The sequence below is a fragment of the Draconibacterium orientale genome, assembly GCF_900111425.1.
GTDB classification, from domain to species: domain Bacteria; phylum Bacteroidota; class Bacteroidia; order Bacteroidales; family Prolixibacteraceae; genus Draconibacterium; species Draconibacterium orientale.
Map to the genome: position 1 here is coordinate 1 of NZ_FOHT01000013.1, position 115,343 is coordinate 115,343.

83 protein-coding genes (1 of these 83 running past the window's edge) are annotated in these 115,343 nt (G+C 42.5%); 41 read left to right on the top strand and 42 right to left on the bottom strand.

The window, feature by feature from the left end; genetic code table 11:
* Positions 1–472: 472 nt before the first annotated feature.
* The 11 genes from BMW53_RS08770 to BMW53_RS08820 all read right to left on the bottom strand — a co-directional run bounded on the left by BMW53_RS08770 (position 473) and on the right by BMW53_RS08820 (position 11,354).
* Positions 473–1,804: a DUF3570 domain-containing protein gene (locus tag BMW53_RS08770; RefSeq protein ID WP_038560062.1), complete on the bottom strand. Its 1,332-nt coding sequence runs from the start codon at positions 1,802–1,804 to the stop codon at positions 473–475.
* 14 nt (positions 1,805–1,818) lie between these two features.
* Positions 1,819–2,040, bottom strand: a complete 222-nt coding sequence (locus tag BMW53_RS08775) for a DUF4266 domain-containing protein (protein WP_081804856.1) — start codon at positions 2,038–2,040, stop codon at positions 1,819–1,821.
* Entirely contained in the window at positions 2,037–3,011 is a 975-nt protein-coding gene (locus BMW53_RS08780; RefSeq protein WP_217642914.1) for an FAD:protein FMN transferase, read from the bottom strand. The genes BMW53_RS08775 and BMW53_RS08780 overlap by 4 nt, the downstream gene beginning before the upstream one ends.
* Positions 3,012–3,022: 11 nt before the next feature.
* Entirely contained in the window at positions 3,023–3,481 is a 459-nt protein-coding gene (locus BMW53_RS08785; RefSeq protein ID WP_038560072.1) for a thioredoxin family protein, read from the bottom strand.
* A 245-nt stretch (positions 3,482–3,726) separates the two neighbouring features.
* Entirely contained in the window at positions 3,727–4,083 is a 357-nt protein-coding gene (locus tag BMW53_RS08790) for a hypothetical protein (RefSeq protein WP_038560078.1), read from the bottom strand.
* A gap of 33 nt (positions 4,084–4,116) precedes the next feature.
* Positions 4,117–5,034 carry a mechanosensitive ion channel family protein gene (locus BMW53_RS08795; RefSeq protein WP_038560082.1) on the bottom strand — a complete coding sequence of 306 codons (918 nt, stop codon included), beginning with the start codon at positions 5,032–5,034 and terminating at the stop codon, positions 4,117–4,119.
* Positions 5,035–5,106: 72 nt separating this feature from the next.
* Positions 5,107–7,323 (bottom strand): amino acid permease, encoded by a 2,217-nt coding sequence (locus tag BMW53_RS08800; protein WP_038560086.1) that lies wholly within the window; start codon positions 7,321–7,323, stop codon positions 5,107–5,109.
* Between the two features lie 64 nt (positions 7,324–7,387).
* Positions 7,388–7,738, bottom strand: coding sequence for a thermonuclease family protein (locus BMW53_RS08805; protein WP_051567905.1), 351 nt, complete (start codon positions 7,736–7,738; stop codon positions 7,388–7,390).
* Positions 7,739–7,912: 174 nt separating this feature from the next.
* Entirely contained in the window at positions 7,913–8,794 is an 882-nt protein-coding gene (locus BMW53_RS08810; RefSeq protein ID WP_038560092.1) for a 3'(2'),5'-bisphosphate nucleotidase CysQ family protein, read from the bottom strand.
* A 57-nt stretch (positions 8,795–8,851) separates the two neighbouring features.
* Positions 8,852–9,832, bottom strand: coding sequence for an oxidoreductase family protein (locus BMW53_RS08815; protein ID WP_038560096.1), 981 nt, complete (start codon positions 9,830–9,832; stop codon positions 8,852–8,854).
* Between the two features lie 100 nt (positions 9,833–9,932).
* Positions 9,933–11,354, bottom strand: coding sequence for a monomeric [FeFe] hydrogenase (locus tag BMW53_RS08820; RefSeq protein ID WP_038560101.1), 1,422 nt, complete (start codon positions 11,352–11,354; stop codon positions 9,933–9,935).
* Positions 11,355–11,623: 269 nt separating this feature from the next.
* Between BMW53_RS08820 and BMW53_RS08825 the strand changes: the two genes are divergently transcribed.
* Both BMW53_RS08825 and BMW53_RS08830 read left to right on the top strand, forming a co-directional pair.
* Positions 11,624–12,841, top strand: coding sequence for a serine hydrolase domain-containing protein (locus BMW53_RS08825; protein ID WP_051567906.1), 1,218 nt, complete (start codon positions 11,624–11,626; stop codon positions 12,839–12,841).
* A 12-nt stretch (positions 12,842–12,853) separates the two neighbouring features.
* Positions 12,854–13,720: a 3-keto-disaccharide hydrolase gene (locus tag BMW53_RS08830; protein ID WP_038560104.1), complete on the top strand. Its 867-nt coding sequence runs from the start codon at positions 12,854–12,856 to the stop codon at positions 13,718–13,720.
* On the opposite strand, the gene BMW53_RS08835 is transcribed toward BMW53_RS08830, so the two are convergent.
* The 10 genes from BMW53_RS08835 to BMW53_RS08880 all read right to left on the bottom strand — a co-directional run bounded on the left by BMW53_RS08835 (position 13,717) and on the right by BMW53_RS08880 (position 23,140).
* Entirely contained in the window at positions 13,717–14,337 is a 621-nt protein-coding gene (locus BMW53_RS08835) for a DUF4230 domain-containing protein (protein ID WP_038560107.1), read from the bottom strand. The two genes, BMW53_RS08830 and BMW53_RS08835, sit on opposite strands and share 4 nt — an antisense overlap.
* A gap of 77 nt (positions 14,338–14,414) precedes the next feature.
* On the bottom strand, positions 14,415–15,536 hold the full coding sequence (locus BMW53_RS08840; RefSeq protein ID WP_038560110.1) for a serine hydrolase domain-containing protein: 1,122 nt from the start codon (positions 15,534–15,536) through the stop codon (positions 14,415–14,417).
* 114 nt (positions 15,537–15,650) lie between these two features.
* Positions 15,651–16,388 (bottom strand): LytR/AlgR family response regulator transcription factor, encoded by a 738-nt coding sequence (locus BMW53_RS08845; RefSeq protein WP_038560115.1) that lies wholly within the window; start codon positions 16,386–16,388, stop codon positions 15,651–15,653.
* 18 nt (positions 16,389–16,406) lie between these two features.
* Complete coding sequence (locus BMW53_RS08850; RefSeq protein WP_038560120.1) at positions 16,407–17,423, bottom strand: sensor histidine kinase; 1,017 nt, start codon at positions 17,421–17,423, stop codon at positions 16,407–16,409.
* Between the two features lie 221 nt (positions 17,424–17,644).
* Positions 17,645–18,871 carry a dicarboxylate/amino acid:cation symporter gene (locus BMW53_RS08855; RefSeq protein ID WP_174416373.1) on the bottom strand — a complete coding sequence of 409 codons (1,227 nt, stop codon included), beginning with the start codon at positions 18,869–18,871 and terminating at the stop codon, positions 17,645–17,647.
* Positions 18,872–19,079: 208 nt separating this feature from the next.
* Positions 19,080–20,339 (bottom strand): threonine ammonia-lyase, encoded by a 1,260-nt coding sequence (gene ilvA / locus BMW53_RS08860; protein ID WP_038560125.1) that lies wholly within the window; start codon positions 20,337–20,339, stop codon positions 19,080–19,082.
* Between the two features lie 71 nt (positions 20,340–20,410).
* Complete coding sequence (locus BMW53_RS08865; RefSeq protein WP_038564943.1) at positions 20,411–20,761, bottom strand: diacylglycerol kinase family protein; 351 nt, start codon at positions 20,759–20,761, stop codon at positions 20,411–20,413.
* A 55-nt stretch (positions 20,762–20,816) separates the two neighbouring features.
* A complete protein-coding gene (creD, locus tag BMW53_RS08870; protein WP_038560129.1) occupies positions 20,817–22,157 on the bottom strand; it encodes a cell envelope integrity protein CreD in 1,341 nt (446 codons plus the stop codon).
* Between the two features lie 51 nt (positions 22,158–22,208).
* Positions 22,209–22,520: a winged helix-turn-helix domain-containing protein gene (locus BMW53_RS08875; protein WP_038560134.1), complete on the bottom strand. Its 312-nt coding sequence runs from the start codon at positions 22,518–22,520 to the stop codon at positions 22,209–22,211.
* Positions 22,517–23,140, bottom strand: a complete 624-nt coding sequence (locus BMW53_RS08880) for a hypothetical protein (RefSeq protein WP_038560139.1) — start codon at positions 23,138–23,140, stop codon at positions 22,517–22,519. The genes BMW53_RS08875 and BMW53_RS08880 overlap by 4 nt, the downstream gene beginning before the upstream one ends.
* Before the next feature lie 309 nt (positions 23,141–23,449).
* On the opposite strand from BMW53_RS08880, the gene BMW53_RS08885 reads away from it, so the two are divergent.
* From BMW53_RS08885 to BMW53_RS08895, 3 genes are read left to right on the top strand one after another with little or no spacing between them, the layout of a single operon-like run.
* Positions 23,450–24,586, top strand: a complete 1,137-nt coding sequence (locus tag BMW53_RS08885; RefSeq protein ID WP_139178067.1) for a hypothetical protein — start codon at positions 23,450–23,452, stop codon at positions 24,584–24,586.
* Between the two features lie 7 nt (positions 24,587–24,593).
* A complete protein-coding gene (locus tag BMW53_RS08890; RefSeq protein WP_074780523.1) occupies positions 24,594–27,041 on the top strand; it encodes an IPT/TIG domain-containing protein in 2,448 nt (815 codons plus the stop codon).
* A 58-nt stretch (positions 27,042–27,099) separates the two neighbouring features.
* Positions 27,100–28,044 carry a CPBP family intramembrane glutamic endopeptidase gene (locus BMW53_RS08895; RefSeq protein WP_038560153.1) on the top strand — a complete coding sequence of 315 codons (945 nt, stop codon included), beginning with the start codon at positions 27,100–27,102 and terminating at the stop codon, positions 28,042–28,044.
* Positions 28,045–28,191: 147 nt separating this feature from the next.
* Here the strand turns inward: BMW53_RS08895 and leuB are convergent, their stop codons facing one another.
* From leuB to BMW53_RS08920, 5 genes are all read right to left on the bottom strand, one after another.
* On the bottom strand, positions 28,192–29,256 hold the full coding sequence (leuB, locus tag BMW53_RS08900) for a 3-isopropylmalate dehydrogenase (RefSeq protein WP_038560156.1): 1,065 nt from the start codon (positions 29,254–29,256) through the stop codon (positions 28,192–28,194).
* A gap of 49 nt (positions 29,257–29,305) precedes the next feature.
* Positions 29,306–30,886 carry a hydroxymethylglutaryl-CoA lyase-like TIM-barrel protein gene (locus BMW53_RS08905; RefSeq protein ID WP_217642915.1) on the bottom strand — a complete coding sequence of 527 codons (1,581 nt, stop codon included), beginning with the start codon at positions 30,884–30,886 and terminating at the stop codon, positions 29,306–29,308.
* 160 nt (positions 30,887–31,046) lie between these two features.
* Positions 31,047–31,634: a 3-isopropylmalate dehydratase small subunit gene (gene leuD / locus BMW53_RS08910; RefSeq protein WP_038560159.1), complete on the bottom strand. Its 588-nt coding sequence runs from the start codon at positions 31,632–31,634 to the stop codon at positions 31,047–31,049.
* 139 nt (positions 31,635–31,773) lie between these two features.
* Positions 31,774–33,174, bottom strand: a complete 1,401-nt coding sequence (gene leuC, locus BMW53_RS08915) for a 3-isopropylmalate dehydratase large subunit (RefSeq protein WP_038560162.1) — start codon at positions 33,172–33,174, stop codon at positions 31,774–31,776.
* 133 nt (positions 33,175–33,307) lie between these two features.
* Positions 33,308–34,813 (bottom strand): 2-isopropylmalate synthase, encoded by a 1,506-nt coding sequence (locus tag BMW53_RS08920; protein WP_038560165.1) that lies wholly within the window; start codon positions 34,811–34,813, stop codon positions 33,308–33,310.
* An 894-nt stretch (positions 34,814–35,707) separates the two neighbouring features.
* Between BMW53_RS08920 and BMW53_RS08925 the strand changes: the two genes are divergently transcribed.
* From BMW53_RS08925 to BMW53_RS08940, 4 genes are all read left to right on the top strand, one after another.
* Positions 35,708–36,199, top strand: a complete 492-nt coding sequence (locus tag BMW53_RS08925; protein ID WP_038560168.1) for a hypothetical protein — start codon at positions 35,708–35,710, stop codon at positions 36,197–36,199.
* Between the two features lie 431 nt (positions 36,200–36,630).
* The gene (gene glyA / locus BMW53_RS08930; protein ID WP_038560171.1) at positions 36,631–37,911 is read left to right on the top strand and encodes a serine hydroxymethyltransferase; all 1,281 of its coding nucleotides are present in this window, start codon (positions 36,631–36,633) and stop codon (positions 37,909–37,911) included.
* 192 nt (positions 37,912–38,103) lie between these two features.
* Positions 38,104–38,886, top strand: coding sequence for a sulfite exporter TauE/SafE family protein (locus BMW53_RS08935; protein ID WP_217642916.1), 783 nt, complete (start codon positions 38,104–38,106; stop codon positions 38,884–38,886).
* 134 nt (positions 38,887–39,020) lie between these two features.
* Positions 39,021–39,947, top strand: a complete 927-nt coding sequence (locus tag BMW53_RS08940; protein WP_051567909.1) for a CobW family GTP-binding protein — start codon at positions 39,021–39,023, stop codon at positions 39,945–39,947.
* 91 nt (positions 39,948–40,038) lie between these two features.
* Here the strand turns inward: BMW53_RS08940 and BMW53_RS08945 are convergent, their stop codons facing one another.
* Positions 40,039–40,968 carry an AEC family transporter gene (locus BMW53_RS08945; RefSeq protein WP_074780526.1) on the bottom strand — a complete coding sequence of 310 codons (930 nt, stop codon included), beginning with the start codon at positions 40,966–40,968 and terminating at the stop codon, positions 40,039–40,041.
* 9 nt (positions 40,969–40,977) lie between these two features.
* On the bottom strand, positions 40,978–41,592 hold the full coding sequence (locus tag BMW53_RS08950; RefSeq protein WP_074780550.1) for a beta-phosphoglucomutase family hydrolase: 615 nt from the start codon (positions 41,590–41,592) through the stop codon (positions 40,978–40,980).
* Positions 41,593–41,854: 262 nt separating this feature from the next.
* On the opposite strand from BMW53_RS08950, the gene katG reads away from it, so the two are divergent.
* Positions 41,855–44,026, top strand: coding sequence for a catalase/peroxidase HPI (katG, locus tag BMW53_RS08955; RefSeq protein WP_038564958.1), 2,172 nt, complete (start codon positions 41,855–41,857; stop codon positions 44,024–44,026).
* Between the two features lie 79 nt (positions 44,027–44,105).
* Here the strand turns inward: katG and BMW53_RS08960 are convergent, their stop codons facing one another.
* Together BMW53_RS08960 and BMW53_RS21485 are read right to left on the bottom strand one after the other, a co-directional pair.
* Positions 44,106–44,831, bottom strand: coding sequence for an SIMPL domain-containing protein (locus BMW53_RS08960; protein ID WP_038560177.1), 726 nt, complete (start codon positions 44,829–44,831; stop codon positions 44,106–44,108).
* A gap of 3 nt (positions 44,832–44,834) precedes the next feature.
* Positions 44,835–44,996 carry a T9SS type A sorting domain-containing protein gene (locus tag BMW53_RS21485; protein ID WP_081804858.1) on the bottom strand — a complete coding sequence of 54 codons (162 nt, stop codon included), beginning with the start codon at positions 44,994–44,996 and terminating at the stop codon, positions 44,835–44,837.
* Positions 44,997–45,078: 82 nt separating this feature from the next.
* Here BMW53_RS21485 and BMW53_RS08970 point away from each other — a divergent pair, with 82 nt between their 5' ends.
* From BMW53_RS08970 to BMW53_RS09000, 7 genes are all read left to right on the top strand, one after another.
* Positions 45,079–47,202 (top strand): S9 family peptidase, encoded by a 2,124-nt coding sequence (locus BMW53_RS08970; protein WP_038560180.1) that lies wholly within the window; start codon positions 45,079–45,081, stop codon positions 47,200–47,202.
* Between the two features lie 132 nt (positions 47,203–47,334).
* Positions 47,335–47,889, top strand: a complete 555-nt coding sequence (locus tag BMW53_RS08975) for a helix-turn-helix domain-containing protein (protein WP_038560183.1) — start codon at positions 47,335–47,337, stop codon at positions 47,887–47,889.
* A 16-nt stretch (positions 47,890–47,905) separates the two neighbouring features.
* The gene (locus BMW53_RS08980; protein WP_038560186.1) at positions 47,906–49,567 is read left to right on the top strand and encodes an AMP-binding protein; all 1,662 of its coding nucleotides are present in this window, start codon (positions 47,906–47,908) and stop codon (positions 49,565–49,567) included.
* Positions 49,568–49,824: 257 nt separating this feature from the next.
* Positions 49,825–51,354 carry a LysM peptidoglycan-binding domain-containing protein gene (locus tag BMW53_RS08985; RefSeq protein ID WP_168136424.1) on the top strand — a complete coding sequence of 510 codons (1,530 nt, stop codon included), beginning with the start codon at positions 49,825–49,827 and terminating at the stop codon, positions 51,352–51,354.
* Positions 51,351–52,817, top strand: coding sequence for a GDSL-type esterase/lipase family protein (locus BMW53_RS08990; protein ID WP_051567911.1), 1,467 nt, complete (start codon positions 51,351–51,353; stop codon positions 52,815–52,817). Before BMW53_RS08985 ends, BMW53_RS08990 begins: the two co-directional genes overlap by 4 nt.
* Positions 52,818–53,068: 251 nt before the next feature.
* Positions 53,069–54,355: a GDSL-type esterase/lipase family protein gene (locus tag BMW53_RS08995; protein ID WP_038560193.1), complete on the top strand. Its 1,287-nt coding sequence runs from the start codon at positions 53,069–53,071 to the stop codon at positions 54,353–54,355.
* Positions 54,356–54,374: 19 nt separating this feature from the next.
* Complete coding sequence (locus BMW53_RS09000) at positions 54,375–56,063, top strand: MBOAT family O-acyltransferase (protein WP_217642917.1); 1,689 nt, start codon at positions 54,375–54,377, stop codon at positions 56,061–56,063.
* Positions 56,064–56,073: 10 nt separating this feature from the next.
* Here BMW53_RS09000 and BMW53_RS09005 read toward each other — a convergent pair whose 3' ends face one another.
* A complete protein-coding gene (locus BMW53_RS09005; RefSeq protein ID WP_139178068.1) occupies positions 56,074–57,921 on the bottom strand; it encodes a BamA/TamA family outer membrane protein in 1,848 nt (615 codons plus the stop codon).
* A 286-nt stretch (positions 57,922–58,207) separates the two neighbouring features.
* Between BMW53_RS09005 and BMW53_RS09010 the strand changes: the two genes are divergently transcribed.
* Genes BMW53_RS09010 through BMW53_RS09020 form a run of 3 tightly spaced genes read left to right on the top strand, consistent with a single transcriptional unit; the run spans position 58,208 to position 64,556 of the window.
* Positions 58,208–59,434: an ROK family transcriptional regulator gene (locus tag BMW53_RS09010; RefSeq protein ID WP_038560199.1), complete on the top strand. Its 1,227-nt coding sequence runs from the start codon at positions 58,208–58,210 to the stop codon at positions 59,432–59,434.
* Positions 59,435–59,477: 43 nt separating this feature from the next.
* Positions 59,478–62,603: a SusC/RagA family TonB-linked outer membrane protein gene (locus tag BMW53_RS09015; protein WP_038560202.1), complete on the top strand. Its 3,126-nt coding sequence runs from the start codon at positions 59,478–59,480 to the stop codon at positions 62,601–62,603.
* Positions 62,604–62,618: 15 nt separating this feature from the next.
* Complete coding sequence (locus BMW53_RS09020) at positions 62,619–64,556, top strand: SusD/RagB family nutrient-binding outer membrane lipoprotein (protein ID WP_038560205.1); 1,938 nt, start codon at positions 62,619–62,621, stop codon at positions 64,554–64,556.
* Between the two features lie 331 nt (positions 64,557–64,887).
* Here BMW53_RS09020 and BMW53_RS09025 read toward each other — a convergent pair whose 3' ends face one another.
* Complete coding sequence (locus tag BMW53_RS09025; RefSeq protein ID WP_038560208.1) at positions 64,888–66,372, bottom strand: Gfo/Idh/MocA family protein; 1,485 nt, start codon at positions 66,370–66,372, stop codon at positions 64,888–64,890.
* A gap of 211 nt (positions 66,373–66,583) precedes the next feature.
* On the opposite strand from BMW53_RS09025, the gene omp85 reads away from it, so the two are divergent.
* The 4 genes from omp85 (at position 66,584) to BMW53_RS09045 (ending at position 70,490) form a co-directional block, all read left to right on the top strand.
* A complete protein-coding gene (omp85, locus tag BMW53_RS09030; RefSeq protein ID WP_038560211.1) occupies positions 66,584–67,930 on the top strand; it encodes an Omp85 family outer membrane protein in 1,347 nt (448 codons plus the stop codon).
* 196 nt (positions 67,931–68,126) lie between these two features.
* The gene (locus tag BMW53_RS09035; RefSeq protein WP_074780534.1) at positions 68,127–68,762 is read left to right on the top strand and encodes a hypothetical protein; all 636 of its coding nucleotides are present in this window, start codon (positions 68,127–68,129) and stop codon (positions 68,760–68,762) included.
* Entirely contained in the window at positions 68,759–69,790 is a 1,032-nt protein-coding gene (locus BMW53_RS09040; protein WP_038560220.1) for a sensor histidine kinase, read from the top strand. The genes BMW53_RS09035 and BMW53_RS09040 overlap by 4 nt, the downstream gene beginning before the upstream one ends.
* Before the next feature lie 4 nt (positions 69,791–69,794).
* Positions 69,795–70,490: a LytR/AlgR family response regulator transcription factor gene (locus BMW53_RS09045; protein WP_038560223.1), complete on the top strand. Its 696-nt coding sequence runs from the start codon at positions 69,795–69,797 to the stop codon at positions 70,488–70,490.
* Positions 70,491–70,627: 137 nt separating this feature from the next.
* On the opposite strand, the gene BMW53_RS09050 is transcribed toward BMW53_RS09045, so the two are convergent.
* Both BMW53_RS09050 and BMW53_RS21445 read right to left on the bottom strand, forming a co-directional pair.
* Positions 70,628–72,178, bottom strand: a complete 1,551-nt coding sequence (locus BMW53_RS09050) for an OmpP1/FadL family transporter (protein WP_038560227.1) — start codon at positions 72,176–72,178, stop codon at positions 70,628–70,630.
* A 34-nt stretch (positions 72,179–72,212) separates the two neighbouring features.
* Positions 72,213–73,607, bottom strand: coding sequence for a hypothetical protein (locus BMW53_RS21445; protein WP_051567912.1), 1,395 nt, complete (start codon positions 73,605–73,607; stop codon positions 72,213–72,215).
* A 98-nt stretch (positions 73,608–73,705) separates the two neighbouring features.
* Between BMW53_RS21445 and proS the strand changes: the two genes are divergently transcribed.
* The 4 genes from proS to tilS all read left to right on the top strand — a co-directional run bounded on the left by proS (position 73,706) and on the right by tilS (position 78,970).
* Positions 73,706–75,181: a proline--tRNA ligase gene (gene proS / locus BMW53_RS09060; RefSeq protein ID WP_038560230.1), complete on the top strand. Its 1,476-nt coding sequence runs from the start codon at positions 73,706–73,708 to the stop codon at positions 75,179–75,181.
* 312 nt (positions 75,182–75,493) lie between these two features.
* The gene (locus BMW53_RS09065; protein WP_038560233.1) at positions 75,494–76,180 is read left to right on the top strand and encodes a hypothetical protein; all 687 of its coding nucleotides are present in this window, start codon (positions 75,494–75,496) and stop codon (positions 76,178–76,180) included.
* A 215-nt stretch (positions 76,181–76,395) separates the two neighbouring features.
* Entirely contained in the window at positions 76,396–77,622 is a 1,227-nt protein-coding gene (pepT, locus tag BMW53_RS09070; RefSeq protein WP_038560236.1) for a peptidase T, read from the top strand.
* Between the two features lie 28 nt (positions 77,623–77,650).
* Positions 77,651–78,970 (top strand): tRNA lysidine(34) synthetase TilS, encoded by a 1,320-nt coding sequence (gene tilS / locus BMW53_RS09075; protein ID WP_038560240.1) that lies wholly within the window; start codon positions 77,651–77,653, stop codon positions 78,968–78,970.
* Positions 78,971–79,237: 267 nt separating this feature from the next.
* On the opposite strand, the gene BMW53_RS09080 is transcribed toward tilS, so the two are convergent.
* The 4 genes from BMW53_RS09080 to BMW53_RS09095 form a co-directional block, all read right to left on the bottom strand.
* A complete protein-coding gene (locus tag BMW53_RS09080; RefSeq protein ID WP_038560243.1) occupies positions 79,238–79,621 on the bottom strand; it encodes a VOC family protein in 384 nt (127 codons plus the stop codon).
* A gap of 292 nt (positions 79,622–79,913) precedes the next feature.
* Complete coding sequence (locus tag BMW53_RS09085; RefSeq protein WP_038560246.1) at positions 79,914–82,211, bottom strand: GH92 family glycosyl hydrolase; 2,298 nt, start codon at positions 82,209–82,211, stop codon at positions 79,914–79,916.
* A 72-nt stretch (positions 82,212–82,283) separates the two neighbouring features.
* Positions 82,284–84,506 (bottom strand): GH92 family glycosyl hydrolase, encoded by a 2,223-nt coding sequence (locus BMW53_RS09090; RefSeq protein WP_038560249.1) that lies wholly within the window; start codon positions 84,504–84,506, stop codon positions 82,284–82,286.
* A 132-nt stretch (positions 84,507–84,638) separates the two neighbouring features.
* Positions 84,639–87,050: an alpha-ketoacid dehydrogenase subunit alpha/beta gene (locus BMW53_RS09095; RefSeq protein WP_038560252.1), complete on the bottom strand. Its 2,412-nt coding sequence runs from the start codon at positions 87,048–87,050 to the stop codon at positions 84,639–84,641.
* Positions 87,051–87,491: 441 nt separating this feature from the next.
* Between BMW53_RS09095 and lacZ (BMW53_RS09100) the strand changes: the two genes are divergently transcribed.
* Complete coding sequence (gene lacZ, locus BMW53_RS09100; protein ID WP_081804860.1) at positions 87,492–91,286, top strand: beta-galactosidase, LacZ type; 3,795 nt, start codon at positions 87,492–87,494, stop codon at positions 91,284–91,286.
* A gap of 114 nt (positions 91,287–91,400) precedes the next feature.
* The gene (locus BMW53_RS09105) at positions 91,401–91,877 is read left to right on the top strand and encodes a ribonuclease HI (RefSeq protein ID WP_038560255.1); all 477 of its coding nucleotides are present in this window, start codon (positions 91,401–91,403) and stop codon (positions 91,875–91,877) included.
* Positions 91,878–91,946: 69 nt separating this feature from the next.
* Here BMW53_RS09105 and BMW53_RS09110 read toward each other — a convergent pair whose 3' ends face one another.
* Both BMW53_RS09110 and lacZ (BMW53_RS09115) read right to left on the bottom strand, forming a co-directional pair.
* Entirely contained in the window at positions 91,947–94,253 is a 2,307-nt protein-coding gene (locus BMW53_RS09110; RefSeq protein ID WP_038560258.1) for a glycoside hydrolase family 20 protein, read from the bottom strand.
* 34 nt (positions 94,254–94,287) lie between these two features.
* Positions 94,288–97,455 carry a beta-galactosidase, LacZ type gene (gene lacZ / locus BMW53_RS09115; protein ID WP_038560261.1) on the bottom strand — a complete coding sequence of 1,056 codons (3,168 nt, stop codon included), beginning with the start codon at positions 97,453–97,455 and terminating at the stop codon, positions 94,288–94,290.
* Positions 97,456–97,778: 323 nt separating this feature from the next.
* On the opposite strand from lacZ (BMW53_RS09115), the gene BMW53_RS09120 reads away from it, so the two are divergent.
* From BMW53_RS09120 to BMW53_RS09155, 8 genes are all read left to right on the top strand, one after another.
* Entirely contained in the window at positions 97,779–99,026 is a 1,248-nt protein-coding gene (locus tag BMW53_RS09120) for a tagaturonate epimerase family protein (RefSeq protein ID WP_038560264.1), read from the top strand.
* Positions 99,027–99,072: 46 nt separating this feature from the next.
* Positions 99,073–100,476: a glucuronate isomerase gene (gene uxaC / locus BMW53_RS09125; RefSeq protein WP_038560267.1), complete on the top strand. Its 1,404-nt coding sequence runs from the start codon at positions 99,073–99,075 to the stop codon at positions 100,474–100,476.
* A gap of 86 nt (positions 100,477–100,562) precedes the next feature.
* Positions 100,563–101,663, top strand: a complete 1,101-nt coding sequence (locus tag BMW53_RS09130) for a sugar kinase (protein WP_038560270.1) — start codon at positions 100,563–100,565, stop codon at positions 101,661–101,663.
* A gap of 218 nt (positions 101,664–101,881) precedes the next feature.
* Positions 101,882–102,553, top strand: coding sequence for a bifunctional 4-hydroxy-2-oxoglutarate aldolase/2-dehydro-3-deoxy-phosphogluconate aldolase (locus BMW53_RS09135; protein ID WP_038560273.1), 672 nt, complete (start codon positions 101,882–101,884; stop codon positions 102,551–102,553).
* 43 nt (positions 102,554–102,596) lie between these two features.
* Complete coding sequence (locus BMW53_RS09140) at positions 102,597–103,580, top strand: TRAP transporter substrate-binding protein (RefSeq protein ID WP_038560276.1); 984 nt, start codon at positions 102,597–102,599, stop codon at positions 103,578–103,580.
* 20 nt (positions 103,581–103,600) lie between these two features.
* Positions 103,601–104,071 (top strand): TRAP transporter small permease, encoded by a 471-nt coding sequence (locus tag BMW53_RS09145; RefSeq protein ID WP_174416374.1) that lies wholly within the window; start codon positions 103,601–103,603, stop codon positions 104,069–104,071.
* Entirely contained in the window at positions 104,071–105,534 is a 1,464-nt protein-coding gene (locus BMW53_RS09150; RefSeq protein WP_038560278.1) for a TRAP transporter large permease, read from the top strand. Before BMW53_RS09145 ends, BMW53_RS09150 begins: the two co-directional genes overlap by 1 nt.
* Positions 105,535–105,616: 82 nt before the next feature.
* On the top strand, positions 105,617–106,072 hold the full coding sequence (locus BMW53_RS09155; protein ID WP_074780543.1) for a magnesium-dependent phosphatase-1: 456 nt from the start codon (positions 105,617–105,619) through the stop codon (positions 106,070–106,072).
* Positions 106,073–106,975: 903 nt separating this feature from the next.
* Here BMW53_RS09155 and BMW53_RS09160 read toward each other — a convergent pair.
* The gene (locus BMW53_RS09160) at positions 106,976–108,700 is read right to left on the bottom strand and encodes a M14 family metallopeptidase (RefSeq protein ID WP_139178069.1); all 1,725 of its coding nucleotides are present in this window, start codon (positions 108,698–108,700) and stop codon (positions 106,976–106,978) included.
* Positions 108,701–108,702: 2 nt separating this feature from the next.
* On the bottom strand, positions 108,703–110,553 hold the full coding sequence (locus BMW53_RS09165; RefSeq protein WP_081804861.1) for a M14 family metallopeptidase: 1,851 nt from the start codon (positions 110,551–110,553) through the stop codon (positions 108,703–108,705).
* A 314-nt stretch (positions 110,554–110,867) separates the two neighbouring features.
* On the opposite strand from BMW53_RS09165, the gene BMW53_RS09170 reads away from it, so the two are divergent.
* The 3 genes from BMW53_RS09170 to BMW53_RS09180 form a co-directional block, all read left to right on the top strand.
* Positions 110,868–113,597 (top strand): glycoside hydrolase family 78 protein, encoded by a 2,730-nt coding sequence (locus tag BMW53_RS09170; RefSeq protein ID WP_038564979.1) that lies wholly within the window; start codon positions 110,868–110,870, stop codon positions 113,595–113,597.
* A gap of 209 nt (positions 113,598–113,806) precedes the next feature.
* Complete coding sequence (locus BMW53_RS09175) at positions 113,807–114,517, top strand: hypothetical protein (RefSeq protein WP_038560284.1); 711 nt, start codon at positions 113,807–113,809, stop codon at positions 114,515–114,517.
* Between the two features lie 688 nt (positions 114,518–115,205).
* Positions 115,206–115,343: the 5' end (the start) of a DUF5686 and carboxypeptidase-like regulatory domain-containing protein gene (locus BMW53_RS09180; RefSeq protein ID WP_038560287.1), read on the top strand. The gene runs 2,319 nt beyond the window's last position; only the first 138 of its 2,457 coding nucleotides appear in the window; the start codon lies at positions 115,206–115,208; the stop codon falls past the right edge of the window.

Genomic DNA, 115,343 nt, shown 5'->3' on the forward strand with positions numbered 1-115,343 from the left:
GCTAAGGATTTAACCAGGAGAGGAAAACCTGCTGGCTCTGTATTGCCCGAAGGTATTATTTTGAAGAAATACAAATAGCTAATAATGAGCAAAATACTAAAAATAAAATTTGGATTACAACATAGAAGGGTGAGGGGTAACGGATTATAATTTTCTATTTTGAATAGCAAGTCTTTTACTGTTTTGCTTTATCCTTTTTGTCCCCGACGTAAAGTACGGGATTTGGCTGTGGCCGATTTTCAATTCGCAAGCTCAACTGTCGACATTTTCCCTTAAAAAGGGAAAACAGCTTTGTTGATTAGCCAGCAAAGTATTGATTTTGCTCCAGCAATATACTTAGCTTGTTTTTATCCGGCTCCTCTGATGAACTCTCGAGAAGGGGAGGGCGAAAGCTCTTCAAAACAAAAAAGCCCGGGGCTGTATGCGTAAAATCAATACAGCCCCGGGCTAGAATTTTGGAGTTTCCGGTTTCTTAATCAACCACAAACTTCACCCCAAACGAAAACATTGATGCGGTGAACGCCGAATCGCGATCGTATTTGTGGTATTTCAAATCGATGCTTTTTAAGCCCAGTTTCCAGATATGTCCTTTGGTAAACACATCGGTGTAGCTAATACCAAAACCGTAGTTGTTGGCCGAAAATTCCGACAGGTCGTAGTCCGAGGTGTAAAATTCCTCGGTAGATAAATGCTTGTTGTACGGCGCAAAATAGTCGGCAGCCGTTTGGTAGTAAAACCGGTACGACGGATACACCGTAAACTTATCGGTAATTTTTACCGGAATTTCCAGGCTTGCCGTGTGCGAAGTAATTCCCCAGTCGTCGGTGTAATAGCGGTAAAAGGTGCGCAGCGTTACCCGGTGGTTTACAAAATAGTTGAGGCGGGCCCCCAGTGCAATTTTAAAGCGCGAGTCGGGCAGGCGCTCCACGTCGTCGGCCAAATGGAAGTTTTCGTAAAAATAGTCCTCCTTGTCGGCAAAATATACGCGGTGGTATGGAGTGGAAAGCAATCCATCCTGCAGAATAAAATCGGCAGAAACATAAGCTGTCATTCGGCTCGAAAGGATTTGAGAAAGACCAATACTTGCCGAGTAGGAGTTTCGTCCTTTGCTCTGATGCTCGGTAAACGACGGTTCGTAACCCAGAACTATTAGTTCGAAGGTGCTGCCGTTAAAGTCGTCTTCGTCATCCATCATATAATCATCTTCATCCGGTTCATCATTCCCCGGAGGACGAAGTTCGATAGGGTAGATGAGGCTCCAGGTGTCGAGATAAACATTTGCGTTCAGCGATAATTCGGTGTTTTTCTCGTTGAATAACCAGGTACGGCCTGCGCCAAAACCAAATGAGGTGTAGTCAAATTCAGCCGAAACCGATAAGTTGGCATTCCACAGCCGGTTTCTATCGTCGGAGCTGTGGCTGTAACTTCCCACCACATTTCCCCATACATCCGATTTTGAGGCACCACTGCTGGCCACAAATGGATCGGCCGGCTGTTTGCCATCAAAAGGATTAATGTTACTCGACGAGGCCGAAGTGTAGGCCGAAATATTCGCGTTAATGGTCAGTACATCGTCGTCGTTCAACGGAACAGCTACAACAATTGTTGGCGAAAGATCTTGTAATTCTTCTGTTCCTTGGCCACCGGTAACAGCGGCATTCTCTCCGTCCTGCTCGTAATAGTTTAGCAGGAAATCTATCTCGGTATGTTCCAGTACACGTTTTTTGTATTCGCCCTGATTGTCGTCCTGGGCTTTTACAGCCAGCACTGAAACAAACAATATTAAACTAAATAAATATTTCATGTTTTAAATTCGATTTAATTGCAGCCGCATCCGCCACCGGTTTTACCTCCGTTTGCTCCCGATGCAGCTTCCCGGTACGATTGAAAAGTAGTTTGGAATTTGTCGATCTTGCGGTCGGCCAGTGCCATATCCGGATCGTTTATATTTACCTTCTCGTACTCTTTAAGCACTGTGCACGAACTGAAAAGCATCATGCCCAGTCCGGCGAGTAAAATGATTTTCTTCTTTAGCGTCATTCTGTTTCGATTTTAATATGATCTGATTGATGGATATTTCCTTTATCGTCAACGATTATACATTCTATTTGAGGCAGCTGGTTTATACGGTCGAGCCCTACCTCAATTCCCATTACAAAAATTGATGTTGCCAGTGCATCGGCCAGTTCGGCCATAGGCGCAAATACGGTTGCACTGATGATGCCGTGCGCCGGATAACCGGTTCGCGGATCGATGATGTGTGCGTAACGAATTCCGTTAAACTTCACATATTTTTCGTAGTCGCCGGAAGTAACCACCGCACCATTTTTTATAGGTAGAAGTGCAAAAGCCTTGTTTTTGTTCATCGGGTTGGTAATAGCCACTTTCCAGTAACTACCGTCGGGTTGTTTGCCCCAGGTATTCATATCGCCCGATGCGTTGATGATGCCAGCGCTCACTCCTTGGCTCATCAGCAATGCTTTGGCTTTGTCGGCAGCATAACCTTTACCAATGGCACCAAACCCGATCTTCATTCCTTGTTTTTTCAGGAAAACGGTTGAAGCTGTTTTATCCAAAACAATGTTCTGATAGCCGACCTTTGCCACCGATGCTGCAATGGTTTCTTCCGAAGGCATCCCGGTCATACTTCCATCGAAATGCCAGATGCGATCCATCGAAGCGTAGCTGATGTCGAAAGCACCATCGGTGAGTTCCGAAATACGAATGGCACGTTCGATCAGCGCAAAAAGTTCGGGCGATACTTTTACAGCCTGTATTCCTGCATTTTTATTTATCGCCGACGTTTCGGAGTTGACATCCCACGATGAGATCAGCTTTTCAATGCGCTGAATTTCAGTAATTGCCAGATCAATATAGCCGTTTCCTTCCTGTTCGTTGTTGGCAACAACGGTAATGTCGAAGCGGCTTCCCATAAGTTTTAGCGTTCGTTTATAAGGTTGCTGGCCAAAAACCGGCAGCCCCAATGTCGCTAAAACCAATAGTATTACCATGTGGCGAACCATTAGTTCACAAAGGTTTCAATATGTTTAATGTATTCGTTGGGCGAGAGTTTTTTGTAGCCCGTTTCGCCCAGCACCTTGCCGTTTTTATCCAACACTACCACCAGCGGGAAAAAACCTTTCTGATTGTACTTTTCGGCCAGTTGTTTGTTGGCTTTCACCTGTTCGCTGTCGGGCTGGTTCTTTTTTTGGCGCGGAAAATCGGCTTTATAAAGCACGAAATGTTTTGCCGAATAGATTTTAAATTCATCTGAATTCCAGATCTCGTTCTCCAGTTTCATGCACGGCGCACACCAATCCGATCCTGAAAATACAAGGATTACGGGTTTGTCTTCTGCTTGTGCCGTTTGTAATGATTGCTGAAAATCGCTTTGCCAGTTTTGACCAAACGAGATACCCGAAAAAATAAGGGTAAGTAGAAAAGTCAATGAGGCAATTTTTAAAATTAGTTGTTTGCTCATTGTTCTATATTATAAAGATTATCGAATCATGTGGATAATTCGATATGTATAACTGTTGATTTCCTAAAATGTTTTGTGAGATTGGAAATTTAACAGAATTTAAATGTCGAAGATCAGTGGGATAGAGCTAGTTCGAATCAATAATGCTGTTTCGTCATGCTGAATTTATTTCAGCATCTCAATTTTGAGAAAGATTCCGAAATAAATTCGGCATGACGGCCTGACTATGTTCAATTTACATGACATTAATCTTCCAATGGAATATTATTTTGGCCGTTAACAATAAGGTGAAACCCTAGCTGTTCTGCCTTGCCAACATCATTTTCGGCAATCCGGATTACAATTAAATTACCGGTAGAACATGAGCAAGCCAAACAAACCGGGCCTGAATAGTAATTGATTTTTTGAACCGAATAAACTGCAATGTTATTGTTTTCGAGATAGGCTGTTACAGCATGTCTATAATCGTCGGTGCCCTCGTAAAAGTCGTCCCAGCCATTCATGCATCCGGTTTCAACAATGTCCATTTCAATACCTTTTTCGTCGTTGCAGGCAGCAATAACAAATAGAAGTGCGGAAAGAATCAGGAGAATACGTTTCATAACTGCAGTTTGGGTTAAGATGGTTTTATACGATTAAAGGTTGCGTTGTTGGGGTTCGGTTACTTCGCCGGCTTTATAAAAACGTGTTGTAGGATAAGCAAATTGAATATCCGTTTCTTTATTGAATGCGGTAAGAATGTTTTGCCACAGTATATTTTCCGATCCGCGACGTTGCCGTGGATTGCACAGGTAGCGAATGGTTAAGCGCACGCCAAAGTCCATTACTCTGGTATATACAATTGGTGTGAGGTGCTTGTAATAAATCATATAGTTTTTACTGGCTTCCTGAATTTCTTTTTGTGCCTTAATGTGAATGTCTTTCGAATAATCGTGAATAATCGTGTCCAATATATCTTTGGCTTTTTCCCAGTTGCTTTCAAAAGTAACGTTCACTTTTATTTCGTTCCAGATGTACTCAAAACCGGTGCTGAAATTGGCCTGCGGCTCAAGGAAAACCTTGCCATTGGGCATATGAATAATGCGGCCTGTGCTTTGGTCGGCGTCAACCCAGTTCCCGATTTCGAGAATGGTAAACTGAAAAAGCCTGATATCGATAACATCGCCGGTGTGCGGGCCAACCTGCACGCGGTCGCCTACATGAAAAGGCTTACGAACTACAATAAAAAACCACCCGGCCAGGTTGGTCAGCGGGTCTTTCAAGGCAATGGCGATACCGGCGGTGAATAACCCGAGAAAAGTTCCGAATTCTTCAAAGGCATGGATCCAAACCGCACTAATCAATATTAATCCGGCAAAAGGAATGATAAACGAGAGGGTGCGTTTCCATGAGTAGCGGATTTTTACATTTTCTGTTTGCCGCCAAACAATACGCAGTATAAGCAGTCGAGTAATCGAAAGAAAGATCAGGATGATGATCGAGATAATTATTTTATGCTGGGTGGCAGCACTTAGTCCTGTTTGGTTGGTAATAAATTCGTTTATCTCTCTCATTTCTATCGCTATTAGCGTTTAGCAGAAGTTACGAAATATTTTGTTTTGTGCAGCAACACCTCTAAGAATGCATTATTCAATGGCTTTTTGTTCTTTCGAGTGAACAAACAAAATTGTACCCAAATCGTCGTAGCCGGCAAAAGTGTTTTCTTTTTCATGTTTTACCATTTCTTCGCGCAGCCCCACCAAAATTAAACCGGCATCTTTCGATGTTTTATTAATGATTGCCCGTGTACTTATTTCGTCGGTACGCTGAATGATTTTGATATTCTTTTCGGTAATCGGCATTCTGCCCGATAATACCAGCTTTTTCATTTCATCCTTCGATTGTTTTACTTCGTTTTCGTGGCAAACCACAAAAATTTCGATGCTCGCCTTTTTCAAATCGGGGTGGCCCAGAATTATAAAACTCAGTAGAATCATCAGGTTGGCATTTTCGGTGTCGAACGAATTGATCCATACGTGGATGCCATTCTGTATTTTCATCTTTTTTTGCGACGATGCCAGTACGCAAATATCAAAATCGCCACTGTTTACCAATGCGAAATTCTCGATTATTCTACCCAGATTAACGGGTTTTTCTTTGTTGTATTCAAAAATAACCATGTTATTCTCCATTCCTGCAACACCCGGAATTTGTATGGCTTGTGCAATTGCCGAGGTGTACGATGGCGAAATAATGGTATCGATGTAAACATAGCTTTCTTCATCTGCTTCATCAAGCATCAGGTTTAGCATATCATCCGCCTTTTCAACGGTTTTTGAGGAATAATACCCTTCGATGAGGTACAGGAAAGTTCCGAATCCGTATCTGTACGATATCCAGCTTAACAATTGAAAAGCGCGGTTGTTGTGCGTGGTTTTATCCGAAATACAAATGGCACTGGGGCGCCACTCGTTTTGTTTTACCATTTTTTTGCGTTTCTGTAAGTGTACCTGCAACTTCCGGTTCAGCTGAAAAAGCGAGTTGGCAAACAGCGATGCAAAATCTTTGCGGTTTTTGTGGTAGTGGTTAATGTACAGGTAAATTAGTGTCATGGCACCGGCTGACAGCAAAGCGTATGAGGTGCTGATTTTAAACATCACCCAAATAGATACCAGGAACCCAACCAGCGAAAGGTACCAGCGCGACCGGAAAGTGGGGCGGTACGATGGCGATGCTCCAAAATGATTCAGAAAAGAGATCAGGCACAGCGATCCGTAGGTAACCATAAAAAACATAGAAATGATTGAAGCAACGGCGTTAACATCACCAAGTGCCACAAAAACAAAAGCAATGGCCACGGTTACTATCGAGGCATTTTGAGGCTCGTTGTCGGCCGGGTTTGCTTTGCTCAGCCAGCGGTTAATTCGTTTCGATGGAAAAGCATGATCGAGTGCCAGCGCCTGCAACGTACGCGGAGCTACCATAACCGAACCTAATGCCGAAGAAATGGTGGATGCCGCCAAACCAAGCGGAACGATTACCGCCCCGGCAATGGCAATTTTACCCATTATCAACTGGTGTTCCGTTAAATCTTCGATGGAGGCCGACATAGTGAGTTTATAAACGATAAAAACGTAAAGTATCATGCCGGAAACCGTTGCCAGTACCGTTCCCATGGGAATGGATTTCGATGGGTTTTTTAAATCGCCCGATAAGCCAACTCCGGCCGTCATTCCGGTAAATGCCGGAAAAATAATGGCGAAAACCACAAAGAAATTCTCGAAGTTTCGAAACTGATCTTTTGAAAAAGTCAGATGAGCGGATTGCGAAAATTCTGTCGATCCGAGAAAGAACATAATGATGGAAATAAACAAAATAGCCACCACAAAATAAAGCGCTTTCACGCCTAAATTGGCTCCTTTTTTTATAATCAGAAGAGCCAGGCCGGCCATAACAGGCAAGCTGATAACCTGCCGCGGCAGAAGAATGTCGTATTTATCGGCCAGCAGGTTAAAAAGAAATTCAAATGCCTCGGTAAAAGCAATCACATAAAATGCCACACTAATGGCTTGCGAAAAGAAAAGTGCAATACCGATTGTTGCGCCAATATTCAAGCCAAACGAGCGCGAGATGATAAAGTATTCGCCGCCGCCTTCAACACGTTTGTTGGTGGCAATCTCGGAAATGGCAAGCGCCGTAGGAATGGTTACCAGGTGCCCGACGAAAATGATGAGGATTACACCCCAAAAGCCCAGCGTACCCACGGCATAACCAAAACGAAGAAATAAAATTGCGCCTAAAATGGTTGATATTGCTGTGAGAAATACCGGCGCTGTTCCAAACTTGTTGCTTTGTGTAGTCATAAATATTCGTTACAAATCTGCGTTCAAAAGATAGAATGTTTTTTGTTATTTATGCTAAACGAAATCAATATTCTGCATAAACAGCAAAACCTTTTTCTACCAGTTCATCGTTAAGTGTTTGCGCGTTGTCGGCCAAACGGATAACTCCAATATAACGGCCGAACTTACCCACATCCTTGTCGGTTTCAACAATCACTTCGTTGTCATTGTTCGCTATCCGCTCAATAACAAATGCTTTTGCTTTCATGCCGTTTTTATATTCTTCCGAATCTTTTTTTACACGGTACGTTTCGGGGGTGTTTATACCACGAAGACGAATACGCTGAAAAGTGGTGATTTTAAATCCGAGATCGATAACCAGGTCGATGGTGTCGCCGTCAACCACACGATCAACCGTTGCTTTGTAGGTGTACATAGTTATGTGTTTTGTTCCCCTCAAGATACGGATTTGGAACTTAATATAGTAGTTTATTTCCTGGTTTTTCAGAAAAGATATGCGCCTGCTCTTATTCGCAATCGGGCGTTTAGTTCTGATAGTTGCTTTGGGTGTAAGTTGTAATATTGTGATTCGTCGATCACAGAGTTAGGACTACCATAGCGGAAGTTCCCTGATGATATTTGCAATAATCGGGTTTGAAGCATACAAAACCCCCCGATGATTCATAAAGGTAGAATCGCCACGGTTCAGGTCGAGGGCAGTGCCATCGAAACTGCTTGCCGGAGCGCCAAGCTCGTTAAAAATACATGCTGTTGCGGCAAAGTCCCAAAGGCTTCCTCCGCCGGGTGTTGGTTTCGGAAGTTTAAAATAGCAGCCCGGAGCCTGATCGAGTGACCAGATGGCGTTTAAAACTCCGCCGGCCAGTTTTTGTAGTTGCAATTCGTTGATAGATAGTTCTTGCAACTGGTCTTCAAGACTGGTAATAAATTCATCGTAATGCTCGTATTTCGGGAACGTGCGATCCATGTGCAGGGTGAAAGTACTTTTGCCTTCCAGCTGCAAATCAGGTTGCCAGCTTTTGTGGTTTTTAAAAGCTCCCTGGCCTTTTACTGCGTAATAAAGGTTCTGTGTAACCGGATCGAAAACAACGCCGATAAGCGGTTCTCCCGTTTTTGAAACCAGTGCAATGGAAACAGCATAACCGGGTGTTTTTTCGGTAAATGCCAGTGTTCCGTCCATTGGGTCGATACACCAGAAATAGTCTTTTTCGAAACGGCTTTTATCGTCAACACTTTCTTCGGTGAGCAAAGCCAGATCGTATGTTGTAAGTGAGGGAGAAAGTACTTCCAGTATTGTGTTTTGTGCTTTAACATCCACTTCGGTAACCACCTGAGCGGCCAGGCTGTCGGCAGCTTCTTTATTCTTTACTTCCACATCTTTTGTGAAATATTCGCTGATTAAAGCACCTGCTTTTTTAGCCGCTTCAATAGCCAGTTGTGAGAGTGCAAGCAAGGCGTTTGTTGTTAAATGCATAGGCCGAATTGATTGGTGAATAAAAAAATAGTGTGCTAAAGTTACACAAAGTTGTGTTTACACCGAAAGCTTTTCAATGACTTCGCGCGAAACTCGTTCGCTGTACGAATTGATTTTCCAGTGCCCCGGATGCCAGCCTTTTAAAAAGCGGTGAAAATCGGCCCAGGCAAGGTGGTATAATTCGCGCCAGTTGGTTTCCAAAGCTTTGCCATCAATAGGGGTATTTTGCTTTTGAAGGGCTCCTTGCAAATGCGAAAAATATAGATCAAGGAGTTTGTTTTCGTATTTTTCGCAGTCGTGTTCGCTCATGCAGCTGCCAATAAAATAAGCCAGGTCTTTCATGCCACAACCACCTCCAACATACTGAAAATCGACAGCTGCCACATTTTTGCCATCGTTTGAAAAACAGAAGTTGGCCAGTTTGGCATCGCCGTGCACCAGCGTTTGAAAAGGACTTTCGCTTAGTTTTTTATCAATAGCGCTCGCGGCATTTTTTAAGGGCAGATCATCCATTACCTCCAGCTCCTCGGGACGGGTTTCAAGGTGCCAGTAAGTTCCGGTTTTCCATAAACCTTCGGGTTTTTCTCCCATGAAAGTTGCATGAAAACTGGCCAGCCAACGGATACAGGCATTTATATTATCCCAGTTAACCGAAGAGTTTAACCGTTTAGGGAAGCCGGTGCTGTCGAGGTCTTCAAGAACCATCAAAACCTCGTTGCCCTTTGCTTCCAGCGCGTAACAGTGTGGAGTTTTACAATCGTTGTTGCCCTTTTCGTTAAACGCTTTGTACCACTCTGTTTCCACTTTGTACGATTTTAGTTTACGCTGATGCGAAAGGTTGGTGTTCCATCCGCGCGGATGCGAACCTCCTTCGGGTAGGTTTACATGTTTTACCACTACACTTTCAAGTTCGGAACCTTCCAGTCCGAAACGTACGATTTCGCCGTAACCGCTCCATAGGCTCTGAATAACTTCAATTTCGTAGAGGCTTTCAGCTCCGGTTGACTCAAGTATTATATTTTGAAAATGTTGATCCATGTTTTATTTACTAAACGATGTTATTTCGACGACTTTGGAGAAGAAATCCCTTACAATGAAAAGATTTCTCACCCTCATTCTTCGGGATTCGAAATGACAGCTATTTTAGGTTACTATTGAACAGTTTGCGGTTGCCGGCCATTTCGCCCAGCGAAGCAGGCCCGTTAATACAGCCACCTTCACAAACCATAAATTCAATAAAGTTTGCCGGTGCTTTTCCACGTGCATAAGCCTTCATCATTCCAACAGCTTTTTTGTCAACACCGTTTATTACCAGTTCTTTAATGTTGGCCTCAGGGCGTTCGGCTTTAACAGCGGCGGCTACACCTCCCGAAAGCGCAAATCCGCGATCGAGAGTTTTAATATTATTACGGTTTTCGTTATCAGGCACTGCTCCCAAATCAATATCCAGACCAACGATAAGTGCATTCAGTTCCTCAAACGACATTACATGATCAACTTTTTCGTTGCGTCGGGCTTCTTTCCGTTTGCCAATACACGGTCCGATAAAAACCACTTTTGTGCCCGGATTCTTTTCGCGTGCAATATCGGCGGCATACATCATTGGCGATGGAGTATCCGATACAAAAGGCTTTAATCCTTTTACGTGTTTTTCAACGGTTTCCACATAACTTGGGCAGCAGCTGGTGGTCATAAACGGTGCACCTTCATCAAGTCGTTCCAAAAATTCTGCCGATTCGTGCTCTACCGTTTTACGTGCTCCATCGGCAACTTCTACCACTTCGTTAAAACCAATTTCTTTTAAAAGGTTTTCAATTTGCCCGGTTGTCAGGTTAAACTGGCCGTGAATGGCCGGCGCAAAAATTGCTGTGGTGTGCTCTTCTTTTCGGATACACATGAGAATATCGATAAGCTGACTCACTTCGAAAATACTGCCAAACGGACAGGCGACCATACATTTTCCGCAATAGATACATTTATCGTCGTCGATATGCTCAACGCCGTATTCGTCTTTCGAAATGGCGCCAACCGGGCAAGCCGCCTCGCAGGGGATAGGCACGTGGATAATGGCGTGGTACTGGCACTGCTTTTGGCAAATACCGCAGTTAATACATTTGCTGTTGTTAATTTGTGCCTGGCCGTTCACCATTGAAATGGCATCTTTCGGGCAGTTCATCATACACGGACGCGCCACGCAGCCACGGCAAAGGTTACTTACCACATACTGTGCTTTTACACAACTTGTGCAGGCTTCGTCAACCACGGTCATTATTTCTTTTTTTACCTGGGTGCGGTTCTGGGCATTTTCGGCGTAAACACTAAGTGGGGTTAGTTCATCTTTTTCGTCGTCAACCGTGTAGCCCAATAAAGGAAACAGTTTGTATTTTATCACCGCCCGTTCTTTATGAATACAACAGCGGTTTTGCGCTTTCTGGCGCTTGGGCACCATTTGGAGCGGGATCCGGTCGATCTCCTCAACCAGTTTACCATCGGCAAAAAGCCTGACAATATGTTTTAGTAAATCCCGTCTAATAATCAGTGTGTTACTTGTGTATCCCATGTTGCCTTTATTTTAATGGACGCCGCAAAAGTACTGCCTTTTTATGTTCCGTAACATCTTTTTAGTGATTAGTTGATTCTTGTTAAGTCAGGGTTAAACGAAGAGCGACCAGCAATTCGGGCAACTACCCGGAAAAGTTTGAAATGTGGTGTTATTATCATAAATTTAGTAGGTGAAAGCAATTCGGAATGGCTTTTTTATAAATTTGAAAATTGTGGTGTGTTTCACACATCTTAGAAATAAAATTAACTGACATAAAATTTAATCTTATGAAATCTTTCAAAACTTACTACCCGTTTTTATTCTTGCTTGTTTTAGTTGTTACAGCATGTAATTCAACGCCAAAAGAATCGAAAACAAACACCAGTGCGGTTGTGGCCGATTCGTTGGCAGCAGCAGAAAATCTTATTCAGCAATACATTGATAAAGGTGAGTTAGCGGGTTTTTCGGCACTGATTATTAAGGATGGAGAAGAGGTTTTTAGGATGAACAAAGGTTATGCCGACCGGGAAAATAACAAGCCAATTGAAACGAATACGATTTACCGGATTTTTTCGATGAGTAAACCCGTTACGGCAGTAGCTTTGATGACTTTATACGATGAAGGAAAGTTTGAGCTGGATGATAAAGTGTCGGATTATATTCCGAAATATGCCAATTGTAAAGTTTACACCCCAAACGAAAATGGGTTTAGTCTGGAGCCTCAGGAAAACGAAATGACGATCCGGCATTTGCTCACCCACACTTCCGGAATATCGTATGGATGGAATCCAACTTATGTTGACTCGCTTTACAGGGTAAATAATGTCAGCGGTTGGGATGGAAACCTGGAAGACAAAATGCTTGCCTTGACCGATATGCCCCTTAATTTTCAACCCGGAACCCAGTGGTTATACGGGCTTTCGATTGATGTGGCCGGCTACCTCGTGGAAGTGATTTCAGGAATGCCTTTTGATGAATACCTGCAGGAGCACGTTTTTGGACCGCTAAAAATGGACGATACCGGATTTTATGTGCCCGAAGAAAAGCACGATCGTTTTTGCAATCTTTATAATCAGGGAGAAGATAAAATGCTGGCACCTGCACAAGGCTTTTTTACCGATGGATTTAAACAACCGGTAACACTTTTTTCGGGTGGTGGCGGACTGGTTTCAACCGTTGATGACTATGCCCGTTTTTGTAAAATGTTGTTGAACAAAGGTGAACTGGATGGCGCAAAAATAGTAGAACCAGAGACGGTTAATCTGATTATGAGCAACCAGTTACCCGAAACAGCGACCTACGAAAATGGCCAAAAGGGATTTGGGCTGGCAGGAGCTGTTGATTTTGAAACCGGAGAATACAGCTGGGCAGGAGCGGCTACCACAAATTTTTGGATCAATCCAACCGACCAGCTCATAATTATTACAGCTACGCAAATTATGCCAAGTAATTACCAATATGCCAACGAATTTAAATCAATAATCGACAATACTTTTACGAAATAGCAACTATAAAAGATGAGAAATTCAATCCTGCTTCTTCTGTTTACGTTTATACTCCTGTCGTGCAATACAACTAACGAGTGGGAAACCTTACTGGATAACGACCTTTCTAAATGGGACCGGTATTTAAGTTATAAGCACCAGTTGGGCTACGACGGGCAACAGCCAAAGGATGCCGATGGTAATTTAATTGAACCGATTGGATTAAACAAAGAGGGCTATAATGTTTTTACGGTAACAGAAGAGGCGGGCGAGGATGTTTTAAAAATAAGCGGCGAGATTTATGGCTGCCTGGTAACCCAAAAAGAATATCGCAATTACCATTTGCGGCTAAAAATGAAATGGGGTAATAAAAAGTTCGATCCGCGTAAAAAACTGCTGAAAGATTCGGGGATTCTGTATCATTCAATCGGGCCATTGGGGGCCGAGTATTGGCGCACGTGGATGCTTTCGCAGGAGTTTCAGGTAATGGAAGGGCACCTGGGCGATTACTGGAGCCAGATGACTTCAGCCATCGACATCCGCGCTTACCTGCCTGAATATATTATGAATCCGGTTGCCGATGCCAGCCAGCCATTTTTGCCGATGGGGCAGAACGAAGAAATTCAGGGATTTTGCCTGCGTAGCGGAAATTATGAAAAAGCGCCGGGCGAGTGGAATTTGCTGGAGCTGATTTGTTACGACGGAAACAGTATTCATATGGTGAATGGCGAGGTGGTAATGGTTTTACGCAACTCGCGTTACATTAAAGACGGCGAAACCTTGCCCCTGGATAAGGGGAAAATACAGCTGCAAAGCGAGGCGGCCGAGGTTTTTTATAAAGAAATTGAGATTCGGGAGCTGGAGGAAATGCCGGAATATTTTGCGCGGTATTTCAATTAATCTTTTAATAGCTCTTTCACTTTAGTAGCGCTAATTTTACGGTGTTCGGTTTCAAATTCCCAGCCTACCGATTCAATTAACCGTTGCACCAGTGCAATGGTGTCGTTCGCCTGGTCTTTTGCAATTTGCACGAGGTGGCTTTCTTCCACTTTTTCACGAATAAATTCTTTCGAGCGTTTATTCATGTTGGTTAAATCCGATTCGTTTAACTTGTTAATGATACCTTTTTGTATGTCGTAATATTCCAGGTCGCTGTCGATGCTAAGGATTTCGGGCTCGGGAAAACGTGATAGCTCAACCCGTTTTTTATGCGGATTTACATCGATATTAATTTTTGTGAGGTCGAAACCGATCATCACTTTGGCTTTAACAATTAGTAAAGCTTTTTTTTCGGTTTGAAAAAGTTTGAAGAACAGCTGTTTTTCGTCGCGGTGTGTGTAAAGCTCAGAGAATTCGCCTTCAACGGTAATTAGTTTGCAAACCTGTTTTATTTGTTCAAGCAAAATAACCGACTGGTCGTGCAGTTGTTTCTCGTTGCGGTTTTTGTAAAAAAAAATCGTTCCGAAAATTCCGGCAGCCAGCCCAATAAGTATTCCCAAAAAAATAAGGGTTTCCATAAAAAGCTTTGTTTTTGAATATCTAAAATAAAACTTTTTATAGAAACCCCGTGTATTGCAGTTGCGAAAAGAGAATTCTATTCTTCGCTTTTCTCCGGTTTTGGCAGAAAGATGTCGGCCAGTTTAAAAATGGTAGAATTGCTTCGTTCCTGGGTAAGGTTGGTTGTAATTGCCACAACCAGCTCTTCTTTCGGGTAAATAAGAACCGATGAACTACCACCGTGCACCGAACCTTCGCGACCATAAATTACATTTCCTTCGCGGTCGTGTAAAATTAGCCAGCCGTTGGCAAATTGCGCAACCTGATTGTTGTTCAGCTCAACCGGATCAAAAAGATGAGCCCGGGTGCTATCGTTCAGGTAATCGGAATTGAAGTAGATATCGGTGAGTTTTACCAAATCTTCGGCACTTGATAAAAGTCCTTCGGATGGCGCCCGCCAGCGTAAATCGGTAGTCATGGCGTTTACCACCTGCGAAATAATATTGTGATCGTGAAAATTACTACGTCCTTTGATTGTTGAAAACGGATTATCGGGGCAGGTATTTTCGAAATGCAGCGTGTCGGTTACATATTCCTGCAGCAGTTCACTGAATCGCTTCCCTGATGCTTTCTCCATGATGGCGCCAAGCAGGTTAAAATTCAGGCGACTTTCCCGGTGGAATTCTCCGGGAGGAGCCATTAATTCATCATCCTGAAAAGTTTCCAAACCTTTCTGCAGCGAAATATTTGTTGCCTGCCAATTCTCTTCGCTGGTATTCAGTTCCCTGAATCCCGAGGTGTGATCTTTCAGGTTTTTGATGGTAACGGGAAGGCGTTTTTCCGGGAAATCAGGGAGATAATGCTGTATGGTTGAATCGGGAATAAGTGTGCCGTCTTCCACCATTTTTAAATAAATAAGTGTGGTGTACAATTCGGATAAGTCACCGATCCGGAATTTGGTATCGCGGGTAACTTTCACTTCCAGGTCGGTAGAGGCAAGGCCAATTCCCTCGGAATAAATAAGTTTCCCGTTTTTGGCAATGGCGATTTGTGCCCCCGGAATAAAGTTTGTACTTAAGTAAAAGGAGAGTTCTTTTCTAACTTCTTTAATCTCGTCGATGTACTTTTTGTCGTACAGAATGTTGTTGTTTGCTTTTCTACAGTTTGTTAGCGTTACCACAACAAAAAACAAAATAAAAATCTGGATTACTCGCTTCATTTTTACTGGGTTTTTAACCTGTTTTAAACTCTAAAAAACAGCTGCAAAAATAAAAAAAATGAAAAAGTGTGTACGTGAAATTTTGTTAAAAAGGTGCGGAATTGTCGGTGTCAGCTAGAGAAAATTCTTTCGCTGCAACAGGTTGTTGAAAGCAATTTTATAGGTGCTGCTAACCGGTATCAATTTGTCTTTTATTTTAATGGTATTGTTTTCAATGTAGTCGATCTTATCGATTGAAATGATGTACGATTTATGCACGCGAATAAATTTCTGATCATCCAGCAATTCCTGCATTTTTTTGAAATTCAGGAGCGTCATAATCCGGCTGTCTTCGGTGTGAATTTGCAGGTAATCGCGCTGCCCTTCAATGTATAAAATCTTATCGAAATACACTTTAACCGTTTTGTTGCCCGATTTTATGAAGGTATATTCGGGGTGATCGTTATTTTCCGGCTGATGTTGCGTTGGCGCCGGAGCAAGGTTGTTCTGGTCTTTTAAAAAGCGGGCATAAACTTTTTCGGTGGCTTTTACAAAACGCTCGAAAGGAATGGGTTTTAAAAGGTAATCTATCACATCTAACTCGTAGGCTTTTAGTGCATATTCGTCAAAAGCCGTGGTTAAAATTACGTATGGCGGATCTTTTAAGGTTTCGAGCAACTGGATGCCGGTAAATTCATCCATTTGAATATCGAGGAAAATGAGATCGACTTTGTTCTCGCGCAAAAATGAAAAGGTTGACAAAGCATTATCGAAGGTGCCCAAAAGATTGAGGTAATCAATTTTTTCGGCAAAACGTTCAATCTTTTTTAAGGCCAGAAGTTCATCGTCAACAGCTATGCAGTTCATCTTCATATCATTCGCATTTATCTATTACACCGGCACTTTTATGTGCACATCAAATTTATCCATATCCTTTTTAATATCAAAAGTAAAATTACTGCCATAAAGGAGTTTCAGGCGCTTTTCAACATTTTTCAATCCCGTTCCGGTGCCACTGTCGGGTAGTTTAAAATTGTTGCGTTTTACCGAGTTCGATGTGCGCAGTTCAATGCAATCGCTATCGATGGAAAAGTTAATTTTTACACCGGGCGATTCCGATTGTTTATTGCAATGTTTTACGGCGTTTTCTATTATCGGGATAAACAAAAGCGGCGGTACAAATTGTGAATTGGGAGCTCCTTTTTGTTCAAATTCCAAAAAATCAGGATCGGCAAAGCTTAGTTTCGCCAACTCCAGGTAGTCTTGAATATAGCTGAGTTCCTTGTCCAGTTTCACCATTTCGTGCGTTGATTCCTGCAACATGTAACGCATAATTTTCGAAAGCAACACAATGGCATTCGATGCCTTTTCTTTATCCTCGTAAATAAGCGCATCAATATTATTCAGCACATTAAAAAGAAAATGCGGATTTACCTGCGAGCGTAAAATTCCCAGTTCCGACTGCACGGTTTTGCGCTCCAGTTCCGATTGTGTTAACTGAAATTTGTACGAATAGCTGAACAACTTAAAGGCAGTTGCTGTACCAATAATCATAAAATTGTTAAGCAAGGCCGAGAACATTTCGGAACTAAAGGGGCGGCGTACCACCCAAAATCCCAGTAATGGCTGGATGTTCAACTTTATAAATTGCGAGATCGCAATATTGAGTGCGATGATTACTGCTGTGCCTAAAATAAAAATCTCAAAACGCCGCTTTTTAAATACAAAGCGCGGAATGAGGTATTCGATTACAATGTAAACGCCAATAATGTCGATGGGGATGTAGATGATATTTATAAAAGCCTCAATTACAAAGCCATACGACAAAAGGTAAGGAACGGTGTAAAAGGTAAAAATAAATATCCAAAACAGGATGTGGTTAAGAACCCGGTACTTAAAGATTTTCATTGTGTTGTTACATGCATTTACAATACAATGGTAAGCCATTTATTTGAATAATCCACTGATATTCTGCCAATAAGCGAATAAATTCGTCTAGTATTGCAGCTTTAAAAGAATCTGGATTATGCCGATTAAAAGGTGCTTTTTGCAGATGATTATGTGTTGTTCGCAGTTGATCTTGATTGAAAAGAGCATCTGCATTAAAAAATAATAAATGAATATGTTTTTTAAATGGCTACGCTGGTTTCCTCATTTTCTGAGCGGGCTACAGTTACCGCTCCGCAACTGTCGCTCCACACATTTACGGCGGTGCGTATCATATCCAGAATCCGGTCAACGGCTAAAATAAGCCCGATTCCTTCGAGCGGCAATCCTACGGCAGTCAGAACAACGGTAATCATAACCAGTCCGGCCATTGGTATTCCGGCAGCACCAATCGATGCAAGCAGCGCTGTAACCACCACAAAAACCTGCTGGGTAAACGACAAATCAACGCCGTAAGCCTGCGCAATAAACATGGCTGCCACACATTCGTAAAGTGCCGTTCCGTCCATATTTATAGTCGCTCCCAGGGGCAGCGTAAAACTGGTAATTTTATTCGATACGCCGCTGTTGTGTTCCAGCGCTTCCATGGTTAATGGCAGTGTGGCACTCGACGATGATGTTGAAAACGCAGTAAGCAGGGGAGTGGCCATATTTTTTAAGTGGGCGTATGGTTTTGCCTTGCCGATAAAGCGTACTATTAGTGGCAGAATTACAAGCGCATGAATAAGCAGACCAACAATAACACACAAACTGTAAATGGCCAGGCTTCCGGCAATATTGGCCAGTTGCTCTGAGTTGCGCGCTACTTCTGCGGCAACAATTCCGAAAATTCCGAGCGGCGTGAATTTGATAATAAACAGGGTTACTTTCATCATCACTTCAAAAACGGCATCGAAAAAGGTTTTTAGCGAGTTTTTATACGGTTCGTCAACTTTTGTAATGAAGTAACCAAAAACAATGGCAAAAAAGATCACCGACAAAATGGTTCCCTGCGCCATTGCATCAACAATATTATCAGGCACAAGACGATACAGAATATCTTTTACCGATCCGGCTTGTTCGGTCAGTCCTTCTACCGATTGGGTAAAACCAAGTTCAACACCAACGCCGGGTTTTACCAGGTTTACGATGATTAAACCTGTTAAAATGGCCAACGTGCTTGTGCCCAGGTAATAAAGCATTGTTTTTAATCCCAGCCTTCCGAGGTTTTTGCCCTCACCCATGCTGGTTACTCCGCTGATAATCGAACTCAGAATAAGCGGAATAATCACCATTTTTAATGCGCGAAGAAAAATATCGCCCATCCACGCGGTGTAATCGGTTGCGTTTGGTGCAAAATAGCCAAACAACACAGCCAGTACAAGCGCGATAAGAATTTGCCAGTGTAATTTAATTTTCAGAATCTTCATGCCCTTTTATTGCCATTTTTTGGATTGAAAAACCAAATCTTCATGCAATGAATCAATTTCGCTTTTCGTGATGGTTCTTTAATTTGATGTCGGTTTAATTAAGGAGTCGCTAATTTATTCTTTTTCGCCAATGTGGCAAACAAAACTAACGACCAGCCTTGCCGGAAATGAAAAATTGCCAGGTTTTAAGCTGTTTTGTGGAAATCGATCAAATTAAAAACTGAAAGAGATCAGCCTTTTCATTCAGGTACTCGTAAATGAAACCATTTTCATCCATACGTTTTACAAGACCATTAAAATCTTCTTTTTTCTGCACTTCAATGCCGATAACAGCCGGGCCTTTTTCGCGGTTGGTTTTTTTCGAGTATTCAAAATGGGTAACATCGTCGGTGGGGCCAAGCACCACATCAACGAATGTGCGCAGTGCACCTGCACGTTGCGGGAAACGTACAATGAAATAGTGTTTCAGCCCTTCGTAAAGCAGCGAACGTTCTTTTATCTCTTCGGTGCGGGTAATGTCGTTGTTACTGCCGCTAACGATACACACTACGTTTTTCCCTTTAATTTCTTCACGGTAAAAATCAAGAGCGGCAATCGACAGTGCTCCGGCCGGCTCAATAACTATGGCATCGCGGTTATACAACTCCAGAATTTTAGTACAGATTTTTCCTTCCGGAACCGATTGGTATTCGTCAACTACTTGTTTACATATTTCGAAAGTAATTTCGCCAACGCGCTGAACTGCTGCACCGTCAACAAACTTATCGATGTTTTCCAGCTTAATAACGCTGTTGGCTTCCAGCGACTTTTGCATCGATGGAGCACCCGCAGGTTCCACTCCAATAATTTTAGTGTTCGGACTGATTTGTTTTATGTAGGCTCCAACACCGGCAGCCAAACCGCCACCTCCTATGGGAACGAACAAATAGTCGATGGTTTCGGTGGAATCCTGCAAAATCTCCATTCCAACCGTTGCCTGGCCTTCAATAATTTGCGGATCGTCGAACGGATGGATGAACGACATGCCTGTTTTCTGGCAATCTTCCAACGCAGCACGGTGGGCATCGTCGTAGGTATCGCCGGTAATAATCACTTCAACATGCGTTTTACCAAACATTTTAACCTGTTTTATTTTTTGCTTGGGCGTTGTGGTGGGCATGTAAATTTTGCCTTCAATTCCTAACAGGCGGCACGAGTAGGCAACGCCCTGCGCATGATTTCCGGCACTGGCACAAACCACTCCTTTTTTGCGCTCAGCATCCGAAAGTTGCGCTATTTTATTGTAAGCACCACGAATTTTGTACGATCGAACGATTTGCAGGTCTTCGCGTTTTAAAAATACGTTGGCATTGAATTCTTCCGATAAATTCAGGTTTTTCTGAAGTGGTGTGTGCAATACTATTTCGCTCAGGTTGTGCTTTGCTGTGGTGATATCTTGCAGTTGGGGAAAATATTTGGTGTCGTTCATTGTGCTCTTTTTTTTGTAAAGATATATGGGACACCGCTAAATGCAAGCTTCCCGGACAGATTTTATGACTTTTAACAGAAGATAACCAGGGCAATTATTGCAGCCATAACAGAAACGATTAGAACTGCAGCTGCAGAAATATCTTTTATGATTTTGATCTGCCTGTTTTTTTCCGGAGAAACAACATCACAAATGCGCTCAATAGCTGAATTAAATGCTTCGGCGCCCAGTACAATTCCAACACAAACTATGATCATCATCCATTTGGTTCGGGTAATTTCTACGAGCCAACCCAAAGCTGCCACAAGAATACCAGCAAAAATGTGAATTCGGAAATTTATTTCCTTTTTCCATAAGTGCCATATTCCGTTAAGTGCATTTTCAAAGCTGTGTAGCCTTTTTGCTAAAAATTGGTTTTTCATGGCGATTATTTTAGGCATTTCCTCCTGAATTGTTTCAGGAGGAAATGTGTGATTCTTATTCTTTATACCAATTTACTTTTCGGGTTGAATACATTAATGCAGCCAGTAGTACAAACAATCCGATACTTCCGGTAAGTAATGCAAACGATTCGAGTTGTAGCAGGATAAAAATGAATAGGTAACAGCCTGCCAACCCGAAACTGGTTCCCAGCTGGGTTTTAAGTTCTGGCATAAAACTGCGCGTGTAAAAGAGCACCAGAATAATTACAGCCAACGCGGCAACCAGGTACGCGAGGTTAAAACCTAAATGCTCGGAGATTGACAGTAGCAGCAAATAGAAAATGCTGATTGCCGAGCCCACCATAATGTACTGAAACGGGTGGATGCGCTGTTTCGACAACACTTCGAACATAAAAAACACTACAAACGTGATGATAATGATCAGGATGGCGTATTTGGCGCTACGGACATTCTTTTGGTAATGATCAGCAAGGCTCACCATTTCAACACCGAATTTCGAATTTTCAATATCGTTTTGGTTTAGTGTGTTGTTGGTGCTTATCCATTGTTGCGGGTAGTTGCGGTTAAAATGCAAAACGCTCCAGTCGGCCTGAAAGCCTTTGTCATCAACGTTGCGGTCGGCAGGCAGGTAGTTGCCTGTAAAACCCGGGTCGTTCCAGGTCGATTCCAAACGAACCGAGGTTTGCTCGCCCAGCGGAGTAAACATCAGGTTTTGGCTGCCTTTTAACTGCAGTTTGATCGAAAATACTCCGTTCAGGTCGCTGGTGTAAAGTTCTTTTAGCGGAATGGAAACACCGCTGTGCCCGATCGGCGATGAGGTTTTTCCGGGCGAAAATGTATAAGCTTTGTCATTCCAGCGCAGTTCCAGTCCGTTGTTTATACCTCTCAGGTCGCTGATTGATAATTGCAACTGGGCATCGTCCCAGATTATGTCCGAAGATTCGATGTTCAGTTTCTCCAGGTCGATGTCCTTGAAATTTCCGGTTATTGCAAGTTCTGCCTCGTAAACATCAACATTATAAATGCTGCGCTGCAATTTTATAGGTAGCAGTGTGCCGTTAACCGATAATTCTTTGGGAAGAAAAGTCGCGTAGCGTGTAACTTCGTTGTACGTGTCGTCCTCTTCGTTGTAAATTTTCTTTTTTAAAGGAACAAAGAGCACAGGGCCGCTAATGAGCTGTTCGTTCGACCATTTACTCATCACTTCGTTCACAACCTGAAAGGAATTGCTCTGGCGCTCGCCAATCAGCTCCATAATCATTACTTTGGGTATCAGCAGAATTAGGATGAGCATCCCGATCACTAAAAGTTTGAACGACAAAGTCCGGTGAAAGCTGATTCCAAGGCGGTCTAAAATGTTGTCTTGTTTTTCCATGTTTAATTGTTTTAAAAGTACTTTCAAATACAAAGTAGAATGATAAAAAAATTATTTGTTTGTAATATTCTGATTCTTTATTAAATCTTCCAATGCTTTTAAATGTAGCTCAAAAGCTTTACTCCCGCTTGACGTAACGGCATAAGTCGTATTGGGTTTTTTGCCCACAAAGGTTTTGTTCACCGAAATGAATCGTTCCTTTTCCAATGCTTTAATGTGGCTGGCCAGGTTGCCGTCGGTTAATTCGAGCAAGTCTTTGAGTTCGTTAAAACTTAAGCGCGAATTTACCATTAAAGCCGCCATAACGCCCAGCCTCACTTTGTTCTCAAAGGCCTTATTCAGATTTTGAATCGGATTCTTCACGCTTCTGAATTTTTGTTTTCACGATTTAAAAACATGAATCCGTAAATAATGTGAAGGATACCAAAGCCGATGGCCCAGAAATACAGGCCATAACCCGGAAATGTGGCCGCCAGTAATCCTAAAACGATCTCAACCAAACCAAGGCTTAAAATCTCGGGGCGGGTATATTTTGCAGCGTTTACCAATGCCAATCCGTAAAAAATAAGAAAGCACGGACTTACAATGCCGTAGTAGCCGCGTAATGCCAGTATAGTTGTTAATATTCCGCCTGTTGCCAGTGGTATGAGCAGATTGATGAGTAGCAGTTTTGAGCCCGGTCCCCAAATGGGTTTTTGCTCTTTTTTAGCTTGTTTTACCGTTAAAACGTAAATGGTGAAAAGCGACAGAATCAATACAGTTATACCGATAACAAAAACGGAGGTGAGCACGTCGTTTAAATGCTCTTCTGGTATAGCATAGGGAAACTGATGCACGATACGGTTGGCAAAGAATGCGCCAACAAGGGCATAGATTCCCACCAAAATACCCGATAATCCGCTGAGAGACAGGAAACGGCTTGAGCGTTCCATTATGTTGCGGATGTCTTTTAATTCGCTTAAAAGCTTTTCTGATTCATTCATTTCAAAAGTACTTTGAAATACAAAGTTGGTAATTATTTATCAGAAATAAAATAGTTGGTGCATTTTTTTTGCATTCAGCCTCCATAGTCACTTGTCATTCCGAACATAGCGGGGAATCGAAATCACCTGCAGAGAACACTATTAGTTTGATGAAATAAAATTTATATCGGATAGAATTAGATTTAGTAAAATGAGGAGGTGTATTTTGTCCTAAACAGCAATTTCTTATTTATCAGAATTTTTTTTATAACGACAATATAATTATATTGGCTGGCAATAAAACTAATGAAAAACTACTCTTAATAGAACATGAAAACTTTCTTTGTCATCTCATGTCTCCTCCTGGCCTCCAATGTTATGTTTGGGCAAAACTCGTGGTTGTTAATAAGTAAGGGAGATACGCTGAATGCTTCAATTCAAATTAAAAAAAAGAAATCGGAAGACCTTATATTTTTTAAATATGCTTATCATCACGACTGGCATTTAATAACGGCCGATAATGCCGAAGCTGTTGAGCTGCCCGGAAAGGAAAAATATATTTCGGTAAAACTTCCGAAGGTAGAAAAGAAAGTTTGGGCAAAGTGTTTGTTTGATGGCACGTATAAATTGGTTAAATATAAACTGGCGTATTATATTATTACCGAAACTGATGTGTACTTGCTTGAACCGCCGACGAATAATAAATCCAAACACCGGTTTAAAGGAGTATATGGATCGCTGTTTTTCGAGGATATTGATTTTGATGTTAATAGCCTGAGTTACAATTCTCAGTCGCTGGTAAAACCCCTTATTTTATTTCACAAAAAAAATAATTTGTGGTACAAAGATTATAACAGGTACGTGAAAAAAGATGCTTCAGTTTTACTGGAAGGTTCTTACGCGAATGTTGAGGGTGGCATGAACCTTCGTTTTAACGATTATTTTAGCTTAAGCGGACAGGCATTCACGTTGGGCATCCATCGGAGTGTGATGTATCCTGATTTTTCAAATAAAATATCGTTCTCGGTAGGAGCAAAAGTTAGCGCTTATGCATTTAACAACTATGTAAAGAATGTAAGCGTAGGCAAAACAAATTATGTCGATATAAATCATTATTACTTCTCAGCAGGCGGAAACGGAGCGGTGTGTTTTCGTTTTCTGGATCTGTCTTCAGTTAAACTTTCGTTACGTTCAGGTATTGATGTTTTGAAAATGTTCTCATCGGATCAGCAAATCAGACTGGAAACTCTTTTTGATAACGTTGTTGAAACTTCGGATGTTAATTTAGGTGTAGATGACCGAATTTTGTTCTACCAGGTAAATCAACTCTTAATCGAAGTTCCTGATTTTAGCAAAAGACTACAGGCTGGAGTTGGCGTTAGTATTCCGCTTAATAAAAAGGTTTCGGAGCTTAATACTTTTGGTATTAATCATTCAATCATGTTTTCAGTAATTTATAAGTTTTAATGTGGTTATGAGAGTATTACTGTATTTTTTAGTGTTTGTGCTGTTTATGTATGCATGCAACGATAAAGAAGAACGCGATTTTCCTTCGATACAAACCCATGCAAATGTTATAGTAGAAGAAGATGGAGTAACTGCTTTTGGCTCTTTTGAGGGAGGATGGTCTTCGACGATTACTGATATTGGCTTTGTTTATTATTTGTCAGGTACCTCGGGCACCGACTACGAGATCGTTTCTTTAGGAGCTGTTGAAGCGGGTGTTAGTGATTTTAATGCAAAAATCGTTCGGAATTTGTTGATTGGAGCCGAGTACACGATAAAAGCCTATTTAACCACCAGTAAATATACAGTTTACGGAGAAGAACAGCATTTTATAAGTAAAGGAGGAAAAGCACCTGTAATAGCCGGTTTTTCGCCCAATAATGTGTGGATTGGAGATACACTAACTATAACGGGGAGGTATTTCTCGGACAAAAACGATGATAATCATATTTATTTTGGTGAAGAAATTACACAGCCGATAGTATCAAACGATTCCATTTTAAAGGTTATAATTCCAAATACAATTAAAACAGTTAAAAGCGATGTGCGCATTACAGTGGCCGGCAAAAGTTCGTCTTTTTCAGAAAAATTAATAATAGCACCTCCTGTAATTGACGAGATAGTTCCTAAAGATGTTTTGCCGGGAGAATCGCTTCGAATCAAAGGTCATGGTCTGTTATCTATAAAATCGTTAATTGTTGACCAGCAAAACTTTCCGGTGGTAACTAAAAGTGATACATCGTTGCTTTTTACCTTAACATACGATATTAACCCGGGGAGCAAAAATCTTAAGCTAATGATGCTTGATGAGTTGTTGGAGCCGGAAAAACAATACAATGTTATTTTACCCCAAATTACATCGGTTCAGCCCCAAATTGCCTGGATTGATAGCGTTTTAACCGTAAAAGGTACACACCTCGATAGGCTGACTAACTTTCAGATTGGAGGAATTCCATTGCAGGAAATAACAAAAACAGATAGTTTGGTTACATTGCGAGTAACAGCTGTGTTTAATTCCGAAACGTTAAATGCCAGGTTTAGGTATAATGGCGATATTGATTCAGGACTTAAAATAACTTTTAATATGCCTGTTATTACTTCAATAACACCTGCAATTACTCACGCCGGAGAAACCATAGAACTGACTGGCGAACGTTTTTTCTATGGAATGGCACCAAGTATTGGTACGCTTACAGAGGTTAGTGAGAATAAGGCAAAGTTAACACTGCCCTGGATGATACCGGCAGGAAATCACACAATTGACCTGAGTTATATGTTCGATTTTTCGGCAGGAACTGTTGAGTTTACGATTCCACCAATAAAGATTATTGATTATTGGCCGAAAGAGATAAAAAGAGGAGACACGGTTAATGTTATTGTTGAAAATTTACCCGAGAATTTGGCGGGTTACTATGCAGTTGCTTTTGACCGAAGACCGGGATATGTTATGGCACGTAACGGAAATGAGCTACAGTGCATCGTACCTTATGATGCAGAAATTGGCAACAATCCTTCATTATCGGTATATGTAGGACTTCAGGAAGATATGATTGAAAATGCTTTTGTACTGACAGAAAAGTGGGAGAAAGTGGATAAAAATTTCGCTATGTCAGGTGGAAACTGCTTTTTCATTGATATGGATGGAGCGCATTATCTATTGTTCCAGGATCAACATTATTCATCGTTAAAGAAATTTGATTCTTCTGCCGAAGATTGGTTTCAATTGAGTCGGACTGATTTATTTAATGAATCAAATATTGTAACAACTTTTTCTATTGATGATGACTTGTATTTTATTTCGTACAATTCCTCAGGAGAGAATTTAAATTATAAATATTCCATATCGAATAATGCATGGAGCCGAATTGCCGGTTTTCCGGTAGAAATGGATGGTTCTTTTTCATTTAGTAATCAGGGTAGGGGCTTTGTAGGAACGATTAACAGCTTTTTTGAATATGATAAATTAAATGATCGTTGGATTACGCGACAGACACTTCCTACAACTCATTATGAAGTGAGGAATACGCTAAACTTCAGCCATGAAAATTATGCGTACCTGGGCTTTTATACCTCAATAGTAAACAAGACTGAATATAACGAATTCTGGCAATATAATATGGATACTGATGAGTGGATCGATTTGGGAGGAGCACCGGTAAATGTTTATACCGGAGGATCTGTATTTACAAAAGATAATATCGCCTATATCATGGGAAAGGGATACGAAGAAGTGGGAGAATTTAAGGCTTATAATTTGAATGCCAATAAAGCCCGAAACCTTCCATTGCCCCCAACACAATGGGCTCAGTATTATCAAATATTTTATGAAAATGGATATGTATATTTTATGATGCGACCAGATTTTTATTCAGGCTGGAGTTTATTTAAAATAGCTATTTCTGAGCTATATGAATAAGGATAATATTGAATTTTTCCATTTATACTTGTGAGTAAATTTATCAGAATATAAAGAAATGAAACATTTAACGCGTGCTTTCGACGGCCAAAATCAATGGTGGAAATACCTGGTAGTAATTATTGTTGCCGTTATTGTAGGGCAAATCGTTGGGGCTATTCCGCTCATTGTAGTAATTGGCGTATCCGTAGCAATGAACGGTGGGCAGGTAGCCACTCCAGAGAATGCCATGGACTTATCGGCCTATGGAATTGATCCGAATCTGGGGCTGGCGCTTATGGTTATTCCATTTATTGTAATGCTGGTTTTAGCCATTGTGCTCATTAAAGCTTTTCATCAACGAACTTCGAAAGACGTTGTAAACGGAGGACGCTCATTCAGGTGGAACCGGTTTGGGCTGGGAGTAGCAGTGTGGGGCGTCATTATGTTGGTGTTATTTTTCGCTCAGCTACTTATTAGTCCGGAAGATTTAGAGTTTCGTTTTGATCCGGCCGCATTTATTCCTCTGGTTTTTGTTGCTGTTTTGCTTATTCCAATCCAGTCGGGCACCGAAGAGTTTATCTTTCGTGGTTACCTGGCACAGGGCGTTGCCGGATGGACAAAACGCGTGTGGGCGGCAATTCTTATTCCTTCGGTTTTGTTTGCTTTAATGCACGCTGCCAATCCTGAAGTAAAGGAGCACGGTTTTTGGATGATGATGCCATCGTATTTTGTTTTTGGTGTTGCATTTGCAATTACAGCAGTTCTTGATGACGGAATTGAACTGGCTATCGGAATACATGCCGTTAACAATACGCTGGGCGCACTATTGGTTACCAGTAAAGAATCGGCGATACAAGTTCCTTCCTTGTTTTTCCAGCAGGAAACCGATCCGGTAAATGACGCTGTTGTTCTGGTTGTTTCTTCGGTGATTATGCTGATAATTCTAAAAGTAATTTTGAAATGGGATTTTTCTATTCTTGCGAAGAAGATTGAAGCACCGATGGTTGTTGATGAGGCATAAACATGCAAAGCGCTTAGCGGTTTGAACCGCTTAGCGCATAAGAATAAGGCAAAAAAAGAACCGTTCTTTGATGATGAGAACGGTTCTTTTTCGGGATTGGCGATTTATAATCGCCTGAGAGAATCACGAGGTTTAAACCTTATCTCCCTAGTTCTTCTCAATCCAGTGAGCGATCCAGTCGCCAACTGCCGATGTACTTTGTGCTTGTCCTTCGGCGATGTCTTCAGTAACAAAACCTTCAGCCATTGACGCAGCAACAGCCTCACGAATTAATTTCCCTTCATCTTTCAGGTCGAAAGCATATTCAAACATCATTGCAGCCGAAAGGATTGTCGCAATCGGGTTGGCAATGTTTTTACCGGCAGCCTGCGGGTACGAACCGTGAATTGGCTCGAAAACCGAAGTGTGGATACCAACTGATGCAGAAGGCAACAATCCCAGAGATCCGGTAATTACACTGGCCTCGTCAGTTAGAATATCGCCGAACATGTTTTCGGTAACCATTACATCAAAATTCTTTGGCCACTGAATAATCTGCATGGCAGCGTTATCCACAAACATGTATTCCGTTTTGATGTCAGGATAATTTGGTGCCATTTCCTGTGCAACTTCGCGCCACAAACGCGAGCTTTCCAGTACGTTGGCTTTGTCAACCACGGTAAGCTTTTTATTGCGTTTGGCAGCAAATTCGTATCCCAGTTTCAAAATTCGTTCTACTTCCTCGCGGGTGTAAATACAGGTATCGTAAGCAGTATTTCCATCGTCTTTACGACCTTTGTCGCCAAAATACATTCCGCCTGTTAATTCCCGGATGCAAACAAAATCAGCTCCTTCAACCAACTCACGGCGAAGTGGCGATTTGTGCAACAACGATTCGAAAGTTTCTACCGGACGTATGTTGGCATACAATCCCAACTTTTTACGCATGGCTAACAATCCCTGCTCAGGACGTACCGGTGCTTTTGGGTTATTATCGAATTTTGGATCGCCAATGGCACCAAAAAGCACTGCATCCGATTTCATGCACAACTCGTGTGTTTCTTCCGGATAAGGATCGCCAACTGCGTCGATGGCACAAGCGCCGGTTAGAGCTTGTTTGTATTCTAATTCGTGATTAAATTTTTGTGCAACAGCTTTCACTGCTTTCATGGCCTGATCAACAATTTCAGGTCCGATCCCGTCGCCGGGCAATAATGCAATGTTCAGTTTCATTTTTTTTAGAAATTTTCGGACACACAAAACTGCAGGCCCGAGGTCGTTTTTATTTTTCGTTTTTTAATTCTTCCAGTTTTGTGGTGTTAAACTCGTTTTCAATCACGTTCAACATCCTTGTCGTTGCCAAAATTGCGGCAGCATTCTGATCGGGGTGCAGACCTTTAGTCTTAAATTCGTGATCGTTTCGCCAGGTAATAACTGTTTCAACCAGGGCATTGGTATTTCCGCCTGGAGGAATCGTTACGACATAGTCAATCAGTTTAGGAAATACTTTATCTAGGCGTTCGTAAATTTTGCGTAAAGCTTTTACAAAAGCATCGTACTGTCCGTCGCCATCGCTGTATTCTTCGTAAATTTTTCCATCAATTTCAAGCGATACATTGGCCATTGGGCGCAATCCCATGGTGTAGCTTATCGAGTAATTCACCACTTTTACGCGTTGCTCAAAAAGATCATTTTCCAACACATCGGCAACAATGTACGGTAATTCATCGCTTGTGATGGTTTCTTTTTGATCGGCCAGTTCAATAACCTTGTCTGTAACTTTTTTCAGCGATTCTTTATCCAACTCAATGCCAAGGTCTTCCAGGTTCTTTTTGATATTGGCTTTGCCCGAAGTTTTTCCCAAAGCGTACTGGCGTGTGCGGCCAAAACGTTCGGGAAGCAAGTCGTTAAAATACAGGTTGTTTTTGCTATCGCCGTCGGCATGAATTCCGCTACATTGCGTAAAAACAAATTCACCAATCAGCGGTTTGTTGGTCGGGATGCGAATACCGGAAAAAGATTCAACGAGCTTCGAAACCTTATTTAACTGAGCTTCGTTCACCCGTGTTTTCATTTTCAGGTGATCTTTTATGGTGGCAATCACACTTGATAGGGGAGCATTCCCTGCTCGTTCTCCCAAACCGTTTACTGTGGTGTGCACACAGCGGATTCCGGCTTTCATGGCATGAAAAACATTGGCAATGGCCAGGTCGTAATCGTTGTGTGCATGAAAATCGAATTCAACGTCAGGAAAGTTTTCGATCATTTCGTGACAGAAATCGTAGGTCTCGTCCGGATCAAGGATTCCCAACGTATCGGGAAGCATAAATCGCTCCACCTTTTCGTCTTTCAGGCTCGATATCATATAGTGCACGTAGTTTTTAGAGCTGCGCATACCGTTCGACCAGTCTTCGAGGTAAACGTTCACCCTGATTCCCATTTCGTCGGCATAGCAAAGTACTTGTTTGATATCTGCAACATGTTGTTCCGGCGTTTTCCGCAATTGCTCGGTAACGTGTTTGTACGATCCCTTGCAAAGCAGGTTAATCACTTTTCCTCCGGCTTTGGCAATCCATTCCAGCGAAATTCTACCATCAACAAATCCGAGTACCTCAATTTTATCGAGGTGACCTTTTTGTGCGGCCCATTGCATTACCTTTTGGGTGCCTTTGAATTCTCCTTCCGACACACGTGCCGAGGCTATTTCAATGCGATCCACTTTCACGTCCTCAAGCAGCACCTTGGCTACACTTAGTTTTTCCCCGTCGCTGAACGAAACGCCTGACGTTTGTTCGCCATCGCGAAGGGTAGTATCCATAATGGTCAGGTGCTTACCTGAAATTTCTACTGCTTTGCCTGTCATTTTTTTTATTCTTAAGTGAGGATTTCACTTGAAGTGAAGTCCTCACTATTGTCTTGTCTGTCTGTTTCAAATTATCATGTCATTTCGAGGAGGAACGACGAGAAATCTGCTCCTTGAAACAGATTTCTCTCCGTCAGTTGACGGATCGAAATGACAGCAATTATTTTGCTTCAAATTCTGCAATTTGCTCTTTCATTTCAACCAGGTAGTCGATATCATCCAGTCCGTTTTGCAAACAATGCTTTTTGTACGGATTGATTTCGAAATCAGTCGATTCACCGGTAGCAGTTATCGTGAATTTCTGATTCGGCAGGTCAACCTCAAAAGTCGATTCCGGATCTTTTTCAATCTGAACAAAGATTTTCTCAAGGAACTCTGGTGAAACAACAACCGGTAATAGTCCGTTGTTCAATGCGTTTCCTTTAAAGATATCGGCGAAAAAGCTTGAAACCACTACACGGAAACCATAATCGTAGATGGCCCATGCGGCGTGTTCGCGGCTCGATCCGCTACCAAAGTTTTTACCGCCTACCAGGATTTTACCTGAATATTTATCGTTGTTTAACGGGAAATCAGCTTTCGGACTTCCGTCGTTTTCATACCGCCAGTCGCGGAAAAGGTTATCGCCAAATCCTTTACGTTCCACAGCTTTCAGGAAACGTGCAGGAATGATCTGGTCAGTATCTACATTTTCGTAGGGCAGAGGTACTGCCGGTGAATTTATTTTTGAAAATTTATCGTATGCCATTTTTTTATTCTTTACTTATTATTGATTGAACCACCCCGCCAACCTTATAGGTTGTCACCCCTCCTGGAAGGAGGGGAAAATTTCTCCTCCTTCCAGGAGGAGTACTCCGATAAAATCGGAGGGAGGTGGTAAAATATATCTACATCATCTCTCGAGGATCTGCAATTACACCAGACACGGCAGCGGCAGCTGCAGTAAGCGGGCTTGCCAACAATGTGCGAGCACCCGGTCCCTGGCGACCTTCAAAGTTTCTGTTCGACGTTGAAACAGAATATTTCCCCATTGGTATTTTATCGTCGTTCATTGCCAGACATGCAGAACATCCCGGCTGACGCAACTCAAAACCTGCTTCTTGCAAAATTGGAACAAGTCCTTCGGCTTCAATTTGGTTTTGTACCTGTTTTGATCCTGGTACCAACCACGCCGTAACGTTATCGGCTTTTTTCTTGCCTTTAACAAAAGCGGCAAATTCGCGGAAATCCTCAATACGACCGTTAGTACAGCTTCCGAGGAATACAAAATCAACCGGTTTGCCTTTCATGGCATCGCCTTCGTTGTATCCCATGTATTGTAACGATTTCTGATACGTTGTTTTATCTGTTCCCGACAATCCTTCCGATGTTGGAATAGTTTGCGAAACACCAATTCCCATTCCAGGGTTTGTACCGTAGGTGATCATCGGCTCAATGTCAGCAGCATCAAAAGTGTATTCCGTATCAAAAACGGCATCTTCGTCTGATTTTAACTCCGCCCATTTTTCCATGGCTTTGTCCCAGTCTTCACCTTTTGGCGCAAACTGACGGCCTTTTACATAATTGAAAGTTGTTTCATCCGGAGCGATCATTCCGCCGCGGGCACCACTTTCAATACTCAGGTTACACAATGTCATCCGGCCTTCCATTGTAAGGCTGGTGATTGCCGAACCTGCATACTCGATAAAGTGTCCGGTACCACCACTGGTCGATATTTTAGAAATAATGTACAGTGCGATATCTTTTGCCGTTACACCTTTATCTAAAGTTCCGTTAACGGTGATGCGCATTTTCTTTGGTTTCGGCTGCATAATACACTGGCTGGCCAAAACCATTTCCACCTCGCTGGTACCAATTCCAAAAGCAATGGCACCAAAAGCTCCGTGGGTAGAAGTGTGGCTGTCGCCACAAACGATGGTCATTCCCGGCTGGGTTAATCCCATTTCGGGGCCGATAATGTGTACCACGCCGTGACCTTCAGTTCCCAGTCCGTGATAAACGATACCGTTCTCATCGCAGTTCTTTTTCAGCATGTCAACCTGGTTGCGCGAAAGTTCGTCTTTAATCGACATGTGCTGGTTGATAGTAGGAACGTTATGGTCGGGAGTAGCTGTAGTTTGATCCGGACGATAAACTTTCAATCCGCGGTTTTTCAATCCTAAGAAGGCCACCGGACTCGTTACTTCGTGAATAAAGTGACGGTCGATATACAATACATTTGGGCCACCTTCGACCTGTTTCACCACGTGTGCATCCCAAATTTTATCAAATAATGTTTTTGCTGTCATGATTTCTTTCCATCTATTATATGGATTCAACTTTTATTCTTTCAACACTCATCCCCCTGCTCCTTCGTCGCATTCCCCCTTCGAAGGGGGATAAAGGGGGATGAATTGTTTACATCTTTTATCCGTATTTAATTTACACCGCTGCCGGCAGTTTGTTAATGGCATCCAAAAAGGCCTCAACCGAAGCCGTAATAATGTCGGTGTGAGCACCAAAACCATGGTAGATCGCATCTTCGTATTCCACCTGCATGTGTACTTTACCAATGTCATCGCTACCGCGGGTAATTGCTTGTACCAGGAATTCCTCGATAACTACCTGACGGTGAATAATCTTTTTAACCGCTTTAATTGCTGCATCAACCGGACCGTTACCATCAGAAGTGGCATCGAATTTCTCACCTGAAATGTTCAGGCGTACAGTTGCCATTGGTTTCAGGCTCTTTCCGGTAACAACTTGCAAGTAATCCAATTTAATGCGGTGTTCTTTACGTGTTGCATCGCCAACCAACAACGCGATATCGTCATCACGAATATCTTTTTTCTTGTCGGCCAGTTTCAGGAACTCTTCGTAAACCTCGTCAAGTTTTTCTTTATCCAGCTCAAAGCCTAATAACTCCAAACGGTGTTTCAACGCAGCGCGACCACTTCGTGCAGTCAATAAAATTGCCGATTCGTTGATGCCCACGTCTGTTGGATCCATAATTTCGTAGTTCTCGCGGTTTTTCAATACACCATCCTGGTGAATACCCGACGAGTGGGCAAATGCGTTACGTCCAACAACTGCTTTGTTTGGCTGCACCGGCATGTTCATCAAAGTAGAAACCAATCGGCTTGTACCGTAAATTTTCTTGGTATTTACACCTGTTTCAATTCCCAGTGCTTTGTAATGTGTTTTTAATGTCATTACCACCTCTTCCAACGAGGTGTTTCCGGCGCGTTCGCCAATTCCGTTAATGGTAACCTCTGCCTGGCGGGCACCATTCAGGATTCCCGAAACAGTGTTGGCAGTTGCCATTCCCAAATCGTTATGACAGTGTGTTGAAATAATCGCTTTATGAATATTTGGTACGTTGTCCATCAGGTATTTGATTTTTGCACCAAATTCGTGTGGCAAAGTGTAACCGGTAGTATCCGGAATATTTACAACTGTAGCTCCGGCTTTAATTACCGCCTCTACCACGCGCGCCAGGTATTCGTTTTCGGTACGGCCGGCATCTTCGGCGTAAAACTCTACATCTTCAACGTATTTTTTTGCGTATTTCACGGCCTCTACACCACGCTCGATAATTGCATCGGGATTGGAGTTGAGTTTGTGGTAAATATGAAAATCAGATGTTCCGATTCCGGTGTGGATACGACCTTTTTTGGCGTACTTGAGTGATTCGGCTGCAACATCAATATCTTTTTGTACTGCGCGGGTTAAGGCTGTAATTGTTGGCCATGTAACCGCTTTCGAAATCTCTACTACCGATTCAAAATCGCCGGGGCTCGAAATGGGGAATCCTGCTTCAATAACATCAACTCCCAATTCCTGCAATGCTTTGGCAACTTCAATCTTTTCTACCGTGTTCAACTGGCAACCGGGGACCTGTTCTCCGTCCCTCAAAGTTGTGTCGAAAATGTAAAGTCTGTCGCTCATGATCTATTTGTTTTTCAATTTTTATTTTCTGTTAATCAAGCTTTCTGGTATGAAAAAAGCCATCCTCAAGGTGAGAATGGCTTCTTTATTCCAATATCGTAAATCAACATACCATTCTCATTTCTGTCTTGTTAGAAGAAGAATACCAATGAGAAGGTTAAGAATAGAAATGTTGATATTTTTTGTCATTTGCTTATGATTTGCTGCAAATATGAAAATATTATTTTAAAATGAAAATGAAATGGCCATTTTTTCTTGAAAAAAGAAGAATAATACTGAAATGTCTGTAATGCGTTAACATTGAAGTAACTTTAAGGTTAAGGCAAAAGTTAAAAGTAAAAAGGCAAAAGTTGAGAACAGCTATGCAGGTCGAAATCCCGATTGAAAAGTCAGGAGCAAAAGTTAATGTCATCTCGAACGCAGTGAGGGATTTGTAGCTTGATGTTCGATGCTATCGGTCGGGTTTTGGCTGCGGCCGATTTTCAATTCACTTCGTTCAACTGGGTACTGGGTGCTTTATGAAGCAGGATTTATAGAAAACAGTCACAGTTATCCGCTTCCAGACCTTCAAGGTTTTTAAAACCTTGAAGGTCTATATTCTGTACAATAAACCTGTGACTAAACATAAGCCCAAACCCTTGTATTAACGCAACCCTTTTTTACCTTTAAGCATCTTAATTCCATAAACATAAAAATACAATCAACTATGAATACCTCGTAAAACCCAAAAAAACAAAACAAACCGTTTGGACAGTAAACCACCCACGCTGCCGCAAACCCTGCGTTGCCAAAGCAACAGGAACCGACCTTTTTAATGTGCGCTTTTTCGGTTCTTAATTCTAAAGAACCTGTTTAAGTACCCTGTACTTTTTACTCATTACTAAAATAAAAAAAATGAAACCAAAGATTTTAAAACTAAGTTTAGTATTCCTACTTTTTGCCTTAATTGGTGTAAGCTGTCAGGATGAAGAGGAATTACCACCATTAAAAGACAAACAACTTACTGTAAGCGAAATAAAATCGCAGGGCTGTAAAGACCACCTAAAATCAACTGATACTGAACGGTATATTGAACTTAAGGCCGAAGGAGAAAATCGCCTTTGGGTTAAGTTTGTTAATGCCAGATTTAATTGTTGCCCGGGAGAGATTACTACTAATGCTTTTATCAAAAATGATACACTAAAAGTTGTATTTATTGAGCAATATCCAGGTGGTTGTAATTGTATTTGTGATTTTGACCTTGAATGTGTAATCGACTCAATGGAAAACAGGAAATATAATATCGGAGTTTATGCACACAGGTCAATATATGAGGAGCCAAATTCAAAATTTACTTTTAATTATTCTAAAGGATTAGACACTACAATAAAAATTTCAAATAATTAAAAACTACGTTATGAGAAAATATATTTTTCTTTCCTTCTTTCTTTCCTCGCTAGTGCGCGATTTCATCGCATTCCGTTTGGGAAGTCTTTTTTAGTAAACTTTAGCAAGTAACTGCTTGAATACCTTAAAGGTTTTCTGAAACCTTTAAGGTCTGACAAAAGAGCAGTGCTTAGTGATAGCCTCACTTCGAGTGGGACTATCACCGACTTGCAGTTACCACTGGCTCCGCTTGTGCCCGATTGTATCGCGTTCCTTTATAACAAAAATTGCATCCGTGTTGGTGCACTATTCCGATGCGTTCCACTAATGAAACAAGATTATTTCACCATATTAATTGTTCAAAAAATCTCCCAATTTCTAATCAATATCATCAAACGGCTGAATTAAAATGTATTAACTTTGGGCTTTCATTAAATTAATTCAATAACAAAATGAAGAGAGATACTTTGGTTTTTGATATTATCAGGAAGGAACACGAACGTCAGTTGGGCGGAATTGAATTGATTGCTTCAGAGAACTTTGTAAGTGAGCAGGTTATGGAAGCAATGGGTTCGGTAATGACCAACAAGTACGCTGAAGGTTATCCGGGAAAAAGATATTATGGTGGTTGTCAGTTTGTTGATATGACCGAGCAACTGGCCATCGACCGTATTAAGGAATTGTACGGAGCCGAATGGGCCAACGTTCAGCCACACTCGGGCGCACAGGCAAATGCTGCTGTATTGAGTGTTATTCTTAAGCCGGGCGATACTTTCCTCGGCCTCGACCTTTCGCACGGTGGTCACCTTTCGCATGGTTCGCATGTAAACTCATCGGGTATTCTTTACAATCCGGTTGCCTACAAGGTAAAAGAAGATACCGGAATGGTGGATTACGATGAGATGGAAGCGCTGGCCATCGAGCATAAACCAAAGTTGATTATCGGTGGGGCATCGGCATACAGCCGCGAGTGGGATTACAAACGCATGCGCGAAATTGCTGATAAAGTTGGTGCATTGTTTATGGTGGATATGGCTCACCCGGCCGGATTAATTGCTGCCGGTTTGCTCGATAATCCTGTAAAATATGCGCACGTAGTAACATCAACAACACATAAAACACTACGCGGACCCCGCGGCGGTATCATCCTTATTGGTAAAGATTTTGAAAATCCATGGGGTATTACTACTCCAAAAGGTGTGGTTCGAAAAATGTCGTCGTTGTTGGATTCTGCGGTATTCCCTGGCCAGCAAGGCGGGCCGCTTGAGCACGTAATTGCTGCAAAAGCTGTTGCATTTGGCGAGGCACTGGAGCCGGAGTACAAAGAGTACCAGGCACAGGTGAAAAAGAATGCTGCTGTTATGGCACAGGCTTTTGTTGACCTGGGCTACAAAGTAATTTCGGGCGGTACTGATAATCACTCGATGCTGATCGACCTGCGTACCAAATACCCTGAAATCACCGGTAAACTGGTTGAAAATACTATTGTAAATGCCGAAATTACCATTAACAAAAACATGGTGCCTTTTGATAGCCGTTCGCCATTCCAAACTTCAGGTTTGCGTGTAGGCACACCGGCTATTACAACCCGTGGTGTAAAAGAAGACCTGATGCCGGAGATCGTTCAGCTGATCGACGACTCGATTGCACACATTAACGACGAGGCATACATTAAAGCAGTTGGCGAAAAAGTTCACAAACTGATGAAGGACTTCCCGCTGTTTGCCTACTAGGTCTCAGTATAGAGTTTAAAGTTCAGTGTTCAAAGTTGGGCGCTGACAAGACATAAAATTAACCCGGAAGGTAAGCTTAACTTTCCGGGTTTTTGTTTACTTTGAACTGAGCGAAGATGAGGACTGAAGAGGTGAAGGATTAAAGCATCAATAAATTTTAAGATTATTGAATTGTGCGCGCAACTCTGAACTTTGAACTCAAAACTAAAAGAACTACGGATGGAATGGTACATGATACTGGCACTTGTTGGAACCGGAATTGCCGCCGGATTTATTAATACCACTGCAGGAGGCGGCTCTATGCTAACCATGCCTTTACTGATGTTTATCGGGCTGCCCGCCAATATTGCCAATGGCACTAACCGTATCGCCATTTTGCTTCAGAATGTTATTGCCGTAAAAACGTTCAAACAAAAACATGTACTTGATTTTACCAAGGATTACCGGCTGGCCATTCCGGCCATCGTCGGATCGATTATCGGGGCACTGTTTGCTGTTGAAATTGATCCCAACCTCTTAAAAAATATCATTGCCGGACTAATGGTGCTTTTGTTGCTGCTGGTGGTCTTAAAACCCGAAGTATGGATTACCGATCAGATCGGGAAAGTGAATCCCAAACCGTCGCCGCTGCAATACATCATTTTCTTTGCAATAGGTTTGTTCGGAGGCTTTATTCAAATGGGCGTAGGATTTTTTCTGCTGGCCGGATTGGTTTTGGGCTGCGGACATAACCTGGTGCGTGCCAATGCAATAAAGGTTTTTATTATTTTGATCTATACCATATTTTCGCTGGGGATATTTATTTATAATAAACAAGTTGACATTGTTGCGGGTTTAATACTGGCTGCCGGCAATATGCTCGGAGCATGGCTGGGCGCCAACTTTACCGTAAAAGGAGGCGCAAAATATGTTCGCTACATACTTATTCTGGCCATGCTAATTGTGATTTTGAATTTGTTTGGAGTTTTTGGTTAGTTTCAAGCTACAAGTTGCAAGTTGCAAGTCACAAGCGATAAGCTGTTTTGGAAAAAGAATTATCTCCCCTCTGTGAGGGGAGTGTCCGTCAATTGACGGACGAGGGGTGAACGTCATCAAATTATAAAAGTAGATTGGAGCATCAGAATAAAATACCAGTAACCATCATCACCGGCTTTCTCGGAGCCGGGAAGACTACTTTTATCAACTTCCTGCTGAAATCAAATCCGGACAAGCAGTTTGCTTTGGTAGAAAATGAATTTGGCGCTGTACCCATCGACACGAAACTGATAAAAGGTGTTGATGCCAGCCAGATGTTCGAATTAAAACAGGGCTGTATTTGTTGCACCATTTCCGATGAATACGAGCTGGTGCTAAAAGAACTGGCTGAGCGTTTCCCGGATGTAGATCACCTGTTGATAGAAACAACAGGAATTGCTGATCCGGCACCTGTAATTCAACCTTTTTTTGCTGATGAAGACCTGAAAGAGCTGTACGAATACAATGGCGCCATTTGTTTGGTTGATGCCCTGAATTTCGAAAATCTACCGGAAGAGGAGATGGCGTATAAGCAGTTGAATGTTGCCGATCTGATTCTGCTAAATAAAACGGAAAACATTGATGAAAAGCAGCAAGGAGAGCTTACCACAAAAATGAATCGACTGGCTCCGCTGGCAAAAATTCAATCAACAAGTTTTGGTGAAGCAAAAACGCTTGATTTGAATGAACTGAAACAACATACGTTTAATGCGTATTCATTTCTTTCGTACAAAAGCAATCATGTACTGGTGCGAACCAAAACACTTTCGTTTTCTGCTTCGCTGAATCGGGCCGCTTTCCTGTATTGGCTGGAATATACACTCGATATTTATAAAAGCCAGGTTTATCGCTGCAAAGGAGTGGTGTGTTTTCAGAACGAACCTTTTGAATATATTTTGCAGGGCGTTGGCGGCCGTTTTGAACTGGAAGAAGGGGATTTAATAATGGAAGCACCCGAAAGTCATATTGCTTTTATAGGCAAGCTTGATGGTTTGGCTTTAGATTTTAATCCTCCATTATAATTGCACGCAGATTTCGCGGATGGCGCAGAATTTTATTTGGGGGCATATCTCGTATCTGCGAAAATCCGCGCTATCTGCGAGAACCAATTCCTTACCCAAGAAACGCGATCCAAAGCGGAATTATAAGCACCGAAAGCAGTGTGCCCAGCACCACAATTCGAGCTACCAGTTTTGTTTCCAGTTTATACTGAACAGCCAGCGCGTACGGAGTAAGCCCAAGTGGCATTGCCGAATCGAGAATAGTGGCTTTAAATTGTAGGTCGTTCAGGCCGGCAGTACGGATGCCAAAATAAAGCAAAATCGGCAGAGCAATCATCGTTAGCACCACAAAAACGGAAACCCTGATCCATTCGCGGGGAGCGCCAATTTTGTTTTGCCCCAGGAATATGCCCAGCGAGAATAATACTATGGCCGTTACCGATTCGGCAAAAAGACTAACGGTTTTATCGATAAACGACGGCACTTTTAGTTGAAATAAAACGATGCACACACCCACAAAAACAGATATCAGCAGTGGGTTTTTTACCAGGCTCAGCATTAATTTCTTCGGCTGAATGCTTTCCTCTCCAGTTGCTTCGATAAGGATAACGCCAAGCGTTAGCAGCCAGAAAACATAAACAGCTGAAAGAACAGCTGCAACCGGTAAAATTTCGTCGACAAAGCTGCTGCGAAGAACCGGAATGCCCAGGTAAGCCACGTTTCCAAACGAAAGAATAAGGAAGAGCGAACTGCGTAAACGCTTCGAAAATCGAAAAATCCGTGCTATGGGGAAAGCCAGTAACATGCACACCGCAATGTATGCCGAATTAATAAAAATAAGTTGGGTATAGGATTCGCCTTGCGGGTCGAGGTGCATCAGCGAGGCAATAACCAGAGCCGGGAAGCCGATCCACAATGCGTATTTGTTTAGCACGTCAACCCACGGCCCGTGAGCGGCTTTTGTACGCGAAAAAAGTGTTCCGGTAAAAATAACGAGAAACAAGGGCGCAACAGTCTTCAGCGCCAGTAAAAAATGTGCCATAAATCCCTTTTATTTGTTTTCAGTCATGGCCCAGTCGCCATAAATAATGTGTTCGCGCACGTCGGTAACAAACATACCAACTTCTTTGGCTGCTGAAATTCCCAGGTCTCCGTCTTCAAAAACCTGGCAAAATTGTGGTTCAACACCCATCAATTCAGCACATTTTAGAAAGGTTTCAGGATGTGGTTTGTGCTTCTGCACGTCGTCGGCTGAAACTACAAAATCGAAATATTCACGAATGCCCAGCTCTTTTAACTGCACTTCGGCACTTTTCCCGCTAGCACCTGTTCCCACCGCCATGGGCAGTTTTCCGTGGTAATTTTTTACAATCGCGATTACCTCTTCAATTGGTTGCAGCAAATGTGCCGAGTCCCAGAACGATTGTTGTTTCATACGAACCAGTATTTCAGGCTGTTCATCCACATTGTATTGCTCAACAATTCGTTTGGCAAATTCAATGGTCGGGCGGCCTGTCATTTCATGAATAATATTCGGATCAAAATCGAAATTATATTTTTTGCCTACGATATTCCAGGTTTCTACATGCACCGGAAGCGAGTTCGACAGGGTTCCGTCTAAATCAAAAATCAAGGCTTTTGCCTCGGGATGAACTGTAATTGCCATATTTTCAAATTTGCCGTAAATGTAACAGAACCCCGGCACAGCGTGAAAGTTCAATTGCTAATACATGAAGATTTAATCATCAGTTAAAAAAGTCATTCTGATTATGTTTGTGCGAATTGTAAAATAAATAGATAAAATCTATTAATCATTGGTAATAAGTAATTAAGATATTGTAAGTTAAGGAATTAATCATTTTTTAGTCATGCTGTTTTTTTGTATCTTAATGCAATCGTTGCATAAATTATCACTTAAAACTAAGTATATGGAAAACAATCATTCAAAACAAGGCAAATGTCCTGTTATGCACGGCGGAAATACTTCGGCCGGAGCATCAGTTATGGACTGGTGGCCCAATGCATTAAATCTCGACATTTTGCATCAGCACGACACAAAAACAAATCCTTTAGGAAAAGACTTTAATTACCGGGATGAGCTGAAAAAGCTGGATGTAGCGGCTTTAAAAAGAGATCTACGCGATTTAATGACTGATAGCCAGGAGTGGTGGCCTGCCGATTGGGGGCATTACGGAGGATTGATGATACGAATGGCCTGGCACGCTGCCGGTTCGTATCGAATTGCCGATGGCCGTGGTGGAGGCGGAACAGGAAACCAGCGTTTCGCACCACTAAACTCGTGGCCCGATAATGTGAGCCTGGATAAGGCACGCCGACTACTTTGGCCGATTAAGAAGAAATACGGAAATAAAGTGAGTTGGGCCGATTTGATCATTCTGACCGGTAACATTGCTTACGAAAGTATGGGGCTAAAAACCTTTGGTTTTGGTTTTGGCCGCGAAGATATTTGGCATCCGGAGAAAGATACCTACTGGGGAGCCGAAAAAGAATGGCTGGCACCAAGTGACGAACGTTACGACGATGTAACAAAACCCGAGACCATGGAAAATCCGTTGGCAGCCGTTCAAATGGGATTGATTTACGTAAACCCGGAAGGTGTAAACGGAAAGCCTGATCCGCTGAAAACAGCCCAGCAAATGCGCGAAACATTCCGCCGAATGGCCATGAACGATGAGGAAACAGTGGCACTTACTGCCGGAGGACACACCGTTGGAAAAACACACGGAAACGGTGATGCCAGTTTATTGGGACCCGATCCGGAAGCAGCAGATGTACACGAACAAGGTTTAGGCTGGTCAAATCCGCACAAAAGCGGAAAAGGCAGATATACCGTAACCAGCGGTTTGGAAGGTGCCTGGACGACCGAGCCTACGAAATGGGATAATGGTTTCTTTAAGATGTTGTTTGAGCACGAGTGGGAACTGCGTAAAAGCCCGGCAGGAGCTCAGCAATGGGAGCCTGTAAGCATAGCCGAAGAAGATAAACCGGCTGATGTGGAGGATTTCTCAATTCGTAACAATCCGATGATGACGGATGCCGATATGGCTTTAAAAATGGATCCGGAGTACAGAAAGATATCGGAAAAGTTTATGAATGATTTTGATGCTTTTTCTGATGCTTTTGCCCGCGCCTGGTTTAAACTAACACACCGCGATATGGGACCGAAAGTACGTTATTTCGGACCTGATGTTCCTGAAGAAGACTTGATTTGGCAAGATCCTGTTCCGGCTGGAAAATCGGATTACGATGTGAACGCGGTAAAAGCAAAAATTTCTACAGCAGGACTTAGCATTGCCGACATGGTTGCTACGGCCTGGGATAGTGCAAGAACTTTCCGCGGATCGGATATGCGCGGTGGTGCCAACGGTGCCCGTATTCGTTTGGCTCCACAAAAAGACTGGGAAGGAAATGAGCCGGAACGACTGAAAAAAGTATTGGCCGTGCTTGAGCCAATTGCTGCTGATTTCGGAATTAGCGTAGCCGACGTAATTGTATTGGCCGGAAATGTTGGGGTAGAGCAGGCCATTAAAAATGTAGGAATGAATGTTGCTGTTCCGTTTACACCCGGACGCGGTGATGCTTCCGATGAAATGACCGATGCCGAGTCGTTTGCTCCGCTGGAACCGCTGGCCGACGGTTTCAGAAACTGGCAGAAAAAGGATTACGTGGTTAGTCCGGAAGAAATGATGCTTGATCGTGCCCAGTTAATGGGATTAACGGCTCATGAAATGACGGTGTTAATTGGCGGTATGCGTATGCTGGGAACCAATTATGCCGGCACCAAACACGGTGTGTTTACCGATAATGTTGGTACGTTGAGCAACGATTTCTTTGTAAACCTTACCGATATGACCTACGTTTGGGAGCCTGCCGGAAAAGGACTTTACAACATCCGAAACCGGAAAACCGGCGAAGTAAAATGGACGGCCACACGTACTGATCTGGTGTTTGGTTCGAATTCTGTTTTGCGTTCGTATGCTGAGGTGTATGCACAAGACGATAACAAAGAGAAATTTGTAAGCGATTTTGTGAAAGCCTGGAATAAAGTGATGAATGCCGACCGTTTTGATGTAAATTAATTGGTAACTCATTCAAAACTAAAAGGCTGTCCGGTATTACTTTGGACAGCCTTTTTTATGTCTTTAACAATTTTGCTTTTCAGATTTCCCAGGCAATAACAATATTTGTTCGCATTTCAATTTCGTTGGGTGATAGTACTGATGTAATATCAGCTTTGGCATTACGGGTCATTGGCAATATTTCAGCATTCATGAGTTCCATATTTGTATTGAAAGTTCCAATCATCCGGGGTTCGCCGTACTGGATTGATTTGATTTTGCCCAGTTGAACATCGGCGCTTTGGGCAATCACGGTTGCTTTTTGTTTGGCATCTTCTACGGCCAGCTGAATGAGTTTTTCTTTTACCATTTCCATTTGTTCCTCCGAAAGGGCAAAGTTCAGATTGAAATTCGACTGCAGATTGTCTTTGATCAGTTCAAAAATTTTATCATTTTTTTCATAATCTTTTTGTGTACGGATGGTAACCGGAATATTTGCCTCGTAGCCTTCAAACACCGGCTGCCGCAATTGGGGATCATATTTTTGTACTTCGTGAATAGCAAAACTGTTTGTTTTTATCAGTTCTTCGTCAATCCCGTTTTTAATAAACAGCTTTTTTATTTTGTCAATTTTTTCAACCGACATTTCCGCGCACTGCTTGTAATTTTCGTCTTTAACACTAAAATTTACAGTGAATGATATTTCTTCAGGAGCCAATTTAACTGATGATTTTCCTTCAACAGTAATAATTCCATTTTGATTATTTTGAGCGAAAGAGCCAAATGCAAAAAGCATAACGGCAAGGGATAAAATAATTTTCTTCATGACTTAATTTTTAATGATTTTAATTGTTTGTCTGTTACTCTGATTTTGTAAAGTTACAAAGTATATGCCAGAAGAAAGTTCATCTTGAATAATCTCATTTGTGTAGCTTGTAAATACCTTTTGAAATGGCTGGTTTTGAGAATAATCGTCAAAATAAGACAACAAAAAATTTAAATCCCTGTGTTATCTCATAGCTTGAAAATCGTAACTTTTGCTACTTTCGGGCTTCAAATTAAAAATCAAAAAAATGCGTCTAATTGTAATTATTCTTTTACTTCTTGTTCAAACTTTTGCTTTTGCCCAAACCAAACAAATGAGTCTGGAAGATGCCGTTTACGGGCGTTATACCTATTTGTATCCCGAGTCAATGTCGGGTTTGCAATGGATGGATGATGAACATTTTTCTTTTATTGAAGACAAATCGATTGTTGCCGAATCGGCAAAATCAGGCGAGAAAAGTACTGTTTTTTCGCTCAATGAGTTAAACGAAATTACCGGTGCAAACTTACAACGCATTCCATCATACCGCTGGATCGGCCAAACCGACCTTTTGATTTCGGATGCTAAAAAATATTGGTTGGTTGACAGTAACACGAAGAATGTAAAATATAAAATTGAACTTCCTGAAAATGCTGATAATGCAAGTTTTTCAGAAGAAGGACAATATGTGGCTTTCACTCAGGGCCACGATTTATTTGTGGCGCTGGCCAACGGAACAACAAAACAAATTACAAGCGATGGCGGTAACGGAATTGTAAACGGACAAACCGTACACCGTAACGAATTTGGCATATCAGGTGGTATTTTTAATTCGCCCAAAGGAAATTTTGTGGCTTTTTACCGCAAAGATGAAAGTATGGTGAAAGATTATCCGCTGGTGGATTTTATGGCACGTCAGGCAGAACTCACGCCGGTAAAATACCCGATGGCCGGAATGGCAAGTCATCATGTAACTTTAGGTGTTTACAATATTGAAAGCGGAGTAACAACATTTCTGAAAACCGGAGAACCGCTCGATCATTTTCTTACCAACGTAGCCTGGTCGCCCGATGAAAAAAGCATTTACATGGCCGAGTTGAACCGCGAACAAAACCACATGCAACTAAATTGCTACGATGTGGTAACAGGCGAAAAAGTGAAAACACTTTTTGAAGAATCGTCGGATACCTATGTAGAACCATTGTATCCGGTTCAGTTTTCGAAAGTGAATCCCGGCGAATTTTATTACCTCAGCCGTCTGGATGGCTGGTTTCATGTGTACAAATACAATACCGACGGAAAGTTGGTGCAGCAAATTACAAAAGGCGAATGGGAAGTTACAAACATACTGGGTTTCGATGCTAAAGAAAAGACACTTTTTGTTGAAGCTACCCTCGACGATCCGCTGCAAAACAATATTTACAAGGTGGATGTGAAATCGGGGGAAACAGAGCGACTCTCGAAAGAAGACGGTGTTCATGGCGGAACTTTAAGTCCTGATGCTGCTTATGTTTTAGATCGTTGGTCAGGCACGGAAGTACCCGGAAAAGTAGATTTAATTTCATCAAACGGAAAAAATACACGAACAATTTTTGCGTCGGAAGATCCGCTAAAAGACTACCAGTTGGGCGAAAATAAGCTGGTATCGTTAAAAACGAAAGACGGGAAATACGATTTGTTTGGACGATTAATTTTGCCGAATGATTTTGATCCGGCGAAAAAATACCCGGTAGTAGTTTACGTTTATGGCGGACCACACTCGCAACTGGTAACCAAAGGCTGGCAAAACCAGGCGCGCTGGTGGCAGTATTACATGGCATCGCAGGGCTATATTGCTTTTACGCTCGATAACCGCGGCACAAACAACCGTGGCCGTGCTTTTGAAACAGCTATTCACCGAAATTTAGGTGTATTGGAAACTGAAGACCAGATGCAGGGGATTGAATACCTGCTTTCGCTGCCTTATGTTGATGCTGATCGCATTGGCGTTCACGGATGGAGTTACGGTGGTTTTATGACACTAAATTTAAAATTAAAACATCCCGAAATTTTTAAAGTGGCAGCTGCCGGTGGCCCGGTGGTTGACTGGAGCATGTACGAAATTATGTATGGCGAGCGTTACATGGATATGCCGCAGGAAAATCCGGAGGGTTATAAAAATTCAGATATGACCAAATACGTGGAAAATCTCGATGGAAAACTGATGCTGATTCATGGCGTGCAAGACGCAACAGTGGTGATGCAACACAGTATGAAATTTCTGCGCGAGTGTGTGAAACAAAACAAGCAGGTCGACTTTTTTGCTTACCCGATTCATGAGCATAATGTGCGCGGAAAAGACCGTGTGCACCTGATGGAGAAAGTGAGCCGCTATTTCTTCGAAAACCTGTAAATTACCTCGCCGAAAAACGTTTTTTGCTGTTTCCGGGGGAGCCGGAAAGAGGCAATGATGAACTGATATTGTATATTTAGGTGCAAAAACCAATAACTTTGCAGATAGCTAACCAATAGAAAATAAATTATTATGAACGGACAAATTAAAGAGATAGCCATGAGGCTAAGAGGTTTACGGGATGTGCTCAATATTTCAGTTGACGAAATAGCAACTGCATGCAAAGTGTCCGCCGAAGAATACGAGAGCTATGAAAGTGGAAAAACAGATATTCCGGTTGGTGTTCTCGAAAATATATCAAAGAAATATGATATTGGGTTAACTGCATTGCTTTTTGGCGATGAACCTCACATGAAATCATTTTATCTCACCCGGGCAGGCGAGGGAACAGCTATGGAGCGTACCCGGGCCTATAAATATCAGGCGCTGGCATCAGGGTTTATCGGACGGAAAGCTGATCCGTTTGTTGTAACTGTGGAGCCGGATGCTGAAGAAAAACCAATTCATCTGAATAGTCATAGTGGACAGGAATTGAACTTTGTTTTGGAAGGCAAATTATTGTTGAGTGTTGATGGACATGAAATGATACTCAACCAGGGAGACAGCCTTTATTTTGATGCAACTCTTCCGCACGGAATGAAAGCATTAGAGGGGAAACCAGTAAAATTCCTGGCTGTAATTCTATAATAAAACTTGATGCTACATGATTGAAAAATACTTAAAACAGACTGCTTTTACCGATTTTGAGGATTTTAAAGCCAATTACGAGTTGATTATTCCGGAAGATTTCAACTTTGCCTACGACGTGGTTGACGGCTGGGCAGCAAAAGATCCCAACAAAAGAGCATTGCTTTGGACAAACGATAAAGGCGAAAGCCGAACATACACCTTTGGCGAATTGAAAGAAATAACCGACCGCACTGCCGGCTATTTTTCGTCGCTGGGAATTGGAAAAGGCGATATGGTTATGGCTATTTTAAAACGCCGTGCCGAGTTTTGGTTTACCATTATTGCGCTGCATAAAATTGGCGCCGTTATTATTCCGGCAACGCATTTGCTCACTAAAAAAGATATAATTTACCGTAACAATGCCGCCACCATTAAAGCCATTGTTTGCGACGGCGATGAACTGATAACCAAAAATGTGAACGATGCTTCGCCCGAGTCGCCGTCTGTTGAAAAGCTTGTTTCAATCGGCCCGGTTATTCCTGAAGGATGGGAAGATTTTCATAAAGGAATTGAAAATGCTGAGCCATTTCAACGTCCTGCTGAGCCTACAAAAAATGATGATCCGATTATTGTAAGTTTTACATCGGGAACTACCGGCGATCCGAAAATGGTAGTGCTCGACAGTGTTTATCCGCTGGCGCACATTGTTACGGCAAAATACTGGCAAAACCTGCACCACGGTAGTCTTCACCTTACCATTGCCGACACCGGCTGGCTAAAAGCTGTTTGGGGGAAATTGTACGGACAATGGCTGGTTGGCGCATCGGTATTTGTTTACGATCATGAAAAATTTACACCTTCCGATATTCTGGAAGTGCTTTCAAAATACCAGGTAACTTCGCTTTGTGCACCGCCAACAATTTTCCGATTTCTTATCAGGGAAGATTTTGAAAAATACGATCTCTCGGCACTGGAATGGTGTACCATTGCCGGCGAAGCGTTAAATCCGGAGGTTTACAACCGTTTTTACGACTTAACAGGAATAAAACTACGCGAGGGGTACGGACAAAGTGAAACTACCTTGTCAGTGTTTACTTCGCCATGGGTAGAACCCAAGCCGGGATCGATGGGACTTCCAAGTCCGCATTACGATATTGATTTGCTGACATCGGAAGGACGATCGGCCGAAGCCGGTGAGCAGGGGCAAATTGTAATACGTATCGACAAAAATTATCCGGCCGGATTGTTTGGCGGATACTACCGCAATCAACAACTGACCGACGAAGCTATGTCGGATGGAATATATTACACCGGCGATTTGGCCTGGAAAGATGAGGATGGCTACTTGTGGTTTGTGGGCCGTGCCGACGATGTAATTAAAAGTTCGGGTTACCGTATCGGGCCTTTCGAGGTGGAAAGTGCATTGATGACACACCCCGCCGTGGTAGAATGTGCCATTACAGGTGTGCCCGACGAAATACGTGGGCAGATTGTAAAAGCAACGGTTGTGTTGGCTAAAGACTACAAGGATAAAGCCGGCGTGGCCTTGGTGAAAACCTTACAGGATCACGTAAAAAAGGTAACAGCTCCTTATAAATACCCACGCCAGATCCAATTTGTGGAGGAACTGCCAAAAACTATTAGCGGAAAAATCCGACGCGTAGAAATCCGCGAGCGCGATGATTCAACAAAATAGCTTATAAATCATCCAATCCTCACGGGGTTGTTATTGTGATGATTTTGATTGGTATTTTACTATAAACGAACACCTACAGCGTTCTCTTTTATTCAAATAGAACCCGGTACGGGTTCGCTTATAGTAGTAGCAAGGTTAAGGACATTCGTTTGATAACCCGGTACGGGTTAGATGTTTTTATGAAATTCCTTCCGGATAATTGCAGGCTGTTTAATCGGAAATCATATTTTTGCGTAACATTTTTGCAAAAGTTGTATTTGAAACGATTCGAACAAAATAAACCGGGTTCTTTAATTGGAATTTTTGTGGTTTTGCTGTTGTTGGTTCCCCTGTTAAATTGGGGGCAGAGCAGTATTAACGGCGAAGATTTCCAATCGCGATTGTTGCAAAATATTCATCAGCAGGTTTTTGAATATCCCTGGAGCAGTGCTGCTTTTTTCCCGGGCAATCTGGAGTTGGCCAGTCGTCAGACCATAAAACGGCAACTGAAAAGCGCGAAAGAATATGCACATAATCCGGATGCATTTGAGACCTGTTTTTCGACTTTAAATAATTTGCCTGCACCCGATAAAGCAATTTTCATCAAAAACTTTTATTTCTATCGGCCGGGAATAGTAAGCGAATTGGCCAAAGCCGGGTTGAGCGAAGAATTGCAATATTTGCCGGCAACACTATCGGCATTTAACATCGAAGCAAAAAGTCCGTTTAAACGAGCAGGCGCATGGCAGCTAACACATTTTCAGGGTGTATTGAATGGTTTGCAAATCAATAAGCTGATCGATGAACGACTGAATGTTTCTAAAGCGACGCATGCTGCTGTTCAGGAGTTGAAGAAGAATGAAGCGTTGTTCGATCATCCGAAAAAAGCGATGCTGGCGTTTGTTTTTGGAAAAACGCAGATTAAAAATTTGTGTCGTCGTGCCGGTGGCGATAAGTGTTCTGTAAACGAATTGCTGGAAGTGGCACCAAAAGAAATGACTGATTTTATGGCAGCCTACCAGGCAACAGCAGCATTTTTAAGCCAGAACAAATTTATTCCGGAACAGGAACTTCCAAAAACAGCAGAAGCAAAAGTACGTATTCAAACGCATTTCGACCAAATAAGTGCTGTGCTGCCAATTTCAACCGATGAACTTCGCTTTTTAAATCCGCAGTTTCCATATTCTATCATCCCAGAACAGGCTTCGATTACTTTGCCTGAAAAATTGAAGCAAGACTTTTTGTTTCTGCAGGATTCCATTTACAATGGTGTTGATTCAACGCTGTTTGAGGTGGTGGCGCAAAAAATTGAATATCCGCCGGCACCCAACCGTCAGTATGTGGGCGAGAAGGTAAAGGATCTGGAAATAGAAGGAAAAACAAAAATCAAATACACCATAAAATCGGGCGATGTGCTGGGATTTATTGCCGAAGATTACGATGTGCGGGTAGCCGATTTAAAATACTGGAACAATATTTACGACGAACGCAAAATTCAGGCGGGTAAAACGCTTGATATTTTTATTGACGATGAAAATGCCGATTATTACCGCAACCTTCAGCAAGAAACAGCTAAGAAGGAGGAGCAAAAAACTGTAGTTCCGGATTTTGCATCCGCAACTTTGCCGGGGATTGTTGTTCCCGAATCGGCAAAAAAAGTAGAGCACATTGTAAAAAGTGGTGAGTCGCCATATGTAATTGCACAAAAATACGATGGCGTAACGCCCGAGAAAATACTGGAATGGAACAGCGTTAGCGATGCGCGTAGAATCCAAATTGGTCAGAAATTAATTATATACCTACAATGAAGCCACTTCAAACATTAACATTTACTTTGGGTGTAATTGCCTTGCTGGCTGGCGCCATGTGGCTGATGCCCGACGATGGTTTCGAGGTGGGGGAAATGACCTTACATATGCCTACATTCTCTGAAATGATTGTTGGGGATGATTTGGAATATGCCGACGTTTCAGAGATTATTGCGCAACAATTTGAAATTGATTCGCTGGTAGATATTGAAGTGGATACCATTGCCGGCGATACGGTTGTTGAAGTGATTCACCGGGCAGATTATGATACACTCGTGCAATCGGTTCGGCGAATAGAAATGACAGATTTGGGCAAAGAAAACCTGTACCGCTTTTTCGATCATTTAAAAAGCGACTCACTGGTTCGGATAATGCATTACGGCGACAGCCAGATTGAAGGCGACCGCATTACTGCTTTTCTGCGAAATAAACTGCAGGTAAAATTTGGCGGAAGAGGAGTTGGTTTGCGTCCGGCCTTGCAACCTTACGACTATGTTTTTAGCGCCAATCAAACGAATTCCGACAATTGGAAACGTTACCCGATTTACGGGAAAGTGGATTCAACGGTTGAGCACAGTCGTTACGGAGTTATGGGAGCTTTTTCGCGTTACGCCCCTTTGGCCAACGACACCATTCCGTTTAAAGATTCGATGATTTACGAGGCTGAAATGAATGTCTCGAAATCAGATATCTCCTACAAACGTACGCGCGAATACGAAAATATGCGTTTGTTTTACGGGCATACCAAACGCCCGGTTGCGGTGCAGTTAATCGCACGCGGCGATACCGTTTTAAGCGATACGCTTTTGGCCGACACCACCTACGCAGTGCTCGAATGCGAACTGCCCGATTCAACGAGTAGTGTTACACTAAAATTCTCGGGATACGATGGCCCTGATGTTTATGGAATTGAGCTGGCTTCGAAAAAAGGAGTGATTATGGATAATATTGCCCTAAGAGGCAGTTCAGGAACAATTTTCACAAAAGCCGACTACGAGCACAGCCTGAAAATGTATAACGACCTCAATCCTAAGTTTTTTATCCTGCAGTTTGGTGGTAACGTAATTCCATACATTAAGGATAAAAAGGCGATTGAGCGTTATGGCCGGTGGTTCGGCAGTCAGATTCAGCGAATTAATTCCTTGTGTCCCGATGCAGCCATTCTTGTAATTGGCCCAAGCGATATGTCGACAAAGAAAAAGGACAAGTACGTAACTTATAAACATTTGCCACAGGTGGTGGAAATGCTTAAACAAGTAGCGTTGGAAAATAACTGCGCTTATTGGGATATGTACCAGGCAATGGGCGGACACAACAGTATGCCCTCGTGGGTGAATGCGCAACCCGAATTGGCGCGTCCCGATTATGTGCATTTTTCGGCACGCGGAGCACGTTTGGTGGCCAATATGTTCTACAATGCATTGATTCTGGAATACAACAATTATTTGGAGGAGGAGATGTAATGGGGGAGAAAGTTCAGAGTTCAACGTTTAGAGTTCAGAGTTCAGGGTTCAGGGTTCATAGTTCCAATACAGCTGTCATTTCGAACGCAGTGAGAAATCTGTTACAGGGAAGTTACAAGTTACAAGTTGCAAGTTACAAGTGGTTAATTAATCTTGTTCTTCAATCTCTATTCAATCTCCATCAATCTCCATCAATCTTAGTGCAATCGGTAAAGGTTCGAGGCTTGTCTTTGCTGCTTTTTAGCTTCGTCATGCTGCTTTCCACATCTGTTTCAGCGCAGCAAGACAGCTACTTTTACCACGTTAATCAATACAATTTTGTTCGTTACGATCGGAATGAAATGCATTACCCCGGAGACCGGACAAATGCGGAAAGGTTTTATGCAAAATTGGAGCAGCTGGTAACTACCGGCGAAGGACGAGTGAATATTGTACAAATTGGTGGCTCACACATTCAGGCCGGCTCGTTTTCGGGGCAAATGCGCAACCGTTTTCAGCAGCTTAACGGCGAAATGAATGCCGGTTGGGGATTTATGTTTCCGTACCGTATTGCACGCACCAACTCGCCTTTTGGTTATTACATTCGTTACAACGGTTACTGGAAAACATTCCGAAATGTAGAGGGACGAAAAAGCGGAACATTGGGCGTGGGCGGAATTTCGGCAACAACATCTTCTCCAAAAGCGGAGTTGACGATACTGTTGGAGGAAGAAAACGAATTGGATTACAGCTTTAATAAACTGAGAATTTATTACGAGAACACAGCTAAAAATTACAGCATAAATATTGATTCGGATTTGGTGAAAAACAAGGTGGAAGCCAACGGATACATCGATTTTGAATTGAATGAGTGGGTAGATAGTTTACAGATTACACTGGAGAAAGATTACAACTCGCAAGGCAATTTTACGTTGCTGGGAATGACCACCGAATCGAATCCAAACGGGATCATGTATCACAGTATTGGAGTGAATGGGGCACATGTTCCGGCATTTTTGCGCTGCCAGCTTTTTGCAGAGCAACTGGCCGACCTTAGTCCTGACTTGGTCATTCTCGGACTGGGAATAAACGATGCCTACGGACGCCGTTTTTCGCAGGCTCGTTTCGAAGATCATTACGGACAACTCATTGATAAAATAAAAACTGCGGCACCCAATGCGCTTATTGTGTTTACCACCAATAACGACAGTTACATGTATCGCCGGTATGTGAACAAAAATGGCGCGAAGGTTCAGGACAGCATGTTTAAAATGGCCAAAAAATACAATGCCGGCGTTTGGGATATGTTTTCGGTAATGGGAGGATTAAATTCCATTGTGCTGTGGCAAAACAACGGCCTGGCGCAAAGCGATAAAATCCACTTTACCCGCGAGGGGTATTTAATGATTGCAGACCTGTTTTTTGGTGCGCTGATGAAGGATTTTGAGAACTTTTTGATTGATAAAAAAGAAATTACAATAAACAGTTATTTCGAGGATGGAGGAGAGGAAGGAAGCTATGAGGGGCAGATTTCTCAGTCGCTTACTCCTTCGAAATGACAATATAAACTAGAACTGCTTGGATTTACTGCAACAAATAGAAATAAAAGAACTGCTACGGAATATTTTTCTGTACGATAAAATGGCGCCGCTAATTTTTACGCGCTTTTTCTTTTGGGCATTTTTTGCTATTGTGCTGGCTGGTTATTCATTGGTTTATAAAAACAAAAACCGCAGCGTTCGTGCCGGGTATCTGTTCCTTGTAAGTTTATTTTTCTATTACAAATCCAGCGGATTCTTTTTCTTCATATTATTATTTAGTACGCTCACCGATTTTTTTATTGGCAAGGGAATTTACAAATCGAAGAGTGAGTTGATTCGAAAAATGCTGGTAGCAGCAAGTGTTGTTATTAACCTCACCTTGTTGGCCTATTTTAAATATGCTTACTTTTTTATCGATAGTATAAACCTGATGCTGGGCACCGATTTGCATGTGATTAATCACCTTGCACTGTGGGCCAACGAAGCAACCGGAACACATTTCGAGGTGAACCAGATTTTGCTGCCGGTGGGTATTTCGTTCTTCACCTTTCAAACCATTAGTTACTCGGTTGATGTGTATTGGGGCGAAACCAAACCCGTAAATAATTTAATCGATTTTGGTTTTTATGTATCGTTTTTCCCACAGTTGGTTGCCGGACCGATTGTTCGTGCATCGGGATTTGTAAAACAGATTTACGAAGATTACCGCCTTTCGAAAGAAGAATTTGGCTGGGCCATTTTCTTCATTCTCAAGGGCTTGATCAAGAAAATATTTATTGGCGATTACATTGCCGTAAACTTTGTCGATCGGGTTTTCTCCAACCCGGTTACCCATTCGGGATTTGAGAATCTGATGGCATTATTTGGCTATTCGTTGCAGGTTTATGTCGATTTTTCGGGCTATACCGACATCGCGATTGGAGTGGCGCTGTTAATGGGCTACCGCTTGCCGCAAAACTTTAATTCGCCCTACAAGGCAAAAAGTGTTGCCGAATTCTGGAAACGCTGGCACATGTCGCTTTCGTCGTGGCTGAAAGATTATTTGTATATTCCCATTGGCGGAAACCGCGAAGGCTCGGTATTTAGTTATATCAGCCTCGGCATTATTCTGGCCATCATTGTCCTTTTGGCTGGAAAGTTGATACTGGTACCGATATTTGCCGTTCTTGTGCTGTTGTTTGCTTTGCTGGCGCATTTCTTTCCCAACATAAAACGCCACATCAATACCAACATCAACCTGATGCTTACCATGTTGCTCGGGGGGCTCTGGCACGGTGCATCGTGGCAGTTTATTATTTGGGGAGGCCTCAATGGTGTTGGTTTGGTCGTTTATAAATTCTGGCGCAAGATAAGCCCGTGGGAAAAACGCAGTAACTGGCTGGTGAATATCTGGAAGATTGCGATAACCTTTACTTTCATCACCTTTACACGCGTATTTTTCCGCTCCGAATCGATGGACGTTGTACGCGGAATGCTGCACCAAATTGCTACCGACCTTAAAATTTCGATGATTCCTGAAGTAGTAGTAGCCTACAAATGGGTGTTTTTAATGATGTTGTTTGGTTTTGTTACCCACTGGCTGAGTTACGATTTAAAAGACCGCGCAAAAAACTGGTTTATCGCATCGCCCATGTGGGTTAAGGCAGCTATTTCTGCAATTGTGGTTATCATTGTTTACCAATCCATTTCGGCCGATATGCAACCGTTTATTTATTTCCAGTTTTAAAGGTTTGATCTTATTCAAAACGCATTGGTTCCGGCCCTGTAGGAGCAAAAGAGATAAACCGTTTTTTCGATTGTTCGTCGAGTGAAAATCCAACAAAGCTCATATCATCCGGATGGAAAGGGTAGAAAGCCAGGCGTAGCCGGAAAGTTTCGAAAACAAGGTTCTCGTTGTGTAAACGAATGCCAATACCAATGCCACTGTAGTAATCCTGTTTAAAAATAAGCTCGCGGTTCGAGCCAATAACACCAAAGTCGGCAAAACCAAAAATGGCCACATTGAATTTGTAGAACTGTGCTGGCAGAAATACAACATGTTCCAGTTTTAGGTTTAAACGCTGTTTGCCGATGGCCATGTCGCTATCAAAACTTCGGATATGGTCATGATCGCCCAGTGTTAAATGTTCAATGTCAAAGCGCCGGAAACCCAGGGTGTAATTCAGATCGGCAAATGTTCGAACGCGCTTTTTACCAGCTGCATGTAGCTTCGAAATAAAGTTTAAATCGCCATGAATCATTCCTTCTTCAAAACGAGCATCTTTTAAATACCCGCTAATTCCTAACGATGTAAACAGGTATCCGCGCCTGCTTAGCAGCAAATTGCCGTTCGATGTTAAAAAATGCAGGTAGTGCCGGTCGCCAAATTCATTGGCATCGTAGCCATAAATAAATTCGTTTTTAAAACCTTCGGGAATATCTTCGGTAATTCCGTAGCTGTAAATCAACTGGTCCTGAATATACCGGCGTTGCGAAATAGTGAGGCTGGCCAGGTACAAGGTGTGGTTGGAGAAAAAGTGACTATTTTCGGGGGCAACTGCCGGATCGTCAAAATAGTTCCAGTTATTCATTCCTGCCGAAAAAGCCAGTTCGGTAATGTTTTCGCGCTGCGGACTGATATTAAAACTTCGGCCGCCCCAAAGGTAATTTACCGAAAGATCCATCGGTTCCTCCACTTTTACCGGATCGTTATTGGTAATTCGGTCGGTGCGGAACATGCGTGCCGAATAACCGCCATAACCCCACTTTGTATTTTGCGTTAAAAAGGGCTTGGTTACCTCCGTTATAAAACCCTCGCGCCTATAGGTATTTAAATACCCCAGGCGAATGTCGAGAAATCGTCCGCCAATGTTTTTTATGTTGTAAAAAGTTTCAACTCCCAGGTAAGGTTCCTTCTCAACATGGCCAACAAACTTTACCGAAACCTCGTGGCCAACACCAAAAATATTACGGTTGTATATCTCTACATCGCCCGAGCTGGTGCCGTTTACACCTCCTGAAACCCCAAATGAAAAACGGTCTTTTGTTAAAACCAAAACATTCACCAGGCCCGGATAATCAGGATCCTGCTCCACATAAATACGTACATCTTTAATGTATGGTAAGTCCCTGATAATCCTTTCGTTTTCGTACATCAGCTCAGGCTTTAACATGTCGCCGATTTTGAAGAGCAACAATTTGCGAATGGTTTTCAGGTTCGATTTGGTGTGAATTTTATTGGCTGCACGCTCGGCCCAATGATTGGCTTCTTTTGTGGTGTCGGTGCAAGTGGGGCCAAAAACATCAAGTGCGTTAATGTTTATTTCGGCAATAATCTTGCCTTCGTAGTCTTTAAAATAATCGAGTGCAAGCGCTTTTTTATCAACGTAAGGACGGGGGGGGGTAATTATAGCATCGTATAGCCAGCCGGTAAGTTTGCGACGGTTGGCCCGGTTTTCCAAACTGTCGTAAAATTGTTCCTGCTGTAGGTTGGCGGGGGGAATAAGCAATGAAGTATCAAGTGGTGGAATTTGTGCCTTCACTTTGTTTGCCGACAACAGTGCCAGCATTACCGAAATAGTTATGATAAGCCCCTTCAACTTCACAGTTTCCCCTTTTACATCAGCAAATGAATAAGTTTTTTTGAAAGTAAGAATTTTATTATTTATAGTTTTTAAATTATACTGTTAATTTTCGTTAAACACAGCTCGCGAGAACCGATATTCGGGGTGCCTTATTGTAAAAAATACTTGAATGCTTTATTTATTGAGGCTTTAGCTGAAAGGATTTATATAATTACTTTCGACTTATTAAAAAAATTAACAAACATTTGCTTTTGAATTAAATATTTCTTTAAATTGCAAACACATTACTTAACTACACTAATTAAAAATGATCCTTCTTGAAAATATAAAAGGAAAGAAACTTACCGGTAATGCCTTAAAAAATTATCGCCGGAAAAAGAAAATTCTAAGTCTTTTATATGAAAACGACACACTTTCAGCAACATTTCTTTCCAAACAAATTGGGGTTAGTTTACCTACAGCCCTATCATTATTAAAAGATTTGGGGGCAAGCCAGCTGGTTGAAGTCAGAGGCAGTGGCGAGTCGAAAGGCGGACGACGCCCTACTTTATTTGGCCTAAAACGCGACAGCATTTTTGTTATTTCGTGCGAGTTAGGACGGTTTAGGGGCAAGATAGGAGTGTATAATTCGCATAATGAGCTTGTGGCGCCAGTTGTTGTCATTCAAACTTCAATTGATGATGATGACCTTGTTGATAAACTTTACGCAGAATCAAAACATGTAATCGACGACAACGGAATTGATTTTAACAATGTATATGCAGTTGGAATTGCAATGCCTGGTCTGATCGATTCGAAGGAGGGAATAAATTACACAATTAAAAAGGAAGCTTACAGAAATGTTGGTGAAAGATTAAGGTCAAAATTTAACAAAATCGTTTACATCAACAACGATGCCCGAATGGAGGCTTATGGCGAGTTTGTTTTTGGTGAAGCCAAAGGGTATAAAAATGCCATGATTATAAACTGGAACTGGGGTGTTGGTTTAGGGATGGTTCTTGATGGGAAACTATACAATGGAGGAAGTGGTTTTGCCGGCGAACTCTCGCATATAAAATTTGTTGAAGATGGTGACCTTTGTATATGTGGGAAACGGGGTTGTTTGGAAACAGAAATTTCGGCCTATGTTTTAATAAACAGAGCCCGTCAGGCAGTAGAACAAAACAGGATTTCGCAACTCACCGAAAAGTTTAAAAACCACGAGAAAGAAATTCGCGTACAGGATATTATATCAGCAGCAAAGTTAGGCGATGAGCTTTCTATTTCGTTACTAAATAATGTGGGACAAGCGCTCGGAAAGGCATTGTCAAATACCATACAGTTATTAAATCCGGATATTATCGTTATAGGAGGATTGGTATCAGAAGCCAACCAATACATATTAAATCCTATTCAGCAATCGATAAACCAGTACTGTCTGGAACAAATTTCCGGAAATACAAAAATTGTAATCTCAAATAACTGGCGACATTCAGGTCTGTTAGGGATTACAGCAAAATTATTTCAAAAATTATTTAGCGATATGAATAAATAATCTAAGTATTAATCTATTTCTAGTTCATTTAAATTCAAAATCTATGCGAAAGATTTTTTTGATTTTAGGAATGTGCTTTGCATTACTAGGTAGTGCATACGCGCAGCAAACGGTGACAGGGACAGTTACCGGCGATGATGGCCTCGGGATTCCCGGAGTCACTATAGTTCAGCAAGGAACAGGTAATGGTACTACCACCAATATGGATGGTAATTATACCATAAATGTTCCGGCAGATGCAGTTTTGGTATTTTCTTTTGTGGGTATGAAAACCGTAGAAGAAACCGTAAACAACAGAACTACTATAAACATTAGCATGCAGTCAGACGCTGTAGGTATTGACGAAGTAGTTGTTACAGCATTAGGTATTCAGCGCGAAAAAAAATCGCTGGGCTATGCCATGCAGGAAATTGGCGGTACTGAACTTGTTGATGCCAGAGAACCGAACCTGGCAAATACGTTGTCAGGTAAAGTATCAGGATTGCAGGTTGTAAGAGGAGCAGGTGGTCCAGCCGGTTCTTCAAAAATCATTCTCCGGGGTAATAACTCGTTAACAGGAAGTAACCAGCCTTTGGTTGTTGTTGATGGAATGCCAATTGATAACTTTACAGATGGTGCACAGGTTGACATGTGGGGATCTGGTGCCGGTAGGGATTTTGGTAGTGGTATCGGAGACCTTAACCCTGATGATATTGAATCAATGTCAGTTCTTAAAGGGGCATCAGCAGCAGCGCTTTACGGATCACGAGCAGGTAACGGGGTAATACTTATTACAACGAAAAAGGGACGGAAAACAAAAGGAGCAGGTATTACCATTAACTCACGGGTTGGTTTTGAGTCGCTTTTAACACAGCCTGATATTCAGAAAGATTTTGGACAAGGTTCATACGGAACCTACGACAGGTTGTCACGGCAGTCGTGGGGGCCAAAAGCAGAGGGACAGATGGTTGAAGACTGGCAAGGAAATCAATCGCCGTTGCAAACGTACGATAACCTGGATAATTTTTTGAGAACAGGGATCGTATCCAACCAGAATGTTTCCTACTCACAAATGATTAACAAAACAAATATTTTTGCTTCTGTAACCCGTTATGATAACCGAAGTGTTATTCCGGAAACTCACATTGACAGAAGTACCTTTACAATGCGTGCAACAAGTTTGTTTGGCGAAAACGAAAGGTGGAAATTCGATACCAAGGCAACATTTATTAAATCGAATGCCGAAAACAGACCATTAGCAGGTATTGCCGCTCAAAACAACTCGTTTTATACCATGTACACCTTGCCGGTGTCGCTTGATATCAGAGACTTTAATCCTTCAATTGATGAAGATGGAAACCAGGTATGGTGGGACGATGCCAGTACTCCGCAAGGAAACCCCTGGTGGAATTTACAATATGGTAAAAACACGGATACGAGAGATCGTTTGATTGGTTTTATGTCGTTGGCATATGATTTTACCGATTGGTTAAATGCTGAAGTAAAAGGAGGAACAGATTATTATACCACCAAAAAGGAAGAAAAAATCCATTCAGGAGGTATTGTTCGTCCATCTGGTGTTTATTCAAAAAATATCGATGAAGCTTTTGAAAACAATTTCAGTTTTCTCGTTAAAGCACAAAAAGACCAGTTAATTGACAGGTTAGGAGGTTTCCTTACCGTTGGTGGAAACATGATGCATCAAAAAAGTAACGGAATGGGTGCTAATTCAGGAGATTTGGTAGTGCCCAACCTGTTCAGCCTTAATAACGGAGTGGATAAACCTTCGGTATCACAAAGGTATTCCGAGAAAAAGATTAATTCGTTATACGGAGCCTTGCAATTAAATTGGGATGGTTATATCTTCCTTGATGCGACACTGCGAAACGATTGGTCATCAACAATGCATAAAGATAACCGCTCATTTCTTTATCCGTCTTTAAGCCTGTCGGGTATTATTACTGACATGATTACACAAAATGGAGGCTCGCTACCAGAATGGATAACGTTTGCAAAAGTAAGAGGTTCTTATGCTGAGGTAGGTAACGATTTGCCACCTTACCAGTTGTATAACACATACAGCATTGGAAAGTCAAACTCTCCACATGATCAAACTACTGCTGCTCCGGGAAGTATTTTATACGATCCGTCGGTGGTAAATGAGTTGATAAAATCTTATGAAGCAGGTTTTGATTTGCGCTTTGTTGACAATCGTTTGGGTTTAGACTTTACCTGGTATAAGACCAATGCCACCAACCAGTTGATTAACCTGCCAATGGATTCTTTCAGCGGATACCAATCCAAGAAGATAAATGCAGGTAATATTCAGAATAAGGGTATCGAAATCATGTTTACTGCTGATATTTTCAGACAGCAAGGTGGTTTTAACTGGACTGTTAATGCTAATATGTCTAAGAATGAGAATAAAATTCTTGAGCTTGCCGATGGTGTTGAAGAATATAGTTTGGGAACAGTTGACGACCTGAAAATAGTTGCCATGGTAGGTGGAAATTATGGTGAAATGTACGGCAAAAAAATGGTTCGGGTTGACGACGAAGCCAGCCAGTACTATGGAATGGTAGTAGTAGATGAAAGCGGTTTGCCACTAAAAGGATCGGATTGGGAATATCTAGGAAACCAACAACCAGACTGGATGCTTGGTATAACCAATATGTTCTCGTATAGGAACGTAAGTTTAAGTGTGTTGTTGGATATGAAGTTTGGTGGAAAAATATTCTCAGGTACTACGGCTTTTACACATAGTCGGGGTACTGCAGCAGCAACAGTTGTTAATGGAGAACGCGAAGACTTTGTTGTAGAAGGAGTTATTCAGAATGAAGATGGTTCTTACTCAATGAACGACGTGGCTGTATCGCCGCAAGATTATTGGGGCCGTGTTTCGGCAACCGGAAACCTGGGAATTACCGACGAATTTACTTACGATGCTTCAAGTATTCGAATTCGAAATATAAAACTGGGCTACAAACTTCCTTCTCGTTGGTTTAACAATATCCCGATTAATGGTGCCGATATTTCTGTAATTGGAAATAATATTTGGCTGATTCACAGCGATACTCCCGGAATAGATCCGGAATCAGTTATTGGTGTTGGTACCAACGCAATTGGTATGGAGATGGGATCTCCTCCAACTATGAAGTCTTATACATTTAATGTATCACTTAAATTCTAACAGGGAGGGCGAAAAATGAAAAATATTAAAATTATACAGATAATAGTCACACTCGTGACGGTTGTGTTCTTCACGAATTGTAACGATTTTGAAGAAATAAATACCAGCCCAACAGCTGTGGGGCCAGATAAAGTTCAAATCGAATACCTTATAAATAATTCAATAATCAAAGCGCAGCAAAACCCGCATATTGCCGAGCGTATGTTTATTCTGAACTGGAAAGCCGCGGCGCATTACGAAACTGGTGGCTATGCAATAACAGGAAGCGATATTAACGGTTGGTCTGAAGATTATTGGAAAGATTATGTGGGCACCTGGATTAACCTGGCTCAACAGGCAATAACACTTGGCACCGAATCAATGGAAGCCGGAACAGCTTATTCGTATACCAGCAACCTGGTTCAAATTGCACGTATTTGGAGAGCTTATTTAATTAGCGAAGTAAGTGATAACTTTGGTCCAAACCCGTCTATTAATGCATTTCAGGGTGAAAATCCTGACTCTTATAGTTTGCAGGAAATTTACCATTTTATAATTGAAGAACTGGAAGATGCACAAAGCATGCTGGATGAGAGTGTCGACATGTCGAGTGTGGCAGACTACGACTACATGTTAAATTTCGATGTGGTAAACTGGAAGCAGTACGCCAACTCGTTGCGATTGAGATTTGCCATGCGTTTATCGGAAGCAGAACCATCGTATGCAAAAACTGCATTTGAAAAAGCGGTAAGTGATGCCGGAGGTATAAATGGCTTTGTGAACACGCTCGAAAGTATGCCAACCGTACCGGAAGATGGTGGATGGAAAGACTTAACACGTGTGATGTCTCGCCCATGGAACCGACAGTTCTTAACCGCTACAATGTCAAATATTACGTTCGGTTTAGGAGGTGTTCCTTCTCGTGATCTTGCAACTGTTCCAGGAACATCGGTATACAATCTAAGCGCTGAAATATTTGATGAGTACGAAAAACCAGTACACGACTACCTGGGATTGTATTTGCCTGATAATATTGCCACTGCTGTAAATAATCCGGCAAAAGGACACTTTTTTGATGGAATTCCTGATAAAATTGATCCGCGTATTCTTAAAATGTTCGCACTCCCTGGTTATGATGATGGTACGGTAATGTTTAGATACGACCCTACAGGTGATGCGTATACTGTAAAAACCTGGAATATGGAGAGCGATACCGCCTTATTTAATGTGCGCTATAGCTTCAATGCTTTTACAAATGGTGATGTAGGCGAAAAAGGATCAAGAACTGATAAATTATATTGGTCATATAATCAGCCGCATATTTCAAATGTTTATCATGAAGGACCGACAGAGCGTGTTTGGTTTGGTCCATGGGAAACGTATTTTCTTTTAGCAGAAGCTGCTACCTATGGATGGAATGCAGGTGGTACTGCAAAGGAACATTATGAAAATGGTGTGCGAATTAGTTTTGACTATCACGGACTGTCAGAATTTGCTGAAGATTACCTGGCTTCAACGGAATATAGCAGGGCAGGAACATCGGTAAGTTTTGATCATACTGATGAGGCTACAAGTTATACGATTAATAATTACGATCCATATGATGAAACTGCTGGAACTGTAACTTACGAATATCCAGAGAACTTTGGATCAGTAACGAATAACGATGTTTTATCAAAGATTATAACACAAAAATACATCGCCAACTGTCCGTGGCAACCGCTTGAGGCATGGAATGATCACAGAAGGCTGGGATTACCTTTCTTTGTAAATCCGGCTGCAGAAAATATTCTTCCGAATTTGCCCGGGGCTACTCCAACCGGTGTACTTGAAAGCAAAAGAGCGTTTTTCCCACAGCGGTTGCGCTATCCGGTTTCGTTACAAAATACCAATCCGGAAAGTTACGATCAGGCATTACAATATTTAAATGGCGAAGATTTGGTAACTACTCCTTTATGGTGGGCAAAACAGTAACAGTACTATTTTCAATAGATTAATAAGTTTGGTTAGGTTAAACCGTCGTTCATTGAGTTGAACGGCGGTTTTTTTTGTTTTTCCAATAAGGGTATTTCTGCCGTTAGCTGTCTGCTATAAAACGAAGGTTAATTTTTTTTCATAGATAAAGCGTTTGATTAGCAAGCCGCCGGTGAATAAATCGGCGGTTTCTCCAATGAAACTAAAATTGCAGGAAACAATAAAACAACAACAGAAAACATTGTATTCTATTACCCGGGGTAATAGCGTGAGTAAAAAAAGAAAGGGCAATAGTTTACCGCCCTTTCTTTTATATTGTAGTTGGTATAGATTATACGTCTAGTTGTCCTTTACCATCTGCACCATTAAGGTTTCTAACTTTGGTGGTTCCGCCGCCTGCTAAAGTCAATTCAATTGGTTTATTGGTTTTCCAGGCACCACGCGTAAAATCGGGCACTTCAATAGGTGCCGATCCATTTGCGATCGACCACTCGCTTAGCGGTGTTAACGAACTCCACGCTGCGGCATCGTAAACATCCATATCAACCGGAAGTCCGTTGCGCAGGCAATCAATCAGGCGCCAGTCCATAATAAAGTCCATTCCGCCATGTCCGCCAACTTGTTTGGCCATTTCGCCAACACGTTTTACAATTTCAGGCTCGTACTTTTCGCGCAGTTCTTCCATTCCGGCTTCATCAACCACATCATGACCAAAAGCAATGTGTTGAAGTGGCCATTTTTGCGCAAAACATTTTGTTCCGCTAAGCAGGTGAATACGCGAGTAGGGACGTGGCGAAGAAATATCGTGCTGAATAAGAATAGTACGACCTTTGTTGGTACGAATCATTTGCATATCCATATTTCCGCGCATATCCATTCCTACAAACTTCTCGAAGAACGGATCTTCCTTGGCTTTTTCTTCAATGCGGTTTTTCAGCGTAAAATCGTCCGATATCATCGCTGTCAGGTAGTCCATTTTATCGCCACGGTTGATATTCATGGCCTGGCAAATTGGCCCCAATCCGTGTGTTGGATAAACATTTGCCTGACGCTGGTTTTCGTACAAACGCCACATTTTGGTGTAGGCACCATCGGTCATTTTTTCATCCTGAGGCTTGCTGAAGTGCCAGTAATCCAAATCGTGAATATAGGCTCCTTCACCATGAATAAGGTCGCCAAAAACACCCTGACGAACCATGTTTAGCGTGAGCAATTCAAAAAAGTCGTAGCAACAGTTTTCAAGAATTACACAGTGCTTTTTTGTACGTTCGGAAGTTTCAACCATTTGCCAGCACTCATCCATGGTTTTGGCCGCCGATACTTCAAGCGCTGCATGTGCACCACCTTCCATGGCTGCCAGTCCAACGGGTACGTGCCATTCCCAGGGGGTGGCGGTGTAAACCAGGTCGCACAAGCCACTATCACACAGTTTTTTAAATTCCTGCTCGTTGCCAACAAATTCTTTGGCTTTTGGTAAGCCGGCATCGGCAAGAATTTTCTGAGCGCCGTCAACCGCAGCCTGGCGAATATCGCACAAGGCTACAATTTCAACGCCGTCAATATAAGTCATTCGTTTTACCGCACCCGAGCCGCGGTCGCCTATACCCACAAATCCTACACGCACTTTATCGAGTTTTGGTGCGGCATAACCACACATATTAAACTGTTGCGGATTAGTGTTTACGGCTGCATCTTTTATAAATTGCATGGCCGATGGCTCTGCTTGTGGCTGGCTGCACGATGTTAGTCCTCCGGCTGCGATTCCTGCTCCTACTGCACCGGTTACTTTAAAAAAATCCCTGCGATTTGTTTTCATTTTGGTTCAGACTTAATGTTGAGTTTTGAAAAAATTATTAAACACTTGTAAAAGAAAGTAAAATTATTAAAAAAGACAAGAAGAAAGCCCGGAAAGCGGAAGCAATTATAAAATCATTCCATTTTTACTTATATTCGGCGAGTTATTTCGATATCAAACAAAAAGATGTTTTACTTAAATTACTCTCTTAGTCGAACTAAAATCAATTAACATGAAACGTTTTCTGTTTTTAAGCGCATTCTTAATGGCTTTTTTATTTACGGTAGCGCAGGAAAGTGTAACCAAACAGGGGTGGAATTTTGGTGCATTGCCGGCCGTAACTTTCGATACCGATCTTGGATTTCAGTATGGTGGTTTGGTAAATCTTTATCACTATGGCGACGGAAGTCGCTATCCGAAGTACGATCATAGCATCTATTTCGAAGTATCGCGATTTACCAAAGGAAGCGGAATTAACCGTTTTAATTACGATTCGGATAAATTGATTCCCGGACTGCAAACTTCGGTTGATATTAGTTACCTGAGCGACCGCGCCTACGATTTTTATGGATTTAACGGTTACGATGCTGTTGTAAACAAAGATTGGTACGACGATGAAACCGCAGACTACAGAACCCGGATGTTTTATAAATACGACCGCAAACTATTTCGTTTTAAAGTGGATTTGCGCGGAGATTTGGCCGGCGAAAAGTTTGACTGGGTTGCTGGTTTTAACCTCCTGAATTTTAAACTCGACTACGTTGATATCGAAAAGCTGAATAAAAATAAAGACGATGAAGACTTATTGCCTCCGCACAGCGAAGAGCCCGGACTTTACGAGAAATACCGTGAATGGGGAATTATATCGGATGAAGATGCTGATGGCGGTTTTGTGCCAACAGTAAAAGCCGGTATTGTTTACGATACCCGCGATAATGAACCCAACCCAATGAAAGGAATGTGGACCGAAGCTGTTTTACTGGGCTCGCCCGAGTTTTTGGGAGGAGAGCATAGTTTTACCAAATTATCGCTTATTCACCGCCAGTATTTTACTATTGTGCCAAACGACCTTTCTTTTGCCTACCGGCTGTCCTACCAAACTACGCTTACCGGCGATGTTCCTTTTTACTATCAAACACAACTGATTACTTCAATAATGAAAAGTTCTACTTCTGAAGGATTGGGAGGTGCCAATTCATTACGCGGAATATTGCGAAACCGGGTTGTTGGCGATGCTGTTTTTTTAGGAAATGTTGAAGCGCGCTGGAAATTTGCCCGCTTTCAGTTTAAAAACAACAACTTTTACCTGGGACTGAATGCATTTACCGATTTTGGCCGGGTAACAAAAAAAGTTGATTTTGAAATTCCTGATTTTCCCTTTGGGGAAAATATGTTGGATGAAGTAGATAATGAAGTCAATTATTTCGATGATGATTCTGAGGCCATGCACTATTCATTCGGTGTAGGTTTACGCGTTGCCATGAACGAAAACTTTATCATTCGCTGCGACTATGGTATGGCTGCCGATGAACGCGATGGTGATTCCGGTATTTATATCGGATTGAATTACTTATTTTAATCTGAATAATTCCCCGTGGCTTTGCCTCGGGGATAGTCAACTTCAAGAATTTTATTTATTCGTTTCGGCAGGTTTTCATTTTGCTGCTAAGCAGTGGTTTTTTATCTCAACGATAAAAAGCCACATCTCAACGAAAAAATTCTTTTGGGGCGTTAAAGTCCTGTAAATTTGAGTAGAAATTTAAAAAACAAACAAAATGAAAACACGTAATATTCTGCTCATTGCTACAATCACACTTCTGTTGTCGGGGTGTGTGGTTTATTCGTTCTACCCTTTATATACCGACAGCGATCTGTTTGAAAACGATTTGCTGTTGGGCGAATGGTTTGAAGACGATGATAATGATGTCGTTTTTAGTGGTTCTGATGATTCGTGGATTTTTACCCATCCGTTTCTTGGCGATAAAAACGATGGAATACGTGACAAAAAAAGATACGTGCTAAGACTTACTTCAAACGAGGATGGCGTAGTGAAAGAATCGAAATTTGAAGTGCATGTAATTAAATTGGCCGATGAATATTTCCTGGATTTTTACATTGACGATTACGGCGATGACGATAACATTACTTTAGTTGATCTGCACCTGGTTCCGGTTCATACTTTTGCCAAACTATCGGTTTCTGATGACAAACTCGAAATCCGTTGGTTCGATCCGGAGTGGCTGGAAGATTTGATTAAGGAAAACAAGATAAGAATTCATCATGAAGACAACGGTGATTATATTCTACTCACCGCCAAGCCTAAAGAGTTGCAAAAATTTGTAAGCAAATATGTAGATTCGGAAGAGGCTTTTGAAGACGGACTATCCGTAGAGTTATTTCGAAGAAAATGAACACTTACTTAAAAATTACGCTTGGGCGGCTTATTAAAAACAGGGTGTTACAACATATCCTGTTTTGGTGTTTGTCGTTTTTAATACTGATGAACGTGCTAAAAGTATCGGCCGAAGTAAAACAGATCGACCTTATTTATACGGCTGTTTTTCACCTGCCCATTGTTTGTGTGGTTTACCTGAATTTAAAACTGCTTTTTCCGCTACTTTGGGAGCGTGGCAATTATTTTAGCTACGCTATGGCTGTAATTGCGGCTACAGCTTTTGGCTCGGGCTTTTACCTGCTTCTGTTCAGCAGCCTGATCGATTACATTTTCAAGGGCTATTATTTTATTGCCTACTACAGCTTTTGGGATATTTCGCTGTTCTTCGCTATTTATCTGTTCATCTCTGGTTTATTGCACCTGGCGCGTGGCTATTTCCGAGCCGAGGAACTGGAAAAGGAAAAATCGCAGGCCGAGCTAAAAGCTTTGAAATCGCAGATTAACCCGCATTTTCTTTTTAATTCGTTGAACAGCATTTACAGTATGGCTCGAAAAGAAGCGAAAGAAGTGCCGGAAAAGATCGTTCAGCTTAGCGATTTAATGCGCCATATAATTTATGAATCGGATGCCGATTTTATTGCGCTGGAAAAGGAAGTGGAAATGCTGCAGAATTATATTGATATGCAGAACCTTCGGTCAAGGGAAAACAAAATAGTATTCAATCTCATCGGCGAAATAAAAGGAAAGAGAATTGCTCCGTTGTTGTTCCTTCCTTTTGTAGAGAACAGCTTTAAGTACGGAATGAAAGGTGGTGCCGATAATGCTTTTGTAAACATTAAGATTGAAGTAGTGGGGAAAGTTTTGCATTTCGAGGTGGAAAACAGTAAAGGACAGGCCAGCGATCCGTTTTCGGCTAAATACCACGGTATCGGAATTGAAAACGTAAAAAAGCGCCTGGAAATGATTTATCCCAACCAACACAAGCTTAAGATTGTGGATAACGAAGAAACTTTTAAAGTACTTTTACAAGTGCAATTGAATTAGCATCATGGGCAAAACAAAAACATTAAGCTGTATAATTGTTGATGACGAGCCTTTATCGCAGGATGTGATCCGCGATTTTGTTGAGGCTTGTCCGGAGCTGGAGCTTGCCGGAGTTTGTAACGATGCCTTGGAAGCCGGCCAGCTGCTAAACGAGAAACACATCGACTTGCTGTTTTTAGATATAAACATGCCCAAATTAAGCGGAATCGGTTTTGTAAAAAGTTTAAAAGAACCACCGCTGTTTATTTTGGTTACTGCCTATCCGGAATTTGCTTTGGACGGTTTTGAGGTTGATGCCGTGGACTATTTGCTAAAACCGGTTTCGTTCGAACGATTCAGAACAGCAGTGAACCGGGCACTTGAACGTTTTTCCTCACGCGAAGAGAGCGGTGGGCAACATTTAATGGTACGTGCCAATAAAAAGGATTACCGGCTTAATCTCGACGAAATTATTTACCTGGAAGCGCAGGGCGATTATGTACGTTTTGTTACAGAAACACAATCGTTAATGGTACACGGGCGGTTTAAAGATTTTATTGCCCAGCTACCGGAAAACCGATTCGCCCGCATTCATAAATCGTATGTGGTTTCGCTTGCCAAAGTGGTTTATCTCGAGGGTAACAGCGTTAAACTCGGCGATGTAAAATTGCCGGTTAGTTTGAGTTTTAAAGAGGCTTTTGTAACTAAACTAAATGCATAATAAGCTACATGTTATAGAGATGTCATTTCCTTCCATTAGTGATACACTTACTCAGAGTGAGAGCATCACTATTTAAAAGCACAAAAAAAGACACAACCCAAAAGGAATGTGTCTTTCTTGAAATATCTTTTGTTTTACTAGAATTTAAATCCCAGTGTAAACATTACGTCGTGAGTTAGACCATCGAATTTCGCGGCTTCCGGTACCGGATAGTAACCTGAACTAGGTGCACTATACGGAAGTTCGTATTCCATCATATCAGTCATTCGGTAGGCAAGGTCGAAAGTGAAACTGCCAAAACGGTAACCTAAACCGGCTGAGTACACATTCAGTTCGTCGTTCGATTTGAATTGATCGTTTCCTAATGAGGTGGATTTATACGCTGTTGGATAATACTCGTAACCGGCACGTAAACTTAAGTTGTTGGTTGCGCGCAATTCGCCACCAACACGGATGTTTCCAACCGATTTATAGGCATCCTTAATTTCCTGATTTTCGGGAGTAAATCCGTAACCATCGCCACCTTTTCTGAGTTTTGCCGACGAATAATCAACATATTCATAATCAACACTGATCAAACCTTTTTTTGCAATAACAAAAGCACCGCTAAATGTTGCACGAAGTGGCGTATGCAATTGATAATCGTAATTGTTTAGAGGTGAATATCCGGCATCATCAACTACGCCAGTGTCTTCAAAATCATTTTTTGAATACATCGATGTATGGAAGAAATCGTGCATGTCATAAAATGTTGGCGTGTGAATCGATGCACCCAAACGAACTTCGTTAATAGGCTTGTAGATTAGTCCAAATTTAAAGTTGTAACCAGTTCCTGTTGTTCTCAGGTAGCTGTCGAATTGCATGTCAACAAAGTTTGGAATTACGTTCTGATCGTCCCATTCCTCGTAAGTGCTCGATTCTCGGTAATAAATATCAGTCACGCCTAAGGTGGCTCCTAAATATATTTTGTGGTTGAAGTTTAATCCAACGGCAAAGTTGTATTCATCTATTGATCCGGTACGGGAAATACTTTTCCTTTGCGATACCGGGTAGTTCTCAACATTCTGGTCAAAAGGATTTTTTTGAATATCACTTCTCCAAAATCCTGCATCTTCATCGTAATACATTATATCGGCACCCGAATTTGTCTCCGAATTGTAATAGGCCAACTCTTCGTAGTAATCGCTCCATCCTGCATTTGGATCTTCTCCATTTCCATTTTCAATCAGGTCATCCAAAAATGAACTTGTTACTCCAGAAGCTCCCATAAGCGAGTTGCTGTTAAAGTCTTTCAGGCGGTTGTAGCCAATTCCAAGGTTAACGCTGATCAAACCAACATCGCTGCGCGAAGCTGTTGGAATAACTGTTACATAGCTCAAATTATTTAAGGCAACGTTGTATTTGTTATCTTCCATCAAGGTATTCATGTAGTTGCCTTCCGTTTTGCCATAAGTGAATTTTGGCGTAACGGTTAATTCCGACGATCGGTAAACTCCCAAACCGGCAGGATTAATACTGATGGAAGTAAAGTCGCCGCCTAATGCTCCAAATGCATTACCCATTGCACCGGCACGGGCGGTTCCGCTAACTTGAATGTTGGAATAACGAAGTGCATCGAGCAAGTCTTGTGCCTGCATAAAAAAGGGCATAAATAGAGCCAGTAATAGTATGCTGAAATATTTTTTCATGGCAAATAGTTTTTGTCGTTAATGATCTTTAATACTATCTTCTTCCACCACCACTACGTGATGAACCACCAGAACTTCTTGATGAACTGCCGCTGCTTCTTGATCCGCCTGAAGAGCTGCCGCTGCTTCTGTAACTGCTACTGCTGCCACTGCTTCTGTAACTGCTGCTGCTACTGCTTCGGGTAGGAGAGCTGCTGTATGTGCTGCTTGATTTGGTAGAAGACGGTGCACGATATGACCGTGAAGAGCTTCCACTACTTGAACTACGGTTGTAGGTAGAACTTGAACGATATGATCTGTTGTAAGTTGAAGTCGACTTTGGTGTCGTGTAATCTGAACTTGATCGATTATTGTTCGAAGTAACTACCCGTGGTTTTGTGTAGTTTGTACGTGCATCGCTACTTGGTCGTGTATAGCTTCGGGTTGTTGTTGCCGAACCCGGACGAGTGTAACTTTGCGTACGTGTAGTAGCCGATTTTGATGTAGTTGTTGCCGGACGAGTAGTTGCACTCGTTGTTCTCCTTTGTTCGGTAAGAACTCTTGCGTTATTTGTTCGCGATCTGTCGGATGTAGCCCTGGTTCTGTCGGTAGTTCCCGATTTGGTTACAGTGCTTGATCCGCGTCGGTTGTTACTAGCCGAAACTGCTGCTGCAGATGATGATCTGCGGCTTGCATCTCCACGGTATACATTGGTACCTGTTGAACGGCGTTGGCCATAAGCATAACCTCTTCCGTAATCGTTGTAGTAACCGCCGCCGCCGTAATAGCCGCCGCCGTACCATCCTCCATAGTAGCCTCCGCCGTACCATCCACCGTAGTATGGTGGGTAATAACCATAGCCCCAGCCATAATATGGGTAATTCCAACCCCAACCCCAGCCGGAATAGAATCCACCCCAGCCAAGCGACCAGCTAAGTGACCATGAAGGGTAGTACCATGACGAGTAATAATAAGGATCGTAGTAAAACGGATCGTAATAACTCCAACTATCCCAATAGAACGGATCATAGAAGGACGGACGGTGGAAACGACGGATACGGTAAGCGTAATCCAGTTCGTCGCCATCGTAATAGTTGTTTATTACGTATTTCATTTCATCGTCGTTGTAGTATACTGTTGTGTCGCTGCCTTCCAGTTCCATTTGGTCCATGTTGTAGCGCAACACATCGGCATCTTCTTCCGAGCCTTCGAAAATATAGTTGTTCATGGTATTGGTACCATCTTCCCCTTTTTCAATATTGCTGATGATCATGGTGTTGGCCGATTTTTCAACCGGTTGTTCCACAACCTCTTCAACTGCTATCGGAGGAGGAACATCACCCGGATTAAAGTAGATGTCGTCGGAATACGTACCAGACACATATCCTCCCGTCGTACAAGCTCCAAGAATGATAGCCAGTAATCCTAAAAATGTTAATCTTGATTTCATAAGGTATCCTCCGTTTATTTAATGTCAATAATAATTACTTTCTTTGTAAGCTCAAAATTTATAGTAGTAAAAACAAAATCTATACCAAATATTAGATTATGGCGAAAGAATTGACCTCGCGTAGCGAGAATTATTCACAATGGTACCAGGATTTGGTGATTAAAGCAGACCTCGCTGAGAATTCGGCAGTTAGGGGCTGTATGGTGATTAAGCCTTATGGCTACGCCATTTGGGAGAAAATGCAGGCCGAGCTCGACCGTATGTTTAAAGAGACCGGACACGTTAATGCTTATTTCCCGCTTTTTATACCAAAATCTTTTTTTAGTAAAGAAGCCGATCACGTTGAGGGCTTTGCAAAAGAGTGTGCAGTAGTTACACACTACCGATTAAAGAACGATGAGGAGAATGGCGGCGTGGTTGTTGACCCGGATGCCAAACTGGAAGAGGAACTGATTGTACGACCGACTTCTGAAACCATAATCTGGAATACGTATAAAAACTGGATACAGTCGTACCGCGACCTGCCAATTCTGGTTAACCAGTGGGCCAATGTTGTGCGTTGGGAAATGCGTACGCGTTTGTTTTTGCGTACTGCCGAGTTTTTGTGGCAGGAAGGACACACGGCTCACGCCACTAAAGCAGAGGCGATTGAGGAGACCGAAAAGATCATTAATGTATATGCTGATTTTGCTGAGAATTTTATGGCTGTTCCGGTTGTAAAAGGTTTAAAATCGGCCAACGAGCGTTTTGCCGGTGCTTTGGAAACGTATTCTATTGAGGCACTAATGCAGGATGGAAAAGCATTGCAGTCAGGAACTTCACACTTCCTGGGGCAGAACTTTGCCAAAGCTTTTGATGTAACTTTTGCCACAAAAGAAGGAAAAGAGGATTACGTTTGGGCAACATCGTGGGGTGTTTCAACCCGTTTGATGGGAGCGTTAATTATGGCGCACTCTGATGACAACGGTTTGGTACTGCCTCCAAAATTAGCGCCTTACCAGGTTGTAATTGTTCCAATTTACCGGAACGAGGAACAACTGGCTGAAATCACTGAAAAGGTGGACGAGATCATCGCCAAATTAAAAGCAAAAGGTATTTCAGTAAAATACGACGACCGTGATACACGTAAACCGGGATGGAAATTTGCTGAATACGAATTAAAAGGTGTTCCGGTACGTTTGGCAATGGGACCACGCGATTTGGAGAACGGAACAGTGGAAGTTGCCCGTCGTGACAACCTGACAAAGGAAGTTACTTCGCTTGACAATATCGACGAGTACGTAGAAAATTTATTGGAAGACATTCAGCAAAATATTTTCAAAAAAGCCTACGATTTCCGTGCTGAAAATACACGCAAAGCTGATACCTGGGAAGAGTTTAAAGAAATATTAACTACAAAAGGTGGTTTTATTTCGGCACACTGGGATGGAACACCAGAAACCGAGGACCTCATTAAAAACGAAACCAAGGCAACTATTCGTTGTATGCCTTTGGAATACGAAGAGGAGGAAGGAAAGTGTATTTACTCGGGTAAACCTTCAAAACGCAGGGTGTTATTTGCATTAGCTTACTAATTTGACGTCATTCCGAGAATCCATTCAAGATATTTTCGATAGAAAGTTGATATGGTCATTTGTACCCCTTTGGCTGTAGCCATTTCCCCTTTTTAGGGGAAACAGTATTTAAGAAAAGTCAGAGGCCATAATATGAAGTAGGAAGATTTTTAGAACTCGCTCTCCTCGTGAGGGGAGCTCCCGGCAGGGTGAGGGGTAAATAACTCCTCGCAAATTAATCAAAATGACAAGAAAAATATAAAAGCAGCTCAAAAGGGCTGCTTTCTTTTTTTTCAGTATTTGTGTACATTTAAAAGCTAATATTTGTACGCTATGACTGAAAAAGAAGTTCGGGCTTCATTCCTTGAAGCACTGGTAATAAAATCAACAGTAAAACAGCAGGTTTACGAGAATACGCAGCAAACGTTCACCATCCTGAAAAAGGTGTTGAATCAGCTTGAAAAGGATTATATAAAGGCGGTAAAAGGGAAGGTGCCCGATGTGGCTTTGCCGCAATACCACGACCGTGGACCGTTTGAGGTGGAGTTTAAAGTAGGCGGCGATTTGCTGATATTTAGTATGCACTCCAATGTTTTTGAGTTCGATGATAAGCATCCGGTTTGGAAAACAAAATACATCGAAGAAGATTCGTTGCGATCGTATTGCGGAGTGATTAATATTTATAATTTCCTGGCCGATTCGTTTAAATACAACCGTGTTAACGACATTGGATACCTGGTGGCACGCATTTTTATCAACAAAGACAAACACTTTTTCGTTGAAGGAAAGCGGCAGTCAGACGAGGTGGTAAAAGATTTTGCCATCGATACCATTTCGCCTGGATTTATTCGGCAAATTGTTGAAACTGCCATTCAGTACAGTATTGAGTTTGATGCCTTAATGCCGGTTTACGATCAGGTTAAAGTGGCCACGGTCGATCAAATGCGGCAAAAAATGAGTCATTCTAAAATGGTTACAGGCAAACGTTTGGGATTTACCTTTAATTCGGATGATGTTTAGAGCCAGATACAGGATACTAGATACTGGATGCTGGATGTGAAAAAAGGATGTCATCTTTATTTTCAGCGTATAGAAAGATGACATCCCTGAATTATGGATGTTTGATACTGGATGCTGGATGCCAATTTGAAAGCTTTATCAGTTTTTATCCGGTGTAAAAAATATAAATTTGCACATCACGTTGAAAATAGAATATTTTAAAGTCAGATAACAGAATGGAAAAAGTAGTAGAACGATTTATCAATTACGCAAAACAATACACCACTTCCGATCCAAAAAGTAAAACATACCCAAGTACCGACCGCCAACTGGTTTTTATGAAAAAACTGGTTGAGGAGTTGAAACAGATTGGACTGAGTGAAGTGGAAATGGATAAATACGGTTACGTAACCGCAACCATCCCCGCCAAGGGGATTAGCGATTGTCCGGTGGTTGGATTTATTTCGCATGTGGATACCAGTCCTGATTTTTCGGGCGAAAGTGTAGAGCCGCAAATTATAGAGAATTACGACGGCTGTACCATATATCTGAAAAACAAGGTTTGTATCGATCCAAAACAATTTCCTGAGCTGTTGAACTACAAGGGGCAGGATATTATTACTGCCGACGGAACAACGTTGTTGGGTGCCGACGATAAAGCCGGAGTAGCCGAGATTGTTACCGCTGCCGAGCTGTTGTTAAATTCGCCGGATTTAAAGCACGGCAAAATCCGCATTGCTTTTACTCCCGACGAGGAGATTGGCAAAGGAACCGACTATTTTGATGTGAAGAAGTTTGGTGCCGACTTTGCCTACACGCTCGATGGCGGCGAAATTGGCGAGCTGGAGTATGAAAACTTTAATGCTGCCGGAGCTACTATTAAAATTAAAGGATTGAGCGTACATCCGGGTGCCGCCAAAAATAAAATGATCAATGCCTTGTTGGTAGCGCATAAATTAATTGCCATGCTTCCTCCGACACAGCGTCCGGAACATACCGAGAAATATGAAGGTTTTTACCATCTCTTATCCATGAATGGTGGGGTGGATGCAGCAGAATTACTGTACTTTATCCGTGATCACGATAAAACCAAATTTGAAGAGAAAAAGCAGTTTCTTACTGAAGTGGTGAAACTGATCAATACCGAATACGGAAGCGAAGTTGTGGAGATGGAAATGGCCGACCAGTACTACAACATGCGCGAAAAGGTGGAGCCGGTAAAATACATTATTGATATTGCAGAGAAGGCAATGATTGATGCCGGTGTGGAACCTAAAATAAAAGCCATTCGCGGTGGTACCGACGGCGCACGACTTTCGTACGAAGGACTGCCTTGCCCGAATATTTTTGCCGGTGGTCATAATTTTCACGGGCCGTTTGAGTTTGTGCCAATTCCGTCAATGTTAAAATCGGTTGAGGTGATTCTGAACATTGCGCAGGCGGTTGGAAAAGTGAAAAAGTAGAATAAAGGCAATCGTATAAAAGCAGTCCATGTTCGATCAATTCATCATCAATAGTAAGGAAAAGCAGCTGATAAAGTCCGGGCAAAAAATATTGCTGGCTATTAGCGGCGGAATCGACAGCATGGTACTGCTGCATTTATTCGAGCGCTCGGAATTTGAATATGGCATTGCCCATTGCAATTTCAGGTTGCGTGGTGATGAGTCGGATGGCGACGAGGCCTTTGTGCGCGAGCAGGTGGAACAACACGGAACTGCTGCTCATTTTGAAACGTTCGACACCATCGAATACGCATCGCTTAAAGGCATATCTATTGAAATGGCCGCGCGTGAGTTACGTTACGGGTTTTTCGAGCGCATCAGCAAAGAGTATGAATACGACTGTATTGTAACAGCTCATCACCAGGACGATCTGATTGAAACTTTCTTTTTAAACCTGTCGCGGAAAACCGGCATAAAAGGGCTTACCGGGATAAAAGAGAAAAAGGGGAAACTGATTCGTCCGTTGTTATTCGCCAGTCGCGAAGATATTGAAAGATATGCTGCTGAAAATTCTATTTCCTACCGAGAAGATTCATCGAATAACGAAGTAGTTTTCCAACGAAACTTTTTGCGACATAAGATTCTGCCTTTGTTTTCGGAGTTAAATCCGGCTTTTAAAAAGAACTTTATGGCCAGTGTCGACAATCTGAAAGTGGCATACGATGTATATAAGGATGCTATTGGTGATGAGATAAAGGCGGTGCTGACCAATGATAAAGAGCAGTCGGTAATTTCCATTCCGGTTTTGCAGAATTCACAACATCCTAAAACTGTTTTGCTGGAAATTCTTTCCGGCTATGGTTTTAATGCCAGTATTGTTGACGCGGTTTATCAAAGCCTGGAAACACATTCAGGGAAGCAGTTTTTCTCGAAAACACACCGGCTGGTAAAAGACCGGGACGCATTATTCATTCAGGAGCTTACTGATGATGAAGACCGCGTTTATTACATCGAAGAGGATGACATGGAGTTATTTGCCCCATTCGATATTTCTATTGAGCGTTTGGATGCCAAAGGTTTTTCGATCATAAAAGAGGCGAATACTGCCTGCGTTGATTTGGAGAAAGTGCAGTTTCCGTTGTTGATGCGCAAATGGAAGCAGGGCGATTATTTCCAACCGCTGGGAATGACAGGTTTTAAAAAGGTGAGCGATTTCTTTATCGACCGGAAAATGCCACTTCACGAAAAGGAAAACACCTGGCTACTGTGCAGCGGCAAAAATATTGTTTGGATTATGGGCCAGCGATTGGACAATCGTTTTAAAGTAACACCATCAACAAAGCAGGTGCTAAAAATTGAAATAGGGTAGAAGCCGGTATTCTTTAGTCAATATTTGCCCAATATCCAATTTGCGATATCAGGAATCCAGGCTCTTCGTAAAAAGTGAAGGGATTATTGATTAAGGATGAATTGGTTGTTATAAGACAGAACGTTAAGAACTACAATTTTACAATTCAACAGTTTAACATTCTGTAGTATCCAGCATCCAGAAGCCAGTATCCAGCATCCAATCCTCCAGGGGCACGAATATGCAACCGTTTTCACAGTGTTATCCCAAAGGGGCACAAAGATAAATCTATCCCTTTGAGTGCAAAGCAACCCGGTTGCCCTCGCTGTCGATAAGCAAGGCCATAAAACCATATTCGTCCGAGATTTTTGTTTTGGGCTGCAGCACCTTGCCTCCAGCACCTTCAACCCGCGAAAGTTCGTTGTTCAGCTCGCCCGAGCGTGCTGTAAAATAAATAACAACACCTTCGGCCGATGGCTTTTGAAAATTGGGGTGGCATACCAGCGATCCGGCAGAGCCGTAGCTTTCATCTATCATCGGGAACCATGCCATATCCAGCGGCCCCATTTGGTTACGATCGAGTTTGATGTCCAATACTGTTTCATAAAATTTTATGGCCCGTTCCATGTCGGTAACCGGCACTTCAAACCAGCCTACTGCGTTACTTTGCATAATCGTTTAATTAAAAGGTTGTTGATATAAAACGAAAATCAAAACAACAGGGTTTTGAAACAAGTTGATTTTTAATCAAATGCCGGAAATTTACTTTTGGGAAAGGAGTTGGATACACTAAGATGGGGTAGGTATAAATGTTGTTGATAGGTAGTAAAAAGAACTTTCTACGATACTGAAATAGACATAGCCGGAAAGCGTATACAAAAAAGGATGCCATCTGTTAAAAGTACTGAACAGAGATGGCATCCTTTTTATAATTTAACAATTCTGCAATTTCGCAGTTTGTCAATTAATCTTCAAAAGTCATCGAGTAGGGGAAACTGCTTGTTTCCGTTCCTCTATTTTTATTGGGTTGGCTGGCCATATCAAAAACCAGCTCCCCGCCATTTTGAATGGTAGCGTGTTTCAGGAAATTTTTATTGTACGATTCACCGTTCAGCACCACATCGTTTACATAAACGTTTTCCTTCGAGTTATTGGTAGCATCAATCACAAACTCGTTGCCGTTTTCAAGCGTTAGCGTAATTTTGTTGAACAGTGGAGAACCCAATACATACTCGTCGGTTCCCGGACAAACCGGATAGAAGCCCATAGAACTGAAAACATACCATGCCGAAGTCTGGCCGTTGTCTTCGTCGCCACAATAACCATCAGCCTGGTACGAGTACAACTTTGTCAGCACTTCGCGAACATGCGCCTGTGTTTTCCAGGGCTGATCAGAATAGTTATACAGGTAAATCATATGCTGAATAGGCTGGTTTCCATGTGCATAGTTACCCATTCCTGCAATCTGCATTTCGCGAATTTCGTGGATGGTACCGCCATAATAGGAATCGTCGAAAATAGGCGGAACAACAAATACCGAGTCGAGCATAGCCACAAAATCATCGTTGCCACCCATCAGTTGTTTCAGGCCTTCAATATCCTGGAAAACACTCCACGTATAGTGCCAGCTGTTTCCTTCAGTAAAAGCATCACCCCATTTATAGGGGCTGAATGGCGACTGGAAAGTTCCATCTTCGTTTTTGCCGCGCATTAACTTGCTTTCAGCATCGTAAACATTGTGGAAATTGCGGGCACGTTGTTTATAAAGGTCAATCTCTTCCTGTGGTTTTCCCAGTTCCTGCGCCAGTTTCCAAATGCAGTAATCGGCATAAGCATATTCCAGTGTGCGCGCTGTGTTTTCGTTAATGCCAACGTTGTAGGGCACGTAGCCCAGCTTGTTGTAATAATCGGCACCATAACGGCCAACAGAATGAATCTGCTCCATGTAGCCCTTGGTGTTTTTTATCATGGCTTCGTATAAAGTCTCAATGTCGTAACCACGAATTCCTTTCAAATAAGAATCAGTGATCAACGATGCCGAGTTGGAGCCGATCATACATCCACGGTGACCCGGACTCGCCCATTCCGGTAGCCAGCCACTTTCTTTGTAAGTATTTACAAGCCCTTCCATAATCTGGCTGTTCAGATCAGGATACATTAGTGTAAAGAACGGGAACACAGCACGGAAAGTATCCCAGAAACCATTGTCGGTAAACATGTAGCCAGGTAATACTTCGCCGTTGTACGGACTGTAGTGTACGATATTATTGTCGGCATCAAATTCGTAAAATTTACGCGGGAAAAGCAAAGTGCGGTACAGGCACGAGTAAAAGGTTTTTTGTTCGGCTTCGCTTCCGCCTTCCACTTTTATCCGGCCCAGTTCTTTTTCCCAAATCTGTTCGCCTTCGGCTTTAATCGTTTCAAACGATTTGTCGCTAATCTCGCGGCTCAGGTTTAATTCAGCTTGTTCGGCACTGATAAACGATGAAGCCAGTTTTACATTTACTTCTTCACCTTTTTGGGTTTTGAAACCAACAATGCCGCCAACGTGAAAGCTTTTAGCTTCGGAACTCTCCAGCAGATTTTCGTCTTTCCAGGTTTTTACCACCTCGAAATCCTTATCGAAAACGGCCACAAAATAATTTTTGAAGTTGGCAGGTACACCGCCATGATTGTTCTGGCAGTAACCAACAATTTTGCGTTCTTCAGGAATAATTTTCACCATCGATCCGCCATCGAAAGCATCCAAAAGAATGTACGAATTGTCGTTCTCAGGAAAAGTAAAACGGAATGATACGGCACGGTCGGTTGGGGTGAACTCGGTGGTTACATCGTAATCGGCCAGATAAACTTTGTAGTAGTGCGGTTGGGTCACTTCGGCTTTGTGCGAAAACCACGATGCACGTTCAGCACCTTTAAATTTCAGTTCGCCGGTAACCGGCATCAGCGAAAATGCGGCGTAATCGTTAATCCACGGACTCGGCTGATGCGTTTGTTTAAATCCCTGAATTTTGTACGAATCGTAGGTGTAACCCCAGCCATCGCCCATGCGGCCGGTTTGCGGTGTCCAGAAATTCATTCCCCACGGACGCGCAATGGCAGGATAGGTATTACCGTTTGAAAGTTTGAATTCCGAATCGGTACCCATTAGCGGGTTTACCAGTTCCACCAGTTTTGTGGGCGTAGTTGTTGGTTGCGTGCTGACTTTTGCAGTGCAGCTAAATAGAATTGCGCCAAGGCAAAACAATAAAAAATACTTCATGGTAGTGAGTTTATTAAGTTGTTGTATAGGTATAAATAAGGCGCAAAAATAGAATTATTTTGTTCAATCCTGTTATTCGTAGCCCGATTTCGGACGACTATCCGTAGCTTGTCCAAATTCCTTATTTGCTTCTGCAGCCATGGTAAATTCCAGCACTCCGCCTTTCACAATATCAGCATGTGTGATATAACTTTTTCCGTAAGGCTCGCCGTTCAGTGTAACCGAATCGATATAAATATTTGTCTTGTTCAGGTTTTTAGCCTTTATCTGAAAGGTTTTGTTGCCCGGCAATTCAATGGTAGCCGATTCAAACAGCGGACTGCCAAAAACATAAACTCCATTGGCCGCATTAACCGGGTAGAATCCCATCGACGATAATACGTACCAGGCCGACATTTGTCCGCAGTCTTCGTTTCCGCAAAGTCCGTCGGGTTGGTCGGTGTACATTTCATTCATAATGAAATTAACCTTTTCTGCCGTTTTCCATTGCTGGCCGGCGAACGCGTACATGTAAGGGATGTGGTGCCCCGGTTCGTTTCCGTGTGCGTACATGCCAATCAATCCCGAAATGTCGCTTGATGCCCCTTCGTTTAATGTTTCTTCGGTAGTAAAAAGCTCATCCAGTTTTTCTGCAAAAGCAGTTTCGCTTTCAAAAAGACCGATCAAACCATTAATGTCGTGCGGAACCAGCCAGGTGTATTGCCAGGCATTTCCTTCGCAAAAATCGTCGGCACGGTGCTCCGAGTGAACCGGGTTAAAAGGAGTACGCCAGCTGTCGTCGGCAATTCTACCTCGCATAAAACCGGTTTCTTTATTGAAATAGTTCTCGTAATATTTTGCTCGTTTGGCAAATAGTTCAAAGTCTTCGGTTTTCCCCAGTTTCTTGGCCATAGCGGCCACACACCAGTCGTCGATAGCATATTCCAGCGCCATTGCCACCGATTCAACAGTTGAATCAGCCGGAATGTAACCTTTTTCTTTTATGAAGTTCAGGCCGCGCTCGTCCATCAACATGGTCGATTTTACGGCTTCAAAAGCTTTCTCCGTATCAAAACCGGTGAAACCTTTCAGATAGGCATCAACAATTACCGGAATAGCGTGGTTACCTACCATGGTGTTGGTTTCGTTGCCATGCAGGTGCCACACCGGAAGTTTGCCTTGCTGATCGTAAATGGCTAGCATTGTATTTACCATATCGTTCACACGATTGGGTTGAACCAGCGTAAGCAGCGGATGGGCTGCGCGATAGGTATCCCACAACGAAAAAGTGGTGTAGGTGTCGTAACCCGGATCGGTATAGTTTTTACCGTCGGCACCGCGGTAATCGCCGTTAACATCGTCGAACAACGATGGTGCAATCATAGTATGATACAACGCGGTGTAAAAGGTAGTTTTTGTTGATGGATCAGTATTTCCAATTTTTATTTTGCCCAATTCGGTATTCCATTTGGTGCGGGCTTGTGCTTTTGTGGCATCAAAATCCCATTGGGCCAATTCGGCGTTCAGGTTATTTTTTGCGCCATCGGCACTCACCGGAGAGATGGCCGTTTTAACCAATAATTCGCCGTTTCCTTCAAATTCAATTTCAACGGTGTTAATTCCTTTGTCGTTTTGGCGTAGAATTTTTAGGCCTTTAATTTCTTTCGAAAACACGCTGTGGAAATACACTTTCTGATCGGCAGCCCATCCTTTTGAATAGCGAAATCCACTGATGCTATTGTCGCCTTCCTGTTGAAGATCGGCTTGGGTGAGTGCATCCCAACCTGTTCCGTACGCCAGGTCGATGATTAATTTTGAATTACCCGAGGCATTAAAGTTGTATCGATGAAAACCTACACGTTCGGTGGCTGTTAGCTCTGCCTGAACATCGTATTTGCTGATATTAATGGCGTAATAACCGGGGCTAACCTGTTCATCATCGTGCGTGTAAAGAGCACTCCATGGGTAAGGTTCATTGGATGATTGTTCGTAGTTGAAATCATCGGAAACAGGCATAAAAAGTAAATCGCCCAAATCGCCGATACCTGTGCCGCTTAAATGGGTGTGTGCAAATCCGATCAGAAGTGAGTCGGAATAATGATAGCCTGAGCACCAGTCCCAGGTTTCCTGTGCATTGTTGGGACCAAGCTGAACGGCTCCAAAAGGCACGTTGGCTCCTACAAAAACATGGCCATGATAATCACTTCCGATATACGGATCTACATAAGCTGAAAAATCTTCAGGTATTGGTGCCTGTGAGCACGATAAGATGATGAACGCAAAAAATGCGTTTACAATTAAAATAAGACGGTTCATTTTGTTGAATTAGGTATGCAATTAAAAAATGCGGAAAAATATCAGTATAATTCCGATGCCGCAAAATTAATTAAATTTTGAAACGCTGGGGTGAAAGTTGTCATGTAAAGAGTTGGTGCGTAAGCTAAATTCTTATAACTCCGGGAAACGATCCGGTTCCACTTCGCGCATCATTTCATAAACATTTCGGAAAAGCAATTCTACGTTGGGTTTCGAGAAATATTCGCCATCGATACCATAAGCAGGGCGGTGCTCCTGAGCCGAAAGTGTTCGTGGTGCGGTGTCTAAATAATCAAACGCTTTTTGTTCCTCGATCACTTTTTGCATCATATATGCCGTTCCTCCACCGGGCACATCTTCGTCCATAAAAATTACTTTTCCTGTTTTTTTTATGGATTCCAGAATGATATGATTAACATCAAAAGGCATCAGAGTTTGCACATCGATCACTTCGATTGAGATACCTTTAAAATCCTGTAAAAGTTTTGCTGCTTTCACTGCATGGTGCACGTTCCACGCATAAGTAACAACGGTAACGTCTGTTCCTTCCTGCATAATTTCCGGAACGCCAAGCGGCACTTTGTATTCACCGTGGTTGGCCGGCAATTTTTCTTTTACATTATAAGCCTTGAGCGGCTCAATCACCAATGCCGGGTCGTTGCCTTCCAAAAGGGTATTGTAAAAGCCTGCAGCTTGTGTCATGTTGCGGGGTACACACAAGTACACGCCACGCATCGATCCCAGTAGCATTTGCATGGGCGAACCGGCGTGCCAGATTCCCTGTAGCTGATGACCACGCGTACGCACAATCAGCGGTGCAGCTTGTCGGCCTTTGGTGCGGTATTGCAGTGTAGCCAAATCGTCGCTTAACTGCGACTGAGCATAAATCAGGTAATCGAGGTATTGAATTTCGGCAATGGGGCGGAAACCACGCATGGCCAAACCAATTCCCTGGCCAATGATTGTTGCCTCGCGGATACCGGCATCATCAACACGTACTTTGCCGTATTTCTCCTGCATGCCTTTCATTCCCTGGTTTACATCGCCCAGTTTTCCGGTGTCTTCACCAAAAGTTACCAGGTTCGGGTATTTTGTAAATAGCGCATCAAAGTTTTTATTTACAACCACCGATCCGTTTACTTCGCTTGCATTATCATCGTATTCTACTGCCACTTCTTTTACATTCAGGGCAGCGTCAGCTCCGGTGCGGTATAATTCTCCATTGTAAAAACCGGCTGTACGTTCTTCAAAACGACTGATCCATTCTTTTAAAATGTCGCGTTCATCTTCCAGCTCGGGCATGGTATGAAGTTCCAACTTTAGTCTTTTTGCAAAACTAAGGTGCGATCTTCGCGTTGGAAAAATTTTATCGGTTACTTTTTCAAAGCGTCGTAAACTCTGCAGTTCACTTCGCTTATCAATTCTTTTCAGAATTTTGATCAACTCAGTTCGTTCATTCTGATAGCCTTCGGTATAATTGTTCCACGCTTTTTTGCGGGCTTCTTTAGCTCGTTTTTGTGCCGATTTTTCAATCTCAGTCAGCATGTCTTCATCGGCAATGCCCGAATCCAACAGCCATTTGCGCATTTGGTTAATTCCGTCGTATTCTTTTTCCCATTCCAGGCGTTCTTTTGTTTTGTATCGCTCGTGCGAGCCCGAAGTAGAGTGCCCCTGTGGCTGTGTAACTTCATCAATATGAAAAACCACCGGTGTTTGATTTTTCCGGCAATTTTCGATTCCTTCTTTAAATGTTTTTACCAACTCCGGATAACTCCAGCCTTTACATTTATAAATGTCAACACCGTTGCTGCCCTTTTCTTTGGCAAAACCTTTCAGCGCTTCCGAAATGCTCGATTTTGTAGTTTGCAGTTCAATTGGCACGCTAATTCCAAAACCATCATCATAAACCGCAATGGCAAGCGGAACCTGCAGCACTCCGGCAGCGTTTATTGTTTCAAAGAAAATCCCTTCGCTTGTGCTGGCATCGCCAATACTGCCAAACGCTACTTCATTTCCGGTAACATTGTTGTTTAGCTGCTTTTGTAATTCGGGTTGTTCACGAACCATTTTCGAGGCTTGTGCCAGCCCCAGCAATCGGGGCATTTGCCCCGCTGTTGATGAAATATCGGAAGCCGAATTGTACTGATCGGCAAGATCTTTTATCTCTCCCGAATCGCTAATGTTTCGCGTACTAAAATGGTTATTGAAATTTCGTCCTCCGGTAGAGGGATTGATTTCGTCGTCGGTATCGCCGTAAATCATGGCAAAAAACTCTTCCGGTTCCAGCAATCCCAGTGCCAGCATAAAGGTCTGATCGCGGTAATACCCCGAGCGCCAGTCGCCTTTTTTGAAATTCTTGGCGTAAGCAATTTGGGCAATTTCTTTTCCATCGCCAAAAATACCAAAGTGCGCACGTCCGTTATGCACCTCGCGGCGCCCCATTATACTTAGCTGGCGGCTGAGGCTTGCAATGTAATAATCCTGAAGTGCTTCTTTTGCAGATATCTGGTTCTTTGTTACCGGTTTTTCCTTTTCTAAATACATAAACGATTCTTGTTAATCAGTCGCAAATAAAACGAATATAAGTCAGAAATGTTTAGCTAAGGTGCTAATTTAGAATGCACTAAAAGGTGCATATAATTAGGGATTTTTGGTTATTAAGACTAAAAAGTATCTATTTGAAAATGAAACGAATGGTTAAGTTGTTTTTTGCGTATTTTCTCATTGATGGGCTTATAATTCAGTAGTTGAATTTTCGCTTTCTTTTAAATAGTTCATTTTAAAAATAAATTGCCAAATGCAGAGGGGAATTCTGCTAATTTCAAATTATTCTTATTTCTGAAACGTTTTTCGTTTGTAACTGTAAATGCTGAAGACGTTTGCATTATATTCAGCAAATTAAGAGCAAAAAATAGTGCATTTGCATAGGTTAAACCGGCCATTTTTGTGTCTTAGTAAATACAGAAATCAATTAAACCACATATCATGTTAAAAAATTTTAGTCTACTGTTTTTATTTGTATTCATGTGTTCGTCAGTTTTTTCTCAGGACGTAAAAGAATGGGAAGATCCCGCAGTTTTTAATATTAACCGTACCGATCCGCACGCCAGCTTTTTCCCTTTTGAAAGTGAACGATTGGCGTGGGACAATAATAAGAATGAGTCGGCTTATTTTCAGTCGTTAAATGGCATTTGGAAATTTAATATTGCCACAAATCCGGAAGGGCGCCCTGTTGATTTTTACAAAACCGATTATGATGTTAGCAGTTGGGCCGATATAAAAGTGCCCGCGAACTGGGAACGCCAGGGATTTGATACAGCAATTTATGTAAATACAAGGTATCCGTTTTGGATGATTGCGAACGAGCGCCCAAATCCGCCGCACATTCCATCCGCTTATAACCCAGTAGGTAGTTACCGCCGAAATTTTACGATTCCTGAAAATTGGGAGGATCGTCAGATCTCTATACATTTTGGAGCTGTAAAATCGGCGTTTTACATTTGGGTAAATGGCGAAAAAGTAGGGTATAGCGAAGGTTCAAAAACGCCAGCCGAATTCGATTTAACTGAATTTGTAAAACCCGGAGAAAATACGCTGGCCCTTGAGGTGTATCGCTGGAGCACCGGTAGTTACCTCGAATGCCAGGATTTCTGGAGAATTAGCGGTATTGAGCGTGATGTATATTTACAGGCCACTCCAAAGGTTCATGTGCGCGACTTTTTCGTACTCGCCGGTTTAGATGAAAATTATAAAAACGGAACCTTTTCGCTGGAAGTAGAAGTCGAAAACTACACCGGAGCCAATACCGAAGATTATACCGTTGAAGCCAATGTTTTAACCCTGGATAAAAATCAAAAAATACTTGATTTCTCAGAAACTTCAACCGTTGGAGCGGAACCGGCAATGTTTCAGTTTAACGCCAGTGTTGACAATCCTAAAAAATGGTCGGCCGAGCAACCCAATCTGTATAAACTGATGATTGTTTTAAAAGATGCTGAGGGAAATACGGTTGAAGCAATTTCGCACAACATTGGATTCCGCACTGCTGAAATTAAAAACGGCCAGTTTATGGTGAACGGAAAAGCGGTGTATGTGAAAGGAGTTAACCGTCACGAGCACGATCCCGACGAGGGACACGTAATCAGCCGCGAAATGATGTTAAAAGATATTCAGCTGATGAAAGAATTTAACATCAATACGGTGCGTACCTGCCATTATCCTGACGATCCGGAGTTTTATGTGCTTTGCGATTTGTACGGATTATATGTAATTGATGAAGCCAACATCGAATCGCACGGAATGGGTTATGGCGAAGAAAGTTTGGCTAAACATGCCGAATGGGGGCCAATGCATCTGGATCGTACTCGCCGCATGGTGGAACGCGATAAAAACCACGCTTGTATTGTTACGTGGTCGTTAGGAAACGAAGCCGGCGACGGGATAAACTTTGTTGCCACTTACAATTGGATTAAAGAACGCGATAAAAGCCGGTCGGTGCAGTACGAGCGTGCCGGGTTGGCCGACCACACCGATATTTTCTGCCCAATGTATATGGGTATTGAGGGAATCATCAATTATGCAAAAGGAAATCCCGATCGTCCGTTAATCCAATGTGAATATGCGCATGCGATGGGTAACAGTTGTGGCGGTTTGCAGGATTACTGGGATGCTATTGAAGCGTATCCGGCTTTGCAGGGCGGTTGCATCTGGGACTGGGTGGACCAGGGATTGCGCGAAGTGGATGAGAACGGCAGAATGTATTACACTTATGGCGGCGATTACGGTACCAACAAACCCAGCGACAACAGTTTTTGTATGAACGGCTTGGTAAACCCCGATCGTCTTCCAAATCCACAATTATGGGAAACGAAAAAGGTTTACCAGAATATTGCGATAACAGCAGACGACTTAGCTTTCGGTAAGTTTACCATCCGAAACAAGTACTTTTTCACCAACCTAAATGAGTTTAGCCTGTTGTGGACCGTTAAAAATGCAGAAGGAATTGTTGCACACGGAAGGATTGCTGAATTAAATGTAGAACCACAGGCCGAAAAATCAATTAGCATTTCGTTACCCGAATTACCGGAACTCAAAGCCGGACAAAGTTATGTGCTGAAATTTTCGTTGGTTACCAAAAATAGAAAAGGTTTGGTAAAAGCCGGTCACGAACAGGCCTGGGAAGAATTTGTATTGCCAACACAATCGGCTGCTTATGCAACAGTGGAGAACAAAGGTGAAATCTCAGTTCAACAAAACGATGCAGAATACGTTGTTCTGGGTGAAAACTACCAGTTAAAAATCGATGCTGAATCAGGTATTATTTCATCGTATATTTTCAACGGAAAAGAAATGATGAAACAGGGGCCACGATTAAACTTTTTCCGTCCGCCAACAGAAAACGATATTCGCGACCGCAATGGTTACCGAATTTGGGAAAAAGCCGGATTAGATCAGTTGGAGCAAACCGCTCAAAAACCAGAGCTTAAAAATCAGGCCGACGGTAGTTTGCTGCTGATTTTCCCTGTAGCTTTAAAAAGTCCTTCTTCGGAATTTTCGGCTGTAGTGCAGTACCATATTTTTGGCGACGGAACATTTAATATTTCAAGCGAAGTTAACTTGCCTAACTCAATTGCTGCTGTTGCAAAAGTGGGTTTGCAAATGAAAATGAAACGTTCGTACAACGAAGTGAACTGGTATGGTTTAGGCGGTGTTTCAACATATCCCGATCGTAAAAGTGGTGGTAAATTCGATTTTTATTCAACTACTGCCGAAGCCTTATACGACCATAACATCGTTATTCCGCAAGATAATTGTAACCAATCGGGCGTACGATGGGCCTCGGTTTCGAACCGCGAAGGAAACGGATTTTTGTTAACTGGTACAACAGAAATGAATTTCAGTGCTTATCCGTATGATGATGCCGAAATAACAAAAGCACGACACCTGAACGAGTTGGATGAAGCCGATTTTGTAACCGTTAATTTCGATGCACTGGTTACCGGCCTGGGAACTGCCACTTGCGGCCCCGGAATTTTACCTCAGTATGTAGCAACAAGCGGCATTTATCGTTTCGATGTTACTTATTCGCCGGTGCAGTTTCAGCAAAAAAGTATTTTTGAATATGCCGCTGAAAAATACCCGGTAACCGAACTTTTATTGGCTCAGTCTCCGGTTTTGGAACAAAACGAAGACGGCGTAGTTTCGATAAGTTCTGCTGAAAATGCTGATCTTTTCTATTCGGTGAATGATGCGAAATTCAAGGCCTATAAAAAACCATTCGACCTTAAAAAGGGCGGAAAGGTTGCGGTTTATGCCCAGGTTAAGGGGAAAATGAACAGCAATCAGGTGATTCGGTATTTTGAAATGAGTAAAGAGAAATGGACCGCTACAGCCGATTGCAGTTACCGGGGAAACGAACCTGAGATGGCCATTGATAACAATCCGGAAACAATATGGCACTCCGATTGGAGCGATGAAAAACTGGTGCAGCCACACTTTTTACAAGTAGATATGGGAGAAGTGCTCGAGTTGAAAGGATTTAGCTATTTGCCGCGACAAGACTCATGGAATGGCCGCATTGCAACCTACAATTTCGAGGTAAGTGCCGATGGCGAAAACTGGGAAACGGTTGTTGAAAATGGTCGTTTTGCTTATTCCGACGATCGTCAGGAGAAAATGTTCGACAAAACCTACGAGGTGCGCTATATGCGAATTACGACCTTGCGCGAAGTCCGTCGCAGCTTTTATAGCTCGATTGCTGAATTGGGTGTGATTTTGTAATTCAATAAAACGGCTGAGGAAAAGAGTACTTTTCTGAAAGTTTCATAAGATATTATTGGATCCGATCTGAATAGTTTTAGCAGATCGGATCCTTGTTTTTTGGGAGTGAAAATAATGGATAAACTGTTCTTATTTACGGATGGAAGTGTGCATGTTCAATCGAAAATCGGATATGGTGCCTTCCTGTTTCTTTCTGAAAAGGAACTGGAAGCCGAAACGTTAAAGCAGCGTGTTCAGGTCAAGCGGTTTGAAAATACGTCATCTACACGGCTCGAATTGCAGACCTTACTTTGGGCTTTATCGGCATTAGAGACAAACAACATAAAAGTTGTGGTTTTTACCGACTCACAGAATATTACGCAGCTAGTGGAGCGCCGTAACCGATTGGAGGAAACTAATTTTTGTTCGAAAAGCGGAAAGCCGCTTAAAAACGCCGACTTGTATAAACAGTTTTACCAAATGTTGGATGCTTTACATTGTGAGATTATAAAAGTGAAGGGGCATCAACCAACACGTTTAAAAAACGAGATAGAAGGGGTTTTTGGTTTGGTTGACAAAGCTTCAAGAAAGGCGTTGAGGGCTGGAATGTAACGACCTTACAGATGAAGTTTATTGGTTAAAACGAAAAGGGCACGATTTCAACCGTGCCCTTTCAATATTTTATTCAACAATAATTTCATCAACAAACAGCCAGGCCGGGTCGCCGGCTCCGGCATGACCTTTCGGACAAACACCCAGGTTTTTAACCGTTACACGCAAATAATGGGCTGAAGCTTTTTTGTTTACAACAAGTTCCTGTATCTGCCGTTCACCGTCAGAAGTGCTCACTTTATTTTTAACTAACCCGATCTTTTTAAAGGTTTTTCCATCGTCAGAACCTTCAACAAGCATTTGCGTGGGGTAAAAAATCCATGCGCCGGTATTTTGCAAAACACCAACTTTAACCGTGCTAAAATCGGTTTTATTTCCAAAATCAACAGTGCCTACAAAGTCATTGCCATTAAATCCTTTCCAGTTTCCATCGGCATGGTTGGTGCTTCCTTTTATACCGTTCACCAAGGCATATTCTCCGGTTGATTCGTAGCTTTTGCTGTTCGCAAATTTCTGATCTACTTTACATGCAATGGCTTTATGAATGAAAAAATCGGTGGCCAGCGGTTCGGTTTTTAATTCACCATCCTGAATTACCACGGCTTTAACCGTTCCCGATTTATTGATAGAAAATGGTTGGGTGTATTTTGTCGAATTGGCCGTTGGCTCTGATCCGTCGGTTGTGTAATAAATTGTTGGATCATAGGCCTCGGTGCTTAATTCGATTTTAATTGACTTGTTCTCCGGATCGAGTTCCGGTTGAGCCGCAACCTGGAAAGCACTGGTGGCATAATTAATGCCCAGTTTATCGAAACGTTTGTACTGGCTTTCCATTCTTTTTGAGAAACCGGCCCAGTCTTTTGCATCTTTTGGCGACCATAATACTTCTGAAAGGGCACTCATTCGCGGCATAATCATATACTCTACATGTCGGCCGTTGGGCATGTATTCTGTCCAGATGTTGGCTTGTGCACCAATAATATGTTTGGCTTCATCGGCGCTCAGTTCTGCAGGAACAGGTTCGAAGTTATATACTTTTTTCAAGGTGATATTCCCGCCAAAAGCTGTTGGCTCCAACGAAGGATCGCCCTGGTAATAATCGAAGTAGCAGTGCGATGTTGGCGACATTACCACATAGTGGCCTGCTTTTGCTGCTCTGATACCCGGATCGGCACCACGCCACGACATTATGGTTGCTGTTGGATCGAGTCCCCCTTCCAGAATTTCGTCCCAGCCAATTAACTGGCGGCCATTTTTGTTCAGGAATTTTTCAATTCGTTTAATAAAATAGGCCTGCAATTCGTGCTCATCTTTTAAACCTTCATCGCTCATTCGTTTTTGGCAAAGCTCACATTTTTCCCATTCGGTTTTTGTGGCTTCGTCGCCTCCAATATGAATGTAGTTTGAAGGGAAAAGTTCCATAACTTCTGTCAGCACATCTTCCAAAAAGTTAAAGGTTTCTTCTTTTCCTGAGCAGAAAATATGGGTGATTGGCCAAACTCCGCCCGGAGGAACCGGTTGGTATTCGCCGGTGCACGAAAACTCGGGATAGGCAGCCAGCGCCGACATAACGTGAGCCGGCATTTCAATTTCAGGAATTACCGTTACGTGTTTTTTTCGGGCGTATTCAACAATGGCTTTTACTTCCTCCTGCGAATAAAAACCGCCATACTTTGGTTCGTTTTCTTTTACCGGTGCTTTTCTTGAGTTCCAGTCCAGATCCTCGCGGTCGGCACGATAAGCGCCAATTTCGGTCAGTTTTGGGTATTTTTTTATCTCAATGCGCCAACCCTGATCATCTACCAAATGCCAATGGAAAACATTCATTTTGTGCATCGCGATGTAGTCGATGTATTTATAAATGAACTCAGTTGGCATAAAGTGCCGCGACACATCGAGATGTAAACCGCGCCAGCCAAAACGTGGATAATCGGTAATATCCATGCAGGGCAGGGTAGTGCCATCAGTTGCCGTTAACAATTGCCAGATGCTTTGCATTCCATAAAATAAACCGGCAGTTGTGTTGGCATTCAAGAATACACGATCGTTTTGAATGGAGAGTGTATATCCTTCGTTACCGATTTTGGTATCGAGCGGATTGTTGAGCTGGATAAGAATATTGCCCTCCTTTTGTGTTGTTGGAGCAACAATCGTTGGAGTATTTCCTGTTGCGCTTTTTAGCAGCTCCTTTGCCAGCTCGGCGAACTCTTTTTCAATTTCGTTGGAGGCGTTAAAAAGAACTTTGGTGTTGTCGGTAATTTTAAACGTTCCCTCTTTTTTTACCACTGATACCGGCTTGGGCACGATGTTGGCAGATTGGGCAAACACGCCCAGGCTGATTATCATGACGACGGATAAAATGATAGCTTTCTTCATTGTCCTTTAAATTTATGATTAATCCTGTTGCTAATTAAAATACCGGCTCAATAGTAAAACTATATTGGTAGTCTTTTGCCGGAATCTGGTATTTCTTCATGGGTTGTGCTCCCCATGAGTTGTCGCCGGCCACACCCATTTGTAACATGTCGGTGCAGATAAATACGCCATCTTTTTTAACAATGTCGTTGGTGTGGCGGTAGTCGTTGCGGTCTTCCATATCAAAATCTTCGATAGGATTATGTAGAGTAGAGAATCCGATAACCGGATCGCCCGATATTTTTAAGCCCAGGCCATTTTCGTTTCTTAACTCGAACCAGCGCGCATCGGTTTTATAACCGTTCTCCTGCGGACGAACGTAGTTAAAATACTGGTTGCCCACTTTGCTTTCGTAAATGCCCACAAAGGCACTGTGGTTGCGGTCGATGTAATTTTCGTGCGGACCACGGCCTAAATATTTCAGGTTATCGAAATTCACCGGCATTTCCCAGCGCATGCCAATTCTCGGAATGTTGGGGAGTTCAGTGTTCGATGTTTCAAACGTGCTTGTTACTTCAATTTTACCGTTTCCATCAACAACATGAACAACAGTTTGTGCTGCTTCAATTTTTTCAAAATTGTATTTTGTTGTCAGGTAGATTTTGTTGTTATCGGTTTTTGTTGCTGTAACGCTTGCTGGTTCCAGGTTGCGTGATACTTCGCGCCAAATGCCCAGGCGGCCCAGCATGTTGCTGCCTTTGTCGTTGTCGTTTGCCGGACGCCAGAAGTTTACCTGAGGCCCTTTTTGAAGCAATTCGGTACCGTTAACTTTGTAAGATGAAAGTGTTCCGTTTGTTTTGTCGAAAGTGAGTTTAAACTGCAAACCATTTACAATAAAGGCATCCGTTGTTTCTTTCAGACTTACAGCAGGGAGCAGTTGTTTCTGAGCTGCAGCTTTCATCTCAATGGCCTGAGCGAATTGTTCGTGCGCTACTTCAAATCCGGCATTTCTAAAGGGTTTATCTTCTTTCAGTGTAACCGAAAAATCGATAAAGAATTCAGAAGCTTTGGGTGCATTGAAAGCAACTTTTAAGTCCGAATCAATGGTGAATTCTTTTGATTCGCCGGGTTTGAGGTTCATGTCTTCCACAACACCACGGCTTACAATTTTACCATCGCAGGTAGCTGTCCAGCTGATTTCATAATCGCTCAGATCGATAAAATCGTGCATGTTGGTAATTTTGTAGCCGCCGTCAACCTGGTCGAATTTCACATTCTGATACGCATATTTCACCTCCCAAAGTGCAGGGTGCGGTGTGTAATCGGCCGAGATAATTCCGTTGCAAACAAAGTTGTAATCGGTAGGCATATTTTCTCCGTAGTCGCCACCGTAGGCCCAGAATTCAGTACCATCGTCAGCTTTTTTTACCAGCGCCTGATCTATCCAGTCCCAAATGTAACCACCTTGCAGCTGGTCGTTACGATCGCGGTTGAAAACGTCCCATAAATCTACCAGGTTACCGTTGCTGTTTCCCATGGCATGCGAATATTCGCTCGAAATAAATGGTTTGCTTCGGTGTTCTGCGGCGTACCATTCCAACGAAGAAACTCCGGGATATTGAGGACAGTAAATATCGGTATTGTCGCCCATTTCGGCACGTTCGTAATGAACAGGGCGCGAAATGTCGCGTGCTTTTATTGCTTTGTAAACTTCAGTGAAAACTTCTCCGTCGCCGGCTTCGTTACCCATCGACCAAACGATTACCGACGGATGGTTTTTATCGCGCTCTACCATGCGCATATTGCGGTCGACATGAGCCGCTGTCCATTCTGGTTTTTTGGCCAGCGAATGTTCTCCGTAATACATTCCGTGCGATTCAATGTTGGCTTCATTGGTAACATACAGGCCGTATTTATCACATAAATTATAAAAACGTTCGTCGTTAGGGTAGTGGCTGGTGCGCACCGCGTTGATGTTGAACTGTTTCATCAGCTCAATTTCTTTAATCATCGCTTCTTCGCTTACTACATGGCCTTTGTATTGGTCGTGTTCGTGGCGGTTAACACCTTTTATGGTAACCGGAACTCCGTTGATATGGAATACCGCGTCGATGATTTCAACTTTGCGGAAACCTAATTTTGAACTAACAGCTTCAACAGTGTTGCCGTTTTTGTCAATCAAACTAATTACCAGCGAATATAAATTGGGTGTTTCTGCCGTCCATTTTTTTACATCAGTTATTTGTTCGTCAGAAAAATGAACAGCAGCATTTTCTTTTTTATTGATTTTTACCTCCTGTTGGCGGCTTAGCAGCGAAGAGCCACTCTCATCGTAAATGCTGTATTTTACGGTGTAGTTACCTGATTTCAGTTTCGAAGTGTGATTGCTTAAATCAACATCGAGGCTGAAAAGTCCGTTTTTGTATTCGGCATCCAGATCGGGGCGGGCAAAAAAGTCACGGATACGTACTTTGGGTGTGGAATAAAGAAATACATCGCGTTCAATTCCGCTGATGCGCCAAAAATCCTGGGCTTCAAGGTACGAACCGTCCGACCAGCGGTAAACTTCAGCCGCAACAACATTTTCGCCTTCTTTCAGGTATTTGGTAATATCCCATTCTGCCGGTGTTTTGCTACCTTGCGAGTAGCCCACTTTCTGGCCGTTAATCCACAGGTAAAAAGCCGATTTTACAGCTCCAAACTGGATAAAAACCTGGCGGCCTTCCCAGTTTTCAGGAATGGTAAACGTTCGGCGGTACGAGCCCACGGGATTGTAATCGTGTGGCACCTTACCCGGTTCGGCCGGATAGATGTTATCTACAAATTTCATCTCAGGAGAAACCGGTTTTTTGTAATCCGAGAATTCATACTGATGATTCACATAAATGGGCACGCCATAACCTTCCAGTTCCCAGTTGGCCGGAACGGGAATATCGTTCCAGTCGGAAACATCGTAATCCGGCTGGTAAAAATCAGCAGGTCGGTCAGCCGGTTTTCGTACCCAGTTAAATTTCCAGGTTCCACTTAGTGTTTGGTAATAAACCGATTGATGTGGCTTTTGTGTTAAAGCATCTTCAACCGCGCCAAAAGGCATCAGGCTGGCATGCGGTTTTTCTTTGTTGATGTTGAAAACAGCCGGATTCTCCCAGTCTGCAGGTTGATTTTGAGCACGAAGAAATACCGTGCTGAGTAAGAGGGCAAAAAGGATACTGAAATGCTTCATTGTTTTGAAAAATATTTAAAAGTATAATTGATGTAAGTTAATAAATTTCAAAGATACATTTTTTTAAGCTGATAAGTTGATTGTGATTTTCACAAGATGTTCGCCTTTTAACAATATATAGGCTGATTTTTGAAATCTATAGCCGTTCGATTTACGAATGTTGTTTTTTAAGTTGTTAAAATACAATGTTATAGGGGTGGTGTTTCTTCGCGTGGAATGATTTTAAAAAACATTAAATATTTGTCAGATTTAAAATATAATCCTACTTTCGTGCACGTACACGGAAACTGATTTTTACATTGAATAATTACTAAACTTGTATCATGGAATTTGGAAAATATAGTTTCGGGGTGGGCGATCGCTTCAACCACGAAGGACAGGCACAACTCCGTGCCTTAATTAAAGCAAATAAAAAGGGTATTGCAGTAACTCCGGTTTGGAATAAATCGAATCGCGAGCACGACATTGTGCATTCGGAGCCGCTTGGAACCCGCGAAGAAGCCGACGCAGCTGTTAAGGCTCTTGCATGGGAAAATCCGTATTTTGTTGATGCCGATCATATCAATCTTGGAAACGTGGATCGTTTTATCGAGCCAAGTAACTTTTTTACGCTCGACGTGGCTATGTACATTGGTAACGAGGCATCGGTTGAAGATGTGGCAGCCTTTAAAGAAACCTGCAAGTTGCTCGGAGATGTGGTAACTATTCCGGGAATTGAAGAACCCATACAGATTACCAAAGAACTGCTGGAAGACGTTGCCGGTAAATACCTGGCAGCCATTAAAGAGGCCGGAAAAATTTACCGCCACATTGAAACGGTAAAAGGCAAAGGCAACTTTGTTACTGAAGTTTCGATGGACGAAGTAGAGGCTCCGCAAACTCCGGTGGATATGTTTTTCATTTTAAAAATGATTGCCAACGAAAATATTCCGGCGCAAACTATCGCGCCCAAATTTACCGGTCGTTTTAATAAGGGTGTGGATTATGTGGGCGATGCAGAGCAGTTTGCCAAAGAATTTGAGCAGGATGTGTTGGTTATCGACTATGCCGTAAAAGAATTTGGCTTGCCGGCCGATCTGAAGCTCAGTGTTCACTCGGGATCGGATAAATTTACGATTTACCCGATAATGGCCGATATCATTAAAAAATACGATAAGGGGCTGCACGTAAAAACTGCCGGAACAACATGGCTCGAGGAAGTAATTGGTTTGGCCGTTTCGGGCGATGAAGGTTTGGTTGTTGCGAAAGAAATTTACAAGAAAGCGCTGAATCGGAAAGACGAACTGTGTGCGCCTTATGCCGATGTGATCGACATCGACGATTCGAAACTGCCAACAGCCGAAGAGGTTGAGGGCTGGGCCGGCGAGAAATTTGGAAACACTTTACGTCATATTCCGGGCCATGCCGATTATAATCCCAACTTCCGCCAGTTAATTCATGTCGGCTACAAAGTGGCTGCGGAAATGGGCGAACGCTATACCGGATTGCTTAAAAAATATGCTGATGTTGTTGGGGCTTGTGTAGAAGAAAATATCTACGATCGTCATTTAAAACGGTTATTCGACTTATAATATAACTCCGGACTTCGGGCTACCGTCTTCCGACTTTCTTACAATTATGAAACAATTTATGGACAAAGATTTCCTTCTGCAAACTGATGTGGCGAAGGAATTATATCACAATCATGCGGCTAAAATGCCGATTTTTGATTACCACTGTCATATCAATCCGCAGGAGATTGCCGAGGACAAAGAATATGATAACATCACGCAGCTTTGGTTGTACGGCGACCATTACAAATGGCGCGGAATGCGTACCAACGGTGTTGACGAAAAGTATTGTACCGGAAATGCCAGCGACTGGGAGAAATTTGAAAAGTGGGCCGAAACAGTACCGCATACTTTGCGTAACCCACTGTTTCACTGGACGCACCTGGAACTGAAAAAATTCTTTGGAATCGATAAGGTTTTAAGTCCGGCTACGGCCAGAGAGATTTGGGAAGAATGTAATGCTAAATTACAAACACCGGAATATTCATGCCGCGGAATTATAAAAATGGCCAACGTGCATACCATTTGTACAACCGACGATCCGGTGGATTCGCTGGAATATCACCGAGCCATAAAAGCTGACGGTTTTGAAACAAAAGTATTACCCGCCTGGCGCCCCGATAAAGCAATGGCTGTAGAGAACGCAGCTTCATATAATGCTTATTTAAGCGAGTTGGAAGAGGCTGCCAACATTAATATTAAAAGCTTTGGCGATTTAATGGATGCGCTGGACGATCGTCATGAGTATTTTCACCTGAATGGTTGTCGGTTGAGCGACCATGGTGTTGAAACTATTTTGGCAGAGGATTATACCGAAGCCGAAATTGAAAAGATCTTCAGCAAAGTCCGTAAAGGCGGAACACTTACAAAAGAAGAAGTAGTGAAATTCCAGTCGTGCATGTTGTACGAATTCGGAATTATGGATCACTCGCGTGGCTGGACGCAACAATTTCATATTGGCGCTTTACGAAACAACAATACGCGCTTATTTAAGAAACTGGGACCGGATACCGGATTCGACTCAATTGGTGATTTTGATATTGCACGTCCGCTTTCACGATTGCTCGATCGTTTGGACATGGAGAATAAATTATCGAAAACAATATTGTATAATCTGAATCCGCGCGACAACGAGCTGATGGCAACTATGATCGGAAACTTCCAGGATGGTTCAGTTCCCGGGAAAATGCAGTACGGTTCGGGCTGGTGGTTCCTCGATCAGAAAGACGGCATGGAAAAACAAATGCAGGCGCTGTCGAACCTGGGATTGTTAAGCCGTTTTGTGGGAATGTTAACCGATTCGCGCAGTTATCTGTCGTACTCGCGTCACGAATATTTCCGTCGTACCTTGTGTAATCTGCTGGGCAACGATGTTGAAAATGGCGAAATTCCTTACGATATGGAGCTGCTGGGAAGCATGGTTGAAAACATCTGTTTCAATAACGCAAAAGCTTATTTTAATTTTAAGTAAAAACACATTGATTTTAAGGCAATCATACAAGATATTTTAAGAGAAAGATATCTTTGCAATCGATTGCATAAGTAATAGACTAAATCATGGCAAAATTGGAAATTAAATCAAAATCCGAATGTATCTACGACTGTATTTCTCTTGGTGAAGTAATGTTACGGCTGGATCCGGGAGAAGGCAGAATAAGAACCACACGTCAGTTTCGTGCCTGGGAAGGCGGTGGCGAATACAACGTATCGCGCGGCCTCAGAAGATGTTTTGGAAAGAAAACAGCGATTATAACCGCACTGGCCGACAACGAAGTTGGTGCCCTAATTGAAGATTTTATGCTTCAGGGCGGTTTGGATACGCAATTCGTTAAATGGGTGGATTACGATGGTTGCGGACGAACTGTGCGTAACGGATTAAACTTTACTGAAAGAGGTTTTGGAATTCGTGGTGCAAAAGGGGTTTCCGACCGTGGAAATACGGCAGCATCGCAACTAAAACCCGGCGATATCGACTGGGAATACATTTTCGGAACGCTTGGAGTTCGCTGGATGCACACCGGCGGTATTTTCGCTGCACTGTCGGAAACTGCGGCCGAAACAGTTATCGAAGCAGTGAAAATTGCTAAAAAGTACGGCACTATTGTTTCTTACGATTTGAATTACCGCCCATCGCTTTGGAAAGCTATTGGCGGAGAAGCTAAAGCGCAGGAAGTAAACCGCGAGATTGCCAAATATGTGGATGTGATGATCGGTAACGAAGAAGATTTTACAGCGTGTTTGGGACTGGAAGTTGCTGGAAACGAGGAGAATCTGAAAGAACTGGATTTGGCAGGTTACAAAAGCATGATTGAAAATGCAATAAAAGAATTTCCAAACTTCAAGGTAATAGCTACAACATTACGTACAGTAAAAACAGCAACAGTAAATTCATGGGGTGCAATTTGTTATGCTGATGGTGTAATTCATGAAGCGCAACACCGCGAAGATCTGGAAATTATGGATCGTGTAGGTGGTGGCGACAGCTTTGCATCAGGATTAATTTATGGTTTTCTGGAATTTAACGATGGAGCAAAGGCCGTGGAATATGGAGCAGCACACGGTGCATTGGCAATGACGACTCCGGGCGACACAACCATGGCAACTTTGTCGGAAGTAGAAAAAATAATTGGTGGCGGAAGCGCACGTGTTGACCGATAACGCCCCTCCAACCTCCCCGAGGGGAGGCTCCTACGGGCTGCATTTTTTTGAAGATTATTCTATAAACAGGAGATTCTTCAAAATAGAATAACGGTGAACGAATAAAAAAATAAGATTAATAAAATAGAATAATAAACACTGGTTGTCCTGTTGTTTATAAAATATGAACAACAGGATTTTCAGTTCTCCCCCTTGGGGGAGCTAGAGGGGGCTTAATTATGGCAAGATTTTCAAGAATAGAAGTAGCATTAACAATGAAAGAAACCGGAATGGTGTCGGTATTCTATCATCAGGATGTAGAGGTTTGTAAAGCGGTGGTAAAAGCCTGTTACGATGGTGGAGTGCGTTTGTTCGAATTCACCAATCGTGGCGATTTTGCGACGCTTGTTTTTGCTGAGTTAAACAAATGGACAATTGAAAACTGTCCGGAAATGATAATGGGAGTGGGGTCAATTGTCGATGAGGCCACAGCTGCCATGTACATCGCTTTGGGAACCAACTTTGTTGTTGCTCCGCTAATTGATGAAGGCACGGCAAAAGTTTGCAACAAACGCAAAATTGCCTGGAGCCCGGGTTGTGGTTCGGTTACCGAAATTGGTCGTGCACACGAGCTGGGTGCCGAGGTGGTAAAAATTTTCCCCGGATCGCAAGTGGGAGGACCAAGCTTTGTAAAAGCCGTAAAAGGACCAATGCCTTACGCCAGCATAATGCCAACGGGTGGTGTTTCTCCTGATGAAGAGAACCTGAAACAATGGTTTGACGCCGGTGTAACCTGTGTGGGAATGGGATCGCAGTTGTTCCCGAAAGAAGTTTTGGCCGAAAAAAATTATGCCTATATTACCGAAAAATGTGCCGGGGCACTGAAAATTATCAGCGATCTGACAACATAAAACAGCCGCCTGAAACGGCGGAATTCTAAATCAATTTTATCTAATGAGAACTAAAATCGTTAAAGCTTTTTCTTTGGTTTTTGTGGTGGTATTTCTTCTGGGATGCACCGAAACCAAACAACATAAAGTCTTAAAACTGGCTCACGGTCTCGACCCAACTCACCCGGTTCATAAGGGTATGGTGTTTATGGCCGAGCGTCTGGCTGAAAAATCAGGCGGAAAATTAACCATCGATATTTACCCCAGCGGACAGTTGGGTTCCGAGCAACAGTGTGTTGAGTTGTTGCAGATTGGAAGTCTGGCAATTACCAAAGTTTCGGCAGCGGTAATGGAAAGTTTTACACCAAAATTCAAAGCCCTGGGATTGCCTTATGTCTTCCGCTCGAAAGAACATTCGTTTAAAGTGTTTGATGGGGAAATAGGCAAAGAATTGTTGCTGGGAACGGAAGAATACTGGATTCGGGGTTTGTGTTTTTACGATGCCGGTTTCCGTAGTTTTTATACCATCGACAAGCCCATTAATACGCCTGATGATTTGAAAGGTTTAAAGATCAGGGTGATGAAAAGTCAGTCAGCCATGGAAATGGTGCGTGCTTTAGGTGGTTCACCAACACCAATTTCGTGGGGCGAATTGTACACCGCACTACAAAGCGGAGTGGTTGACGGCGCCGAAAACAACGAGCCAAGTTTATACACTTCGCACCACTACGAGGTTTGTAAACAGTACTCATTAGATGAACATACCTGTGTGCCCGATGTGCTGATCATCAGTACAAAAGTATGGAATACACTAAGCGAACAGGAACAAAAATGGTTGCAGGAAGCTGCCGACGAATCGGTTCCTGTGGAACGAAAATATTGGGCAGAATCGGTAGAAGAATCGTTGCGAATTGTTCAGGAGAATGGTGTTAAAATCAATTATCCCGATAAAGAACTATTTGCAAAGAAAGTTGCCCCGTTATTGGATAAATACAGAAAAGACGAAGTTTTGGGCGATATCTTACGTCGTATTGAAGCCGTTAAATAGAAATTGATAAGCAAGAGATTATGACTATCAGAGAAAAAATAGATAAAGTAATCGAGATCTTGTTGGTTTCGATTATGAGCATATTGGTACTCGATGTGCTTTGGCAGGTATTTAGCCGCTACGTTTTGTCCGCACCAAGTTCGTTTACCGACGAGCTGGCCGGGTTCCTTTTAATTTGGGTAGGAATGTTGGGCGCTGCTTATGTGGCCGGTAAAAATGAACACCTCGCCATCGATTTGATGCTGCAAAAAATGAAAGGCGTTAAAAAACGTCGCATGCAAACTTTTATTAATACACTGGTTGGTTTGTTTGCCTTGTTCGTAATGGTATTTGGTGGCTCGTGGTTGGTTTATACTCGTTTTTACCTTAATGTAAAATCAGCTGCACTTGCACTGCCATTAGGCTATGTTTACCTTATTGTACCACTAAGCGGATTGCTTATTATTTATTATGCTATTGATAATTCACTGAACCAAAATATTGAAGAGTAATGGAATTTTTAGGAGTAATTGTACTTGTAGTAAGCTTTATAATTTTACTTGTAATTGGAGTTCCCATTGCTATCAGTATCGGAATTTCTGGAATTTTAACTATGCTGGTAACCATTATGCCACTGCCTGCCGCAACAACATTTGCGCAGCGAATGGCAACGGGGTTGGATAGTTTTGCGCTGCTGGCCATACCATTTTTTATACTGGCAGGGAATATTATGAACAAGGGCGGGATAGCTATCCGGCTTATTAATTTTGCACGTGTTTTGGTTGGTCGCTGGCCTGCCGGACTGGCGTTTGTTAATGTTTTTGCGAACATGCTTTTTGGAGCCATTTCCGGGTCTGCTGCTGCATCGGCATCTGCAATCGGCAGTATTATGATGCCCGAAATGAACAAAGAAGGTTACGACAAAAACTTTAGTGCCGCGGTAAATATCACATCGGCAACAACGGGTTTGTCTATTCCGCCAAGTAATATCCTCATTGTATATTCGCTGGCCAGTGGTGGTGTTTCCATTACCGCACTTTTTCTTGCCGGCTATGCACCGGGTATTTTAACCGGTTTGGCGATTATGGCCGTGGCTTTGGGAATGTTTTCGTACAAACATTTTGGATTTAGCGGAATGGTGCGCAACCTCGGTAAATTCTTCGCCGTTATCGCATCGCTTGCATTGGTAATTGTAGGCTTGATTAAGGTAAACAGTGCATTTTCTGCAGGAGTAGCCACAGCCATTTATGGAGGAATTGGTGCTTTGTTCCTGGGCGGAATTGGCTATTACGGCAGCCGTCATAAAAAGGGCGCAGTAAATGCTTTAAAAACACTTTGGCGCGCTTTCCCGAGTTTGATGATGCTGGTGATTGTTATCGGAGGTATTGTTGCCGGTTTCTTTACAGCAACCGAGGCTTCGGCAGTGGCTGTATTATACGCTTTGGTGCTGGCATTTATTTATCGTGAAATGACCATAAAAGATCTTCCAGATGTAATTCTACGCTCGGTAAAAACAACAGCGTTTGTGTTATTGCTTGTAGCAACATGTATTGGTTTATCGTGGATTATGGCTTACGAAAATATTCCACAAAATGTAAGTGAAGCCTTATTGGCATTGAGCGATAATAAATTTGTCATTCTGCTGATTATAAACTTGATTCTGCTGTTTGTGGGTGTGTTTATGGACATGACTCCGGCAGTATTGATCTTTACGCCGATATTCCTGCCAATCGTTACCAATTTAGGATTGGAACCTGTACACTTCGGAATTATTATGGTACTGAACCTGAGTGTTGGTTTGGGAACGCCTCCGGTTGGATCGTTGTTATTCATAGGCTGCAGTGTTAGCCAGGTAAAAATTGAAACGGTGATAAAACCACTTATCCCGATGTTTATAGCCATGATAGTTTGTTTGTTGCTGGTAACGTATATTCCAGAAATCTCGATGTGGCTGCCGCAAAGCCTGGGATTTTAGCGACTTAAAATTTGTGTTTTATATTGGCTCTACGGGGTTAATATAAAACACAAATCTCCATACTTTCTTTATTTTCGCTCCCATGAAGTTATTTGTTTTCGATTTGGACTTTACCCTTTGGGATGCAGGAGGAACCTGGTGCGATGCAACAAATCCACCTTATTACTGGAGCGACGGAGTCTTGCTTGATCAGTCGAACAGCGAGATGGAATTGTACCCTGATGTGATTCCAGTATTGGAAGAATTAAAAAGGAACAATCGCAAAATTGCCGCAGCTTCACGCACTTTCGAACCCTCCTGGGCACAAGACCTGCTTCACCTTTTTGATATCGACAAGTATTTCGATTTGAAAGAAATTTATCCGAGCAGTAAAATCCAACACTTCTCAAAAATTAAAAAGCATTTTGGAATGGCTTATTCCGAAATGGTTTTCTTTGATGACGAACACCGCAATATTCACGAAGTTCGAAAACTGGGCGTTGAAGCGGTTTTTGTTGCCGACGGGCTTAAAAAAGAAGATGTACTTAGGTACTTGTAATATTGGCTTTAGGTAAATCATCCCCTTGCTCTGGGGAATTTAAACACGTATAAATCAGTTTATTCTTGCTCCGTTTCAGTATAAAAAATCATGCCGGGTGGTAAGCAGCACCTATATTTGCATTATACAAACCCGATAGATAGTTTAGTTAGAAATAGTTTAGTTAGAAGTTAAAAACCCTGTTACATTGTGATAAAATAAAAATCCCGGATTGGACGCCCGGGATTTTTTTTATGCCAACAATCGAAGCTGGGTAGTGGCTCATTTACGGCAGTCTCTGAATGGCTTTTATAAAGTTATCACATCAGCTTATTATTTCATTATTGAGCGCCTTAACCTCAGTATTTCGGCAGTCGTAATTTCAGTATTTTGGCTAGTTGAATTCAGTAACACATATCATATATTGTATTCTAACATAATTACTTTTGTAACATACAAACCCCGCTAGAAATAGAGGAGGAGAATTATTAAGATTCTTTTAGTTGTTTAAAAAGACTGGATTAAAAAATCCCGGAGTGGACGCCGGGATTTTTTTTATTTCAAGTATGCCAATTGTTTTCAGCTTGAGCTTTAAGTGAAACGATGAAAATACATTGGTAAATGCCGGTAGTAGCACAATGAGAGTAGGGTGATTCATGAACCAAATACTTGAAATGGTTGCTAACCGGTACAATTAAATTCTGTAAAAAAAAGAGTGCTCCCGGACGCGAGCACTCTTTTATGCCAATTTGATTATAAAATGCCGTATTGGATATGCCGGTTATTTTCCGTTTGTACAAGGCGAAAAATTTTAGCATAGCCGAGCTACGTTAGAATTTTTCAACGCAGTAGAAACGGAAAAGAACAAATTCATATGCGGCATTTTGTGGTCAATTTGGTATTATTATCTTGAAATCTTTTATTTTATAAAGCAACCGAAGTGCTTGTAGTGCCTGCTTTTTGCGAGATGTATTCAAGCGTTACTTCACCTTTTCCCCGAACAATAAATTCGTATTCTGCCGAACTGTGCCCCGGAATGGCAAAGAACTGAACCTCAGGTTTATGTTCCTTGTAGCTTACCTGATCGAGGCGGTAATCATTTATTTTACCGCCGGCAATAACTTTGGCGCCCGAAACTTTCAGGTGGTCGATAGTATATAATTTATCTTTAACAGCCTGGGCGGTCATGGTCGATAAACCGTTTTTGTTTGTTAAGCGAACCCGAATTCGTTTCAGGTTATTACTAAGCTCTTTTACCTCAAATACATCCATTTCCACTTTTGGTGTTTCGTTAGCTGCCAGCAGTACTACCGAGGCGTTGCGGTGCACCAAATCGGGCAGCATAAACGGATGAGGCAAACGAGAGCTCATTTTTACCCAGCCACCAATTTCAATTTCGCCGTAAACGGGGTGGTTGTAGGGGTGCCAGTCTTTGTACAATTCGCCCTGCGCCACATTGTCGTTAAATTTTAGCTGTTCGCGGTTCCGCTCGGTACGGTCATTTTCAGAACCGGCTGAAGGTTTAGCACTTTTCGCCTTGTAGGTTTCCTGCTCGCGCATAAACAGTTCGCCAACAAAGGTATATGACCCATGTACAAAGAACATTTGCCCGTCGGAGTCACCAAAAGTTGGGTAAAGTTCAACCGAGGTCATGTAAACATAGCCGGGCGTAATTTTAATGGCTTCTTTACCGATAACATCGTAGGCGGCAATATCCGAAGCCGGAAGAGCTGTTGTATTATCAGCCGGAACACGAAGCCACATACCACCTGAGTTATGGAATGAAAAGTTAACGATGATATTGGGGTGTTTTGCTGCAAACTCATCAACAGCTTTTATTCCAATTCCTGAGAACGGAAAGTTTCCGGCACCACGCTGAACGTAGGGTGGTTGCCAGTGGTAGCCCCAGTTACGGTTCGGATCGAGATAACCTTCAGCATCTTCATTAAATCTGCCGTCGCCATCGTTGTCAATTCCTTCCGAGCCCAAAATAGTGTATTCCCCTTTTTCGCCGGGTTTTACGCGAACCATAATACGCGGATCTTCCGGATCGGGTTTATAATTTCCGTTCGGATCTTTTATACGCATCTGGCAAATGCTGCCGTCGCCATCCAGGTCATCCGGGGCATCTTCATCAAATAAGCCGTCGCCATCGTCGTCTTTCGGAATGCGGATACTTCGGCTTGAACTTGGCGTGTGTGCATCCTTAAAAAAGTGGTTGCGCCCATCCACATTCACCACCGGAATAATGTAGTGTACGTTGCTATCGACAGCTTTTGTAACCTGCTCGTTTTTGCCATATTTGGTCAACAACATATTGGCGTAGTACAGGCATACTTCACCGGCCTGAACCTCGTTGCCGTGAATATTGCCGTCAACCCAAACACCCGGTTTGTCGTGTTCGGCACCGGTTTTTTTGTTGTTGATGGTAAGGGCATAAATTTTCAATCCTTCTTCGCTTTCGCCAACCGATTCCAGTTTGGTCAGATCAGGATAAGCCTCATGAAGTACTTCCAGTGCTTTTACCACATCGTCGTAATCGTAATATCGGTCGAAACGCAGCGGTACTTCAATCTTTGGCTCATTGGCGGCAAATACCGCAACTGCCACTGAGAATATTACTAGTAATGAAAATATTTTGCGTATCATGATTAACCTCCAATTTTAATTTGTTCAACTACATCGGTAAAAACTGCCGATTCAATTCCGGCAGTAATACTTGTGTTTTTGCTTGCTTTCAGCAGCCAGGCGTATTTTTTTACCTGGTTGGCACCAATTGCTCCAACGGGTGTGCGCAGTTTGCCTTCCAATAGTTCCATATCGCCATCGAGCGTAAGAATTACAGGAGCCGGCTGGCCATTTCGCTGTCCCATTGAAATCGGGGAGGGAAGCGCTCCGTTGTTGGCCACATACAATTCCAGTTTGAAAATTCCGCCACCCATGTCGGTTACTTTTTTGTCGGCAATGGCGAACTCTGGCAGTTCGTTTGATAATTGGAGCAACCAGGGCAATTGCGTTGCCAGTAAAGGCTCGATCTTGTCAGCTTTTGGCGTCGTTTCCAGGTAAGGCGCATAACCACCCACTTCTACTTCATCAAAATCGGGATGATCCACTTTTGTCCAGGCAACAAATCCTGCACCGTCCAATTCTGCATCAGAATAAGCCAGCAGAGTTTTGTCTTTTTCGCTCAATTCATCCTTTTTATCCGGCTTTTCCTCTTTCTTTTTCTTGTCATCCGAGGCGTCTTTGTCCTCCTCTTTTTTCGCTTCTTCTTTTACTTTCGGAACGGAAAATAGTTGCATGCTAAACGATGGCACGCCGAGGTGGTAATACGCCCACAATTCAAAAGAACCATCTTTTGCCGGAACCGGATCCAGGGTTTCAGTGCTAAAATCTTTTGCTTTCAGGTACTTTTTATACGCTTCGGCATATTTTTCATAGAAAACCAGGTCGTCTTCCAGTGGATTAGTGGCCGGCCCCAAACTCAGGCAGCTGGCCACCAACGATGCAGTAACCTCGGTACCCGGAGATACGACCGCTTTAAACAACTCGATTGCTTCGTTCATGGTGTAGGTTTTATTGGCATCGGCGTTAAGCATGGAGGCATAACGGCGCGGAATTTTTAATTTATCGAGGTTGGCATCGCCTTTACGGCCGCCTTTTGGCGGAACCAGGCAGAAGTTTGATGTGCCCAAAGTATAAACCATCGAGATCTCGGGTCGGTCGAAAATAAAACGCAGTATTCCATACACTTCAGGTGTTTGGCCTGCAAACAAACCGGCCTCCTTATTTTCATAAGGGAAAAGGTGCGGAAAGGCAATTCCCACGTTAATTCCGCCAGTACCGTCTTCGTTATATAAACCGTCTTTGTCGTTGTCAAATCCTTCTGTCAGCACTTTATAGGCCCCACGTTCGCCTTCTTTTTTATCGGCTTTTTTCATTAGCCGTGCATCTTCTTTCGAAACAATATAGCTGCCTTCAATGCTTTTAATACGCATTTGAGTGATCAGTCCGTCGCCGTTCAAATCATCCGGACCATCTTCATTGGTGGCCTCGTCTCCATCGTTATTTATTTTAAAAAGGTTGGTGGCCTGCCCGGTTTTTAATGCCGAAAAATAAACCGCAGAAGCATCAGGATTAGGCTGTGGCATGATGTACCATTTTACATTTTTGGTGTAAGCCGTTGAATCCATTAACAGTTTTGCCAGGTACAGCGCGCCCTCCGTGGCCAGGGGTACATTCCCCTCGAAATTGGCACCCACAAAAATTGCCGGAACATCGCTGAGGTTTGCGCCAATTTCCAATACGGTAATCGGTTCGCCACCCGGACTTTCGGCAATGTTGTGCAATTTGGCATTTCCCGAAGAAAATTCGTTTAACATTTGCTGAACTTCCCGGTTGGTGTGGTATTTCTCAAAACCGGTATCAGACTGCGCTTTTAGGCCGGAGCTGATAAAAATAAGCATCCCGGAAAAGCACAAGCAGAGTAGTTTTTTGACCATAATAAATGTGTTTTTTTATGAATGATTTTTTAAATTTTGATTCGTCGATTAGGCGCGCTACAACCAATAATGAAAGAAATATGTTCAAACCATAGTGTGAAAATTACATTAATTTCTTAAAAAAGCAGAATTTACTGACATAAATATGATGGAGTTCCCGGTTTTGATGTCGGTTCTGCTTTTTCTTTTATTCAGAAATGTATTTGATAGTGCCAAAAAGTATAAATTTAGTGTCAGTTTATGTATTGCTAATGCTGTTAAAGAGCTTTAATTTTATGTTCTTAAAATTTACTAAACCAAATAAAACAAACAAAATGAAGCATTCAATAGCTTTACTTAAATCATTCCTTTTAATTGTAATTCTAAGTGTTTTTTCATCAGTGCTTTATGCAAAAACAGGTGTAAAAAAACTTGTTTGCGAGTACCACGAAAATCCTGTTGGTATTGATGTCGAACAACCAAGGTTAAGCTGGCAACTTTATTCCGATCAGCAGAATGTAGTTCAGTCGGCCTACGAAATCAGGGTGGCAGGCACGGTGAAAGATTTGTCATCAAAAAGTAAACAGTTGTGGAATTCGGGAAAGATTGAATCCGATCAGTCGGTAAATGTTGTTTATGGCGGGCCGCAACCCGAATCGATGCAACGTATGTACTGGCAGGTGCGGGTTTGGGATAATACCGGCAAAGCAAGTGGCTGGAGCGAACCGGCCTACTGGGAAATGGGAATTCTGGAGCCCGAGTTATGGAAAGCGTCGTGGATTACTTTGCCCAACGAACCGGAGTCAGAAGGTTCAAAGCCGGCACAGTATTACCGCAATGAATTTTCCACTTCAAAAACGATAAAATCGGCACGGGCGTATGTAACCTCGCACGGGCTGTATCAGCTGTTTTTAAATGGCGATAAAGTAGGCGACCAGTTGTTTACACCCGGCTGGACCAGCTACAATAAACGTTTGCAATACCAGACTTACGATGTAACCAGAATGTTGCAGAAAGAGAACGCTGTGGGTGTTGTTTTGGGCGATGGCTGGTACCGCGGAAATATAGGCTGGAGTAGTGCCGATGGTTATTACGGAAGTAAACTGGCACTGTTATTTCAGCTGAAAATTGATTATACCGACGGGAGCAGCGAGTGGATAGTAAGCGATAAAAACTGGAAAGTAAACAATGGCCCGATACGCAAATCGGATATCTATAACGGGGAGACTTACGATGCACGTTTGGAATTGACAGGCTGGACAAGTAACGGATTTAACGCTGCTGACTGGAAGAGTGTTGAAGAAACAGATCAATCAAAAGATCTGTTGATTGCACCTCAGGGGGTGCCTGTAAAAGCTGTTGAAGAGCTTAAGCCAATTGAATTTATTACTACGCCAAAAGGCGAAAAGGTGTACGACATGGGCCAGAACATGGTTGGCTGGGTACGCATAAAAATGAAAGGTAAAGAGGGGCAAAAAGTGCAACTGAAATTTGCTGAAGTACTTGATAAAGAAGGTAATTTTTATACCGCTAACTTACGAGGAGCAGAATGCACTGATACCTATATTTTCGGGAAAGACGGAGAGGCTGTTTACGAACCTAAATTTACTTTCCATGGTTTCCGCTACCTGCAGTTGATAGGTTTTGATGAGCTGCCGGCCAAAGAAGACATAACCGGTGTGGTTATTTATTCGGATATGGAGCCAACCGGCACATTTGCCTGTAACGATGAAATGATCAATCAGCTGCAGCACAATATTCAGTGGGGACAAAAAGGGAATTTCCTTGATGTGCCAACTGACTGTCCGCAACGCGACGAACGTTTAGGCTGGACCGGAGATGCACAGGTATTTAGCATGACTGCCGGATACAATTTTAACGTGGCTGCATTTTACACCAAGTGGATGAAAGATGTGGAAGCCGATCAGCTTGACAATGGCGCTATTCCACATGTGATTCCTGATGTGTTGAATGGCCAGGGAGGCGCTACCGGATGGGCCGATGCAGTAGCTATAATTCCGTGGTCGGTGTATAAAATTTATGGCGATACGCGTATTCTTAAAGAAAGTTACCCGGCCATTACCAAATGGGTAGGTTATATGAATGAACGGGCAGGCGACGATTATCTGTGGACGGGCGATGCTCATTTTGGCGACTGGCTGGCTTATGCCACAACAAGTTCGGATTACCCGGGAGCCACCACCGAAAAAGACCTGCTGGCAACGGCTTATTTTTATTACACAACTACTTTAACGTCCAAAATCGCCCGGCTAATTGGCAAACCACAGGATGCCGAAAAGTATAAACAACTGGCAGCAAACATAAAAACGGCTTTTAACGCCGAGTTTGTTACGCCCAACGGACGTCTGGTTTCGCACACGCAAACGGCTTATGTTAACGCGCTTACGTTTGGCATATTGCCCGATAGTATGGTTGACGATGCAGCTGCTTACCTGGCAAAAGATGTGGAGAAATTCAGACACCTCACCACCGGCTTTTTAGGTACGCCAATTTTATGCCCGACACTTTCGGCCATTGGCCGCGACGATTTAGCCTTTATGTTGCTGAACCGCAAAGATTACCCATCGTGGTTATACCCGGTTACACAAGGCGCAACAACAATATGGGAGCGCTGGGACGGACAAAAGCCCGACGGATCGTTCCAGGATGTGGGAATGAACAGCTTTAACCATTATGCTTACGGTGCAATTGGCGAGTGGCTGTACAACCATGTGGCCGGTATAAAAGTTGACGAAAACAATCCGGGGTACAAGAAATTCTTCCTGGCACCAAATCCGGGCGGTGGTTTAACCCATGTAAATGCAACTTTCGATTCGATGTATGGAAAGATCGTTTCCGACTGGAAGGTTAGCGACGGACAAATGACCTACCAGGTTGAAGTACCTGCAAACACTTCTGCCGAAGTGGTGCTGCCAAAAGCAAAAGTAGCCGAAGTTACCATGCCCGGCAATTTAAAATCAAACGCAAATCAAAACGGAGCAGATGTAACGGTAACCGTAGGATCGGGAGCTTATACCTTTACATATCCGATGGCGAACCAATAATTTTTTCGTAGCCCTTACGGACTACGCTATAAAATACCGGACTTTCAGTCTTGTAGGATAAAAGGGGCAAAACCCCGGCACGTAACAGCATCGTTCGTAAGGGCGATGCTGTTGTATTTTATTGGATAAGGAGTGCAATTTGTCTTTTTACAAAATCTAAACTATCTTGTGCTTAACAAAAAACTATTCATTTACCCAAATCGAAAAAAATGCCAGCAATCAACCAAACAAACAAGCCCGACGAAGTAAAATCGTCGCGTCCAAATCAACCCGTTCCTTCGTTTTTGCAGGAAGCCGAAAACCTTTATGTATGGTGTGTTGATGATATTCCTGAACTGAAAAAAGCCGGTATTGATGAGGACCTGATAAACAACTTGCCGGAAAACATTAAAGCTTGTCGTGATGCTCAAACCCTGTGGAAAAAGAAACTAAAAACGCCGGGCGAAGCACAGGTGCAATGGAATTTACAACTACCGGAAGCCCGTCAATTAGCAGCAGAACTGTTACGTAGCATGCGCTTTGCCTTTCGGAATAATGCCGATTTATTAGCCCGTCTAAAATATATTACAAAAGGTAACGGCTATGCAAATCTTATTCAGAAGCTGAATGATTTGGCGCTACTGGGGGGCAAATACAAGCAACAGCTTACAGCTGTTGGATTTGATCTGGGATTGTTTGATACGGCAATCGCAAAATCGAAAGAGTTAGCCGGTTTGTGGGCACAAACTAAAAACGAAAATGCCCGTTTAGATGAAGTGGCAGTTGTGCGTAATAAAGCGTTCTGGACCTTGCATCAGCAGGTATCAGAAATCCGCGCGGCCGGCCAGTATATCTTTCGCCACCGAAAAGACCGTTATGTGGGTTACGTCAGTCAATACTGGAAGAAAAAGGATAAACGCAAAAACAATTCTGCCAGCTAAATCCCGTCATCGTATCAAATATTGTTATGCGAGGTGCTCCTAAAAGGGCACGAGGGATAATTATATACCTGCGAGGGATATATAATAGCATGCGAGGGACTTATAATATTACGCGAGGGACAAAAAACAGGGTGCGAGGGAACCTCGCATACTAATATTAATACCTCGCATGCAATTATTAGTACCTCGCGTATATAAAAAAGTACCTCGCATAATGATAATAATCCCTCGCATGTATTTATTAGTCCCTCGCACGGCAATATTGTGTACTGGGATAGCAATTATTCTTGCAGCCCTAACAAACTATGCTAAAAATAACGAGTGCTTCGGGGCAAGGAAATGAATGCCAGACGTCAGGAAATAGCTGCTTCAGGTTAAGAAACTAACAATTGAAGTCAGGCAATAATCGTTTCATACAGAATATATCGAGCTTGTGCAACTTTTTCTGTTCGGAACGGTTCTTAATAAAAGTTAAAATATTGCACGATATTTAGCGATATTAAATTATAGAATGGTGATCTTAATTACTTTCGCTAAGTATTAAAATATGTAAAATCGCCACGAAAACAATTAGCTTGAGTAAATGCACATGTTTATTCAAGAAAAGAAAACATAGTCAGTTGATTCTCTTTATCTTAGCTGCTAATTAGCCAGGCTGTATGATAAATGAGGCAATTGCTTATTTATTATGGAAAACAAGATCAGATTAACAATACTCTTTTTACTGTTCGTATTTGTTGCTCATGCAGCAGATGACGCCACCGAAATTTCGGGAAATGTATATGATAAGGACACCAATGAGCCCATTCCGTTTGTAAACGTTTGG

Excerpts from the sequence above, each read along its gene's own strand:
- BMW53_RS08980 (WP_038560186.1), top strand. The coding sequence starts at position 47,906 with ATGATTGAAAAATACTTAAAACAGACTGCTTTTACCGATTTTGAGGAT.
- BMW53_RS08925 (WP_038560168.1), top strand. The coding sequence starts at position 35,708 with ATGAAACCAAAGATTTTAAAACTAAGTTTAGTATTCCTACTTTTTGCC.
- BMW53_RS08905 (WP_217642915.1), bottom strand. The coding sequence starts at position 30,886 with ATGACAGGCAAAGCAGTAGAAATTTCAGGTAAGCACCTGACCATTATG.
- BMW53_RS08810 (WP_038560092.1), bottom strand. The coding sequence starts at position 8,794 with ATGCATTTAACAACAAACGCCTTGCTTGCACTCTCACAACTGGCTATT.
- BMW53_RS09175 (WP_038560284.1), top strand. The coding sequence starts at position 113,807 with ATGCCAGCAATCAACCAAACAAACAAGCCCGACGAAGTAAAATCGTCG.
- BMW53_RS09130 (WP_038560270.1), top strand. The coding sequence starts at position 100,563 with ATGGCAAAATTGGAAATTAAATCAAAATCCGAATGTATCTACGACTGT.
- lacZ (WP_038560261.1), bottom strand. The coding sequence starts at position 97,455 with ATGAAGCATTTCAGTATCCTTTTTGCCCTCTTACTCAGCACGGTATTT.
- glyA (WP_038560171.1), top strand. The coding sequence starts at position 36,631 with ATGAAGAGAGATACTTTGGTTTTTGATATTATCAGGAAGGAACACGAA.
- BMW53_RS08785 (WP_038560072.1), bottom strand. The coding sequence starts at position 3,481 with ATGAGCAAACAACTAATTTTAAAAATTGCCTCATTGACTTTTCTACTT.
- BMW53_RS08990 (WP_051567911.1), top strand. The coding sequence starts at position 51,351 with ATGAAGCCACTTCAAACATTAACATTTACTTTGGGTGTAATTGCCTTG.
- BMW53_RS08975 (WP_038560183.1), top strand. The coding sequence starts at position 47,335 with ATGAACGGACAAATTAAAGAGATAGCCATGAGGCTAAGAGGTTTACGG.
- BMW53_RS08805 (WP_051567905.1), bottom strand. The coding sequence starts at position 7,738 with ATGTACACCTACAAAGCAACGGTTGATCGTGTGGTTGACGGCGACACC.
- BMW53_RS08960 (WP_038560177.1), bottom strand. The coding sequence starts at position 44,831 with ATGAAGAAAATTATTTTATCCCTTGCCGTTATGCTTTTTGCATTTGGC.
- ilvA (WP_038560125.1), bottom strand. The coding sequence starts at position 20,339 with ATGAACGACACCAAATATTTTCCCCAACTGCAAGATATCACCACAGCA.
- leuB (WP_038560156.1), bottom strand. The coding sequence starts at position 29,256 with ATGAAACTGAACATTGCATTATTGCCCGGCGACGGGATCGGACCTGAA.
- BMW53_RS08830 (WP_038560104.1), top strand. The coding sequence starts at position 12,854 with ATGAGAAATTCAATCCTGCTTCTTCTGTTTACGTTTATACTCCTGTCG.
- BMW53_RS09045 (WP_038560223.1), top strand. The coding sequence starts at position 69,795 with ATGGGCAAAACAAAAACATTAAGCTGTATAATTGTTGATGACGAGCCT.
- lacZ (WP_081804860.1), top strand. The coding sequence starts at position 87,492 with ATGTTAAAAAATTTTAGTCTACTGTTTTTATTTGTATTCATGTGTTCG.
- BMW53_RS08800 (WP_038560086.1), bottom strand. The coding sequence starts at position 7,323 with ATGACTACACAAAGCAACAAGTTTGGAACAGCGCCGGTATTTCTCACA.
- BMW53_RS08820 (WP_038560101.1), bottom strand. The coding sequence starts at position 11,354 with ATGGGATACACAAGTAACACACTGATTATTAGACGGGATTTACTAAAA.
- BMW53_RS09050 (WP_038560227.1), bottom strand. The coding sequence starts at position 72,178 with ATGAAAAAATATTTCAGCATACTATTACTGGCTCTATTTATGCCCTTT.
- BMW53_RS08995 (WP_038560193.1), top strand. The coding sequence starts at position 53,069 with ATGCTGCTTTCCACATCTGTTTCAGCGCAGCAAGACAGCTACTTTTAC.
- BMW53_RS09165 (WP_081804861.1), bottom strand. The coding sequence starts at position 110,553 with ATGGTCAAAAAACTACTCTGCTTGTGCTTTTCCGGGATGCTTATTTTT.
- BMW53_RS21445 (WP_051567912.1), bottom strand. The coding sequence starts at position 73,607 with ATGAAATCAAGATTAACATTTTTAGGATTACTGGCTATCATTCTTGGA.
- tilS (WP_038560240.1), top strand. The coding sequence starts at position 77,651 with ATGTTCGATCAATTCATCATCAATAGTAAGGAAAAGCAGCTGATAAAG.
- BMW53_RS09090 (WP_038560249.1), bottom strand. The coding sequence starts at position 84,506 with ATGAACCGTCTTATTTTAATTGTAAACGCATTTTTTGCGTTCATCATC.
- BMW53_RS09020 (WP_038560205.1), top strand. The coding sequence starts at position 62,619 with ATGAAAAATATTAAAATTATACAGATAATAGTCACACTCGTGACGGTT.
- BMW53_RS09080 (WP_038560243.1), bottom strand. The coding sequence starts at position 79,621 with ATGCAAAGTAACGCAGTAGGCTGGTTTGAAGTGCCGGTTACCGACATG.
- BMW53_RS09135 (WP_038560273.1), top strand. The coding sequence starts at position 101,882 with ATGGCAAGATTTTCAAGAATAGAAGTAGCATTAACAATGAAAGAAACC.
- creD (WP_038560129.1), bottom strand. The coding sequence starts at position 22,157 with ATGGAAAAACAAGACAACATTTTAGACCGCCTTGGAATCAGCTTTCAC.
- pepT (WP_038560236.1), top strand. The coding sequence starts at position 76,396 with ATGGAAAAAGTAGTAGAACGATTTATCAATTACGCAAAACAATACACC.
- BMW53_RS08815 (WP_038560096.1), bottom strand. The coding sequence starts at position 9,832 with ATGGATCAACATTTTCAAAATATAATACTTGAGTCAACCGGAGCTGAA.
- BMW53_RS08845 (WP_038560115.1), bottom strand. The coding sequence starts at position 16,388 with ATGAAGATGAACTGCATAGCTGTTGACGATGAACTTCTGGCCTTAAAA.
- BMW53_RS08945 (WP_074780526.1), bottom strand. The coding sequence starts at position 40,968 with ATGGCACATTTTTTACTGGCGCTGAAGACTGTTGCGCCCTTGTTTCTC.
- leuD (WP_038560159.1), bottom strand. The coding sequence starts at position 31,634 with ATGGCATACGATAAATTTTCAAAAATAAATTCACCGGCAGTACCTCTG.
- BMW53_RS09085 (WP_038560246.1), bottom strand. The coding sequence starts at position 82,211 with ATGAAGTATTTTTTATTGTTTTGCCTTGGCGCAATTCTATTTAGCTGC.
- BMW53_RS09160 (WP_139178069.1), bottom strand. The coding sequence starts at position 108,700 with ATGATACGCAAAATATTTTCATTACTAGTAATATTCTCAGTGGCAGTT.
- BMW53_RS08865 (WP_038564943.1), bottom strand. The coding sequence starts at position 20,761 with ATGAAAAACCAATTTTTAGCAAAAAGGCTACACAGCTTTGAAAATGCA.
- BMW53_RS08855 (WP_174416373.1), bottom strand. The coding sequence starts at position 18,871 with ATGAAGATTCTGAAAATTAAATTACACTGGCAAATTCTTATCGCGCTT.
- BMW53_RS09010 (WP_038560199.1), top strand. The coding sequence starts at position 58,208 with ATGATCCTTCTTGAAAATATAAAAGGAAAGAAACTTACCGGTAATGCC.
- BMW53_RS08885 (WP_139178067.1), top strand. The coding sequence starts at position 23,450 with ATGAAAACTTTCTTTGTCATCTCATGTCTCCTCCTGGCCTCCAATGTT.
- BMW53_RS09150 (WP_038560278.1), top strand. The coding sequence starts at position 104,071 with ATGGAATTTTTAGGAGTAATTGTACTTGTAGTAAGCTTTATAATTTTA.
- uxaC (WP_038560267.1), top strand. The coding sequence starts at position 99,073 with ATGAAACAATTTATGGACAAAGATTTCCTTCTGCAAACTGATGTGGCG.
- BMW53_RS08840 (WP_038560110.1), bottom strand. The coding sequence starts at position 15,536 with ATGAAGCGAGTAATCCAGATTTTTATTTTGTTTTTTGTTGTGGTAACG.
- BMW53_RS08775 (WP_081804856.1), bottom strand. The coding sequence starts at position 2,040 with ATGACGCTAAAGAAGAAAATCATTTTACTCGCCGGACTGGGCATGATG.
- BMW53_RS09040 (WP_038560220.1), top strand. The coding sequence starts at position 68,759 with ATGAACACTTACTTAAAAATTACGCTTGGGCGGCTTATTAAAAACAGG.
- BMW53_RS09015 (WP_038560202.1), top strand. The coding sequence starts at position 59,478 with ATGCGAAAGATTTTTTTGATTTTAGGAATGTGCTTTGCATTACTAGGT.
- proS (WP_038560230.1), top strand. The coding sequence starts at position 73,706 with ATGGCGAAAGAATTGACCTCGCGTAGCGAGAATTATTCACAATGGTAC.
- BMW53_RS08825 (WP_051567906.1), top strand. The coding sequence starts at position 11,624 with ATGAAATCTTTCAAAACTTACTACCCGTTTTTATTCTTGCTTGTTTTA.
- BMW53_RS08795 (WP_038560082.1), bottom strand. The coding sequence starts at position 5,034 with ATGAGAGAGATAAACGAATTTATTACCAACCAAACAGGACTAAGTGCT.
- BMW53_RS08920 (WP_038560165.1), bottom strand. The coding sequence starts at position 34,813 with ATGAGCGACAGACTTTACATTTTCGACACAACTTTGAGGGACGGAGAA.
- BMW53_RS09025 (WP_038560208.1), bottom strand. The coding sequence starts at position 66,372 with ATGAAAACAAATCGCAGGGATTTTTTTAAAGTAACCGGTGCAGTAGGA.
- BMW53_RS08770 (WP_038560062.1), bottom strand. The coding sequence starts at position 1,804 with ATGAAATATTTATTTAGTTTAATATTGTTTGTTTCAGTGCTGGCTGTA.
- BMW53_RS09120 (WP_038560264.1), top strand. The coding sequence starts at position 97,779 with ATGGAATTTGGAAAATATAGTTTCGGGGTGGGCGATCGCTTCAACCAC.
- leuC (WP_038560162.1), bottom strand. The coding sequence starts at position 33,174 with ATGACAGCAAAAACATTATTTGATAAAATTTGGGATGCACACGTGGTG.
- BMW53_RS09170 (WP_038564979.1), top strand. The coding sequence starts at position 110,868 with ATGAAGCATTCAATAGCTTTACTTAAATCATTCCTTTTAATTGTAATT.
- BMW53_RS08970 (WP_038560180.1), top strand. The coding sequence starts at position 45,079 with ATGCGTCTAATTGTAATTATTCTTTTACTTCTTGTTCAAACTTTTGCT.
- BMW53_RS09105 (WP_038560255.1), top strand. The coding sequence starts at position 91,401 with ATGGATAAACTGTTCTTATTTACGGATGGAAGTGTGCATGTTCAATCG.
- BMW53_RS09140 (WP_038560276.1), top strand. The coding sequence starts at position 102,597 with ATGAGAACTAAAATCGTTAAAGCTTTTTCTTTGGTTTTTGTGGTGGTA.
- BMW53_RS09095 (WP_038560252.1), bottom strand. The coding sequence starts at position 87,050 with ATGTATTTAGAAAAGGAAAAACCGGTAACAAAGAACCAGATATCTGCA.
- BMW53_RS08880 (WP_038560139.1), bottom strand. The coding sequence starts at position 23,140 with ATGAATGAATCAGAAAAGCTTTTAAGCGAATTAAAAGACATCCGCAAC.
- BMW53_RS08790 (WP_038560078.1), bottom strand. The coding sequence starts at position 4,083 with ATGAAACGTATTCTCCTGATTCTTTCCGCACTTCTATTTGTTATTGCT.
- katG (WP_038564958.1), top strand. The coding sequence starts at position 41,855 with ATGGAAAACAATCATTCAAAACAAGGCAAATGTCCTGTTATGCACGGC.
- BMW53_RS08890 (WP_074780523.1), top strand. The coding sequence starts at position 24,594 with ATGAGAGTATTACTGTATTTTTTAGTGTTTGTGCTGTTTATGTATGCA.
- BMW53_RS09035 (WP_074780534.1), top strand. The coding sequence starts at position 68,127 with ATGAAAACACGTAATATTCTGCTCATTGCTACAATCACACTTCTGTTG.
- BMW53_RS09065 (WP_038560233.1), top strand. The coding sequence starts at position 75,494 with ATGACTGAAAAAGAAGTTCGGGCTTCATTCCTTGAAGCACTGGTAATA.
- BMW53_RS08780 (WP_217642914.1), bottom strand. The coding sequence starts at position 3,011 with ATGGTAATACTATTGGTTTTAGCGACATTGGGGCTGCCGGTTTTTGGC.
- BMW53_RS08950 (WP_074780550.1), bottom strand. The coding sequence starts at position 41,592 with ATGGCAATTACAGTTCATCCCGAGGCAAAAGCCTTGATTTTTGATTTA.
- BMW53_RS09155 (WP_074780543.1), top strand. The coding sequence starts at position 105,617 with ATGAAGTTATTTGTTTTCGATTTGGACTTTACCCTTTGGGATGCAGGA.
- BMW53_RS08835 (WP_038560107.1), bottom strand. The coding sequence starts at position 14,337 with ATGGAAACCCTTATTTTTTTGGGAATACTTATTGGGCTGGCTGCCGGA.
- BMW53_RS09145 (WP_174416374.1), top strand. The coding sequence starts at position 103,601 with ATGACTATCAGAGAAAAAATAGATAAAGTAATCGAGATCTTGTTGGTT.
- BMW53_RS09110 (WP_038560258.1), bottom strand. The coding sequence starts at position 94,253 with ATGAAGAAAGCTATCATTTTATCCGTCGTCATGATAATCAGCCTGGGC.
- omp85 (WP_038560211.1), top strand. The coding sequence starts at position 66,584 with ATGAAACGTTTTCTGTTTTTAAGCGCATTCTTAATGGCTTTTTTATTT.
- BMW53_RS08850 (WP_038560120.1), bottom strand. The coding sequence starts at position 17,423 with ATGAAAATCTTTAAGTACCGGGTTCTTAACCACATCCTGTTTTGGATA.
- BMW53_RS08895 (WP_038560153.1), top strand. The coding sequence starts at position 27,100 with ATGAAACATTTAACGCGTGCTTTCGACGGCCAAAATCAATGGTGGAAA.